The organism is Paenibacillus sp. J5 (assembly GCF_054955055.1).
This window is the reverse complement of the sequence record NZ_JBUEDD010000008.1, coordinates 1-115,343: the sequence shown is the minus strand read 5'-3', so window position 1 is coordinate 115,343 and position 115,343 is coordinate 1. Positions and strand designations below refer to the sequence as shown.

The following is a 115,343-nucleotide window of genomic DNA, read 5'->3' as shown; positions in this document are numbered from 1 at the left end:
CAAGCAATCTGCGGGTCAGTGTCTGACTTTTGTGTTGGTTGTCGCGGCAGGGGCCTTCTTCTACACAGGCTTGGTCACGCTAAGCGATAATCTGGGCGCTTATTCGAAGGCTTACTATGAGAAGCATAATCTAAGCGATCTAAATGTCTATTACAGCCGGATTACTGCGGAGGAGCTAGCGATTCTAAGGGAAGTGGACGGCATTCATACACTGGAAGGGCGCTACACCTTTGATGCCAAGCATTATGCTGCAGATAATAAGTCTACATTAAAGATTCACTCCATCCCGGTACCCAATGAAATCAATACATCGGCTGTCCTTGAGGGGCGTCTCCCTTCGGGCAAGAACGAGATTTTCCTGGATGCTCGCTATGCACAGGCGCATCACTATACGGTTGGCGATGAGGTCAGCCTGCACACGCAAGCGGGAGAAATGAAGTTCATCCTTAGCGGCGTTGGTGAGAATGTGGAGCATGCCAAAAAGAATGCTACCCAGGATCATCTTGCCTATGGCATCGGATATGTGAGCGAAGCAGCGATCCCGGAGGTTGCCGGCAGCTTGTATTATAATGAGGTGATGATTGATGCTCGCGACTCTGCTGAGCTTCACCAATTAGGGCAAGCGATTGAGGCCAAGTCCCAGTCCCTTGCGTATATCGGTCAAGTCAGCAAGGAACGCACCTTCAGCTATTCCCAGCTACAGGCCACATTGTACAATAACCGCTTGATGAGTACCGTCGTCCCGTTGGTGCTCTTCATGATCGAGGCGATGATATTATTTCTGGCGATGTCGAGGATTATCGATTCCGAGCGAAGCCAGGTGGGCATCATGAAGGCATTGGGGGTTCGAAACGGCAGCATCATGCTTCATTATATGGGCTACCCTGTACTGGTCGGGATCATCGGCTCCATAGTAGGCTTTGCCGTTGCGGCTTGGGTATTCGTTCCCATCATCGAGACGTCCAACGCACGATCCTACTCGCTGCCGGGCATTCAATTTCCGCTCTCTATGTATACGCTCCTTCCTCCACTCCTGATCTCCAGCGCATTTGGCATGCTGGCCAGTTACCTGAGCGGCAGAGCGATCCTGAAGGAACGTGCGGCCCAGGCGATGCGCCCCAAGCCTCCCAGAAGGATGAGACAGATTCTTCTGGAGAAAATTCCGGGTCTATGGAGCCGCCTCCCGTACAGCAGCAAGCTGATAGGGAGAAATATATTTCTGAACAAGCAACGGGCGCTGGCTAGCGCGGCAGGCATCGTCGTGAGCACCGTGCTGTTGATTACGGCTCTTGGCACGCAGACGGCATTGCAGAGAGTAGCGAGCCAGATTGAAGAGGTATACAGCTATGATCTGAGAGTCGATTACACAGCGGGGGCGGTCTTGGATACGGCGACACTGCCAGAGGGGATTGCCCGTCACTACGATCTGTCCACCATGCCGGTTGAACTTCGAAGTGGCCAGCAGACGGAGCAGGCGGAGCTGGTCGTCACGAGTAAAGAGAACGACTTGATCCACTTTTATGATGAACATGACAACCGGATTACGCTGGAGGATCATGGTGTACTCGTACCCAAATCCTATGCCGACCAATATAAGATCTCCGCAGGGGATCAGATTCGAATTGCCTTTGCAGCCCCGGAGCTGAATAATCAAGTTGTAGATATGAAGGTGATAAGCATTACGACACAATATTCGAATCCATCGTTTTACATTACGCCCGACTATCTGGAGAGCTTCGGACTGACGTACCGTCCTGCCTCGATCGTGGTTGAAGCGGATAGCGTGAGCGAGCTGGCCAGTATTCGCAGCTTCTTCGAGCAAGAGGCTCAGGTTGAGGATATGACAGACAAGACGAATCTGAGGCAAACCGCCCAGTATATTATGAAGCAAAATAACTTTGTATTTATTATGTTTATCATCTGTGCGGTTATTCTCTCCTTCGGTGCCATCTATACGATCTCCTCCATCAATATCTATGAGAGGAATCGAGAGCTGGCCACCCTCAAGGTGCTAGGCTATCAGAAAAATCAAATCAACCGTCTCATTTTTGTGGAAAATAGTGTTCTGACCGTATTCTCCATCATCATTGCCTGGCCGATTAGCCACTATATGTATAAGAAGGTCGTTCAAGCGCTGTCCAGCACCCATCAGCAAATCCCGGATCAATTGAATGTGTCCACGGTCCTGTTCGCGGTTGTACTGGCTCTCTCGCTGACACTGCTGTCTAACCTGCTACTGAGAAGGAAAGTCACCCGGATTCATATGATTGAAGCGCTCAAAGGCGTAGAGTAAAGCGGCAGCGGTGCCGGATACGGAAATGAATAAGCGCAAGACTCATGGGGTACCCTTTGTGTGAGCATGGAAAACATGTATACAATGAGGGGATTGATATCGTATGCGCACTTGGATCGTTGTCTTCGCCGTAATGCTGCTCGTTGCTACGGGCTGCGCCAGCAAATCGCCTATGAATGAACAGGCATCTCCCAGATCATCCAATGCCGGGACTTCCGCGCACAAGCACGATGAAAGGACAACCTCGACGTTAACCCAAGCCTCTTCCATCTCGACATCGACAGGAAGCAAGTCCTCCATGAAGGCGAAGCAGCTCCCAGGCGACCTGCTCAACCCATCGGAGCTGCTTGGCGGCCAGGGGACGTTGTTCAACAATCCAGGCACAGGCCCGAACGAGGGAACGAGCACCGGCACAGGTGCTGGTACGAATACGGGGACGGGGGCTAATACAGGGATTAGCGATGGCACGGGAACTGCCGGTAGGGGAACTGCTGATACAGGAACCGGCGCGGGCGCTGGTAATCAGAACGCGGCGGATGCCTCCTCCTTCGCGGAGCAGGTGCTCCAACTGGTGAACAAGGAGCGCCAGGCTGCGGGCTTGCAGCCGCTTGGGATGAACGGCGATCTCTCCAAGGTGGCGATGATCAAGGCACAGGATATGGCCAACAACAACTATTTTGACCACCAGTCTCCCACCTATGGCTCGCCGTTCGATCTGATGAAGGCCAATGGCATCTCCTACAGCTATGCTGGAGAAAATATCGCACAGGGGCAGGCCAGCCCTGATGAGGTGATGCGCCAATGGATGAACAGCCCGGGGCATCGGGCGAATATATTGCATACCAGCTTCACGCAGATTGGCATCGCTTATTATAACAGCCGTTGGGTTCAGGAATTTACCGGCTGATCGGGCGTGAGCCAAAACAGCCTCAGCCTGCATGATCACACTCTTGTCCAGAGTGAGGTCATGCAGGCTGTTGTGCTGTCTAAGCGACTTCAGTTGCTTACGGCAGAGGGAAGAAGTCACTTTTGAATAAAACAGGTCACTTGCGATAGAGAGAAGCGGCTGCACCCGCAGGTATAATGATTGCATTAGACAGATCGACGATAGGGAGGACAACAGGCATGGGTATTCCTTTTGCGAAGAAACAGCCTAGAGAACCATCGCTAGCCGCACCGAATCAGGGCCGATTCCGACTGCTGCTGCAAAACATTGTACGATACCGGGTGCTGCTGTTCATGCTGCTGCCGACAGCTATTATCTTCTTCATCAACTGCTATATCCCGATGTTCGGCGTATTCATCGCCTTCAAGAACGTCAACTATATCGACGGCATAATGGGCAGCCCGTGGGCGGGACTCGACAACTTCCGCTTCCTGTTCGCTACCTCAGATGCCTGGCGCGTGACGGTGAATACGGTAGGATACAATGTCGTATTTCTTATTACTGGCTTGGTTCTGTCTGTAGGGATCGCGATTGCCGTGAATGAAATTCGCGTCAAGCTGGCCTCCAAGTTTTATCAGACCGTGATGATTATGCCGAATTTTCTGTCCATGGTCGTCGTCAGCTATATTGTCTACGCCTTCCTTCATCCCGAATATGGCTTTCTGGTGAAGCATGTGCTGCCACTGTTCGGATATGAAGGGGTCAACGCATACATGCATGCCGAGGCATGGCCTTATATTTTGTGGCTGACGAAGATGTGGCACTCGGTCGGTATCGGCAGTGTCATCTATCTGGCGGCGATTACCGGCATTAGCGAGGAGCTGTACGAGGCTGCAGTGATGGATGGCGCCTCCAAGTGGCGGCTTATTACCTCGATTACGATCCCGCTGCTGACGCCGATTATGGTTATCTTGACCATCTTGAATCTGGGCGGCATCTTCCGCTCTGACTTCGGCCTGTTCTACCATGTGACACTGGACTCCGGGGCGCTGCGCTCCACGACAGATGTCATCGACACCTACGTCTATCGGGGCCTGATTCAGTTGAACGATCTGGGTATGTCCTCTGCGGCGAACTTTTACCAGTCGATTGTTGGATTCTTCCTGGTCATCGGCGCCAATATGCTGGCTCGCAAAATCAATCGTGATACAGCGCTCTTCTAGAGGCTGGAATGGAGAATGCTCATGAAACAAGCGGAAGTAATTAAACCTTATCAACGCGTTCCTAAGCTGGCTTCATTGCTGCTGCATCTGTTTTTTATTTTGTTAAGTCTGGCCTGCATCATGCCGATCGTGCTTATCGTGGCCATCTCGCTCTCTAATGAGCAAGCATTAACCTTGAGCGGGTACAAGTTCTGGCCGGATCAGATCGATCTGTCCGCCTACAAGTTCATGTTCACGGACTCGACGACGCTGCTCAAGGCCTACGGGGTGACATTGACTGTGACGATCGTCGGCAGCGTGCTGGCTGTGCTGCTCATTGCGCTGTACGCTTACCCGATCTACCGCAAGGATTTCCCGTTCAAGAAGTTCTTCAGCTTCTACCTGCTCATTACGATGCTATTCTCGGGAGGGCTGGTACCGTTCTATCTGCTGTATATCAACTATCTGGGACTGAGGGATTCACTGCTTGCGCTTATACTGCCGGGGCTGTCCAGCGCGTTCTACATCTTCATCACGCGCACCTTCTTCCAGCAGACGATCCCGGAGGAGATGATTGAATCAGGCAAATTGGACGGGGCATCGGAATGGCGAATCTTCTTCCAGCTCGTGCTGCCGATCTCACTGCCCGTGCTGGCGACGGTAGGGCTGTTCACTACCTTGATGTATTGGAATGATTGGTTCAATTCGATGTTGTTCATTAATGATGTGGATAAATATTCCTTGCAATATGTGATGATACAGATGATTCGCCAGGCGGAGTTCTTCAAGAACCAACTGGCGGGAACTGGAGTGGGCCTGCTGGTGCAGGAGGCTGTACCAACTGAGAGTCTGCGGATGGCGATGGTCGTCGTCTCGATCGGCCCGATCCTGTTCGTCTATCCGTTCTTCCAGAAATACTTCACGAAGGGCTTGACTGTCGGCGCAATTAAGGGCTGATAGATGCTGCCAGGACTTATCGGTCCAAGGGCGATATGATACACTAATTGGGGAGGCATACACAATGAACGTAATTAAAGGATGGCGCATGGGAATTACCATGATGCTGGCGCTTACACTGGTAATCTCCGGCTGCAGCAGCGGCTCGGGCTCGTCAGGCGGGGAATCCAAGGGCAAGGGGAGCAGCACCGAAGCCGGAGCTTCCGGCAATTCCGATACGTCCGAGTACCGCAAGCTCAAGGTATACACAGTGGGAAGTTTCCCGCAGAAGGATTCGAAGGCCGTTGTCGACGAAATCAACAAGTATCTGAAAGAGAAAATCAATGCCGAGATTGATTTCCAGGGACTGCCATGGTCGTCGTGGGCGGAGAAGATGACGCTTGCGTATCAGTCCGGGGAGCAGGTGGACTTGACCTTCGCGCCGAACTGGGCTGACTTCGCCAACAACGTAGCCAAGGGAGCCTTCCTGCCGCTCGACGAGCTGCTTGACAAATACGGTCAAGGAATCAAGGAAACACTGGACCCGCGCTTCCTCGAAGGCGGCACGGTCAATGGCAAAATCTATGCAATTCCGACGAACAAGGAAATTGGCGAAAGCCACACCATCATGTTCAAGAAGGAATTGATCGACAAATACGGCTTTGACGTCAATACGATCAACACGCTGGAGGATCTGGAGCCTTGGCTGGAGACCATCAAGAAGAACGAGCCGGGCATTGCGCCGATCTGGCTGGCAGGCAGCGGTTCGGATACGCTGGGCTACTTCGACAAGACAAGAATCAGCATTCAGGATGATTTCCGCTATGAGCTGGTGGCGGGCGCGCCTGCTGTCATCCTGCTGGATACGAAGACAGACAAGATGATCGTCAGCACGATGGATTCCGAAGCGGCGATCTACCGGATCAAGCTCTATCATGACTGGTACAAGAAAGGCTACATCAACCAGGATTCGGCCACGACCAAGACGAGCACAGAGGATGCGCTCAAGGCCGGGAAGACCTGGATGAAATTCGGCTCCGACAAGCCGGATTCGGATAAAGAGGATTCGCTCGCAACGGGCATTGAGCTGGTCAAGCTGGCAGGCAAGGACCCTGAGATCAGCACCGCCAGCGTCAGCAACTCCATGATGGCGATCGGGCGCACATCCGTCGACCCGGAACGGACGATGATGCTGCTGAACCTGCTTCATACCGACAAGCATCTGATCAATCTGATTGATTTTGGCGTCGAGGGCAGACAATATGTAAAGGTAGAAGGCCAAGAGAACTTCATCAAGCTGCCAGATGGCGTAAAAAGCCGTGTCGATACAGGCTGGGCGCCGGGCATCGAGTGGATGTTCGGCAATCAGACGTTGACCTATCTATGGGAAGGCGAGAGCGCGGACAAGTGGGAGAAGTTCAAGGAATACAATAACAAGGCGCATAAAATGAAATCCTTCGGCTTCAACTTCAATACAGGGGCGGTCAAGACGGAAGTATCAATCATCAGCAATATTGTGAAGGAGTACCGTCCGATTCTGGAGACTGGCACATTGGATGCCGACAAGGTATTGAAGGAATACAATGAGAAGCTCAAAGCGAACGGGATTGAGAAAATTCGCGATGAGGCGCAAAAGCAATATGATGAATGGAAGGCCAAGCAGTCCTGATCCGTTTCTCTCTAGCCGCACAGATCGCAGCGGCAGACGAAGCGTGAGCGGGTATATTGGAGGGAGACCTTGAGGGTCTTCCTCCTTTCGTCGCTTGCAGATGCTAGATAAGGGGAAAAGCAGCATGACTAGACTATCCTTGAGGTTCAAAGTGAGCGTACTCGTTCTTCTCCTGGTGGTGCCGATTTTCTTCTTCCTGTATTACACGAATATCTATTCCCGAAACATCGTGCGGGAGAAGGTATCCAGCTATGCCTCAGATACGCTGGCGCTGCACCTGAGCACATTGGACGAGCTGCTGGAGCAGACCAGCGCCTACCTCATCCGCACCGCCAATGAGAATCTGCTGCTGGAGCTGTATTCGGTCAGCGACCCGAATAGCGTCAGCTATTATGTGGCACTGCGTAAATTGATGGATCAATGGTATAACGATGTCAGCTATTACTCCATTATCCGCACGGTATTCGTCTATCATCAGCAGCGAGATGAGCTATATCTGAGCAGTAACCACGAGTATTACCAGGAGCGGGACGCTATCCGTGCCGACCTGTCCTCGCAGCTCGAAACCTTCAAGCTCCCGACCTCGATGAAGTGGGAGATCGTAACCGTCGGCGGCGAGCCCGCCTTGTACAAGGCGGTGCCAGATCGCAGCGGCCGGCTGCTCGCCGGCATCCTCGTCAGCATCGATGCGCTGGCACAGCCATTAACCCAGCTAGAGTCCACCCGAAGCGGCGAGAGGATCGGCATCGTCTCCGATTCCAGCGAGCTGCTGTGGGGGGAATTCGACAGCGCCGATCTGACAGGGATTCTCGGTCTGCTCAATGACCAGACCCATTCACGCGGCAGCATCCTCCGTCTGGGCGCTGGCGAGAACTATCTCGTGCTGGGGCGGCAGTCGCTCTTCTCGCCGCTGCAGGTGTTTATCCTGCTGGACGAGAAGTCGCTGCTGGATGAGCTGCTGCTGTTCGAGCGCGTCATTCAGTTTATTCCGTTAGCAGTGATCGTGCTGCTGGCCGTGCTGCTCGCGCTGCTCAGCCGACTCGTCTTCCGTCCGATTCATTCGCTGATGAGCGGGATGCGTCTGCTGGGCAAGGGGCAACTGGATTATCGGCTGAAGGAGGAGAAATCGAGCGAGTTTCAGATGATTACGCAGCAATTCAACTGGATGGCGGAGCAGATCGGAGATCTGAAGATTGGGGTCTATGAGGAGCAGATGAAGGTGCAGCAGGCCGAGCTGAAGCATCTGCAGGCTCAGATTAACCCTCATTTCTTCATGAACTCCTTGAACATCGTATATCAATTGGTCGAGCTGAAGCAGCTCGGGCTCAGCCAGAAGATGGTCAGTCATCTGGTGTCTTATTTCCGATTTATTATGAATACGAATGATGCCTGGATCCCACTCCTAAGCGAGGTCAACCATATTCGCAACTATATCGAGATTCAGATGGTGATGTATCCGGGCAAGCTGACCTTCCGCGAGCAACTGCCGCAGGAGCTGGAGGGCATGCTCATACCGCCGCTGCTGGTGCAGCCGTTTGTGGAGAATGCGATGAAGCATGGATTTGTCAGCAATGCGAAGCCATTCGAGCTGGGCTTGTCGGCCGAGAGAGTCCTCGTAGAGGACGGAACCGAGCAGGTAGCGATTCGCGTTCGCGACTCGGGACCGGGGTTTACGCTGGAGCAGCTTGCTATGCTGAACCGCGGGGTTTATGAGCGCGAGCCGACAGATCGGCAGTTGGGCATCTGGAATGTGCGCAGACGGCTTGCGATGGCTTATGAAGGGAAGGCGCAGCTCACATTTGACAATCATCCGCAGGGCGGCGCCAGGGTGGAATTGATTCTGCCCGTGCATAGAGGAGGAGGCTAGCGATGTATCGCGTACTGATTGTGGATGACCAATATTTTGCCTTGCTCGGCTTGCAGCAGGGGGTGAATTGGAGCGAGCTGGACGTCAGTGATGTTCAGTTGGCGGATAACGTGGAGCAGGCGATAGCCTGTTTCCAGACGCAGGCGATCGATCTGCTCATCTGCGATATTGAGATGCCGGGTCAGGACGGGCTGGAGCTGCTGGCTTGGGTGGAGGAGCATTCCCCCGGTACACGTACCGTGATGCTCACCTGCCATGCCGATTTTGAGTATGCCCAGCGAGCCATTTCACACGGAGCCTTTCATTACCTGCTCAAGCCGGTCGATTATGCACAGTTGAAGAAGGTTGCGGGACATGCCTTCGATGAGGTGCGCGAGCAGAAGGAGCAGGAGACGTATAAGGGATTGCTGGAGGACTATCAGCGAAAATGGAAGCTGCAGCTTCCTGTGCTGATCGAGCGCTTCTGGCAGGATGTCCTCAGCCGGCGAGAGTCGCTGCATCCGCACTCGCTGGAGCGCTCCCTGGCGGCCTGCGGCCTGAGCTTTACTCCAGAGGATCGATATGTCGTCGTCCTGTTCGGGCTGGAGCAGTGGGAGCTGAATCTGAGCGCACGCGACGAGGCGATCATGGAGTACGCACTCCGTAATATTGCCGGAGAGGTGGTGCTTCGCGGTCTGGAGGGCGTGGTGCTGCAGGATCATGCGGGCTTGAACGTCGCCATCGTGTATGAGCGGAGCGACAGCAGGCCGATTACGAGCATCCTGGAGCATAATAGCCGCAGCTTCCTTAGTGAATGCGAGCGGCTGCTCCGCTGCTCCTTATCGGTCTATATCAGCCCTCCGGTGCCGCTAACCGGCATAGTCGGCGCCTATGTCCATGTCACCGAGCAGGAGCAGAGCAATATTAGCCGCTCCCGCCAGGTGTTCTCCTCCTCCTGTCCGCCGGATAAGCTCAGAGAGCTGCTGCCGGCTGCGGCTCCGCTCACCTTGTTCCCGGAGTGGGCGACCCTGCTGGAGCTTGGCGAGCTGGAGGAGCTGAGCCGCCGGGTGCGGCAATGGTTCGCCAGCCAGGCGGGCGGATGGACGAAGGAATCGCTGGATCAGTTCATCCATGGAACCTTGTTCATTATCTATACGTTGCTGGCGAAGAAGGGGCTGAGTCTGCACGAGTCCTCCGCTCTGAAGATGCTGACCGAGCGCGAGAGCTATCCCAAGCATCTGACGGCGTTGCAGAGCTGGACGATGGAATGCTGCGAAGCAGCAGGCCAGTTGCTAAGAGCAAGCAACAATGTCTCCTCCACCGTAGTCGCCAAAATCCGCCATTATATCCGCGCTCATCTCAATGAGGAGATCACCCGAGAGGAGCTGGCTGCCCATGTGTACCTGAACCCGGCCTATCTGTCGCGGATGTATAAGAAGGAGACGGGCCTGTCCTTATGGGACGCCATTATTCAGGAGCGCATCCAGGAGGCCAAGCGGCTGCTGGAGGAGACCGAATACAAGATTACCGAGATTGCAGAGCGTGTCGGGTATACGAGTCTGGGCAGCTTCTCCAATCTGTTCAAGCGTGTAGTCGGCGTTACACCGCAGCAATATCGGGCGAAACGCAGGGGGGAGGGCTAGGTGTGTCTGTACAGGGAGGCTGATCCCGGATGGATCGACATCAGGTCGGGGAGCTGGCTTCGTTGATGTGTGCGCAGGGCTAGACGCTGGGGCTCGCATTTGGTAATATATTATCAAACCAAGTTCTATAATATTAAACCATGAAAGGCTTGTTCGATTCATGCCCATCATTCAGTCAGTTGATCGTGCGCTTACGATCCTGGACCTGTTCGACGAGTCCACCCGCGAATTGAAGATTACCGACATCAGCGCTCGCGTCGGGCTGCACAAGAGCACGGTGCATTCCTTGCTCAAGACGCTGCAGAAGCATCGTTATATTGAGCAAGATGAGAAGGGCCTGTATCGTCTTGGCATGCACGTGCTGGAGAAAGGGCAGCAGATGCTCCAGAGCTTCGACATTCGGGAGATTGCGGGCAGCCATCTCCATGCCTTGTCCGGCGAGACGGGTCAATCCGTACATCTCGTCATTCGGGACGGAGCGGAGGGTGTCTATATCGACAAGGTCGAAGGAAGCAAGGCGGCGATTCGCTATTCCCGCATCGGCCGCCGTGTGTCGCTGCACAGCAGCGCGGTTGGCAAGGTGCTGGCTGCCTTCATGCCGGAGGCAGAGCTTCGCAGCGTGCTCGCAGGCTACGAATATACGATTCTTACACAGCATACAATTGCCGGAGAAGCTGCATTTCTGGAGGAGCTGCGGATCGTGCGTGATGAAGGCGTCGCATACGACCGTGAGGAGAATGAGCCTGGCGTGCGCTGCGCCGCTGCTCCTGTCTATGACCATGCGGGTCATGTCATCGCGGCAATCAGCATCTCTACCATGGCCTCGGCGGTAGGCGATGAGGAATTGGCTGTGCTGGTTGCGAAGCTGCGAGGCACGGCTGAGCAGGTGTCGGCTGGGCTCGGGTATCGCGCGCGGTAGGGAAGCTTTCGGGAGCTTGCTGGATAACGTGCAGTTGGAATAGAGTCGTTGTCTGGCAAGCCGCGTGCATTTCACCAATAGCTGGTTGAAGGTCGAAAGGGTTGCTCTTGGCAGTCGTTTACGCTTGACCGAAGGTCTGCTTATTTTTCAAAACTTGGTTTTATATTATAAAACAAATTAGGAGGACTTATGCGCATATTTCGATATAAGGAACAATCGCACATTCATCTTGGAGTATGGACGGATGAGGGCAAGGCCTATCGGCTGGACGCGCCAGATTTCATGACACTGGTTCAGGAGGCGAGAGCGGCAGGGCTGCAACCGGCGGCACATGTGTCGAAGCTGATCGAAGGAGGCTCGCCCATCGAACGCCCCGTAGAGGAGCTGGAGCTGTTGACGCCGATTGTTGCACCAGAGGTATGGGCTGCTGGCGTAACGTATATGCGTAGCCGCGAGGCGCGCAACTATGAAGCGACCGGAGGCAAGCCAGCTCCCGAGACGTTCTACGACAAGGTATATGATGCGGAGCGACCGGAGCTGTTCCTCAAGTCGACGGCAGCTCGTACTGTTGGACCGGGAGAGCGTGTCGGCCTGCGTGGGGATTCAACCTGGCAAGTACCGGAAGCGGAGCTGGGGCTGGTGCTGGATAGCGACGGGACGATCGTCGGCTATACGATCGGCAATGATATGAGCTGCCGGGACATCGAAGGGGATAATCCGCTCTACCTGCCACAGGCGAAGGTTTGGAAGCGCTCTTGCGCGATCGGGCCATTCATCCGTCTGGCCGAGACTGTAACCGATCCGTATGCGCTTCAGATAAGCTGCCGCATCTATCGTGATGGCGAGAAGCTGGTTGACGAGTCGGCGAACACCGCTCAATTGAAGCGGCGTTACGAGGAACTGGTGGGCTTCCTGGCACGGGATAATGAGCTGTTCGCTGGTACCGTGCTGCTGACGGGCACAGGCTTGGTGCCGCCGAATCAGTTCACACTGACCCCTGGCGACCGAATTGAAATTGAGATTGACAGCCTAGGCGTCTTGGTGAACGAAGCCGTTGGCGCGCATGAACTGGCGGCTATGAGTGTAACGGGATTGAACTGATATAAGAATCGGAGGGAATAACAAATGAGTATCTATGAACAAGTGCAAGCTGGAGATCACGTAATTATTGATAATTACATTGGCGGACAATGGAAGGCTCCACAGTCTGGAGAACGGATGGCGAGCCTGAACCCGGCGCGCCGCGGCGACACGGTCGGCATGGCGCCAGCTTCGGATGCGAAGGATCTGGAGGAGGCGGTAGCGGCAGCGGAGGCGGCTCGGCGTAACTGGGGCAGACTGACTGGCGCGCAGCGCGGAGCGATTCTATACAAGGCTGCGGATCTATTGGAGAGCCGCATGGAAATCGTTGGACGGACGATGACCCGCGAGATGGGGAAGACGCTGGGCGAGGCCAAGGGCGAGACGGCACGCGGAGCGGCGATCCTCCGCTATTATGCGGGTGAAGGCATGCGGCCGATCGGCGATGTCATTCCGTCGACAGATGCGGACGCGGTGATGTTTACGACGCGCGTGCCGCTCGGAGTTGTCGGCGTCATCTCGCCATGGAACTTCCCGGTCGCGATCCCGATATGGAAGATGGCGCCAGCGCTGATCTATGGCAATGCGGTCGTCTGGAAGCCGGCAGCCGAGACATCCGTTACGGCGGCGCTCGTTATGGAATGCCTGCATGATGCTGGCTTGCCGGCAGGGGTAGCCAATATGGTCATTGGCGACGGTGCTGTGATCGGTCAAGCGATCTCTGCTCACCCGGGCATTCATGGCATCACCTTCACAGGCTCCAACGCGGTCGGCAAGCAGGTCGGCCAGGCTGCGCTGGCTCGCGGAGCCAAGTATCAACTGGAGATGGGCGGGAAGAATCCGGTTATCATAGCAGCAGATGCCGATCTCGACCTGGCTGTCGACGGCACGATCAGCGGTGGGCTGCGCTCGACCGGTCAGAAGTGTACGGCGACGAGCCGGGTCATCGTCGTAGCCGAGGTGTACGAGGCGTTCAAGGAGAAGCTGCTGGCTAAGGTGAATGAGCTTAAGCTGGGAGACGGCCTGGATGCAACCACCTGGCTCGGCCCTTGTGCCAGCGAGAAGCAATATAACACGGTCAAGCGCTATATTCATGCAGGCGTCGAGGAGGGCGCCGAACTGATCGCAGGTGGCCTTGAGCTAGAGGATGCCGCGCTCGCGGACGGCTACTATGTCGCTCCAACTGTATTCGAGGGTGTAACGACGGCGATGAAGATCGGGCGCGAGGAAATCTTCGGTCCGGTGCTGGCGCTCATGGAAGCTGCCGATCTGGAGGAGGCATTCCGCCTGGCAAACGACACGGAGTTCGGCCTAAGTGCGTCGCTTTATACGCGTGATCTCAGCAGTGCGTTCGCCTTCATCCGGGAATCTGAGGCGGGGCTTGTTCGCATCAATGCGGAAACGGCTGGAGTCGAGCTGCAGGCGCCATTTGGCGGTATGAAGCAATCCAGCTCTCATTCGCGCGAGCAGGGACAGGCAGCTATTGAGTTCTACACATCGATCAAGACCGTGTTCGTGAAGCCTTAACCGGAGGAGGAGCATACGATGCTCGAACGTTTGCAAGCTGTAATGGGGCAAGATGGCGAGGAGCCGTACTTTCAGATCGCGACCCATGCCCCCGGCCCTTCCGGCAAGCTGCCGTTGACGCCGGAGATGCTGCTCCATTCGCCGAGCGGCAATCTGTTCGGCTGGAGCCAGAATGTGGGCATGGGGTGGACACCAGATCGGCTGCGCGGCAGGGAGGTGCTCATTATGGGCACGATGGGCGGTATCCGCAACGAGGACGGCACGCCTGCTGCGCTTGGTTACCATACTGGACATTGGGAGATCGGCCTGCTCATGAAGGAGGCGGCGGCGGAGATTACCGCTGCGGGGAATATTCCCTTTGCTGGCTATGTCAGCGATCCGTGCGATGGACGCTCGCAAGGGACATCCGGCATGTATGATTCGCTGCCGTATCGCAATGATGCAGCGATCGTCGTTCGGCGGCTGATTCGTTCCTTGCCGACGCGCGCGGCTGTGATGGGGGTGGCGACCTGTGACAAGGGGCTGCCAGCCATGATGGTCGCGCTGGCCGGCATGAAGCAGATTCCGGGAGTCATCGTGCCAGGGGGTGTCACACTGCCGCCGACGCGCGGCGAGGATGCGGGCAAGATACAGACCATCGGAGCGCGCTATGCTGCCGGGGAGCTGTCGCTGGAGGAAGCGGCCGATCTCGGCTGCCGCGCCTGCGCGACACCGGGCGGGGGCTGCCAGTTTCTCGGGACGGCGGGCACCGCGCAGGTGGTCGCCGAAGCGCTCGGCATGACGGTGCCGCATGCGGCGCTCGCCCCGTCCGGTCAGCCGGTATGGGCCGAGATGGCGCGCCAATCTGCCCGTGCCGCGATGGGGCTTGCTGCCAGTGGTCTGACGATGGGCGACCTGCTAACCGATGCATCGATCCGCAATGCGATGGTGGTGCATGCAGCATTCGGCGGCTCCACCAATCTACTGCTGCACATCCCTGCCATTGCACATGCGGCCTCCCTTCGAGTGCCGGACGCTGGCGATTGGGCGGAGGTCAATCGCAGTGTTCCGCGGCTGGTCAGTGTGCTGCCGAACGGTCCTGTGCCGCATCCGACCGTTCGCGTCTTTCTTGCTGGCGGCGTGCCGGAGGTAATGCTGCATCTGCGGAAGCTGGGCGTGCTGGATGAGAGCGTGCTGACGGTGTCCGGTACGACACTGGGGCAGACACTGGACTGGTGGGAGTCATCGGAGCGTCGTGCGCGGATGCGCGCTTATCTCTCCGACACAGAGGGCATCGATCCAGACACGGTCATTTATAGCCCGACTGAGGCTCGTGCGGCAGGACTCTCCTCTACGGTCACCTTTCCGAAGGGGAATATCGCCCCGGAGGGAGCTGTCATCAAGTCGACGGCGATCGATCCATCCATGCTGGACGCGGAAGGGGTATTCCGCCATGTCGGCAGGGCGAAGGTGTTCACGACCGAGCGCGATGCGATCCGAGCGATCAAGACGGGCGGCATCGCACCGGGCGACATCATTGCGCTGATCGGTCGCGGTCCTTCCGGCACAGGGATGGAGGAGACCTACCAGCTAACCTCGGCGCTCAAGCATCTGTCCTATGGCAAGCAAGTATCGCTGCTGACCGATGCCCGATTCTCCGGTGTATCCACTGGCGCCTGTATCGGACATATCGGCCCGGAGGCGCTCGCTGGCGGTCCGGTCGGCAAGCTAAGGGACGGTGACTGGATCGATATACGGATCGATACGCGCAAGCTAGAGGGCTCGCTCCATATGGTCGGCAGAGGCGATGAGCCGTTATCGCCAGAGGAGGGCGCCGCGCTGCTGGCGTCCAGATCGCCTCATCCGGGGCTGCAAGAGGATGCCGAGCTGCCGGATGATACCCGTCTGTGGGCCGCCCTGCAAGCGGCCAGCGGGGGGACATGGCAAGGCTGTGTCTATGATGCGGATCGGATTATACAGACGCTGCAAGCGGGTATGCGCGCGTTGGCGGCCGAAGAACACGGGACACACGATAGAAGGAGCGAGACATGAAGCCGATAACCAACCCGATTTTGAAGGGCTTTAACCCCGATCCCTCGATCATACGTGTCGGGGACGACTACTATATTGCAACTTCAACCTTCGAATGGTATCCAGGCGTACAGATTCATCATTCGCGAGATTTGAAGAATTGGCGGCTGCTGACCCATCCGCTTACACGTCCAGATCAACTGGAGATGCGGGGCAACCCGGATTCCGGAGGCATCTGGGCACCGTGCCTAAGCTATGACAAGGGAACATATTATCTCGTCTATACGGATGTAAAGAGTCATATCGGCCCGTTCAAGGACACGCATAATTATGTGGTGACCGCCACGAATATTATGGGCCCCTGGTCTGAGCCGGTCTATCTGAACAGCAGCGGCTTCGATCCATCGCTCTATCATGATGAGGACGGAAGCAAGTGGCTGCTCAACATGACCTGGGATCACCGCAAGGGGAGGAATCGGTTCAGCGGCATCGTAATGCAGCAGTATGATGAGCAGGAGCGCCGTCTGATCGGCCCGGTTCATCCTCTGTTCAGCGGTACGGAGCTGGGCTTGACAGAAGGGCCTCATCTGTACAAACGCGGTGATTATTATTATCTGATCACAGCCGAGGGGGGAACTCGCTGGAATCATGCGGTTACCGTTGCACGCTCCACATCGCTGCTTGGGCCATACGAGGTCGACCCGAGCAATCCGATGCTGACGTCCCGTCATAACCCGGCATTGCCGCTGCAGCGGGCGGGGCACGCTGACCTTGTTGAGACCCAGCACGGCGAATGGTACATGGTGCATCTATGCGGCAGACCGCTAGCGGCCTCGCGTACCTGCAACCTCGGGCGCGAGACAGCGATCCAGAAGGTGCAGTGGACAGCAGATGGCTGGCTGCGGCTGGAGTCTGGCGGCAACGAGCCGATGCTGGAGGTGCCGGCCCCGGCGGGTCTGGCGGAGCATAGCTTCCCGGAGTCCTTCCATGGCACCGGCAAGGACGACTTCTCTGATCCAATCTTGAATATCCATCTGAACACCTTGCGTGAACCAGCCGATGAGCGATGGCTGTCGCTCAAGGAACGGCCTGGGTATCTGCGCTTGCGCGGCCGGGAATCGTTCTCGTCATCCCATAGCCAGAGTTTGGTGGCGCGCCGGCAGCAATCCTTTGTGGCGGAAGCGGAGACTGTGGTCGAGTTCGAGCCGGATACACATCGGCAGATGGCGGGGCTTGTCTACTATTATAATGCCCGCAACTGGTATTATGTGCGGATCAGCCGTGATGAGCAATGGGGCAAAAGTCTGGCGCTCCTGACCAGCGACCAAGGCCAGTATGACGAGCCGCTCGAGCAGGAGATCAGCGTGGAAGGCTGGAGACAGGTCTATCTGAAGCTGAAGCTGAATGATGAGCGCGCCCAGTTTTACTACTCTGCAGACGGGAAGGACTGGCAGCCTATCGGCCCTGTCCTCGATGCGGGGAAGATGTCTGATGAGCATGTAGAGGAAAAAAGAGACGGAATATTGCTCGATCAGGGCTTTACCGGCGCGTTCATCGGCCTGTGTGTTCAGGACCTGAGCGGGATGCGCAAGCATGCAGATTTTGATTATTTCTCTTATATAGAAGAAACGGATATATAAAGTGCTTCAGGCCTTCAATCCACCCTGTTGTGGAATTGAAGGCTTTTTTTATTTTTGGCAAAGGCGTTTACGTTTAGATTTGGGGTTGCTCAGTATTTGTTAAGAGGTGAATGATACGCTAAACAAAAACGTATTTATCGAGCGACAGCGGCAGCGGGAGGTGCTTTTCAAGGGCATGAAATAGGGGAAGTCCACAAGATTGGCCTGATTTCAAATCTCACAACTAAAGGACGGTAAGTCAATGGGAGAAAAATCGATAAGGTCTGGATATTCCAGAGGAACAAGGAATCGCGATTTTTACTATTCAACAAGAGGCATTGCACACCGAGGCTTGATTGCGATTCTGATCGCTTCTCTTATCATGTCATGGTTTCATGTACCTGCTGTCCAGGCAGGAGCGGGTATCCGCTCTGCCCTGCTCTATGGCTCAACTGAGCATGAACAGAACATTAATGCAGGAATTGCTCGACTTACCAATAATGGACATGCTGTGCTGGTGCAGCATCAGGTGGGCGGCGATTACGCCGCAGAGTTCTATGCCGTCATGGAAGGCAAGGTGCTGGTATATGATTCGAGCAATCAGCTTATTAATACGCTGACCTTGTATGAGGCAGATGCGGATAATAATGTCATATCAGCCTCGATCTCGCCATTGAAAAATGGCGGCTTCGTCGTTGCCTGGATTAATGCCAATAACAATTGGGACAGTAGTCAGGTTCGTGCGTATTATCAGATCTATGATAATACCGGCCAGCCTGTTGGGCCGACGGTAAAGGTCAGCGAGCAGGAAGGCAAGATGGATTCCAAAGCGATAGAAGTATTGGGGCAGAAGAATGGCGGCTTTGCGATTGCCTTCGCCCTCAATAATAACGCAGATATGCTTGTGACCTATGCGTATGCCGGAGGCGCCTATATCAGGCAGAACGAAACGGTTATCGGTGACGTCAATCAACCCGTTGCTCTCCCTACTTATCCGTGGAATGCTCCAGTGTATCCTGCTGTAGCTCGCCTTCAGCTTGCGGAGCTTGCCGATGGCTCACTTATTCTGGAGGAGTGGACGTATGTTTACGATGGGTCTTCAAGCAGCCCGATGGGTGATTTTATTTACAAGTTCAATGCAGACGGCACGCCCGCGAACTTCGCCAGCGGCTACCCGATGCTGCGGGTCAACTGGATGCTGGGCGGCGACATCGCAAAGGGATATAGACTGATCGCCTTGAGCGATGGCGGCTTTGCGACCATAAACAGCGTAGAGTACGATCCCCGCCATGCAGATCCCAAATGGGCCGTGGCGATCTATAATAGCGATGGCACATCACGGATCACGAATGAGCTCACACAGCAAGTTATGGTAAACGGTGTCTATGGGCCGAGAACGTTCTATGGCAAGGAAATTACGGATAATGTGATGAATTACAACAAGCTCGATCCTCTATACCATGCAACCATGCTAGTGAATGTGGCGGAGATCAATGGGGCGTTGTCAGTCCTGCTGCCCAACAGCAGCGGCACATTAACAAGGTGGATGCTCTCCACAACGGACGGAACGGTACTGTCCTCGGCTGACCTTGGCCTGTCGCTGCAGGACAGCAACGCGGTCATGGTGAATCCACAACAAGTCCAACTGGCTAATGGAGAATGGGCCATCACGTATGAGGAGCATTGGTATGATGCTGATGGGGATAAGTACATTACCTCCAGCGTCCGATCTGCCAACATCGATTATAAGGACTCCATAACGTTCAATTATGAATCGGGAGTCAGCGGGTACGGCACGAAGACTGTCAAGGAAACGATCCTCGGCGAAACGCTGGTCGCGGTGTCGGATAAATATCCGCTAGGCAGCAGTGTACCGCTCTCTACAGAAGCGCTGACCGATAGTGATTCCTTGTCGGTTGACTGGGGTTCGAATCTGGATGAGTCGTCCGTTACCTTCTCGCTGGAGGGAAATAAGCGCTTTGACCTGACCTCGATTCAACTGGGCAGCTACAATAATGATACCGACTATATTTTGTCTACCAGCAAGGGCAGCATTGCCACCCCGGCCAGTGGATGGAGTGCTCTTCCATCCGGCAATGGCGGCAGCCAGTTAACGATCGATGTAGCGGCTCATGCGGATGCTGCCTATTTCCAAGGGATTACAAGCTTTACGATCACGGCGCCGAGCGGAGAGCTCAAAGCACTGGTGCTGGACGAAATTACGCTCGATAATATCGAGCAGGTGAGCGGCGGCAATGTGTTCACTGTTACCCATACCCATGATGACAATACTCCCGGCTCCTTACGCTGGGCGATTCAGCAGGCGGGCAATGTAGCTGACGGTCAGGTCGTGTTCGATCCTTCCTTGGCAGGGGAGACGATTACGTTGCAATCCGATTTGACCGAGTGGGATAGCTTAGGGCATAAAAGTGTGACCATCGGCAGCAACTCGACCAATTTTACACTCACTGGACTTACCGATGCGAGTGGACAGCCAGCGATTACAATCGATGGCAACGGGCATAGAGGAATCTGGGCTACCGGATCGGGCACGTTCAGCCTCTCGGATGTGAAGCTGACGGGCTTTGGGCTGAATGATCCGACAGGAGCGTTCCAATCCTTCGGCTCGACGCTTGGCACAGGCGGAAGCTACAGCAAGGTTTCGATTCATAATGTCATTTTCGAGGGCAACTCCAACTCGACGACCTCCAGTGCAGCGATTGCTGGGCTGGGTGCTCCGGTAGCTCCCTATGAGATTAATTTGAACCGGGTTGTATTTGCGAGCAATCACTTAACGTCCACAAGTACGAGCGACGCCGCTCTGCAGGGAGTTATTCTGTTTAACAGTTATGCAGTCAGCACGATTTCCAATTCACTCTTCTATGGCAATACGGCCCAGAGCGACACCGCTCTGGGCTCATACGGGAGTGTGCTTGCGAATACTGTTGATGTGAAGCTGAATTTTGTGAATAACACGGTCTATAACAATAGCATATCCAACACAAGCGGGGGGGCTTTTGGCCCGGGAGCATTCATAATACAAACGTCAGATGTCGCCATGAACGCCTATAACAACCTGTTCATCGGCAATACCGCCAATGGTACATTGACGAACAGCCTGAGTACGGCAATTTATAATTACGGTGATGCAGCGACTATAGTTGCTGCTAACAACCTTTATGATGGCAATCCATTCGTTAATGCTCTAGCTGGCGATTTCCGGCTTGCGGCGTCGGCTGTCCAGGCCATCGATCAGGGAGATGACAGCAAGGCAGTCGGTACCATTGACCTCACAGGGGGCACTCGCATACGAGATAGCCATATTGATCTTGGGGCATATGAGTATATTGCTTCCCCGACAGTCACTGCCGCACAGACACCATCCGATCAGTCGACTGGAGTGGATGTGAGCACCAATCTGACGATGAAGTTTAGCGAGAGTGTGACGGCCTCAATAGGCAAAAATATCATGATCAAGCAGGCATGGGACGATGAGGTAGCGGAGACGATCCCGGCAACGGCTAGCAACGTCCAGATCAGCGGAGACACGGTCACGATTAACCCGAACGAGACACTGCTGTATGGCAGCGACTATTATGTGGAAGTGGATGCCGGCGCATTCCAGGGTACGGTCAGCGGCTATGACTATGCAGGTATTGCGGGCAAAACAACCTGGCGCTTCCAGACCCAGATTCAATCGACGGTAACCGCCGCGAATGCTGCGGCGCTCCAAGCGTATCTGTCGAATGCTCATGTGTCAGTGATTAATCTGGTTGGAGGCACGAGCTATACGGTGAATGGAGTGAACATTGACCGTGAGCTGACGGTGGATGGCAAGGGAGCGGAAGTCAACATTGCCCAGGGTATACCGGTTACCGTCATCTCCCGCGATGCAACAGTCGGTTCTCCGACCAGCTATACAGGTAACGGTGCGATCAATATCGCTCCGACTGGCGATCTGAAGTTGACGCAGGTGGCTCTTATCAATGGCAACAGCAAGATGATGGTTGCGATCAATGTTCAAGATGGGGGTAAGCTGGAATTTGATCAATCCAAGCTGCAGAACTTTTTTGGCGAGAATACCGATATCCCTGGAACTAGGGGCAACACCTTCGGCATTCACTCCGACCCCGGCAACGGAAGTGTGGTTGTGATCACGGACAGTGAAATCGACGAATCGAATGCCTTCCGCAACGTCATCGATATTCGCGGCGGACAAGCGACGATCACAGGCAATACACTCAAGGGAACCCAGTACCCGGAACGGCTGAAGGTGTCGGATCGTTATGAATACGGCATTTTCCTATATGGTGGAACGACGCTTATTGAAAATAATACGATTGACGGTTTCGACTCTTATCTAAATAACAACTATTCCAGCTCTGCAATTGGCGTGGTGGGCTACTATGATACAACCGTCACGATTAGAAATAATACGTTGACCAACAACTTTGTTGGTGTTGACGTGACTAATCATTATCCGGGCATCAATGATCAGGCGGTTGTCACGGTCAATACGCATGCGATGAATGCGCCGGATACGGCAGGCCAGGCAGGGTATAGTGTGCAGACAGCCAATACATTTGCCGGTAACACCAAGAACATCTATACCGAGATGGCATTTGCCGCCAAACCATATACGTATATGGAGCCGCAGATGTCCTCTGCAAGCCATACAAACACAACGGCTACCTTGGCATTCCCTGCTCCAGGAAATGGAGCAACCGCTGTGAAGCTGCAGCAGTCGACAGACGGGGGCAGCAACTGGCAGGATGCATCTACTGCTGCATTGGATCTAAATTCGACTTCGGCTGTAGCAACGGGCCTTGCGGCAGATACGGACTATATGTTCCGTCTCGTGGTCGAAGGCGGTTATTACTGGGGCTACTCGAACTTTGTACCGGTAACTACAAGCAACGCACAGGTCGAAGCGCCGACTGCGAATGTAGCGAGCGGCACAACGGTATCGAAGGACAGCAACGTGACGCTGAGCAGTGCGACAAGCGGAGCGACGATCTACTACACAGTAGATGGCACCACGCCAACGGTTGCGAGCGCAAGCGGTACGAGCGTAACGCTCACCGGAGCACCAGGAGCGACGGTAACGGTGAAGGCCATCGCAGTGAAGAGCGGTATGGTGACGAGCGAGGTGACGACGTACACATATACGCTGGAGTCACAGGTCGAAGCGCCGACCGCAAGCGTAGCGAGCGGGACGACGGTATCGAAGGATAGCAGCGTGACGCTGAGCAGCGCCACCAGCGGGGCGACAATCTACTACACAGTAGATGGAACAACCCCAACGGTTGCGAGCGCAAGCGGTACGAGCGTGACGCTCACCGGAGCGCCAGGAGCCACTGTAACGGTGAAAGCCATCGCAGTGAAGAGCGGTATGGTGACGAGCGAGGTGACGACGTACACGTATACGCTGGAGTCGCAGGTAGAAGCGCCGACCGCAAGCGTAGCGAGCGGGACGACGGTAGCGAAGGACAGCAGCGTAACGCTGAGCAGCGCCACCAGCGGAGCGACGATCTACTATACAGTAGATGGAACGACGCCAACAGTTGCGAGCGCAAGCGGCACGAGCGTGACGCTCACCGGAGCGCCAGGAGCGACGGTAACGGTGAAGGCCATCGCAGTGAAGAGCGGTATGGTGACGAGCGAAGTGTCGACATACACATATACGCTGGAATCGCAGGTGGAAGCACCGACCGCAAGCGTAGCAAGCGGGACGACGGTATCGAAGGACAGTAGCGTAACGCTGAGCAGCGCGACAAGCGGAGCGACAATCTACTACACAGTAGATGGAACAACCCCAACGGTTGCGAGCGCAAGCGGTACGAGCGTAACGCTCACTGGAGCGCCGGGAGTGACCGTGACAGTGAAAGCTATCGCAGTGAAGAGCGGCATGGTGACGAGCGAAGTGTCGACATACACGTATACGCTGGAGTCGCAGGTAGAAGCGCCGACTGCGAATGTAGCGAGCGGCACAACGGTAGCGAAGGACAGCAGTGTAACGCTGAGCAGCGCCACCAGCGGAGCGACGATCTACTACACGGTAGATGGAACGACGCCAACGAGTGCAAGTTCCAGCGGCACAAGTGTAACGATCACGGGAGCACCAGGAGCCACTGTAACGGTGAAAGCCATCGCGGTGAAGAACGGTATGGTGACGAGCGAGGTGACGACGTACACGTATACGCTGGAGTTGCAGGTCGAAGCGCCGACTGCGAATGTAGCGAGCGGGACGACGGTATCGAAGGACAGCAGCGTGACGCTGAGCAGCGCCACCAGCGGAGCGACAATCTACTATACAGTAGATGGAACGACGCCAACGGTTGCGAGCGCAAGCGGTACGAGCGTAACGCTCACCGGAGCACCAGGAGCGACGGTAACGGTGAAGGCTATCGCAGTGAAGAGCGGTATGGTGACGAGCGAGGTGACGACGTACACGTATACGCTGGAGTCGCAGGTCGAAGCGCCGACCGCAAGCGTAGCAAGCGGGACGACGGTATCGAAGGACAGTAGCGTAACGCTGAGCAGCGCGACAAGCGGAGCGACAATCTACTACACAGTAGATGGAACAACCCCAACCGTTGCGAGCGCAAGCGGTACGAGCGTAACGCTCACTGGAGCGCCGGGAGTGACCGTGACAGTGAAAGCAATCGCGGTGAAGAGCGGTATGGTGACGAGCGAAGTGTCGACATACACATATACGCTGGAATCGCAGGTGGAAGCACCGACCGCAAGCGTAGCAAGCGGGACGACGGTAGCGAAGGACAGCAGCGTAACGTTGAGCAGCGCGACAAGCGGAGCGACGATCTACTATACAGTAGATGGAACAACCCCAACGGTTGCGAGCGCAAGCGGTACGAGCGTAACGCTCACCGGAGCGCCAGGAGCGACGGTAACGGTGAAGGCCATCGCAATGAAGAGCGGTATGGTGACGAGCGAGGTCTCGACGTACACGTATACGCTGGAATCGCAGGTAGAAGCGCCAACTGCGAATGTAGCGAGCGGCACAACGATAGCAAAGGATAGCAGCGTAACGCTGAGCAGCGCCACCAGCGGAGCGACGATCTATTACACAGTAGATGGCACCACGCCAACGGTTGCGAGCGCAAGCGGTTCGAGCGTAACGCTCACCGGAGCACCAGGAGCGACCGTGACAGTGAAAGCCATCGCAGTGAAGAGCGGTATGGTGACGAGCGAAGTGACGACGTACACGTACACGCTGGAATCGCAGGTGGAAGCGCCGACCGCAAGCGTAGCGAGCGGCACAACGGTATCGAAGGATAGCAGCGTGACGCTGAGCAGCGCCACCAGCGGGGCGACAATCTACTACACAGTAGATGGAACAACCCCAACGATTGCGAGCGCAAGTGGTACGAGCGTGACGCTCACCGGAGCGCCAGGAGCCAATGTAACGGTGAAAGCCATCGCAGTGAAGAGCGGTATGGTGACGAGCGAGGTCTCGACGTACACGTATACGCTGGAGTCTCAGGTCGAAGCGCCAACTGCGAATGTAGCGAGCGGGACGACGGTATCGAAGGATAGCAGCGTGACGCTGAGCAGCGCCACAAGCGGAGCGACAATCTACTACACAGTAGATGGAACAATGCCGACGGTTGCGAGCGCAAGCGGCACGAGCGTGACGCTCACCGGAACGCCAGGAGCGACTGTAACGGTGAAAGCAATCGCAATGAAGAGCGGTATGGTGACGAGCGAGGTGACGACGTACACGTACACGCTGGAATCGCAGGTCGAAGCGCCGACCGCAAGCGTAGCGAGCGGGACGACGGTAGCGAAGGACAGCAACGTGACGCTGAGCAGTGCGACAAGCGGAGCGACGATCTACTACACAGTAGATGGAACAACCCCAACGGTTGCGAGCGCAAGCGGTACGAGCGTGACGCTCACCGGAGCGCCAGGAGTGACCGTGACAGTGAAGGCCATCGCAGTGAAGAGCGGTATGGTGACGAGCGAGGTGACGACGTACACGTACACGCTTGAGCATATCTATGCGATAGGAGCACTGGAGAACCAGACTTTCAATGTGCTTACACAAGGCTATGCATCAACAAGCAAAGAAACGAAGACGATGACGTTGAAGAACACAGGTACAGGAACATTGACTAGTCTGACGGTTCGATTAGACGGCGAGCAAGCAGAGCGCTTTGTAGTGACACAGCCACAGGCAGCTTCACTTATTGCCGGGGCGACAACAAGCTTTACGATTACAGCGAAGGATGGATTGAGTGCCGGCACGTATACGGCTGTAGTGACGGTCTCTGCTGGACAGTTGGCGGACATGAAGTTTAACGTTACACAGCGCATCGCTGCTGCTCCAGTCTATCCAAGTACGCCATCAACATCTTCGACGCCAACAACCCCTGACACCACACCAGGTCAAGGCGGCGAAGGCACGACGACAGGCGTTGAAGTGCTCGTTAACGGAAAGGTTGAAAATGCTGGTACAGCGACTACAGGAACGCGCGGCGACCAGTCTGTCATCAAGATCTCTATCGATCAGCAAAAGCTTGACAGCAAGCTGGCCGTTGAGGGGAATGGTGCGATCGTAACGATTCCGGTACGCTTGCATTCTGATGTTGTCGTAGGTGAACTGAATGGTCAAATGATTAAAAATATGGAGAACAAGCAAGCAGTGCTGGAGCTGCGGACAGACACCGCTTCCTACAAGCTGCCTGCGCTGCAGATGAACATTGATGATATTAGCAGCAAGCTGGGGCAGCCAGCAAAGCTGGAGGACATCAAAATTCAGGTCGAGATAGCGGCCTCGCAGGAGACGACCCGCCAGACGGCTGCAAGAGCGGCTGAGCAAGGAAGCTTCACCCTGATGGCGCTGCCGATGGATTTCACAGTTACTGCGGAATACGGTGGCAACAAGGTAGAGGTGTCCAAGTTCAATGTCTATGTGGAGAGAAGCATTGCCCTTCCTGAAGGGATCGATCCACACAAGATTACGACGGGCGTCGTCATCGAGCCGGATGGTACAGTACGACATGTGCCTACCCAAGTACAGCGAAGAGATAGCATCTACTACGCCGTCATTAACAGCTTGACCAACAGCACCTACTCGGTCGTATGGCATCCGCTGGAATTTGCAGATGCAGAGCAGCACTGGGCAGGCAAAGCGATCAATGACATGGGCTCACGCATGGTGATCGAAGGAACTGGGGGCGGCATGTTCAGCCCGGATCGCAATATTACGCGCGCTGAGTTTGCAGCTATTATCGTTCGCGGGTTGGGACTCAAGCTGGAGAAAGGCAACACCCCTTTCTCAGATGTGAAGTCTTCGGCATGGTACGCGAGCGCTGTAGCTACAGCCTCCGCATATGGTCTGGTGAACGGGTTCCAGGATGGCACCTTCCGTCCCAATGAGAACATTACCCGTGAACAGGCGATGGTCATCATGGCCAAAGCGATGGCACTGACAGGGCTGAAGGCTCAACTGAAGGAGCAATCAGCAGAGGCAGTTCTTCGGCAGTACACAGACCAGGGCGCACTCGCAAGCTGGGCGAGTGACAGCGCGGCAGATTGCTTGCAGTCTGGCATCCTGACAGGACGCAGCGCAGAGCTGCTGGCACCGAAGGCGAACATTACACGCGCCGAGGTGGCTACGCTGATTCAGCGGTTGCTGCAACAATCTGAATTGATCTAAATGTAAACGGACGCCCTGTACTGGACGCTCCACTCTGAAGCCTCTACTTCCGGGTATAACCTTGGAAGTAGAGGTTCTTTTATTGGGTAATCGGAAAATAGTATTCCATAGCCATCGTCTCAAACAATGTAGCCCCGCATTCCTTACATTTGTACCGTTGTCTTTTAACGAAGATCCCCACTCGTTTTGTGTGCATCGGCAAATCAAAGAAGAATCATTCGGTAGTTAAAAAGGCTATTAGGAAAACAGTTCACAATTGTTTAGTATTTCCTCTGTACTAAGTAAGGTAGCTTCTCCGATCCCCACATTATTGGCTTTCATGAAGGACTGTACTGCCTGGTACCCTACTGCATATCCCGCAAACGGTGATAACCCGACAGGTTGATACCCCTGTTCTTTTGCAACGGTGTCACCAAACATATAACTGCTAACCTCTGCAAATCCTTTCACATGTAAAGCATCCTTTATTATTTCAATTGAGTATTCTAAGTCCTCTTTATCAAAAGAAGTAACCCAAGGACCTAAAAGGTCTCCTCCATAGAGCTCTTTTGCAAATGACTCTGCTAAACCTTCTATAATTAGGTAATCTCCAACTGTAACGTTACCATGATCCCAATCAAAATAAGAAAAACGGATATTATGATGAAACTCATGTGCAATGACAGCAGGGATTTTAGGAACATTATAGGAGTTAGGGAAAATTGACACTTGAATAAATCCTGGAACTCCCCCGAAGCCAGAATAACCTTTTTGTAATTCGAGCTTCTTTGGATCAGCGATGTACATTCCAAATTTCAATTCATCAGTATTCATCTTTAAGTTATTCTCCTGTATAAAATCAGCACAGTGATTCAAGGTATCATATGCCGTTTGAAGAGCTTGAATCTCCTTTAAATTCTCTAATGCTATCGTTCCAATTTCGGTTTCCGTTATATCAAGATACCCAAGCATTTGTGTAGCCATTAATACATCATATCCATTAGGTTGATTGGCTTTTAAAGGAACACTAATGGTATTCCACATCTTTTCAAAAGGCTTCATCATGGAATACCGAAAGTAGTTTTCTTTTTCTTCCTCCATAGAAAACAACTTCTCATACTGCTCGATTGTATTTTCGATTACTATTTTCATAGCTAACACCTTTGTTATTTTTGATGATCTGAATAGACGTTCATCGCTTCGCTAATAAAATTAGCTCATCCATGACCACCTCCTTCAACTACTACGATAAATGATTACGCAACGTAAGAGTCAATAGTTGGAGGATATTATTTTGCATGCGACAGTTCTTCCAGTGTATGTCGATCATCTGAGGAGAGGTAGCATGCTATTCCTGATCTATTTGTCGCACAGGTGGGGCTGTGATAGAATCGAGTCATACGATGAAACTTCCGAGGTGATGATATGACAACTCCTGCTGATGAGCAATATACGGAAGCCTCCTTCTGGGAGAAGCTGAAGAAATTCGGCAAGAAGGCGGGCGTTAAGGTGGTGTACACTGCGCTGCTGTTATTCTATTGTCTGCGAGATGGAAATGTACCTCCGTGGGCGAAGACGGTTATTGTCGGTGCATTAGCGTATTTCATCAACCCGGTCGATGCAATTCCAGATGTGGTGCCGGTCGTCGGCTTCACCGATGATCTGGGGGCTCTTGTGGCTGCCTTGGGCACAGTGGCTGTATATATCAATGATGACATTCGTCACAAGGCGAGAACTAGACTTGCAGAATGGTTTGGCGCGGACGCTCTGGAGGAGCTCGCAGAACTGGATCAGAAGCTGGTCAAATAGAAGAACAGAAGGTGGAGCCTAGCCCGCCTTCTGTTTTTTTGCCTTATTCACTGCTGTGCATCGTAATAGATACGGAAGAGCAGATCCTGATCATAATTACCGAAGCCCCTCCCGAACAAGGTCAGCCCGCCGCGGTGATGCGGCGTATCCTCGGCCGAGATGCGAAACGTCCATGAGCCAGTCCCCCATTCCAGATCCTGAATCCGCAGCTCGGAGATGCGCTGCCCGTCGATGAAGGTTCCCCCAGAATGGATGCGCAGCACCTTGAGCAGTCCATATTGATTCACATCCGGCGGCCACCAGGCAGGTGTAAATCTGCCGGGACGGTCGCCGAAGTCTCCCGGACTTGTCCACTTGCCCAGACAGGTGCCATTCATATAGAAGCGAATATCTGAAGGCCATCGTTCCTTGGTGCGCGGCGCTTCCGAGCTGATCTCCATCGCAATCTCGACCTCACTGAGCTGTTGATTCTGGAACAGATAATTGGGAATCTTGTATTCCACATAGCCCTGCGAGAACCATAGGATGCCAGCTAGGACACGCTGGGGGTCGAGAAAGTATCTCGCATCGTCGTATTGTCCAATGAGCTGTTCTCTCGTAGCCAGCCCGCAGGTCGGTACAGCCTGTACATCTGTGTAATGCCCTACCGGCACGGCGATTTCAATCAGCTTGCGCGAGGCACCGCCGGTAGAGGAGAGATTAATCTGCAGATGGTGAGCGGATAACGAGCAGAATTTGTAGGTGGCCTGGCCGATCCGTCTGCTCCGGCAGCTAATCAGCCCCGCCTTTTGCAGCTTGTTCACATGGATGCTCGTAATGGCATTGCTTAGTCCAAGCTCCTCCGCAAGCTGCTTCACATGTTTTTCCTCTTGCTGCAGCAAGTCAATAATTTTCAGTCGCACGGCGCTGGCTAGCGCTTCATATACGATCAGTGATTGTTCCCCTGTAGTTAGTTGCATAGAAGCCTCCGCACTTGAGCTGGGATCACAGTAGATCTCAGTATGAATTTATATATTGATTACTTCAATAGGATATGATAAATATATACTGCATAAAAGTTGATCATGAATTAATTATAACATTAAATCAAGTTGGGAGCGTGAATTATTATGCTGAAGGCATTTATGGCGATTGACAAGGATTTTGAACTGGCGGAGGTAGACCCGCGAATATATGGCTCCTTCATCGAGCATCTGGGGCGGGCAGTATACGGAGGCATCTATGAGCCAGGGCATCCGACGGCAGACGAGCAAGGCTTCAGGGGGGATGCGCTGGAGGCCATTCGGCGGCTGCGGGTTCCGATCATCCGTTACCCCGGCGGCAACTTCGTATCCGGGTACAATTGGGAGGATGGTGTGGGGCCGCAATCGGAGCGCAAGCGTAAGCTGGAGCTGGCCTGGTGGACGACGGAGACGAATCAGGTAGGACTGAATGAGTTCGCAGATTGGGCCAAAAAAGCCGGAACCGACGTCATGATGGCGGTTAACCTGGGCACGCGCGGCGCAGATGATGCACGGAATCTGGTTGAATACTGCAACCATCCCTCCGGTTCCTATTATAGCGATATGCGGATTGCACATGGGTATAAGGAGCCGCATCGCTTCAAAACATGGTGTCTGGGCAATGAGATGGACGGGCCATGGCAGATCGGAGCGAAGACTGCTGTCGAGTACGGCAGACTGGCCAATGAGACGGCCAAGGTGATGAAGTGGGTGGATCCGAATCTGGAGCTGGTCGCTTGCGGCAGCTCGAACAGCGGTATGCCGACCTTCGCCGAGTGGGAGGCCACGGTGCTCGATCTGTGCTATGATCAGGTTGACTATTTGTCCCTGCATACGTACTACAATAATAACAAGAACGAGACGACCAACTTCCTGGCGAAGTCACTCGATATGGATCAATTTATCAGCAGTGTTGCCTCGATCTGTGACTACATCCAGGCAAAAAAACGGAGTAAGAAGAAGCTCTACCTGTCCATGGACGAGTGGAATGTATGGCACACGATCGGTACGAGCCGTGCGGATCAGCGCTGGCAGATTGCACCGCCTGAATTCGAGGATGTCTATACGATGGAGGATGCACTGGCCGTGGGCTGCTTCCTCATTACCATCCTCAAGCATGCCGACCGTGTGAAGCTTGGCTGTCTGGCACAGCTCATTAATACGATCGCTCCGATTATGACGGAGACCGGCGGCGGACTGTGGCTGCAGACGACCTATTACCCGTTCCTGCACGCTTCGCTCTACGGAAGAGGAACCGTGCTGCACCCGGTCATCCGCTCGCCGAAGTATGACTCCAAGGACTTCACGGATGTTCCGTATCTGGAGGCCGTGAGCGTCTATAATGAGGAGCTTGGCGAGGTGACCATCTTCGCGGTTAACCGTCATCTGGAGGAGGGGCTGGAGCTGGAGATGAATCTGCGCAGCTTCGGCAAGGCTGCTGTGATCGAGCATCTCGTTATGGAGCATGACGATCTGAAGGCTGCCAATACGGTGCAGACGCCCAACCGTGTGCTGCCACATGGCGCTGGCAACGCGCAAGCGGAGGATGGCCGAGTGACCGCACAATTGTCCAAGGCGTCCTGGAATGTCATTCGGCTGCAGGTCAGCCCGGAATAACACCAACTGAAGAAGCTCTCTGTTCGTGAATAACGGCTTTGCTTCCGCTGTAAGTGGCGGACGAATCTGGTGTGAAGCGGGCAGAGAGTTTTTTTGTATTTGACTAAATATAATAAATTACCTATAATTTTAATAGTAAGCAATATTTTTATAGCTTCTGGCTGACTCAAGCATCCTGTAATTATACGACCCTAGAACCGGTTGGCTAATCGAATCAGGAGGAGATGAGACGAATGAGCACACGTCGTGTGATCAAGAATGGCTACATATTGACACTGGACCATTCTATCGGGAATCTGGAGAGGGCAGACATTCTAATTGAGGGCTCGACAATTGTAACGATTCAGGCAGGGCTTGATGTGTCCGATTGTGAAGTAATTGACGCTACGGATATGATTGTGATGCCTGGGTTTGTGGATACGCATCGACATGTATGGGAATCTCTGCTGCGGACGATCGGGACAGACTGGTCGCTCCCGAACTATCTTCAGAGCCTCTATTACGGTGGAATTGGCAGCAGATTGCGTCCGGTAGATTGTCATGCTGCCAATCTGCTGGGGGCATTGGAAGCGCTTAATGCAGGGGTTACCACTGTGCTGGACTGGACGATGATCTATTCCCCTGAGCATGCGGACGCGCTGATTAGCGGCTTGCAGGCTTCGGGAATTCGGGGGGTGTTCGCCTATGGGGTTTCGGGAGAGACCGAGTATTGGGACCGGGAGAGCCAGAAGCGGGTCCCACAGGATGTACATCGAATCAAGCGGGACTATTTCTCCTCGGAGGATCAGCTCCTGACACTCGGTCTAGCGATTAGAGGGCCGGAGTTCAGCAGTTGGGAGGCGACAGTTGAGGACATTCGGCTCGCGCGCGAGCTGGATGCTGTCTGTTCAATGCATGTCGGCTTTGGCAATTGGGGGCCGCATGATCGTTCGATCGAGAAACTCCATCACGCTGGACTGCTCGGCCCGGATCTGAATATGGTGCATGCGAACACCATGAGCAGCGATGAGTACCGAATGTTGGCTGAGGCGGGCGCTTCCTTATCTGTCACCCCGGAGATTGAGATGATGATGGGACACGGCTACCCTGCAACAGGACGCTTCCTGGAGCATGGCGGTATCCCGGCGCTAGGTGTAGACGTTGTAACGTCTACTGCCGGAGACATGTTTGCTCAGATGAAATTTGCACTGCAGGCTGAGCGTGCGCGAGTGAACCAGCAGGTGCTCGATGCAGGCGATATGCCGGACACCTTGCACATTAAGGCAGAGCAAGCGCTGCAATTTGCGACTACAGCAGGAGCTCGGGCATTGCAGCTTGAACATAAGATCGGCTCCTTATCGCCAGGTAAGGAAGCGGATCTGATTATGATACGGATGACCGATTTGAACCTGTTTCCGGTGATGGATCCGATCGGTGCCGTGGTACAGTTTGCTCATCCGGGCAATGTAGATTCTGTCTTCGTGGCCGGGCGTCCAGTCAAGCGGCACGGGAAGCTGCTGCATGTGGACCTGGATCACGTGAGAGCACTCGCAAGCGAGAGTGTATCCTATCTTAGGAGCGTTCCTGCTGGTACAACACAGTAAGCGAGTATCGTGCGAAACGAAGCTTTGCCTGCTTAGGACGGTGACGGCCGTTTACGCTTATTTTCGTAGGAGAGCAGGGGAAATACTGATGATCTGCCAGGTGCAGCCGATGTGGTTGTTGCACCTGGCTTTTATTTTGGGGGAATCGATCTATCTTTCCGCTTATCTGTTTCACGTAGGTATCATGACTTGTCAGTAAGTTATGGTGAATAGTCTCGGTCATATTCTGCTCGCCTTCCTTACTGAATGGTATGTATACTTACAATACGAAGATATTAGTCCTATATATTCAATTATTTATCCATATATTTTATTATTAGGATATTTTTGTTTTGACATCACTTCACTCTATTTATAAGATAACGTTTGTCGAGAAAATATAGTAAAGGTGGTAGTAGAAAGTGAAAATAGCAACAAAAGTTATTATAAGTTTCAGCATGGCTATAATTATGTTCTTATCTGTTTCGATTGTACCTGCTTCCGCAGCGGAGGATACATGGATGGCGAAAGCTCCCATGCTAGAAGCAAAGGTATATATGTCTACCGCCGAAATGGACGGGAAGATATATATATTCGGCGGTCGAAATGCTAGTAGTACTACAATAGCTAAGGTGGAAGAGTATAATACTGTAACAGATACTTGGACCAGTAAAGCAGATATGCCCACAGCCCGAGAATTTGCAGGTGCTGTAGCAATCGCTGGAAAGATCTATGTATTCGGAGGGGCCGTCAATGGAGGTTCTTACTTAAGCAAAGTTGAAGCTTACGATCCTGCAACTAATACATGGTCAACCAAAACACCAATGCCTTATCCACAAGCAATGTTTGGGGTATCGGAAATAAATGGAAAGGCTTATATTTTGGGAGGGGCAAAATCACCCAAGCAAGTACTCGTATATGACCCGGTTACGGATTCATGGTCGACTAAATCGGATATCCCTACATACATAAAAAGTTACAAATCAGTAGCTGTAAACGGGAAAATTTATACGTTTGGTACAGATACTGTAATGTATGATCCCGTGACAGACTCTTGGACTCCTAAGGCAAGTCCACCCGTTTATGTTGACGGGCGAGGTTTAGCTTCAGCAAATGAAAAGATTTATATTATTGGTGGTTATGTTAGCTCAAGCAATAGTTATACTAATGAAGTATATGAATATGATCCAAGTGCGGATACATGGACTGCAAGAGCAAGCATGTCAACAAAACGTAATAGTGTAGAAGCTATTACTGTTAATGGATTTATTTATGTAATGGGAGGGTACAATTCATTTTTTTTAAGTAATGTTGAAATGTATGCTCCTCCAGCTCCAGTGCTGCCAATTGCTCCTATTAATTTGACAGCAACAGGAGGCAATACAAAAGTTGATCTCGCATGGTCTGCCGTAACCAATGTGGCTGGCTATAACATTAAGCGCTCCACAACTAAGAATGGGCCGTATACCACAATTGCAACAGGTGTAACCGATGTGACATACACCGATACGGATGTGACGAACGGTATGACCTACTACTACACAGTAACAGCTGTTAATGCAGGAGGAGAGAGTGCACACTCCAATGAAGCATCTGCAACTCCTCAGGCACCAGCTTCAACGGGTAGAGCAATCCTAACCATTACTCTAGTGCATGGTATCGAGAAAGAATATGATCTATCGATGAGCGAGGTAGACGCATTTATCTCTTGGTACGATGCGAAAGCTGACGGAACTGGCTCAGCACGTTACACAATGGATGATCCACATGCAAAGGGGCCATTCCAATCGCGTAAGGATCACATAATCTTCGACAAAATCATTACCTTTGATGTAGACGAGTATATTCAAGAAAATTAGTATTCATAGCCCCGCCTCTGCGTCGTATAGCCCAATGCTATAATTGATGTCGAGGTTCTTTTCTTTAATTCTGTTCACTTGCCTAAGGGAGGGGAATAGAAGATGCAGGATGAAGATCGCTATGGTGTATACGGCTATCGGTTTGCCGAGGGGGCAGGGCGGCTCTGCTCGCTCTATGCTGTCGGGTATGATATGGCGACCGCCGGCTATCTATGGGATGGACTGGAACGCACGGATGGCCCGCTCTATCTGTTCCAGTACACGTTAACTGGCGAAGGAGTGTTCGAGCAGGATGGAGAGGTGTATCGTATTGCTCCCGGGCAAGCATTCATGGCGGAGATTCCTGGTCAGCATCGCTATTATCATCCGGGTGGTGAGGAGCCATGGCGCTTCCTGTTTATTCTGCTGCGCCAGGAGCCGCTGCAGTCGCAGTGGAGCGAGCTCGTCTCCAAGCTGGGGAGATTGCCGCAGTTACCTGTGGACAGCGCTCCGATACAGACGCTGCGCGGCCTGGTACGAGAAGCGTCCGCGGGCCGGATTGCCGATGCGTATCGCGCCTCCTCCCAAGTGTACCATCTCATGATGGAGCTGCTCCGGTTTGCCTCGGGCAGAGCGGAGCGGGCGGAATGGCCGGTCAAGATTCACAGGGCGGCTGCACTGATCGAGGAGAGGTACAGCAATCTTCCGGGGCTGGAGGAGCTGGCTGATATCGTCGGCCTATCCAAATACCATCTCATCCGCTCCTTCGCCAAAGTAACGGGGCTGACCCCCAGCGAATACGCCGAACGTATACGGATGAGACATGCGGCTGAGCTGCTTGTTCATACCGACTGGAGCATGGAGCGAATCGCGAGCGAGCTGGGGTATGGCAGCGGCAGCTATCTGATTCGGGTGTTTCGCAAGCATACAGGCATTCCGCCTGGCGCCTTCCGCAGCAATTACGAATATCGCAGCTTCACTCGCCTTCATTGGGATTGAAACAGCAATATTGTACATGATGGAGCAAATAATTATGGTATTCATCTTCTGAATGAAGCTTTATTATAGATTCTATACAGCAATATTGTCTTGTATGGAAGAATCTATATCGCTTGAAGGAGAGAGAAGCAATGCCGCATAATGAATGGTGCAACACGCCGCCGCTTGGGTGGAATTCATGGGACTGCTATGGCGCGGCCGTGACAGAGGATGAAGTAAGAGGAAATGCCGACTACATGGCGCAGCATCTCAAGGCTTATGGCTGGGAATATGTCGTCGTGGATATTCAATGGTATGAACCGGATGCCGTCTCCTCCAGCTATCGCCCGTTCGTGCCGCTTGTGATGGATGAATACAGCAGATTACAGCCTGCTCCGAATCGCTTTCCCTCTGCAGCGAATGGTCAGGGCTTCAAGCCGCTGGCGGATTATGTGCATGGATTAGGGTTGAAGTTCGGCATTCATATTATGAGGGGCATTCCCCGGCAAGCCGTGCATGCTAACACAGCTCTGCTAGGGACGGAGCAGCGGGCAAGGGAGATTGCCCATACGAATTCCATCTGTCCGTGGAATACGGATATGTATGGCGTTGATGCCAATCAGCCTGGCGCACAGGCGTATTATGATTCCTTATTCGCGCTGTATGCGGAGTGGGGCGTGGATTATGTGAAGGTGGATGACATCGCCGCTTCGAGATTATACGGTATTCATACGGATGAGATTCGGATGATTCGCGAGGCGATTGACAAGTGCGGGCGCAAGATGGTGCTGAGTCTGTCACCAGGCCCGGCGCCGCGGGATGAGACTGAACTGCTGGCCGCTAATGCGAATATGTGGCGGATGACCGATGATTATTGGGACCGCTGGGAGCTGCTCCTTGATATGTTCGATCGTTGCAAGACTTGGGAGGGCGTACCGGGGCCGGGCTGCTGGCCGGATTGCGATATGCTGCCGCTTGGTCATATCGGCATTCGCTCCGTAGATGGCGGCGTCTCCAGCAAGACGCATGATCGCTGGACGCGCTTCACTCGAGATGAGCAATTGACGATGATGACACTATGGACGATCTTCCGTTCTCCTCTGATGTTCGGCGGAGAACTGCGGGATAACGATGAATGGACGCTGTCGCTGCTGACCAACCGGCACGTATTGGAGATGCATCGCCACAGCTTCGGCGCCCGGCAGTTGTACCGCGATGGCGAGGCGATCGTGTGGACAGCGGAGGGACCGGAGGGTGTCCGTTATGTAGCTTGCTTCAATGTCGGCGAGACACCCATGGCTGTGTCGGTACCGCTGGAGCAGTTGGCGCTGGGCTATGGCGTGCTCGCCCTGGCACTATGGGAGGTAGACGGTGCGGAGCAGGCGATCAGCGAGCTGGCTCCTGTCGTTGCTCCACATGGCGCAGCGCTATACCGTCTGCGGGGGTTATAGTCCCCGGTTAGTTAACACAACGAGTACAATGAGAAGGTAGCCTCGTCCGAAGATTCGGACGGGGTTTTTTCATATATAGAACAATTGTCAAAAGATGCAATAAAGGATTGCGGTTTGTCGAATAAAGTGAGAGAATTTTACTATACCGGGTATATAAAAGTAGGACTTTATTTCTAGGCTGAAGGTACATATAGAATGAATTTGGCTCCATCCGACATTTAATCAAGGGAAAGGCGGCAGCAGCATGAAATCTATCGAAGACTTCGCCAAGCGATATGGGCCTTTGATTCTGCTGCTCGTTATTGTAGTTGTGGCTCTTAGCACGGTGTTATATCCTGCCGTAACGCGCATGATGTACCAGCCAGACCCTATAATTAAGCAGGGCGTGCTGGATCTGACACAATGGGATGCGCAGCAGGACGGCCGAGTGAAGCTCGTTGGTTATTGGGCCTTCTATTGGAAGCAATTGCTTGAATCTTCGGGCACAAGTGGCCTAGAGGAAGCAAGCATCGCTCCTGACGGATACTTTAAAGTGCCGGATGTCTGGAACAATTATCGCATTGATGGCGAACGATTGCCCGGTCAAGGATTTGCGACCTATCGGCTTACGGTGAAGCTGGGTGAGGCCTCCAGGAATCGAGAGCTTGCGCTCTCGATTCCATCTATTTCTACAGCCTACAGGGTGATTATCGATGGCAAGGAACGAGCAGCGGGAGGACAAGTAGCACGCACGAGCGATGAGGCCAAGGCTGCCTATGTGCCACAGTATATTTCCTTTCGACCAACAGCTTCGCAATTCGACATTTATGTGCAAGTATCCAATCATGTGTATGCCCGCGGCGGTATTTGGTATGATCTGGAGCTTGGCTCTACTGAGGATATCGCTCAGGCAAGCGGTATCAAGTTTGCGCTGGATATGATTATTATGGGTGCGGCCTTTATGATCGGGATGCATCATCTTGTTATCTTTCTGTTCCGTCCCGCGAATCGGTCAGCCTTATATTTCAGCCTGTGCTGTTTAATTGCAACGTTGCGTATTCTGGTGGTGGATCAGAATTATATCTCCTTGCTATTCAGTGATATTCCATTTCGTGTGCTCATTATGCTGGAGTATTTCACATTTTATGCTGGAGTTATGCTCATTGCGTTGTTTATCCGAGAGCTGTACCCGACCCATTTTGCTTGGCGTCATATCCGCATTATTGTTGTTGTATGTCTGCTGGCATTGCTCACGGTTATCGCAACACCGTTGGAGGAGTACACCGGGTATATCCGTCTGTTCAACTACTTTTCCCTGCTCTGCTGTCTGTATTACACGTCAGGTATCTTTAGGGCGGCCATTCGCAGGCGGCAGGGAGCTACACTGCAGGTGTTCGGCATGTGTCTGTTCATGGTGGCGATGGTTCATGACATTTTCTATAATGCAAGCATTATTCATCTGATTAATTCCCAGTTGGTGCCCTTTGGGATGTTCATCTTCATATTCATCGAGGCAGCGAATATGGCGAGGCGCTTCTCCAGCGCATACCGCACAATCGAGGACATGTCGGCTCAATTGATCGCTAAGGATCGGATAAAGGATGAATTTCTGGCCAATACGTCACATGAGCTGAAGACCCCGATTCACGGCGTACTCAATTTGTCTCAGGCCGTGCTCGACGGGGCAGGAGGGCGGCTGACTGCAGGCGAGCAGGATAACCTGCAAGCGGTTGTATCCGTATCCCGCAGGCTCTCCCATCTGATCAATGATATTTTGGATTGGTCGATGCTGAAGAATGGAGAGATTACCTTGCGCCGCAAGCCGGTAGAGCTGAGGCCGCTGCTTGCCGTAACGATGGAGATGTTCCGGTATCTGCATATGGGCAAGCCAGTCGAATTAATCGACGCGCTGCCAGAGCATCTGCCTGCGGTGGATGCCGACGAGGATCGGTTGATGCAGGTGATGTACAATTTGATTGGCAATGCGATTAAGTTTACGGACAAGGGAGAGGTCAGAATTACAGCTACCGAGCGCCACGGCTTCATTGAGATTAGTGTGAGCGATACGGGCATCGGCATCCCGGCAACCCAACTAGGCAGCATCTTTGATTCATTCGAGCAGACAGATCGGAAGATCGCGGCCGAATACGGGGGCGTAGGGCTGGGGCTCAGTATAACGAAGCGGCTTGTGGAGCTGCATGGCGGGCGTATTGCGGTTCAGTCCTCCGAAGGAGCAGGCTCGGTCTTCACCTTCTCGCTGCCTGCCGTGCGATCCATGAGGCTGCCTGCGCAGCAAGAGTCGGATGAAGGCGCTCTCGAGCCGCGTCGCTTGCTGAGCTGGTCGAGGCGTGTTCAACTGGCCAAGGAAGGGGAGCCGGACACCGCAGACTTGGATGACATACGGTATCCTGACCAGGCATCGGAGCAGGGCAGCGATGAGTATACGATTCTTGTCGCCGATGACGATGGGGTGAATCGTCAGGTGCTGTCCAGTCTGCTGGCGCTTGACAACTGCAAGGTTGTAGCAGTATCCGATGGCAATGAAGCGCTGGCCGCGCTGCACAGCGAGCGCTTCGATCTGGCTATCGTCGATCTCATGATGCCGGGCAAGTCAGGGTATGAAGTGACAGAGGCGATCAGGGAACGCTACTCGCTGGCGGAGCTGCCTGTACTGCTGTTGACGGTGCGCAACCAGCCGCAGGATATCGTGGCGGCCTTCAAGGCTGGCGTTAACGACTTTCTGAACAAGCCCGTCGAGCCCGGAGAGCTGCGGGCGCGTATCCGCACCTTGCTTGATCTGAAGTCGTCCGTGAGCGATAAGGTGAACATCGAGATGGCGTTCTTGCAGGCACAGATCAAGCCGCATTATCTATTCAATGTGCTGACGACGATCTTATCCATCAGCTATACCGATCTGGCCAAGGCGCAGGAGCTTCTGGGAAGCTTCAGCCGATATTTACGGGGCAGCTTCGACTTTCAGAACAAGGATAAGCTTGTGCCGCTTGACAAGGAGCTCCAGCTTGTGGAAGCCTATCTTGAGATTGAGCAGGCGCGCTTCGGCAGCCGCCTTAAGACAGAAGTTGATGTTACCGCCAGCACGAGCTGGCTCATCCCGCCGCTAGTCATTCAGCCGCTGGTGGAGAATGCGGTGCGCCATGGAGCCATGGGGCGAATGCTCGGCGGCATCGTGAAGCTCACGGTGCGCTCGGAGCAATCGGACATCGTGGTGACGATTGCCGATGACGGAAGGGGCATGCCGCAGGAGCGGCTCGATGCGATTCGGGAACGGAGGAGCCTGAAAGGGGGAGTCGGCTTGATGAATATTGATAGCCGGCTGCGTCATATCTATGGCACGGGCTTGCAGATCGCAAGCTGTGAGGAGGAAGGAACTACGATTACCTTCCGTATTCCCTATCGCAGCGCTTAGCCACGAGGCAGCTTAGAGGGCGGCTGACCTGACGTCTCCCGGACGCCCGATTCACCCTCGCAGAGGTGGATCGGGTGGAACGAGCCGCTTGGATGCAGCGGCGAAGCGGGTTGTCTGCCCGCAAGCCATCAGCAAGCCTCCTACAAGAAAACGATTGACATTGAGAATTGTTATCACTAAACTGTTAATAGTATCAGGATCAGATGACTTGATGCATTAATGGACATTGTACGAAGGGGTTGCAGGCATGGATTTGGAAACCCGAATCAGACTGTGGAACCATTCTCATATTCATATTATTGATATTCGCCGATCCAGGATGAGAGCTCAAGAGACGTTGAGGAGCTACAGGCTGCCATCCAGCGCCTACATCTATGTATTATTTGGTCAAGCGCTTATTCAACTGGATGAGGAACGAACGGCAGCTTCCACCCATATGCTGCTGCACGGGGGCAAGGGAACAGTGCTCTCCATTGTGCCGGAGGATGACTTCCATTATTATATGATTCTATACAAGGCAACGCCGTCGCTGCCGAAATCACGCGAGCTCCTGACCTTGCTGGATACGTCCAGCCCATTCCAGGAGCGCTTCTGCATGACCGTCCGCTCGCCTGTGCTGCTGGAACAGAAGCTGCTGGAGATGGATGCGGCCTGGCATCGTCCCGACTCCTCTGGCAAGCTGCTCGTGCGCGCGAGCTTCTATCAGTTCGTTAATGAGCTATTGGAGCAATTCGAGGAGTGGGGAGCATTAGAAGCTGAGGCAGAGACGAATGTGGCGTTGCAGGCAGTACGTTATATCGAGGAGCATTACCACGAGCCGATTACACTGGAGCTGCTGGAGGAGCTGCTTGGCTGCAATTCCCGCATGCTGCTGCGCAAGTTCAGGGCGGAGTGGAACACCACGCCCATCGACTATCTGATTCAGATTCGACTAGGCAAGGCGAAGGAGCTGCTAGCGGGCACATGGTCGACCGTCAAGGACATTGCGGAGCAGGTCGGCTACACCGACCATTATTATTTCAGCCGATTGTTCAAGAAGCATACTGGCATGTCCCCGCTGCAATATCGGGCTTCTGCGGACTCCGGGATGGCGTCGGAATATGATCCATCCCTCATGTCGAGATTGTCCATTGCGGGAAGCAGGCTGCAACGCTATATTGGTAATGGAATTAATAATCATTATCAGTATAGAAAAAGGGGAGAGTACACCATGTATAGCAAGTCCAGAATGTCGGTAGCGGTCCTGCTGCTATGCTTTGCCATCGTGCTTGGCGCATGTGGAGGAGGAAATGCAGGTACCAATACCAATCCAGCGAACGGAGGGACTGCCAACCAGAGCAGCACCCAGGCAGCTACTCAGACGCCTAAGACAGATGCCAGCGGCAGCGAGAGCCGGGTTGTCAAGCATGCGATGGGCGAGGAGACGATTGTCGGCACACCGGAGCGGGTCGTCGTGCTGACCAATGAGGGAACCGAGGCGCTGTTGTCTGTCGGTGTGAAGCCGATCGGCGCGGTGCAGTCCTGGGTTGGCGATCCGTGGTATGACCATATCGCAGACAAGATGGAGAACGTGGAGATTCTGGGCGACGAATTGCAGCCGAATCTGGAGATGATCGCAAGTCTGAAGCCGGATTTGATCATTGGCAACAAGGTTCGTCAGGAGAAGATATACGAGCAACTGAAGCAGATTGCACCGACGGTATTTTCGGAGGATCTGGCTGGAGACTGGAAAATCAACTTTGAATTATATATGCAGGCCTTGAATAAGGAAGCGGAAGGCCAACGGCTGATGGACGAGTTTGACAAGCGTGTCGCGGAAGCCAAGGTCAAGCTGGCAGACAAGCTGGCTACGAAGGTGTCCATCGTGCGCTTCTCTGCCTCCCAGGTACGAATCTACCAGAAGCAATCGTTCTCCGGGGTGCTGCTGCAGCAGCTTGGCTTTGCCAGACCGGAATCACAGGATAAGGATTCCTTCATCGAAGTGATGTCCAAGGAGACGATCCCAAGCATGGACGGTGATGTGCTCTTCTACTTTGTCACAGAGCAGCCGGGACAGAATGAGGCCGCCAAGGTGGTGGAGGAGTGGATGAATGATCCCCTGTTCCAGAACCTGAATGTGGCCAAGAACAATAAGCTCGTTCAGGTCGATGAAGCAATCTGGAACACTGCGGGCGGGTATCAGGCAGCCAATCTGCTGCTGGATGAGATTGTCGCTTACTTTACTGCTGAGAAATAATATGCTGCGCGCGGCAGCAGGCCGGCATCGTCCCCAGACGAGCGCCGGCTTGTTTGCTTCCGTGCGTCAACTGCAAGGAGAATATATCATGACGAACCGTTCGACAACATCTAACCGATTGCTTGGTGGCCTCCTCGCGATCTTGCTTCTGCTGCTGACCGCTATGGTGGCCAGCGTACTGTATGGTCTGCAAAGCTTCGGCCTACGCGAGCTGTGGCTGGCCTACAGCAGCTTTGACGGCTCGAACGAGCACCTGATTTTGACCCGCACGCGGGTGCCGCGCACGCTGATTGCGGCTTCAGTCGGGGCGACGCTCGCTGTAGCGGGTGCTGTGATGCAGGTACTCACACGCAACGGATTAGCTTCACCATCCATATTTGGCATCAACTCGGGCGCTTCGTTGTTTGTCGTTGCTGCGCTAGCGCTGTGGGGCTCCTCTCTGACGCTCTCGGATATGGTCTGGTTCGCATTAGCGGGAGCAGCGGCTGCAGCCTGCCTCGTCTATGCGCTGGGCAGCAGTGGCAGCAGGATGGAGCCATCCCGGCTTGCTCTTGCCGGAGCCTCGATCGCAGCCTTCTCGGCCTCGATGACATCCGGCCTGATCCTGCTTAACAAGCAGTCCCTAGAGGATGCCTTGTTCTGGATGATCGGCTCTGTGTCCGGCAGAAGCATGGAGCATCTGCTGATGGTGCTGCCTTATATGGCTGTGGGGCTGCTGATCTGTGTACTTCTGTCCCGAGCGCTCAATGTGCTGGCGCTCGGAGAGGAGAATGCGCAGGGCCTCGGTCTGCGTCTGAAGCATGTGCAATGGCTCGCCGCTGCTGCTGTCATCCTGCTGGCGGGCAGCGCGGTCGCCGCCGCCGGGCCGATCGCCTTCGTCGGCCTGATCGTGCCGCATCTGTGCCGGGCGCTGGTTGGCACAGATCATCGCTGGCTGCTGCCTTATTGCGCGCTGGCCGGGGCGCTGCTGCTCGTCTGCGCGGACACCCTGTCCCGACTCATCCTCCCAGGCAAAGAAGTGCCCGTCGGCATAGCTATGGCAGTCATTGGCGTGCCCTTCCTGATTCGGGTCGCCAGAGGGAGGAGGGAGACGTAATGACGAAGCCAACCCGTACTATAACGCTGCTCTCGCTGCTGTCTGCCAGCCTGCTCCTGTCGCTTGTGTCCTTATCGCTTGGCTCCATCCGCGTCCCGCTGCCTGAAGTCATTCAGTCGCTGTTTGGCGGCGGCGAGCAGCAATTCGCCATGATCATCATGCAATTCCGGTTGCCACGGGTGCTGGCAGCGCTGTTGGTCGGCGCTGCGCTGGCTGTTGCCGGAGCGCTGCTGCAGGGCATCATTCGCAACCCGCTCGCCTCGCCCGATGTGCTGGGTGTAACCGGCGGTGCCTCGGTCAGTGTAGTCGCCTTTATGACCTTGGCAGCGGGGATGAGCATCCATCTGATTCCGTTCGTGGCGATTGCCGGGGCGGGCATCACGGCAACCTTGAATTATGTGCTCGCCTGGCGACGGGGTGTCTCTCCATATCGGCTCGTCATGATCGGCATCGGCATCTCGACCGCTACCGCAGCGCTGACCACATTCCTGCTCATTAGCGGCCCGGCCTATCTTGCCCCACAGGTGCTCAACTGGACGACCGGCAGCTTGTATGGAACCAATTGGACGTACATTGGCATGCTCTGGCCGTGGATCGCGCTGTTTCTTCCGCTAGCGCTTCTGTTCGCCAGGGAGCTGGATGTGCAAGCGCTCGGAGAAGAGACTGCGCTCGGACTCGGGAGCAGACTGCAGCGCAGCCGTCTGCTTATGCTGGCGATCAGTGTATCGCTGGCAGGTGCGGCCGTAGGAGTGGCGGGCTCGCTCTCCTTCATCGGCCTGATTGCTCCGCATATGGCCCGGCGGCTCGTCGGTCATTCCTACCGGGCGGTTCTCCCGGCTGCCGCTCTATGCGGCGCCATCCTGCTGGTTGCAGCAGATTTGGCGGGGAGGCTGCTGTTCCAGCCGCTGGATATTCCAGCCGGGGTGTTCACCGCCGGCATCGGTGCGCCGTTCTTCATGTATCTGCTGATGCGAAGACGGAGGAGTGGATGAGGATGGAGGGTAACGGCAGGAAAGGCGGGACAGATAGACAACACGGGCAAGCCGCTCTCCAGGCAGGCATTGCTCGCTAGCTTCTTAGCGATATGTGCAGATTGAAGGTGAATCATGAAGAGAACAGCAGCAAAGCAGCGATTAGGAAGCGGAATAGCGCGAATCCACCGCGGCAGCGCTGCTGTTTTTTTGGTAGAATAGAAGCCATATATGCTCTCATGATAGGTTTAGTCGGCCTGCCCCTTGCATGCCGCGGCTTGGGCTGTAGTCCTGCCGCAGCAAGCGTGGGCAGGCCTGCTGGCTTGAGGGCGAACATCGACGCTACAGAGCTCCCCCCAACCAAGGGCAGGGGATGTTGGCGCTTGAAAGAAGTGATCATGCACGATGCGAAGAAGAGGCTCCTTTGTCCGTCCTTACTGTACTCGACTGCTGGAGCGGTATTTCTCGGGCAATACAATGGATTACAAACAGATTTTTGCAATTATTCTGCCGATTTTCGTAGATTCGACCTTTATTGTACTCATGGCGCTGATGAATACCGCAATGGTCAGCTCATCGGGGGTGGCGGCGGTCAGTGCGGTGAGCATGGTCGATTCCATCAACATTTTCATTGTCAGCTTGTTCATGGCGGTGGCGACCGGCGGTACGGTTATTGTTGCCCAATATAAGGGCAGCGGGAATGTGCAGATGCTCCCCAAGGTAGCGTCACAATCAATCTCGGCGATTGCCTTGCTATCGGTTGTTCTAAGCGCGGTACTGATTATGCTGCATCAGCCGATATTGAACGGATTATTCGGCAAGGCCGATGCCGATGTGCTGCATAATGCCCGAATCTTTCTCATCGGCAGTTGTCTCTCTTATCCGTTCTTTGGCATCTATCAGGCGATTGCCGGGGCGCTGCGCGGTGTGGCACAGACGAAGGCCTGCCTGGTGCTGTCGCTGATTCTCAATCTGACCTATTTGCTGTTGAATGTGATATTGATCAAGGGATTTGATATGGGCGTCATAGGCCTCTCCATCTCGCTGATCATCGCCCGCGTGCTCGGGATGGTGGTCGCGTTCGTCTATCTGCTCAAGTATAACCAGACACTGCGTGTCCGTCTCAAGGATATGCTGCAATTGCAATGGGGCATTCTCAAAAAAATTATGTTCATCGGCCTTCCGTTTGCAGCGGAGCAGATGTTCTTCAACGGCGGCAAGCTGCTGACGCAAACCTTCATCGTCCAGCTTGGCACCCTCGCAATTACAGTGAATGCAATCAGTGGCTCGTTGTCCATGCTCTTTCAGATCGGAGGCTCGGCGCTAAGCGCCTCGATTGTAACGGTGGTCGGACAATGCATCGGGCGAGGAGACATTCAGGATGCGCGCAAATTCATCCGATCCTTTATGTGGTTATCCTCGATATTTTTCGTCGTGATCGGTGCGGTATTGCTCGCCATCTTCCCGCTGCTGGTTGGGATGTACGCCCCGCCCGCAGAGATCGTGCCTGATATTTTCGAGCTGCTCCTGCTCATAGCCATCGTGCAGCCGATCATGTGGTCGCTCAGCTTCATCATGCCTGCGGCGCTGCGTGCAGCCGGCGATTCCCGCTTCACCTCCGTCGCCTCATTGCTGACGATGTGGCTATTCCGCATTATTCTCGGGTATATTCTAGGCATTACGCTGGGAATGGGCATCATGGGCGTCTGGATCGCGATGGTCGCCGAATGGGGAGTGCGCAGCATCATATTTGGCTGGCGGTTCCGAGGGAACAAGTGGTACAGGCATAAGCTGATCTAAGGCGTGTTAAGGCGTGTCCTCCTGCAGTCTTGCGATCTGTGGCGGCATATCATTGCCGTGATGAAAGCCCGTCTTATGGCGGGCTTTCTCTCTAATATTTGACAAAAATAACAACATTATATATAATGGTCAGAAATAAAGAAAGCGCTTTCTTAAATGAAAGCAGAGACAAGCAGGTATAAGCGATGTTCAATGCACTGTGGCGACATGCCAGTCAAGTACAGCGGAAGGGAGGGAGCAGAAGACATTACCTGCTTAGCTGAAGTACCCATCACAACATACAAGAGGAGAGTGTGAATTATGAAAAAGAAAGTTGCAGTACTGGTTGTCGCGTGTTCCCTGGCGCTGGCGGCTCCCGTTGCTATCCTGCCGTCCACACCCATAGCCTATGCCGCCGACGCGAGTGGAACGACAGCGAGCATCTCGGAAATCTTGAAGCAGCAGCGTCCAGATGGCGGCTGGCGCAAGGACTACAGCAAGACGAGCGGCGAGTGGGGGAAATCAACGATCGACAACAAGGCGACCTACACGGAAATTCGAAGGCTGGCGGCGGAATATAAGAAGACGAATAACAGCAAGTATTCTGCGGCAGCAATCAAGGGCATCAATTTCCTGCTCAACATGCAGTATGGCAATGGCGGGTGGCCGCAGATTTATCAGAGCTCGGGCTACCACAGGCATATCACATATAATGACAATGCGATGATCAACGTCATGAAGCTGCTCGATGACGTGGCCAAGCGTAAGGGAGATTTCTCCTTCATCGACTCCAATCTGGCGAACAAAAGCAAGCAGGCGGTAGAAAAAGGGGTGCAATGTATCCTGAATACGCAGGTTGTGGTGAACGGCAAGCGGACCGTATGGGGGCAGCAGCATGACGCCAGCTCGCTTCGGCCAGCAGGTGGCCGCTCCTATGAGCTGCCATCTCTGAGTGCCTCGGAGAGTGTGCCGATCGTGAAATTTCTCAAGACGAGATCACAGACTACGGCGATCAAGAACGCTATCAAGGGAGCGGAGGACTGGTTCAAGGCGGTCAAGCTTACGGGAATTCGTGTCGTGAAGCAGAATGGCGATGTTGTCGTCGTGAATGATTCCTCGGCCTCCCCGATCTGGGCACGCTTCTATGAGATCGGTACGAATAGGCCGATCTTTGCAGGGCGTGACGGTGTGGTCAAGTATAGGCTGAGCGACATTGAGAAGGAGCGGAGAACTGGCTATGCCTGGTACGGCACCTGGCCGAACTCTTTATAGTCTCCTGAAGCAGGTTACGCTGCGGGGATAGGAAGGTCTGACGATAGGATAAGCAAGCTCAAGGGGGCGCCCATCTTGGAGATGGGCGTCTTTTGTATGCCTAAGTATGAGAGATATTCGCTTGAACGAGCCTTCGATGACGCATGTCAGAGGATATACGGAGCGGGGCAAAAATAGCGTTGTATGCAACATCATCACCCTATTATTCTACTTTATTCGTCACTTAAAACTAAATATTGACAAAATATTTGCAGGTATCTTATAATGAACAAGCAATAGAAAGCGCTTACTTAAATGCATGCTGTTGCCAGGCTGACGTTGGATAGGGCTCATGTGGCCGCATGCTGTAAATGAAGGGCGCTGCTGTTCAACATGCTGGACACCGTCTTCATCCGATAGACCTGCACATGTGCCGGCGCCTGCGGCTGGCGTTGTGGAAGCGGTGGAGGCAGTGCGAGTGGCGAGAGGGGAGTGATCAAGCGGTTTGTATCTTCGCAGGACGTCATGAAGTGTTGTACCCTATACCCCCAACAGAGGAGAGATATGTAATGAAATCAAAGGTTGCGGCACTTGTTGTCGCTTGTTCCATGGTTCTTGCCGCCCCGGTCGCCATCCTGCCATCCGCCCCTGTGGCGTATGCCGCCGATGCGAGCGGGACGACAGCCAGTATATCGGAGATTCTCAAGCAGCAGCGGGCTGATGGCGGCTGGCGCAAGGACTATAGTCAGACAAGCGGCGAGTGGGCCAAGTCTACGATTGATAATAAAGCAACCTATACAGAGATTCGGAGACTGGCAGCAGAGTATAAGAAGACGAATAACAGCACCTATTCGGCGGCAGCAATCAAGGGCATCAACTTCCTGCTGAACATGCAGTACAGCAACGGCGGTTGGCCGCAAGTGTATCAGGCCTCCGGGTATCACAAACACATCACATATAATGACAATGCGATGATCAATGTCATGATACTGCTCGATGAGGTCGCTAACCGCAAGGGGGATTTCTCTTTCATTGACTCGACGCTTGCGAACAAGAGCAAGCAAGCCGTTGACAAAGGAGTGCAGTGCATCCTGAACACGCAGGTTGTGGTGAGCGGCAAGCTGACCGCATGGGGGCAGCAGCATGATTCCAGCACGCTCAAGCCTGCGGGTGCGCGAGTCTACGAGGTGCCCTCTCTGACCGCACAGGAGAGTGTGCCGATTGTCAAATTCCTGAAGACGAGAACTCAGACCACGGCGATCAAGAATGCGATCAAGGGAGCGGAGGACTGGTTCAAGGCGGTCAAGCTGACGGGTATTCGGGTCGTGAAGCAGAATGGCGATGTTGTCGTCGTGAATGATTCCTCGGCCTCCCCGATCTGGGCGCGCTTCTATGAGATTGGCACGAACAAGCCGATCTTCGTGGGCCGTGATGGCGTAGTGAAGTACAAGCTGAGCGACATCGAGCAGGAGCGGAGAACCGGCTATGCCTGGTACGGTACCTGGCCGAATTCGCTGTAAGTCAAGCATGTTAGCCTGACCGAAGCTGGCGACTATAACATGGGGGTCGTCCGATAGGATGGCCCATCAACCTAAAAAAGCAAACACCAGTAACGCTGCTTGCACGGCATTCTCGGTGTTTGCTTTTTATTAGAAGAGGACTCCAAAAGAGTACGTCAAGGGAAGATGACACAGCATAGCATAGGCAGGGCAATCGCGAATAATCCCTTGAGTGTAGTGGAGGACGTTAGCCGTGTCCAACAGATTCACCCTTCACCAGCGATACATAGATACGCTCCTCCTCGACTGCTTCCCCAGCTATCATCTTGAGCAATTGCTCGGAGGCGAGCGCTCCCCATTTGCGCATGGAATAGTCGATGGTCGCCAGTCGTGGCTGAATATAGCCCGATAGCTCGATGTTGTCGAACCCGATCAGATGGAGGTGCTGGCCAATAATAAGCGACGTCTGCTCGCGAATATAGCGGAACAGGCCAATGGCCATCTCGTCATTGAGACAGAACACCGCTGCTGGAAGGTCATATTCCTCCACGATGCGCTGTGCTGCCGCTTCGCCAGCCAGCTTGGTGAAGTCGCCGGCAAGCTCGCGCAGCTCGGCACCCTCTACCCGGTTCGCGGCCTGGCGGGCCGCCCGCAGCCGTTGGTCAGCGTCATAGGAGCCGTCCGGGCCTGTAACGATATAGATGCGCCGATGCCCCTGCTCCAGCAAATATTCCATCGCGAGCTGCGCTCCAGCCTTATTATCCACGAGCACCGAATGAATATGTTCATGATGCGCCTCGCGATCCAGCACCACCGCCTTGTGGCCTTGCTCGGCGTAGCGCAGCAGCTCGTCGGTGGGAAAGGTCTGATCCAGAATAATCGCGCCGTCAATCATCCGCTCTGGAATCAATCTGCGCGCGTTCGCGCCGCTGCACACAATAAGGTCGTAGCCCCGTGCCCCGAGGTAGCGCTTCACGCCTTGCAGCAGATCCCCGTAGAACGCTCCATCAAAATCCGTCAGAAACAACCCGATCATATTCGACTTTTTAGTTTTCAACAGGCGGGCGGCTGCATGAGGGACGTAGTTCAGCTCCTTGGCGATCGCTCGTATCCTCTCCGCAGTCTCAACAGTAACCTTGTCGCTGCCATTGAGCGCGTAGGATACGGTCGAGATCGATACCCCCGCTTGCCTGGCAATATCCTTAATGCTAACCAATGTGCTCGCTCCTCGTTCATGTCATTGAAACGTTTAGATTCTAACTATACCTTAAGTCAGGAACGGTTTCAAGCTGAAAAAATACAGGATTTTACCCTATCCATTCCCGTTGACAAGCATCAATTCCGTGCAGTATAATCCGATTGACATCATAATCGAAACGTTTCGAATACTATTGGAGAGGTTGAAAATTCGATGACAAATATGGACAGAACGGCACCCGGCCAAGGAGCCGGCACACGCAGCCTGCCTGAGCTGATTGCCAGCATGACGCTGGAAGAGAAGGTCGCCCAGCTCATTCAGCTAGCGGTTCCCTTCTATGAAGGCGCAGCGGAGGCGGGACAGATTACCGGCCCGATGGAATCGCTGGGCATCTCTCAGGAGACCGTGCACCATTCCGGCTCGGTGCTGGGCATGGCGGGCGCGCAGGAGGTCATTAATGTACAGACGGCGCACTTGCAGGCGAACCGTCACGGCATTCCGCTGTTGATGATGGCTGATATTGTACATGGCTTCAAGACGATCTTTCCTGTGCCGCTCGCTATCGGCTGCTCCTGGGATATGGAGCTGGCAGAGCGGAGCGCGCAGATCGCTGCCAAGGAAGCGGCGGTGTCGGGCGTGCATGTCACTTACGCCCCGATGGTAGATCTGGTGCGCGACCCCAGATGGGGACGGGTCGTGGAGTCGACTGGCGAGGACCCGTATCTGAACGCGCTGTACGCCAGAGCGTTCGTGCGCGGGTTCCAGGGCGACGACCTGGCGAGCGACATGGACAGAGTAGCGGCCTGTGTGAAGCATTTTGCTGCTTACGGGGCGGCGGAGGCGGGACGCGACTACAACACAGTCGATCTGTCCGAGCGGCAACTGCGGGAGTTTTACCTGCCCGCTTACAAGGCGGCGCTGGATGAAGGCTGCGAGATGGTCATGACCGCGTTCAATACGGTGGACGGCATCCCGGCTACAGGCAACGCGGCCTTGATGCGCAAGCTGCTGCGGGAGGAATGGGGCTTTGACGGCATCCTCATCTCCGACTGGGGCGCGGTCAAGGAGCTGATCAATCACGGCATCGCTGAAGACGAGTCTGAGGCTGCACTCAAGGCGCTCAAGGCCGGGGTCGACATTGAGATGATGACGGCTTGCTACGTGAAGCATCTGGCCGAGCTGGTAGAGCAGGGCGAGGTGGAGGAGGCGCTGATCGACGAGGCGGTGCTGCGTATCTTAACGCTCAAGCAGAAGCTGGGCTTGTTCGAGAATCCGTTCCGCGCCGCCGATCCGATCAAGGAACGGGAGGTCGTCTTCTGCGAGGAGCATCGCGCGGCGAGCCGCGAGCTGGCTATGCGCTCCTGCGTGCTGCTCAAGAACGAGGGCATCCTCCCGCTGCCGCGTGAGAGCAAGACGGCGCTGATCGGCCCGTTCGCGCAGAGCGGTGATGTGCTCGGTCCCTGGTCATGGACCGGCTCCCGTGACGATGCCGTGACGCTCGCTGAGGGCATGCAGCGTCTGGCGGGCGATCCGGCGCTGCTGCTCGTTGCCGAAGGCTGCGGCATCGAGAGCGGCACCGCCGAGCAATTGCAGGCAGCCTATGAGGCGGCTCAGGCTGCCGATGTCATCGTGCTGGCGCTGGGCGAGCACTCGGACATGAACGGCGAGGCGGCCAGCCGTGCAGACATTCGGCTGCCGCAGGTGCAACTGGAGCTGGTGCGCAAGCTGAAGGAGCTGAACAAGCCGATCGTTGCGGTGCTGTTCAATGGGCGACCGCTGGATCTGCACGGGCTGTTCGATGAGGCGGACGCGATTCTGGAAGCATGGTATCCGGGATCGGAGGCCGGTCATGCGGTCGCTTCGCTGCTCTATGGCGAGGCGAATCCGAGCGGCCGCTTGACGATGTCGTTCCCATACCATGTTGGGCAGGTGCCTGTCTATTACAATGCCTTCAACACGGGACGCCCGCAAGGCGCCCCGGATGCGCAGGTGCGATATGTATCGCAATATCTGGACATCCCCAATGAGCCGCTGCTCCCGTTCGGATACGGGCTAAGCTACACGACCTTCGCTTACGGCGAGCCTGTGCTGTCTGCCGAGGTGCTAACAGTGGAGAAGCCGATTCTATTGAAGGTCGCGATTACGAACAGCGGTGCCTATGCTGGCGAGGAGACGGTGCAGCTATATGTGCGCGATCATGCTGGCGAGGTTGTTCGTCCGGTGAAGGAGCTGAAGGATTTCCGCAAGGTGTGGCTGGCACCGGGCGAGAGCGCTGAACTGGAGTTCACGATCAGCGAGGAGCAGCTTCGCTACTACCACTCCGATCTGTCCTATAGCAGTGATGCCGGGGCATTTACAGTATTCGTCGGATGCAACAGCCGCGATCATGCAGCATTGTCCTTCCGACTGGTCAAATAAGGAGAGAAGCACCTGTGCACCGCACGCCATGATCGGCGCGCGGTGCTTCCTTGCACTTAGGGGAGGGTGGCTGCAGCGTGCGGATATGGTGCAGCAAAAAAAGGACTGCCCGGAATAGGGAATGACCCGGACAGTCCGCATGCTGATATGAAGTTCATAGTTGGCTGTCCTGTCCTGCTCTCCGCTATTCCTTGACAGCGCCGATGACGATGCCCTTGACGAAGAAGCGCTGCAGGAAGGGATAGACGAGCAGGATCGGCAGGGCGCTGATGAAGATTTGCGATGCGCGAAGCGTCCGCTGCGACATCGTAGCGATAACGGCCGGGTCGAAGCCCGTCGTGCTGCCCTGGACAATCAGCGTCTGCATGAAGCTGGCGAGCGGCAGATTCTCTGCGCCCTTCATATAGATCAGTCCGTCAAAATAAGCATTCCAATGACCGACCATAGTGAACAGGGCGATGGTGGCGAGCGATGGCAGCGACACGGGCAGATAGATGGATACGAAGGTGCGGAAATGCCCGGCGCCATCGATGAAAGCGGCCTCCTCCAGCTCCTTGGGCACGTTGCGGAAGAAGTTCAACATCAGAATAATGTTGTACACCGCCACCAGTCCGGGCAGGATGAGCGCAAGCAGGCTGTTCAGCAGCCCAAGCTTGAGAATCAACACATAAGCGGGCACCAGCCCGGCGCTGAATAGCATCGTAATGACGAAGTACCACAGGTAGACATTCCGGCCCCGGAAGACGCGGTTGTCCTTGGACAGGGCGTAGGCGGCAATCGAGTTAACCGCCAGCGCGAGCACGGTGCCGATGACCGTCCGCTGTACAGACACCCAGAGCGAAGCGAGGAAATTCGTATTGCCGAAAGTCTGCGCATACGCCTCGAACGTGAAGCCGATTGGCCAGAGCGTGACCAGCCCGGCATTGGCCGACGAGGTGTCGCTGACCGATACCATCAGCAGATGGTAGAGCGGCAGCAGGCACAGGATAGAGATGACAGCAAGCAGAATCGAATTGAACACGCTGAATACACGGTAAGGCAGCGTTTTATGGTACACGGGAGATCATCCTTTCCGGGAAAGCTAGAAGATACGGTAGCCTGCGAATTTGTAGGCAAGCCGGTATGAGATCATAATCAGTACGAGGCTGATCATCGATTTGAACAGACTGACAGCGGTGGCGAAGCTGAATTGACCGCTCAGCAGTCCCTCGCGATAGACGAACGTATCGATAATATCGCCTTGCTGATAGATCATCGGGCTGTACAGATTGAACACCTGATCGAAGTTGGCGTTAAGCACATTGCCGAGCGCAAGTGTAGCGACGACGATCAGGATCGGTATGAGCGACGGAATCGTGATGTACAGGGTCTGCTTGAAGCGCCCGGCTCCGTCGACCTCCGCCGCTTCGTAGAGCGCCGGGTTGATGCTGGACAGCGCCGCGAGGAAGATGATCGTATTGAAGCCGAATTCCTTCCATACATCGCTGAAGATGATCGTCATGCGGAACCAGAAGCCATCGCCGAGGAAGAAGATCGGCTTAATGCCCAGCAGCGATGTAAGCAACTGGTTGACAATCCCGGTCTGCGCCAGCAGATCGATCAGGATGCCGCCGAGCGTCACCCAGGACAGAAAATGCGGCAGATAGACGAGCGTCTGGATCGATCGCTTGAAGCCCATATGGCGCACTTCGTTAAGCAGCAGGGCGAAGGTGAACGGGATGATCAGATTAAGCACAATTTTGGAGCAGGCGAACAGCAGCGTGTTCCATGTGATTTTTAGAAAGTAGTCATTTTCGAACATGTATCGGAAATGCTTGAGCCCAACGAACGGGGAGCCAGTAAAGCCGAGTCCGGCCTTGTAATCCTGGAACGCCATAATAATGCCGCCCATCGGCAAGTAGGAAAAGATAAAAACGGACAGTACAGCCGGCAGCACCATCAGATGCAGCGTCCAGGGGATGCGGTATCCCGGCTTCCTTGCTGCTCTGCGGCCTGCCTTGAGCTTGAGAGCTGGATTCATATGCGGGTCCATCAGTCTCTCCCTTTCTATAATTTTCATTTGTAACCGGGCCGTAGCCTTGCTATATATAATAACAACGCGCAAGACCCGCGAACTATAGGACAATATTAGGATTGATAGGGTTTTGTTATGGAAATGGGCGGAGGGGATCGGATGAAGAAAAGTCACGGACTAGCTGTCCTAAGACAAAAGCTGGGCTCGCGCATGAGTCTGTTTGCCAAAATCAATCTGCTGATCATATTGCTGTTTGTTCCGGTCATTCTGTTGTTCTCCTATGCCAATGGCGTATCATCAGGCGTCATCGACAAGGAGCTGAAGGCGTCCAATATCAAGCAGTTGTCCTTCCTGTCCAGCCAGATTGATTCACGGGTCAATCAGACGATGGATTTTGTGGTGACGTTCTCTAAAGACCCGAATGTGCGCAAATTCAACGGGCTGAATATGTGGGATGATCCGTATGACCGAATGCAGACACGCTATATTATTCAAGAGAAAATGATGCTGCAGTCGGGTGTCATGAGCATCTGGCCGGTCGAGTTCACCGTCTACTCACAGCAGAATAGGGATGCCATCACCAACGGCAAGCGAACAGCCGTCTATGATGAGGCGTATCTCAAGCGCAATGTGACGGGAAAATGGCACTATGGCGACGGCGAGCCGGTGCCGTCAGGAGCGTCCCCGGCCTTTCATTGGCTCTACACCGATTCCTATGGGGAGCAGGATGCGCTCAAGGGGAGCAATCTGGTTGTGCAGGCGAGCTTCCACCATGAGAATATTCAAAATATGCTCGACTCCTACAAGGAGGGCGGACAGGGTGATCCCTTCTTCTACCGTTCAGGCGAAGCGCCGATACTGAACCGTACCGCGAGTGCGGAGATGACAGCTCGGCTGGTCGAGCTGCTCGGCAACCGGGAGCTGGGGGATACGCTGCAGCAGACGGTGACACTTGGCGGCAATAGTTACCTCGTGAGCGCCGTGAAGTCGGTTACACTCGGCTGGTATCTGGTGGATGTTGTGCCCCTTGATCAGATTCTCGGCCCGATCTTCTCCAGCCGTAATCTGTTCTACGCGGCTGTCGCCTGCCTGATCACGGTCGGTATCGTCGCCTCGGTACTGCTCTACCGCAATGTGCAGCGGCCGATTCGCAGGCTGGTGAAGGGGCTGCAGACGGTGCAGCGGGGCGATTTCTCGGTGCGGATGGCGGCCGATGTCAATAACGAGTTCGCCTTCCTGTTCTATCGCTTCAACGATATGTCGCGGCAGATTCAAGAGCTCATCGACAATGTGCTGAATGAGAAGCTGCGTGCGAGGGAGGCGACGCTCAAGCAACTGCAGGCGCAGATTAATCCGCATTTTCTGTACAATTGCATCGGTTACATGATTAACATGGCACAGCTCAAGGATGAAGAGGCGGTGGTGTCGATGGGTCATAATCTGAGCGCGTATTACCGCTATATGACCCGGCTGGAGCGCCCGACGGCCTCCCTCCAGGAGGAGACAGGCTTGATCGTCAACTACCTGGATATTCAGAAGCTGCGCAATGGTAGAATCCATTACCGGATTGAGGTGCCGGAGGCGATGCTGAAGCAGCAGGTGCCGCGCCTGCTGCTCCAGCCGATCGTAGAGAATGCTGTCATTCACGGTGTCGGGCAATCCTACGCCTCCGGCGAGATTCGGATTACGGGGGTCAGGGAGGGCTCGCTGTATGTGCTGGCAGTCGATGATGATGGGCCGGGGCTGTCCCCGGAGCGGCTTGCGGAGCTGAATGCCCAGATGAAGCAGCCGCTAGGCGAGCATATGGGCTACGGGTTCTGGAATACGAATCAGCGGCTTGTCCATATGTTTGGCGGCCGTTCGGGGCTGGTATTCCAGCATTCCGAATTAGGCGGGTTGCGAGCCGAGCTGCGCTGGGAGCTGTCTGGAGATACGGCAGACCGCAGCATTGGAACGGACAAGATCATAGAGGGGAACCACCATACCCATGCAAAAGGAGAGAACAGCGATGCAGATGATTATCGTTGATGACGAGGCTCATTGGGTGGATAACCTGTCATCCACCAAGCCATGGCATACACTAGGCATCGAGCAGGTGCACAAAGCCTATTCGGCGCAGGAGGCGCTGCGCATTATGGAGACCCATCCGATCGATATTATCATCTCCGACGTGTTGATGCCGGAGATGACGGGCATTGAACTGATCGAGCGGGTGAGGGCGCTTGGCGGCAAGACCAAGTGCATTATATTATCGGGGCATTCCGATTTTGACTATGCGCAGGAGGCGCTGCGCCATCAGGCGGTCGATTATGTGCTGAAGCCGCCCACTGACCAAGAGCTGCTGGGCGCTGTGAGCAAGGCGATCACCCAACTGGAGGAGGAATGGGGCAACATCAGCTCCCTGGAGCGGGTGGAGCATATCTTGCGCGAGAATCTGCCGCTCTTGCGCAGCCAGCTCCTGCTCAGTGCGCTGCGGGGCGAGCGTATGTCCCAGGAGGAGTGGGAGCGCAAGCTGAGCAGCTACAGCCTTCCCTTTCGCCTGGATAGCGGCGCTCTGCTCATGGTGCGCATGGAGGAGGAGTTCGGCCAATATCGCAACAATGGTCAGCATCTGATGGAATATGCCATCATGAATATAGCAGAGGAGATCATTGGTGAATTCGCATACGTGTGGGCTGCCAAGGAGGAGCATGGCTATCTGGTTTTCATGCTGCAGCCGAAGGATGCCGTTTCACATGGCTTGCGGGCGGAGCGTCACGCATGGACAGGGGCGCTGGAGCAAGCGTCAATGCAACTGCAGGCGAAGGTGAAGCAGTTCTTGAAGGGCTCGCTATCGATCGTCATCACAGAGCCATTTGCCTTTCCCGGCGAGCTTGCCGCTTTGTATCGCCAAGCACTGGCCTGCTTTCGCCAGATCGTCGGCGAGGAGCGGGAATTCGTCATGCGGGCGCCAGAGCTGGGCAGCCATGCGCCGCAGGGGACACAGGGGGCGCTTGATGTGATGCATGCTCCGCCGAGCTTGCTCGGGCTGCTGGAAGCTGGGCGTTGGGAAGCGGCGGAGCACAAGCTGGAGGAGGTGTTCGCTGAGCTGGAGGGGCGCTGGTCAGACTCATGGGAGCATTGCCTAGAGGCAGGGTATATGATCGCGGCCTCATTCACCCATTATTGCCACCGCAATGGTCATACATTGCAGAGCTTGCTTGGTGAGGAGATCGAACGGCTGCATTCCGGGGAAGCCTTCAGCTCCATAGCGAGACTGCGCCACTGGTCGCAGGTGGCAATCAGCAGCTTGCGAGGGCAGGCCTCCAGCGAGGTTAAGGATATCCGGTCCGTGTATGTCCGCAAGATTCAGAGCTTTGTGGAGATGAATCTGCATCAGGATGTCTCCTTGCGGGCATTGGCTGATCATGTGAACCTCCATCCGACACATCTGTCCAAGCTATACAAGATTGAGACAGGCGAGGGCATCAGTGATTTTGTGGCGCGGCTGCGGATGGAGACGGCATGTCACAAGCTGAAGGTGACGGACAAGAAGATCTACGAGATCAGCGCGGAGATCGGCTATCTCGATCCTGCCTACTTCATCAAGGTGTTCAAGCGTCAGTTCGGCATGACGCCTCAGGAGTACCGTGAGCGGCATTAGGGGCAATGACCGACGATGACTAGGGCTCGGAGCCGCCCTGATCATCAGAAATGCAACAGACTAACAAAGTCCTATCGAAACTGAAATTGTCCTATAGAGACCTGCGCCGCAGCTTGGTAAAGTAGCTGATATACAAGTTCAACTCAGGTGTGACGGCTTTGCCCAATCGTTGAATGCGGCAGTTCACGCCGACCGAAGTTGAGCTTCTGTAGACTACGCAACAACATCTTGTAAGCAGGGGGATAATAAGATGACCACATGGAAGAAAATACTGCTGCCGCTAATGGCTTTGATGCTGGTTGTAACAGCGTGCAGCCAGGCAGACAACGGGGGAAGCGCTGCTGGCAACACAGGTTCGACGGAGGCAGGCGCATCTACAGCGGATAAGGTTTTCGAGCAGGGCAAATATGATCCGCCGATCGACATCAGCACCGTCATTATGCCGCGCGAATATACGAAGGGCGAGACGAAGGACAACAACGTGCATGATCGCTGGATGCTGGAGACGCTCGGCATGAAGCATAAGGATACCTGGTATCCGGCAGGGGCGGATCAGTACAAGCAGCAGTTGCAGCTTGCGCTAACCTCTGGCGAGAAGCTGCCGGATTTTGTGATGGTGCCGACAGACCCTGTGCTGACGAACCAACTGATCGAGTCCGGTCAGTTCATAGCGATCGACGAGTTATTCGAGAAGTACGCCAGCCCGCTCTGGAAGGAGCATACCAACGCTAACCCGGATGTCTGGTACCCGTTCACGAAGGACGGCAAGAAGTGGAATCTGCCCATTATGGAGTACACAGATAACGATGATACCCTTCTGTGGCTGCGCGAGGATTGGATGAAGAAGCTCAATCTGCAGGAGCCGAAGACGATCGCTGACCTGGAAGTCATCATGGACAAATTCAAGAATGAGAACCCGGATGGCCTGGCTGCCAAGGATGTATACCCGCTGGCGATTACGCTCAAGAACAATACGAACACCTGGATGGGCGGCCTTGATTGGCTGTTCGGCGCCTATGGCTCCGTACAGGAGCAATGGAATATGGACGCGAGTGGCAATCTGGAGTACGGCTCCGTCAATCCGGGTGCGAAGCAGGCGCTGGCGAAGCTCCGGGAATGGATGGAGAAGGGCTATATCCATCCAGACTCTGCACTGTGGGATGAGGGCAAAGCGGCAGAGCTCTGGACCAAGGGCAACGCCGGCATCCTGCCAGGCGCGAACTGGATACCGGACTGGCCGGCACCGGATCTGCTGAATAATGTCGCTGGCTCCGAATACAAGGCTTACCCGATTCCGGCAGGGCCTGAAGGCAAGATCGGGACGAAGTGGCAAAAATCCGGCGTCAATAGCAGCTTTATGATCAACAAGGATGCCAAGCACCCTGAGGCGATCATTCTGTATTACAATTATCTGCTGGAGAATCTGGCCAATCCCGAAGCGGGCAGCCCCTATGAATACGGCTTCGCACAGGGCTATGATTGGGATATTGTAGACGGACAGCCGACGCAGGACAAAGAGAAAATCAATGGCTTCTTCGACAAATTCCCGTTCATCACCGGCCCGGCGCGCATCCCTGGACTGTACATGGAGACCCTCGTCAAGCTGGCGAATGGCGAAGAAGCGAAGACACCTTATGAGAAGCAACTGGCAACCTTCCGTAAGCCGGAGAACTGGTATGCGGCCAAGGTCGTCATGTCACAGATCGATATTCGTAAGCAAAATTACTTCACAGGAGCCGCGACGCCGACGATGATCGAGAAATGGAACCTGCTCCGCCAGTCCGAGCTGGAGACATTTAACAAGATTATTTATGGCAAGCTGCCGGTAGACGCCTTCGATGAATTCGTCGCGAACTGGAAAGTCAATGGCGGCGAGCAAGTAACGAAGGAAGTCAACGAATGGTTCCAGTCTGTAACCAAATAAAGTGAAGCGCCGCCGCGTCTCCTACTGGGGATGTGGCGGCTTTTTGCTGAGTGGGATTGTCCAGTGGAGAAGGACTTTTGGGAGGGGATTGTCTTTTAAATAGTGGACAGTTCGTTGGGAAGGATGGTGTGAAGGCTAGGCGAGAAGGTCATCTATATCTAGGTGGGTTAGGTAGGTTGGCGTATAGATGTGGTTATTTTGGGTTTGGAGGAGAGGGCATAGGGTTTGTCCACCATTTGAAAGACACTGTGTCTCGTGGAGGTGGACAGTATCGGAGAGGCCGGTGAGTGAGACTCTAGGCAAGTGATATATGAGCAAAAAGGTGGGTCTAGTTCTATTAGTGGTAGGCACCATATGAGGGATGGAATTTGCTTGAGGGGCTTGGGGAGGTTTATTGGGTCGGGATGGTCTAGGCTGGTGCGAATGTGAGGCGAACATGATTTTTCCGGTAGATTCGCACCTCATATTTTGTCGAATAAAGTCTATTATGATTGTTTTCTTGAAAAGTCAAGTAGAGAAATCATGTTTCCATTGCCAAATCTGGTTGTGAAAGTGTATGATTATTACAAAACAAGCAATTATCCGCTAAAAATCGCTGTCGCACCTCGTGTAGGTGCGTGGATTGAAACTATAATACGGACGGCCATTTCAATGGCTTCTATTTCGTCGCACCTCGTGTAGGTGCGTGGATTGAAACGCAATATAGTCCTCATGATTCGGGTAGTACCGCTTCGTCGCACCTCGTGCAGGTGCGTGGATTGAAACTTATCTCTGATCTCAAGCTCTTCTATTATTCCCGTCGCACCTCGTGCAGGTGCGTGGATTAAAATCACCGCGGCGTAGACCTCGTTAGGTCACCGTCGTCTCACCTTACATAAGTGCGCGGTTTCGATTGGGTACCTGTAGTCTTGGGGCATTCTGTTGTACAGCCGTACCTTACACAGCCCTATGGATTGTAATAATGGGCGACAAAGCATAATAAGAAGCGTGTTTGTTGTCACACCCCATACAGTTCAGTATGAACGATCATGCGCAAGCTCTGTCTATTACTGGACAGGGCTTTTTGAATAGTAAGAACCGTTGCACAGCTTCACAAATCCTTGTTTTTGATGAGATTTTTACTGTGATTCGTATGGTGCAGGCTACAGCCAGCAGCGGGCGCTAACGAGTATGCAACCCGTATTTGACCCTTTATAAGTAAAAGTAATAGCTTCTTCAAAATTATTTATAGATAATAATGAAGGAAAGCATTGAACACGGCTGAAAGCTGCGGTAGTATTATAAAAGATTAAAACATAGCAATATGATCGGATTTTACAGAGGGATACGAGGTGGATGTTGTTGCAACTTCAAGTGACGAATAGTCCGTTTACAGCGGAACAGGCTGCACTGCTCAATGAGCTGCTGCCAACCTTGACGGAGTCTCAGCTTAATTGGCTGGGCGGTTATCTGGCATTTTATCGAGCCGGCGGTGCAGTGGGCGCTCCGGTTGCCGAAGCAGGCTCTCTGCTGCAGGCGTCAATCTCCGGTCTGGCGGTTGAGTCTGCGGCGGCTCCCGTTGCCGCTCCTGCTGTGCCACAAGGCCCGCGCGAGGCAACGATCTTGTTCGGCTCGCAGACCGGCAATGCGCAACGACTGGCAGGAAGGCTGGCGGACAAGCTGAAGGGCGAAGGCTTCGAGGTGACGCTGTCGGCCATGAACAAGTACAAGACGAATAATCTCAAGAAGGTCGCCAATTTGTTCGTACTCGTCAGCACGCATGGCGAGGGCGATCCGCCGGATAATGCTCTGGCGTTCCACGAATTTGTGTATAGTAAGCGTGCGCCGAAGCTGGAGGAGACGAAGTTCTCTGTGCTGGCTCTTGGCGATACCTCCTATGAGTTTTTCTGCAAGACGGGACAGGATTTTGACAAGCGTCTGGAGGAGCTTGGCGCACAACGGCTCGTCGATCGTGTCGATTGCGATGTTGATTTCGAGGAGGCAGCCTCCGGTTGGATCGCTGCGGTCACCAGCGCGTTGACTAGCGCGCCTCCTGTCGCGGGGCAAGGGGCAGTTGCGGCTGTAGCTGCGCCATCCAACGCGGGTGCTACGGCTGAGTCCGATTATTCGCGCAACAACCCGTTTTTGGCTGAAGTGCTGGAGAATCTGAATCTGAACGGACGTGGCTCGGATCGCGAGACGCGCCATCTGGAGCTGTCGCTGGAGGGCTCGGGCTTGCACTATGTGCCAGGTGATGCGGTCGGCATCTATCCGCAGAATGACCCGGAGCTTGTCGATCGCATCGTGTCGCTGCTCCAGTGGGACCCGCAGGAGCCGGTTGTTATCGGCAAGTCGGGCGAGACGGCTACGGTTCGTTCAGCGCTGCTAAGCCACTTTGAGATTACAGTGCTGACGAAGCCGCTGCTGGAGAAGGCGACGGCATTTACAAGCAATGAGAAGCTCGCTGAGCTGCTGAAGCCAGACAACAAGGATGCGTTCAAGGCGTATGTGGGCGGTCGCGACCTCCTCGACCTGCTGACCGACTTCGGCCCGTGGACGCTGACAGCATCGGATCTGCCGAACGTGCTGCGCAAGCTGCCGCCGCGCCTGTATTCGATCGCGAGCAGCCTGGAATCCCACCCAGAGGAAGTGCATCTGACCATCCGCAAGGTGGAGTACGATGCACATGGACGCGAGCGCAAGGGTGTATGCTCCGTGTACGCTTCCGAGCGGCTGGAGCCGGGTGATAAGGTGCCGATCTTCATTCAGCACAATCCGAACTTCAAGCTGCCGGCTAACCCGGAGACGCCGGTCATTATGGTTGGGCCGGGCACAGGCGTTGCACCATTCCGTTCATTTATGGAGGAGCGCGAGGAAGCTGGCGCTAGCGGCAAGAGCTGGCTGTTCTATGGCGACCGTCATTTTGTGACTGACTTCCTGTACCAGACCGACTGGCAGCGTATGCTGGCGGATGGCGTGCTGACGAAGCTTGATGTGGCATTCTCCCGCGATACAGAGGAAAAGGTGTATGTGCAGCACCGGATGCTGGAGCAGGGTGAGGAGCTGTACAAGTGGCTGGAGGAAGGCGCACATGTGTATGTCTGTGGCGATGAGAAGCAGATGGCGCATGATGTGCAGGCGGCATTGCTAGAGATTATCGGGCGCTATGGCGGCAAATCGCCTGAGGGAGCGGCGGCTTATCTGGCTGAATTACAGGAGCAGGGCCGATACCAGCGCGACGTATATTAATGAACTGAGACATTGTAATGGATATAGATGCAATAAGCATGGGTTGAAATTCATGCGATGAAGGAGTTAAATGCTAATGGCCAATAACCATAAGGTAGAGCCGATCGGCGGACCGCCGAGCGACGTAGAGCATCTGAAGAAGGAAAGCAACTATTTGCGGGGCTCGCTGGTAGAATCGCTGTCGAATCGGGTTACAGGCGGCTTGCCGGAGCTGGATAACCGGCTGCTCAAGTTTCACGGCAGCTACATGCAGGATGATCGGGATTACCGCAACGAGCGGGAAAAGCAGAAGCTGGAGCCATACTATCAATTTATGCTCCGTATTGTTACGCCGGGCGGCGTCGCCACACCGGATCAATGGCTGGTCATGGATGAGCTGGCTGACAAATACGGTAGCGGCAGCCTGCGTGTCACAACAAGACAGGCCTTCCAATTGCACGGCGTGTTGAAATGGAATCTGAAAAAGACGATCCAGGAAATCAACACGGCGCTGCTGACGACATTGGCTGCGTGCGGCGATGTCAGCCGTAATGTGATGTGCAACCCGAACCCGTATCAGTCGGACATCCATAGCGAGGTGTTCCACTGGTCGCAGCAGCTTACAACACATCTGGCTCCCAAGACGCCGGCTTATCATGAGATCTGGCTCGATGGGGAGAAGGTGGTTGACAGTCTGGAGGAGACGGGTGAAGCTGGCAAGGACCCGGTAGAGCCGATCTATGGCCCTGTCTATCTGCCACGCAAGTTCAAGATTGGCATTGCAGTACCGCCATCCAATGACGTGGATGTGTACTCTCAGGATTTGGGTCTCATCGCAATTATCGAGGACGGCAAGCTGGCGGGCTTCAACGTCAGTGTCGGCGGCGGCATGGGGATGACACATGGCGACACCGCGACCTATCCGCAGTTGGGGCGCATCATCGGGTTTGTTACACCTGACCGCATCCTGGATGTGGCGGAGAAGACGGTTACGATCCAGCGCGATTACGGCAACCGCTCCGTGCGCAAAAACGCGCGCTTCAAATATACGATCGACCGTCACGGGCTGGAATGGTTCGTCACTGAGCTGCAAGAGCGTCTTGGCTGGCAGCTCGAGCCTGCACGCGCATTTCATTTCGACCATACGGGAGACCGCTATGGCTGGATCAAGGGCAAGAACGGCCGCTGGAATCTGACACTGTATGTGCAGAGCGGGCGAATCGTGGACACGGGCGAGCATAAGCTGAAATCAGCGCTGCGCGAGATTGCCAAGCTTCAGACAGGTGATTTCCGTCTGACCGCGAACCAGAATTTGGTCATTGCCAACATTACCACGCAGAAGAAGAGCAAGGTTTCGGCAATTCTGAAGGCGCATAATGTCAATGAGGCAGGGGATTACTCTGCTCTGCGCCGCAGCGCGCTCTCCTGTGTGGCGCTGCCGACCTGTGGTTTGGCGATGGCAGAGGCCGAGCGCTATCTGCCGACGCTGCTGGATAAGCTGGAGCCGATCGTTGCTGCAGCAGGTCTGCAGGATGAGGAGATCAATATTCGGATGACGGGCTGTCCGAATGGCTGTGCACGTCCGGCGCTCGGCGAGATTGCCTTCATCGGCAAATCTCCTGGCAAGTACAATCTGTACATGGGTGCAGGCTTCTCCGGCGACCGTCTGAGCAAGCTGTACCGGGAGAATATCGGCGAGGACGAGATCATCGATACCCTGCAGCCGATCATCGAGCGCTACGCGGCTGAGCGTCAGGAGGGCGAGCATTTTGGCGACTTCGTCGTCCGTGCCGATTATGTGAAGGCTGTAACGAACGGGATGAATTTCCACGATTAGTTGATGAAGAACAGTTGGATGAAGGACAGTACGGCGACACACGCTGTGCTGTCTTTTTTAATATATTTGAACATCTAAATGCTGTTCGCCTTGTGTGCTTCTATATCTATGCGATCGAGGACTAGCCCAATCAAGAAGGGACGGCAGGCGTATACGCTGGCGAAGATGAAGGGCGATGGCTGAAGCCGGCGACGGATCGTATTGTGGTTGTGGTAAAATGGAGAGAGAAATCATCGTCATCTATATCGGCCGCTGGCGACCTGAAGGGCGCTATAGCGCGGCTGCAGTCCGAGGAGGAACGTCGAAACATGATCGAAGAATGGTCGGAGGCCCGATTCCCGCTATATACGCTTCATCGTATTCAGGTGTTGTATAGCACTTCGAGCAGACCGCAGCATCAGCTTCATAGCGGAGTGCATGCATTGCTGCTTGCAGTCGCAGGGGGAAGCGGGCTGCTGCAATGGGGAGCCGAATGCTGTGAACTGGCTGCTGGCGATGTACTGTTGCTGCCCGCTCATGCGGAGGCACTGTTGACAGCCGACCTGGAGCAGCCGCTGCATCTGTTCCAGCTATGGCTCGGAGCATATAACCCAGAGCAGAAGCAGTCACCGCAGTTGCACCAGCCAGAGCAGCCAGAGCAGCCAGAGCAGCCGCATCAGCTACAGCCGAGCTATGTCCGGCAGCACAGCGTGCTGCTCGGCGGTGAGCGGATGCTGCATCTGCCGCATGCGGCCGAGCTCGTAGCGCTGGCAGAGGAGCTGTATACGCACCGCCTGCCTGTGCATGAGCTGCGCCATATGCAGAACCAGTTGCTGCTGCATCAGTTGTTGCTGCGACTGCTGGAGCAGCTTGAGAGCAAGTATTCTCAGCGGGAGGCTGAGGAGCAGCCATCCATGGAGCGCAGTATTGTATACATGGAGCGCCATTACAGCGCCAAGCTGAGCCGGAGCGAGCTGGCAGCGCTCGCGGGCGTCAGCCCGGCTCATTACTCGATTCGGTTCAAGCAATGTACAGGCCTTAGTCCGATGGATTACTTGTCGAGACTGCGGGTACATCGTGCCAAGGAGCTGTTAACCAGCGGCAATGGCACACTGCGAGATATTGCCTTGCAGGTCGGCTATAAGGATGAGTTTTATCTAAGCCGACGCTTTAAGCAGCAGACGGGAGTCTCGCCTACGGACTACCTTCGGGGGAGTGCGCAGCGCGTAGCTGTGCTGCTGGCGCCGTATGCGAGCCATTTGCTGCTATTAGATGTGAAGCCGGCGGTTACGATCTCGGACAGCAACGAATATGTGACCATTGACGGTCTGTCGCATCTGCAAGAGATGCGGTTCATTGATGTGCGCGGCACAGTGGAGCAACTGCGGCGTCAGCTTCTGGAGAGTGAAGCAGGGCTGCTGATCGCTGCGCCCGAGCATCTGCACGAATATGGGCTGCAGCCAGAGCAGCTTAGGGTAGCGGCTCCCGTCATCGAGATTCCGTGGATGGCGCTTGGCTGGAAGGAGCATCTGCGCATGATTGCCCGCGCCGTGCAGCGCAGCCCTCAGGCTGAGCAATGGCTGGCGTCGTTTGCAGCGGAGGAGCAGGCAGCCAGAGAACGGCTGCATCAGCACACGGTGCAGCGGGAGACGATAGCGATCCTCGTCGTGAAGCCTGGCCGACTGCTGCTCTATGGCGCGCGTAATGCGGGATATGTGATGTATCGTTCGCTCGGCCTTCGTCCTCCGGTCAGCGTTGGTCGCGAGCTGGAGCGGTATGGCGATCAATTTCATTCTATTGCGGTGGAGCCGGAGCAGCTTATGGCGCCGGAGCATGCAGCCGATCGGTTGCTCATTATCGTCATTCCTGACAGCAAGGGCAGCACCGCCCATGCGGAAGCGTTGTTCGACACCTTGTCCTGGCAGGAGCACCCTGCGGTGAGAAGTGATGCCATCCACTGGCTGGCGCCGGACGACTGGATTCCGTATAATCCGGTATCGATCAGGCTGCAATTGCAGCGTGCCGAGGCGCTGTTCACTACGGTGCAGCCCTGAACGAGCTCTAACGAGCCCTAACCAGTCCTAGAAGCCCTAATCAATCACTCGTAATCTAACCAGGTCGCTGTCAGGAGCTGCTAGGATGGGCTAGGCTGCTGCCATACCGCCTCCATACCGCTGCCATGCCGCAGCTCTGCAAAGCTGTTGTTGCCCAAGCCTACAAAAGTACAAGCCATTATTCCAACAAAAAGCTATGGTCGCTCCCTCAGGCAATTCTTATAATAGAGTTTGCCAAATGCGAATGATTTTCATCATCAAAAAGCTGTTGATGAAGCTGCCTGTTGTGCCATAGGGTGGAAGGGTGCTCTGGAGGGAACAGGCGCACTGTAGGTTTGATGCCATCAACATGAACTGCAACACATGCTATGTGCATTTAATAAGGGGAGAACGAGAGATGACTAGCAAGAGATCATGGATATTACCGTTGCTGCTCGCGATGGGGCTGCTGCTTGGCGCTTGCGGCCAAGGTGCGCAGCAGAACCCATCCTCAGCCGGGGGCAGCGGCCTGCCTGCAGCAGCGGGCGGTGCAGCGGAGAAGACAGGGACGGCAGCCGAACAGACGGAAGCTGCACAGCCGGACGAGGGAGAGCAGACGCGCATCTACGAATCGGAGAACGGACCGATCAAGGTTCCGGCTCATCCACAGCGGGTGATCGTACTGACACGTTTCCTGACCGGGCATGTGATGGCGCTTGGGGTGCCGCTCGTCGGTGTCGATGAGATGTCCAAGACGAACCCGCGATTTGCCGACCAGTTGAAGGACGTCGAGACGGTATCGGACGCGAGTTTGGAAAAGATACTGGAGCTGCAGCCGGACCTCATTATTAGTCTGGATGGCATTTCGAATGTGGACAAGCTGGAGCAGATTGCACCATTAGTTACGTATACGTATGGCAAGGTGGACTACTTGACCCAACAGATTGAAGTGGGCAAGCTGCTCGGCAAGGAGGAAGAGGCAAGAGCCTGGGTGGACGATTTCCGTGCGCGTGCGACGCAAGCTGGAGAGGAGATTCGGGCCAAGATCGGGAATGACGCGACCGTATCCGTCATCGAGACGTTTAATAAGCAGCTATACGTGTATGGCTACAATTACTCCCGTGGCACCGAAATTCTGTATGGAGAAATGAAGCTGAAAATGCCGAAGACGGTTGAGGAGGCGACGAAGGCGGATGGCTACCTGGCATTGTCGGCCGAGGTGCTGCCAGACTACTTTGGCGATTATGTCATCTTCAGCAAAAATATGGACGAGGACAGCTCGTTCCAGGAGACATCGATCTACAAGGGCATTGCTGCTGTACAGAAGAACCATGTTTATGAGGTGGATGCGAAGCAATTTTACTTCAATGATCCGCTCACATTAGAATTCCAGTTGGAATTCATCAAGAACAGCCTGCTCGGGGAGTAGGTGGGGAGAGAACCATTCGGAACATAGGCCGGATGGTTCTTTTTTATGCTGCGCCAGCTTGCAATGATGTCGATAGAGAAGAGAATAGAGAGAAATAGGACGGAATTTGGCATAAAATCCATTTTCATTTATAAGCCGCCAGTATACAATAGAGGAAAATGATGTATGCCATGGATTCTGGAAGCACCGGAATTGGAGCTGCAAGCTCGGCTGCCGCTCGGTTGTTTTACGATTTCCAAGGCTCAAGTGGAGAGATGAACATGGCTTATATGATCCCTGAGACATTGCCTAAGACATGCACCGCGGGCGAGCGGCTGTTATTCCATACCTTGAAGGAAAGCCTGCCCGATGATTATATTGTTTACTACGAGCCGGAGATTGGCGGGCGCAAGCCTGATTATGTCGTAATCGGGCCTGACCTGGGGCTGCTGGTACTGGAAGTGAAGGACTATACGGAGGGCACGCTGTACGAGCTGTACACAAATGAATGGCGCATCTACAATACGCAAGGCGAGATCAGCACGGTACGCAATGCGCTTCATCAGGCGCGAGACAATGCTTTTCGTATTGCAAACAAGCTCAAGAAAGACAAAAATCTAGTCCAAACGGGAAGCTATGCCAATCAATTGAAGTTTCGCTATGCCTTTGGCACGGTATTTACGAGGCTAAGGGAGACTCATATTGTAAAATTACAGCTTCACCGGGTCATCGAGCCACAGTTCATGCTGACACGCGATGATTTGGACATGGATGGCGAGCAGTTCAGTGCAGATTCGCTCATGGAGCGTCTGCTCGGCATGTTCACCGTTCCGTTTCGCACATCGCAGTTACTGTCCGATGACGATATCAAAGCCATTCGCTACCACTTGTTCCCGGAAGTACGGATTAGCGCTGAATTCAAGGAGCCGATCTATTACAATGACCAATTGCTGCTCTCCTTGCATAATTTGCAGGCGATGGATCTGCATCAGGAATCGCTCGCACGGCAACTTGGCGATAAAAATCGGCTGATTCGCGGCGTAGCAGGCAGTGGCAAAACGTTGATCTTATCGGCGCGTGCCCGTCTGCTTGCCAAGGAGCACCCGGACTGGAATATTCTTGTGCTATGCTACGCCATTCCGTTGTCGCGGGTGCTGCGCAGCCTGATTGACAAGATGATGGAGGAGCCGGAGGACCTGCTGGAGCTGATCGCGCGTGCCGGTTCAGACCAGATGGAGGGTTCGCGCAGCTATAATATTCAGACAGCTACCTTCCACGAATGGCTGTGGAATACACTGCGAATCAAGGATGACGGGATCGGGCAGCTATTGGAAAAGCTGGAGCGCAAGGAGGCGATCGTGCCTAAGTATGACGCGATACTGATCGACGAAGGTCAAGACTTTGAACCGTCTTGGCTGGAGCTGCTGAGCAGGGTGCTGAACCCCGATACGCAGTCGCTGTTGCTCGTTGAGGATAAGGCTCAAAACATATTTCGCCGCAAAACAAGTCTTTCCGCCAGTACTGGGCTTGACTTTCGCGGGCGCTCGAAAATATTGAGCATCAACTACCGTAATACTGCCCAGATTGTTGATTTTGCTTGGGAATTTTATCGTCAGCACTCGGCGCTGCGCGATCGTGTCAAGGAAGGAAGCTCTGTAGAGGGAATGGAGATTATTCCGCCTCAGAGCACGAAGCGCAAAGGCCCAGAGCCGATCATACGACGCTTGACCGGCTTCGATGAAGAGGCAGCGTGGGTGGCCGACTGTATCCGCACGCTGCATGAGGAGCGTCATGTCTCCTACACCGACATCGCCATTTTGTACCGGGTGAAAAACCGTTATTCCTATTCCTATGTAGACAAGCTGCAGGCTGAGCTGGACAAGCGTGGGATTCCGCATAATTGGTTCGCAGCCAGCAGTGCCGCCAAGCGTGCTTATGATCGAAGTCAGCAAGCGGTCAAGCTGTCCACAATCGACAGCTCCAAGGGTCTGGATTTTCGTGCGGTCTTCCTCGTTAATCTGGATAGTATGCCGTTCCACCTGGAGGATAATGTGGAGCGCGAGGTGTCCTTGCTCTATATCGGCATGACGCGGGCAATGGAATGGCTGTTCCTAAGTTACTGCAAGCCTGACGGCTTCGCTAGTTGGCTGGAGGAAAGACGGGTATCTCGGGAGGCCGCCCCTGCTCCTGGGCCTGCATATGCAGGTAGTTAGTTCTCTTTCGACTTTATAGCCTTCCCGGTTTTTGCTATAACGCTGCTCCCCTTAATTCCAAGGGGGCGGCGTTTTTTTGCGATATTTTTTACGCGAAACGAAGGCTGGCCTATTCCGCACTTCGGCAGCCGTTGTGGGATGAAATGAGGCGAATTGGGAATGACTAACAAGAACACAACATGGGCGGGGGCTGGAGTGATGTCGAATGAGCAGCGGCGGCTATCGGAGAAGCTGCATGACAATATATTAGCATTTCAAAGCATCATGGGCCAAAGTCCTGATGTGATCCTCCGCAAGTTCCGCATTCCGGGTCTTAACAAGGATGCGGCGCTCATCTATATCGATGGCCTGGTTGATAAGCAGACGGCAAATGAACTGGTGCTGCGTCCGCTCATGATGCTTGAGCCGGCCAAGGCCAGGGCATTGGGGACGGCCGGGCATTCGGGAGAGGACAGCAAGCCCCCGCGTGCGGCACGATCAAGAGCGAAGGCTGCAGCAGAGGGTGCAGAATCTGCATTAGTTGGGACTGACGAGAACAATATGACGGTCTCGACAGGCAATAGTCAGGAAGGGGCAGAAGGCAGCGGCACAGGCGCGGAGAGTGCTGGAAGCGGCCATCATATGGTGACGTCTGCCCTGTTGAATGTAGCAGAGCTGAAGGAATCGCCGCTGCTGGATGATTGCATTCAGGAGGTGCTGGGAGGCAATACGGTGCTTCTGCTGGAGGACGCAGATACGGCGCTCATTGTCGGTAGCTGCGGCTGGCCCAGCCGCTCGATTGAGGAACCGGTATCCGAGACGGTGGTGCGGGGGCCGCGTGAAGGCTTCACGGAGGCGTTTCGCACCAATACGGCGCTGCTGCGCCGGCGGATTAAGGACCCGAATCTGGTGCTAGAACCGTATAAGCTCGGACGCCGCTCCAAGACGGATGTGGCCTTGGTCTATATCCGGGGCTTAACCGATATGGCGTTGGTGGAGGAGATGAGAACACGGCTGGCTCGCATCGACATCGATGATGTGATGGAATCTGGCTATATCGAGCAACTGGTGGAGGATAATGTGATGTCGCCCTTCCCGCAGCTTCAGACGACAGAGCGGCCGGATCGGGTAGCAGCAGCGCTGCTGGAAGGCAGAATTGCGGTGTTGACGGATGGGACGCCGTTTGTGCTGATAGCGCCCGTCACCTTTACGATGATGCTGAGCTCGTCGGAGGATTATTATGAGCGCTGGATGCCCTCATCGCTTATACGGCTGCTTCGCTATGCAGCGGCGTTCTTTGCACTGTTCCTCCCCTCGCTATATATCGCGCTCATCTCATATAATCATGGGCTTATCCCGACCAAGCTGGCGATCTCGATAGCTGCCGGGAGGGAAGGCGTACCGTTTCCGTCTATTGTCGAGGCGCTTATTATGGAGGTGACCTTGGAAATATTGCGCGAGGCGGGCTTGCGTCTTCCCAAGCCGATCGGCCAGGCAGTCGGGATTGTCGGTGGTCTGGTCATCGGGCAGGCAGCGGTGCAGGCGGCGATTGTCAGTCCGATTATGGTCATCGTGGTGGCTTTGACGGCTATATCGTCCTTTGCTTTTCCACAGTACGAGGCCGGGATTGCGATTCGAATGCTGCGGTTTGGCATGATGCTGGCGGCAGCGGTGCTGGGACTTTTCGGCGTCATTTTGTTCTTTATACTCATCATGGCGCATCTGGCTCGGCTTCAGAGCTTCGGGGTCAGCTATCTATCCCCTGTCGTTCCAGCTCGTCCGTCGCAATGGAAGGATCTGTTCCTGCGCTTTCCGCTCCGCATGATGAAGCAACGGCCGTTAATGAATCGTCCGCAAGACACCAGGAGACAGAAATAGCGAGGGGGCTGGAAGAATGGGGCAACGCAAGCCAAGTGCAGAGACCATAACCGCCAACCAGGCGGCGATGATGGTATCCAAAGCCATGATCGGCACCGGCATTCTGATTTTGCCGCAGAGTGTATCGCTGGCGGTGAACACACCGGATGGCTGGTTATCTGTCCTGCTTAGCGGCTTCGTGGCGCTGCTGGCTGGCTGGATTGTCGGCCTGCTGTGCCGGCGCTTTCCGGGGCGGGGCTTCTATGCGTATGTCGGTGATATTATCGGCCGACCGCTTGGAGCCTGTGTGGTGGTGCTGGTGTCTGTCTATTATTTGTCCTCGGCGGGGTATCTGCTGCGGGTGATGGGTGAGGTCATTCGCATGTATCTGCTCGACAAGACGCCGATCATGGTGACGATGGTGTTGTTTATGCTGGTGGCCAATTATTTAACGGTAGGCGGCATCAATCCGATCGCCCGTCTGATCGAGCTGTTCATGCCGATTATTGTATGTATTCTGATGGTGCTGATCGTGTTTAGCTTCCGTGATTTTGAGCTGGATAATGTGCGTCCGGTATTGGGGCAAGGACTGCTTCCGGTGCTCCAGGGCATGCCTTCCTCCATTCTATCGTACAGCGGGTTTGAGGTGCTGCTCTTCCTGGGGGGCTTCATGAAGATGAGCCGCAAGGCTGTGCCCGCCGTGCTTGCCGGAATCGGCTTGACTACGGTGCTGTATACCTTGATTGTGCTGGTGACGATCGGCTCGTTGACAGTGGAGGAGGTAAAGACAGTCACCTGGCCTACCATGTCGGTAGCGATGAACATTGAGCTCCCGGATGGGTTCTTCGAGCGGTTCGAATCCTTATTTACCGTGTTATGGGTACTGTCGATGTATACCGCTTATGTGCTGTACCAGTATGGAGCATGCCTGGGTGCTGCGCAGTTGTACGGGAAGGACTTCCGCGTCTGGTCTTATATTGTGATGCCGATCATTTTTGCCATCGCCGTCTTGCCGGATAATCTGAATGCTGTGTTTGCGCTGGGTGAATATAACAGTTACGCTTCGCTGTTGATGTTCGGACTGTTGCCGGTCATTCTGTTGGCGGTGGCTGCTGTCAGGAGGATTGGAAATGAGCAAGCCTCTTAAATACGGCACAGTCTGGCTGCTGCTTGCCGTCTGGCTGACTATGAACGCTGTGCTGCTGTCTGGCTGTTGGGATCGCAATGAAATTGAAGAAACCGGCATCGTGCTGGGCATCGGGCTCGATATGCCCTCCGATGGAGGCGATGACGAACAACGACGGCCGGAAATTTCCATGACGCATCAGATTGCACTGCCCACTGGATTCTCGGAGCAGGGTGGCGGCAAGACGCAGAAAAAATATATGAATATTACAAGCGAGGGCCCGATCATCTTCGATAACATCCGCCAGCTTGCAACCCGCATTGATCGTCCTCCCAGCTATGAGCATGTGCGCGTTATCGTGATTGGCGAACAAGTCGCCCGCCAGATGGATCTGAGAAATGTCATCAATTTTTTTATGCGCAATACGGAGACGAGGCGTTCGATTCGGGTCGTCGTTGCCAAGGGGAGGTCTGAACCGATATTCTCGCAGCATAAGAGCGGACAGACCCCGGCGATCGAGCTGCGGGAGATGACGGAAAATTACCATAAGACACTGCGCACACCTGTTCAGATGACACTCGGCAATCTGTCTGAGCATCTGACAGGCCAACACAGCTTTGTACTGCAACGAGTGATGGCGCTTCAGGGAGAATCGCAGTTGTCGGGGGCGGCAGTGGTGAAGGGAGCCACGGCCAAGATGGTCGGCTGGCTGGGCGAACTGGAGACGGCAGGGCTGAATTGCCTGCTCGGCATTCGCCGATTTAACGGGGTCATTGAAGGTGTAGAGCTGGAGAGCGGAGCCATGCTCGGTTATGAGGTGCGCCGCATGAAGCGGCATATAGTACCCATTATTGAGGGGGATCGCATTTCCTTTGAGGTGAGGATCAAGAGCGAGGGAAAGCTGCGCGAGGACTGGGCGAATCCAGGAGATGCATTTGACCAGACGTTCGTAGAACGAGCCGAGCAGGCGACGGCAGCGCGGATCAGACAGCTCGCGGAGCGGGCGCTGGAGAAGACGCAGAAGCAATATAAGGTGGATGTCGTCGGCTTCGGCAAGCGGCTCTCGATCGATCATCCGGCAGTATGGCGGCGGGTCAAGGATGACTGGGAGGATCGCTTTAGCCGTATGGCGGTTAAGGTAAAGGTGGAGGTACGCATCCAGGAGTTCGGCACGCGCGGCTCCAAGCGTCGATAGGAGCCGCGCGCTGTCCCTTTGCTTCACGTTTTAGCGATCACCCAATCGATGTATCATTTTTCCCAATCCTTATTCCATATCAACGCGCTGTTTTACTGATAAGATAGGAACTGTCATCGATGAAAGCGCAATCTTAGGGCAATAGGGAGAGATACGATGAGAGAGAAAGGGTTGAGAAGATTTACTGGAGGGCTGCTCTTCATGGGCCCGGCCTTGGCGGTGTTCCTTGGTGTTATTATTATTCCGATTGTGATGAGCGTCTACTACAGCTTGTTTCAATGGGACGGCATCTCGCCCAAGGTATTTGGCGGACTTGACAACTACATTCGGCTGGCGCAGGACCCGGTTGTATGGACAGCGCTGCGTAATTCGCTGTACTTGACGCTGGGCGCACTGCTCGTGCAGCTTCCGGTCGGCCTGCTGCTGGCTGTGCTGCTTAGTATTGGCCTTAGAGGATCGAATCTTTTGAAAACGGTTTACTTCACACCTGTCATGCTGTCGACTGCGGTGCTGGGCATTCTCTGGGGGCAAATCTATGATCCGAACTTCGGCTTGCTGAACAATCTGCTCATTCAGCTCGGTCTGAAGAGCTGGACACATGCCTGGCTAGGCGATGAAAAGACAGCGCTGTTATCGGTAATCGCCGTAGTGGCGTGGCAGTTTATCGGCTTTTACATTGTGGTCTACTTTGCGGCCTTGCAGAACATTTCGGACGAAGTGCTCGAATCAGCCCGGGTCGAAGGAGCAGGGGAATGGAGAATCTTCTTCAAGATTCAAATTCCGCTCATCTGGCCGGCTATCACGTTCACGGTGCTGAATTGTGTGATTAACTCGCTGAAGTATTTTGATCTGATCTACATTATGACAAGCGGAGGCCCGAATCATTCGAGCGAGGTGCTTGCCAGCTATATGATGAGCAATGCCTTCAAGTTAATGGACTACGGCTATGGCAGCACCATCTCCACCTTCCTGCTGCTGTTTGGCCTGGTGTTGGCGCTTGTCATTACGAAGGTGCTGGGCAAGGGAAGCGCCAAATTCCAATAAGAAAGGAGAATCGCTGTGAGCAGTTCTCAAGCGCAGCTCCAACCTGGAGCGGCAGAAAGTGTGTGGGCGCGGTTCAGCCTGCTGCGAGGCAAGCTGGTCAGCCGCATCGTCATCTACTTGATTTTGTTGGTTCATCTTGTGCTGACCGGTTATCCGTTCGTATGGATGCTGATCTCGTCGTTCAAGAGTAATAAGGAATATTTCGCAGATCCATGGGGACTGCCGACGCAATGGCGGTTCGAGAACTTCGTCAACGCCTGGAATGAGGGGATTAGCAGCTACCTGTTCAACAGCTTGTACATTACCTTCTTCTCGGTTGTCGGCTTGCTGGCGGTATCAACGCTAATCGGCTTCTATCTGGCAACGCGCTCGTTCAAGGGCTCCAAGCTGCTGCTAGGCATGTTTTTGCTCGGGATGATGATCCCGGTGCACAGCACGCTGATCCCGCTGTTCACCCTTGCCAATCAGTTGGGCATCTACGATACCTTCTGGGCACTGTTCTTCCCGTACATCGGCTTCAATCTGCCGATAGCCGTCTTTCTTGCCTATGGGTTCTTCAGTGAAGTGCCCAAAGAGCTGGAGGAAGCAGCGCTGGTGGACGGCTGCAACATTTACAAGACGTTCTTCTATATTTATTTTCCGCTGGCGAAGCCGGTGCTGGCGACGGTAACGATTCTATCCTTCTTCAACATCATGAACGACTTTATATTCCCGCTGATTATGGTGTCGCAGGATGCGCTCAAAACCTTGCCGCTCGGTCTGATGATGTTCAAGGGCAACTTCAGCGCGGACTACTCGCTGATCAGCGCAGCGCTGGTCATCACGACCACACCGATCATCATCATGTATTCGTTCTTGCAAAAATATGTGCATAAGGGTGTTGTGGCAGGGTCGGTCAAAGGATAAGCTGTCGAGGAAGCGGCTATGGTTATAAGACATGAGGGTCGTTGTACAACGTGAGAAATGGTGATACAGCAGCGCGCTTTTTGGGGAAGAATTGCGGCGCAGCCCTGCGGGAAGCGGCTGCTAGTCTGGCGCGCAGCTTATTCATAAATAGAGCATAGAACTCAACTAAAGGGGAGATTACATCATGAAGAAGATGGCAATCGCACTACTGGCATTCGCAATGGTAGCTGTGGCAGGCTGTGGCAGCCCAAGCAGCAGCTCAAATGGCAACACAGGCGCTAATACAGGCGCAGGTAAAGAAAATACGGCAGGCGGGGATGGAAATGTCACCCAACTGACCATGTGGAGCATGGAGACGCGCAACCGTTCCATTATCGAGAAATCACTGGCGGAATTCAACCGTGACAACAAGGACGTTCAGGTGAAGGCCGAGTTTTTCGAGGATGAGGCGCTGAAGACCAAGATGAAGGTGGCGATCGCAGGCAATCAGTTGCCGGACATTGTAACCTATTGGAGCGGCGAAACGTTTGACACGCTGGTTGCCAACGGACTGCTAGGCGATCTCACCTCCTATCTGGACAAGGATGCGGAGTTCAAGGATAATGTACTATCGGGGGGACTAGAGACCTTCACCTATGATGGCAAGACGTATGGCGTGCCGGTACTGTTCAGCGGCGTATCCCTGTGGTATAATAAAGAAATTTTTCAGCAGAATAACCTGACGCCTCCGACAACCTACAATGAGCTGCTGCAGGTCGTGGACAAGCTGAATGCCAACAATGTGACGCCGATTACCGTAGCTGGCAAGGAGCGTTGGCCGCTTCTGCACTGGTTCTCGTACTTTGCAGAGCGCGTAGGCGGCACGGAGCCGTTCGAGAAGGCGAAGGCAGGCGAAAGCGATTTCGCAGCGGATTCCTTCGTTAAGGCGGGTCAGATGTTCAAGGAAATGGCTGTCGACCACAAGGGCTTTGTGAATGGATTCCTGGGTCTTGATTATGCAGCCGCAGAAGCGTTATTCACGAATGAACGCGCGGCCATGTATCTGCAGGGCGAATGGGCGATGGAATCGTTCCTGGGCGACGACTTCGCGGAGAAGGTCGATTTCGTGCCATTCCCGGTTGTTGAAGGCGGAGCAGGCAGCGTCAACGTATACCATGGCGGCTTCGGCGCGGGGATGGCCATCTCGTCCAAAACGAACCAGGATGCCGCCTACAAGGTCGTGCGCTTCCTGACCAGCCCCGAGCAGCGCAAGGAGATCAATGAAGGCGCCAACATCAGCCCGATGAAAAATCCAGGGCTGGACGAAGCCAACATGCATCCACTGGCGTTCCGTTATGACGACTACATTAGCAAAAATCTGGAGGGCTTCTTCGGCTACTACGATCAGGCGCTGGATGCCAAGCGGGCCGAGCAGTTCCTGAATGCTGTAGGCGCCATCGTCGGCAAGAAGGATGCCGATATTCCGTCGATTCTCGCTGCAATTAAATAACAACATGTCTGTGTAAGGAGGATGCACCTTGTCTATCATTACAAATCCCATCCTGCGCGGCTTCAACCCCGACCCCTCCATTGTGAGGGTCGGGGAGGATTTTTATATCGCCACATCGACCTTTGAGTGGTTTCCAGGCGTGCAGATTCATCATTCTCGTGACTTGAAGAACTGGCAGTTGATCGGCCATCCGCTGCAGCGGAGCAGCCAACTGAATATGCTGGGCAATCCAGACTCCGGAGGCATCTGGGCGCCGTGCCTCAGCTATGCTGACGGTGTATTTTACTTGATCTACACCGATGTGAAGAGTCATCTGGGGCCGTTCAAGGATACGCCGAATTACATGGTGACGGCGACCGACATTCATGGGCCATGGTCGGAGCCGATCTATCTGAACAGCAGTGGCTTTGATCCGTCCCTGTTCCATGCATCGGATGGCAAGAAGTGGCTGCTGAATCTGATGTGGGATCACCGCAAGGGCAAAAATCCGTTCGGCGGGATTATTATGCAGGAATACTCGGTGGAGGAGCAGCGGCTCGTTGGGCCGATCCATAACCTGTTCCGCGGCACGGAGCTTGGCCTGACGGAAGGGCCGCATCTCTATGAGCATGGCGGCTACTATTACCTGATTACAGCGGAGGGCGGCACCCGCTTTGGTCATGCGGCGACTGTGGCGCGCTCTGCTTCACTGCTGGGGCCATATGAGGCTGATCCGCAAGGGCCGCTCGTCACCTCTGCCGGTAAGCTGGAGCTCGCCCTTCAGCGTGCGGGTCATGCAAGTCTGGTTGAGACGCAGAACGGCGAGTGGTATATTGCTCATCTGTGTGGACGTCCGCTGCGTCCGTCTATGCAGTGCAATCTGGGTAGAGAGACAGCGCTGCAACGGGTAGCGTGGACAGAGGATGGCTGGCTTCGGCTGGCGGACGGCGGCAACAGCCCGTATGTCACCGTGCAGGCGCCTGATCTGCCGGAGCATCCCTTCGAGGAGCCTGCAGCGGAGCTGTTCGGCCCTGATGGGCTGAGCTTGCATCTGGCCTCGCTGCGCCAGCCGGTGAGCGAGGAGTGGGCGTCGCTCACCGCTCGTCCGGGCTATCTGCGCTTGCTGGGCGGGCAGTCGCTATACTCGGCCTTCCATCAGAGTCTGTTGGCTCGTCGCCAACAATCGTTCACGGTGGAGGCGCAGACAGCAGTGGAATTCGAGCCGCTGCACTATCAGCAGATGGCGGGTCTTATCTATTACTATAACAACAAGAATTATTATTATCTGCACATTACGCGCGATGAGGAGCAGGGTCGTTATCTGACGATAATGACGAGCGACCGCGGCATCTATGACGAACCGCTGGAGCAAGGCGTATCGGTTGAAGGCTGGGAGCAGGTGTATCTCAAGCTCCAGGCGGATCATGAGAGGCTGTCCTTTTATTATTCCAGGGATGGCGTGGACTGGACAGCGATCGGGCCGGTGCTGGACGCGGGGAAAATCTCTGATGAGAATGCCGAGACCGTCATCGATGGTTATCTGATCGATCAAGGGTTTACAGGAGCCTTCATCGGCATCTGCGCCCAGGATTTGAGCGGTACGCGCAAGCCGGCTGATTTTGCCTACTTCACCTACCGCGAGCTGGAGCAATCCGCACAATAATAGTAAGCAAAAGGGAGAGAATAACATGAGCGAAAAAACAATGCAAGCAGCGGTGCTGAACCGCCCCTTGGACATCGAAGTGAAGCAGGTGCCGATCCCGGTGCCCAAGGCGGACGAGGTGCTGCTGAAGGTTCATTGCATCGGTATCTGCGGGTCCGACGTGCATTATTACGAGCATGGCCGCATCGGTCGTTATGTTGTAGAGGCGCCGATCATCCTAGGTCATGAGCTGTCCGGTGTTATCGTTGAGGTCGGCTCCGATGTCAGCCATGTTGCTGTCGGAGATCGAGTGGCAGTCGAGCCGGGCGTCACCTGCGGACGCTGTGATTACTGCAAGTCCGGTCGGTACAATCTGTGCCCGGATGTGGTGTTCATGGCGACGCCTCCAGTAGACGGGGCATGGGCGGAATATGTCACGATCCGCAGTGACTTTGTATTCAAGCTGCCGGAAGCGATGAGCTTTGAGGAGGGCGCACTGATTGAGCCGTTCTCCGTGGGCATTCATGCGATGAACCGCGGCCGGGTAACGCCTGCAGACCGCGTGCTGGTAACCGGGCTGGGGCCGATCGGCCTGCTGGCGGTACAGGCTGCGAAAATGTACGGCGTAAGCGAAATTTATGCGACAGATGTGGTGCCGTTCCGGCGTGAGCTGGCGCTCAAAATGGGTGTAACCGCTGTGTTTGATCCGAGCAGCGAGGATGTGAAGCAGAAGCTGACTGAGGCGACAGCAGGCCATGGCGCAGATGTGCTGGTCGAGACCTCAGGCAATGGGCGGGCAATCAGCGACGCTATTACAACGGTGCGCCGCGGGGGACGTGTGGTGCTGGTCGGCATGCCGGCCAAGGATGATCTCCCGGTCAATATTAATCACCTGATTGATTCGGAGCTGGATGTGTTCGGCTTGTTCCGTTATGCCAATACGTATCCGGCTGCCGTACAGGCGCTCGCTGGCGGCAAGCTGGATGTCGAGCAGGTCATCACGCATCGCTTTGCGCTGGAGGACATCAAGGAAGCGGTTGAGATGGCCCGCACGCAGAAGGATACGAGCATTAAAATTATGATTTACCCAGACAAACAAGATGTAGCTAAGGGATGATGTCGGGATGCGCCTGCTCAAGCGATTGGGACTGGATCAGACGAGAGGGCAAATATTTGTCGGCTTCACTCTGGCGATGGTGGTCGTGCTGCTCGTGACCATAGGCAGCCTGTATGTGCTGCTGGCGGGCGTGCAGAAGAAGAATGTGGCCGAATTTGCCGATGAGATTGCGGTTCAGATGGGCGGGCGCCTCGAATCGCTATTAAGCGAGATTAATGTCCTGAGCCTGCAACTGGCGATGGATGATCGTATCCAGGAGCGGCTGCTGCAGGACCTGTCCGGCGGTGAAGCCTCCTATGAGGAGCGGATGAAGATTCGCCGGATTATGGTTGATAAGACCGTCTATTCCGAGACGATCCAGGATATGGAGCTGTTCTCGCTGCGCTCCAGCATCTATCCGATTGTGGATCGGGCGATTGGCGAGCGGGTTGACCCGGAGATGGTCGCCAAAGCGGACGAGAGCTTGCGGGCGGGCGCACTGGTCTGGATGGCGCGTGATCCGCAGCACCCGGAATTTTTGCTGGCGCTGCGCCAGATCAAGCTGGAGAAGCAGGAGTATGCCAAGGGGGGCTACTTGCTGATTCGGGTAAAGCCGTCGTTGGTGGATTTTATTGGCGGCGAGCGGGATGTGGAACGGCTGAAGGGCAGCATCATGTACCTGTTTGACGAGCAGAACCAGTTGATCTCGGCAGAGGGAGACGGTGTGCAGGGACTGCTCGATGAGCGGGAGAAGACGCGTGATTATATGGCAGTGAGTCATACGATCCAGGAGACGAAGTGGCGACTGGAGATCTGGCTCCCCAAAAAGAACGTCACCGAAGATTTTCGACTTATTCAGACCGTCATGTTATGGGCAACTCTCGGGTGCGTACTACTGTTCGCCGTGCTCTCCTATTCGTTATCGCTGTTCATTACCCATCCGCTCAAGAAGCTGACGCGCGTCATGCAGCAGGGCAAGGAAGGGACGCTGAAGGAAAATCCGGAGGGGTATTTCAATCGCGAAGCGAATCAATTGAATACGAAATACAACCAGATGGTGAGGCAGATGAATCACCTAATTCGTTCTGTCTATGAAATCGAGCTGCTGAAGAGCAAGAGCGAGATTACAGCGCTCCATTCTCAGCTTAATCCGCATTTTCTGTTCAACACGCTCGATTCTATCTACTGGGCCCATATCCGCAAGGGTGAGAAGGAGCTGTCGCATTCCATCATCCGCTTGGCGGATCTGTTCCGGTACACCATTCATTCTCATGGAGGCGGGGACGGATTCGTGACATTGGCGGAGGAGATCGGACAAGTTCGACGGTATGTCGATCTGATGAAGCTGCGTTGGCATGACCGGCTGCAGGTGGAGATTGAGGTTATGCCAGAGGCGGCTGCATGCCGCATCCCTAAGCTGACGATTCAGCCGCTGGTTGAAAATGCGATCGTGCATGGCATCGAGCCGCTGGATCAGGGAGGGATGGTGACGGTTCGCGCCGACGTTCATCAGGGGATGCTGACAGTCAGCATAACGGATAACGGTGTGGGCATGAGTGAGGAGCATCTGCAGATGATCAACAAGCGATTGCGTCAGGAGACGCGGGAGGAGCTGGCAGTAAGCAGCGGAGGCATCGGCTTATATAATGTGCACAAGCTGGTACAACTGCAATATGGCGAGCGATATGGGCTGGAGCTGGAGAGCACTCCGGGCAAGGGAACGATAGTGAAGCTCGTGATTGCGGCAGAGGAGGGATGGACTAATGAAGCACCCGGCCATTCTGGTGGTAGATGACGAGCCCAATGCACGCTTTGGCGTAAGCTACACGCTGCAGGAGTGGGGAGGCGACGGGGCGGTGATCGATAGTGCCGAGAATGGGGCACAGGCGCTGGAGCGATTGCGCTCGCAGCCGTATGATCTTCTGCTCACTGACATTCGGATGCCGGTCATGGATGGCATTCAACTCCTTGAGGCTGTCCGAGCGGATCATAATCCGATCCGGTGCATTATGCTGACGGGCTTCGCCGAATTCGAATATGCCCAGAGCGCGCTGCGCCTGGGTGTCGTTGACTACCTGCTCAAGCCTGTGCAGCAGGATCAACTGGTGGAGGCGGTGGAGAAGGCGCTGTCTATGCTGCATAATGAGCAGACAGCGGCCAACAGTCGGGCGAAGCAGGATAGCAGCTCCGAGGAACCATTGCAGCTTCAGCCTCACCCAGATGAGCCGGACAACCCGTCAGTCGCCAAGGCGATCCGCTACATTCACGAGCATATTCATGAAGCCCTCCCGATCAAGGAGGTAGCGGCTCATGTCCATTTGAATTCGAGTTATTTCAGTGTGCTCTTCAAGGAAGAGCTGGGTATTAACTTTATTGATTATGTGACGGAATTTCGGATGAAGAAAGCCAAGGAGCTGCTGGTTCATTCTACGCTGAGCCTGGATGATATATCCGAGCAGATCGGCTACCAGACGACGAGCTATTTCATCAAAATCTTCAAGAAGCATGAGCAGATGACCCCCAAGACGTACCGCGATTGCAGTAAGCAACGTAATCGTCTGCTCCAGAGATAGAGCATCCCGCTAGAATGTCCACATGCCAATAGCCTTAGCTATGTAACAGGAGCTAGGGCTATTTGGTGTATTTACAGTCCGCGTAGTACCTGGCTGGAAGCATGACGGAGCCTTGATAGAGCAGGCACGTATGGAGCCTTCTGCCAAGGTCGCCAAAGCCATTTACATGGGGTAAAATTTTTTGATGTCAATTATATTGACATAGGATCGAAACGGGTTTATTATTAATACCATCACTGGAGAAACTAATTGAATTATAGAAGGGTAAACGGATATTTATCACAATTTTTATTGATTTTCGTGATATTTATGCTTTAATTATTCCAATGAAGAAAATAATAGGAGAAGTGCCTGTGAAAAAACATGATCAGGACTTTATGAAGAGGCAAAACAAGCGAACGGTATTTGAGATCATCAAACGGCAGCATCCGATCTCACGTACAGCGATTGCCCAGCAGACAGGCATGAGTCCGACAACGGTCAGTCGGATCGTTGGCGAATTGACAGAGCAGGGCTACCTGCAAGCCTCTGACCAAGTGTCAGCCGGGCTGGGCAGGAAGTCCACGTTGCTCGGCATTGTGGACAGCTCGGTGCTATCTGTAGGGATCGAGCTGGATCGGACGGTCGTAAGTATCGGTATTGTCGATCTACAGGGCAAGCTAGTATGCAGCCGCAAATATCCACGTATCCCCGATGAGGCAGCAGAGACGACGATGCAGTTCATTCAGGGCGCATTGAGCGAGCTGATCGGGCAAGAGAACATCGACCGGGAACGCATTACCGGGATGGGGGTCGGACTGCCTGGCATCGTCGATAATGAGCAGGGGATCGTCATCTTCTCGGTGCAGCTGGCATGGAAGCAGGTGCGGCTGGCAGAGCGATTGCGCGAGCTGACGGGTCTTGAGGTGGCGGTGGACAATGAGCTGAAGGTCAGGGCGCTTGCCGAGCATCGCCATGGCGCTGCGGTCGGTGCCACCCGCACGGCGCTGCTGGGCTTCGGGCATGGTGTCGGCTCGGCCGTCATCCTGGGCGGGGAAATCTACCGCGGAGCAGGCAACAGTGCAGGCGAGATCGGCCACACAACGGTAGATCCCAGCGGCATGATGTGCGAATGCGGCAAGGCGGGCTGTCTGCAAACCTACATTAGTATCAACTCGCTGTTGCTGGAGGCTAGCCGAATTCGTCCAAGCTCTTCCATCGAGGAGCTGTTCGCAGCACGCGATGCAGGGGAGAACTGGGCGGTTCATCTTATTAATCGAGCACTGATGTATATGGCGATTACCGTTAACAATGTCGTCTGCATGTACAACCCGGACAGTGTCATTCTGAGCGGTGAGCTGGTGGAGAAATTTCCATTCATCTATGACGAGATCGAGCAGCATTATTTATCTCGTTATGTATGGGAGCCACTGGGCGGCTCCTTCACCTTCCACCGTTCCTTGCTGAACGAGGGCGGCGTGATGATCGGGTCAGGACTACTGGCGCAGGATCGATATTTTACGTTGGAATAGGAGGCGTTCGAGATGAATTTTGTACCATTGGTGGAAGAATATCGGGGCGGTGTTTTGGAGAATGTACACTATGGCGCCGTAACGGTCGTCGATGAGCGGGGGAACGTTCTTCACAAGGCTGGCAATCCGCAGCACATGACCTATCTGCGCTCGGCGGCGAAGCCGTTCCAGGCTCTGCCGGCTATGAAGCGGCGGATTGATGAGCGGTATGGACTGAGCGGGGAGGAGACGGCGCTTCTGGCAGCCTCCCACCGCGGCGAGGCGTATCATATCGAGGCGCTGGAATCGATGTATCGCAAGATGGGACTGGATGAAGAGCAGTTGCGCTGTTGTTCCACCTATCCGCTGAATGAGGAGGCGAAGGCGCAGCGCCATCGCGATCATGAGGCGAAGCGGCGCATCTTCCACAATTGCTCGGGCAAACATGCGGGTCTGCTCGGCCTCTGCAAGCATCTGGGCTGGGACGAGAGCACATACTATGAGCTGGCGCATCCGGTTCAGCAGGAGATTGCGGCGGCGGTCGCGTTAATCGCCGAGGTGCCGCAGGCTTCGATTCCATACGGAACAGATGGCTGCGGCTTGCCGGTCTTCGCACTTCCATTGCACAAGATCGCCTATGCTTACATGAAGCTGGCCTGCCCGGACAAGATTGCAGATGCCGAGCTTGGCGGCGCGGCTGAGCATATCGGCAGGCTCATGAATGAACACCCGGATATGATTGCTGACCGCCAGTTTGTCTGCTCTGCACTGCTGAAGGACAGCAATCTGGTCGCCAAGGGCGGAGCCAAGGGCGTCTATGGCATCGGGCTGCGCAAGGAGCGGCTGGGCATCTCGCTCAAGGTATCTGACGGGGCCGAGCATGTATGGCCGTGCGTGATCGCATCGATATTGGAGCGGATCGGCTACAGCAATACGGAGACGATTAAGCGGCTGTATACGCTTGCGCCTAACGGTATTGTCAATGATGGCGGCGAGCTGGTCGGCGAGCGGCGGGCGGTATTTGCCTGGGAAGTGTAAGCTCTGGCGACAATTCTTGCGACAATCGGAATGCTCTTTCGTTTGCTCCACTCGGGTAGGCGAAAGTTATTCATACATCCAATTTCAGGCATAGAGGAGTGGAGAGAATGGAAGCGAAAGGTAAATGGTGGTCTTTGCTTGCGCTGGTGCTCATCATCTCGCTAGTGGCAGGTTGCTCTGGCGGCAATACGGGCGGAGGCAGCAGTACAGGAACAGGGGACAAGGCTGACGGGGACAAGAAGCCTGCGCAGACCGTATCCAAAAATAACAAGGATATTGTTGTTGCAGTCAATGCGAACTTCATCACGCTGGACCCGCATAATGCGAGCGACACCAACTCGATTAGCGGTGCCAGAACAATGTATGAGGGCTTGATGGGCTTTGATGAAAATATGAATGTGATCCCGGTGCTGGCTACAGACTACAGCATCAGCGAGGATGGTCTGGTATACACCTTCACCTTGCGCAAGGACGTGAAGTTCCATGATGGCACCGATTTTAATTCCGAGGCTGTAGCGGCTAATATCGCCCGTATTCAGGACGAGGCGAACAATCTGCGCCTGCGCAAAAGCTTCCTGAAGGTCGCCAAGGTGGAGACGCCTGATCCGTCGACCGTTGTCTTCACGCTCACCGAGCCGTATAACGCCTTCTTGAATAAGGTGGCTATGGCTGGCATGATCAGTCCGAAGGCGCTTGCGGAGAAGGGCCAGGATATTGTGAAGAGCCCGGTAGGTACCGGACCGTACCAGTTCAAGGAATGGGTGCAAGGCGACCGTCTGGTCGTGGCGAAGAACCCGAATTACTGGGAAGCTGGCTTGCCTAAGGTGGACAGTGTAACCTTCCGTCCGGTGCCGGAGAACGGCTCGCGGATCGCGATGCTCAAAACAGGCGAGGCGGACTTCATCTACCCGATGCCGACCGAGCAGGTTGCTGATGTAGAAGGTCAAGAAGGAATCGCAATCAATAAGGTGGATTCCACGATTGTACGCTATGTCACACTGAACACGATGAAGAAGCCGTTTGATGATGTGCGTGTCCGTCAAGCGATCAACTATGCGATTAATAAGGAAGCCTATATTAAGGTTGTCAAATCCGGTCTGGGCGTGAAGCTGGATTCGACGATGTCGCCTAAGACGCAATATTATGCTCAGCAGACAGGCTATGATTTTGATCTGGAGAAAGCCAAGTCGCTGCTCGCTGAAGCGGGATACCCGGATGGCTTCGAGACCGAGGTATGGGGCGAGAACGATTCGGAGACGATCAAGGGCATGCAGTTCCTGCAGCAGCAGCTTGCACAGGTTGGCATCAAGGTCGATGTGAAATCGTTGGAGGGCGGCACGCTGTCCGAGCAGATCAACTCGGCCAAGACGCCTGAGGAAGCGAAAATTCAAATGTGGTATGTAAGCTGGTCGCCATCCTCCGGCGATGCGGATGGCGCAACAAGAGGCTTGTTCAGCAGCGAGATGTGGCCGCCTGCAGGCTCCAATACCGCTTACTACAAAAATGATAATGTAGACGGCTGGATTGCGGCTGCTAACAAATCGACCGACCCGGCTGAAGCGAAGGCGATCTATGCCGATATTCAACAGACGATCTGGAAGGAAGCGCCATGGGCATTCATGGGCGTCGATCAGATTGTCTATGGCAACAGAAGCTATCTGGATGGCGCCAAGGTGTTCCCGGACGGCTCGCTCAATGTTCGCTATGCTGAGGTGAAATAAGAGAGCTTTAAAGCTCAGACAGGTATCGAATTTGATGGGGAAGGCCGCTTCGCTGCAAGGGAGCGGCCTTTCTTATACTTGCTATAGTGGAAGGAGGCAGATGAAGTTGGGCAGATATGCTTTGCAACGGTTGCTTGGCGTCATCCCGCTATTATTGGTTGTATCGGTGCTGGTTTTTTTGTTCATTCATCTTATACCAGGAGACCCGGCGCGTCTGCTTGCCGGTAAGGATGCCACGCTGGAGGAGATTGAAGGCATCCGAGAGCAGCTCGGGCTGAATCTCCCGATCTGGCAGCAGTATTTCAACTATATGGGGGACTTGCTCCGCGGCGATATGGGACAGTCGATCCGTTCCGGCTTGCCGGTGACAGAGATGCTCTCCAGTCGGCTTATGCCAACGATCTGGCTGACATTGCTCAGTATGGTCTGGGCAACGGTGCTCGGGTTGACCATTGGCGTCATCTCCGCTGTATACCGCAATCGATGGCCGGATTATGCCGGAACGCTGACAGCGATCTCCGGTATGTCGATCCCTGGATTTTGGCTCGGGCTGGTGCTGATTCAGATTTTCTCAGTCGAGCTGGGCTGGTTTCCGACAGGGGGCGTGGATTCATGGAAGTCGTATATTCTCCCATCCATTACATTGGGTGCGGGCATCATGTCGATGCTGGCCCGTTATTCCCGGTCTTCCATGCTGGAGACGCTGCGTGAAGACTATATCCGTACCGGACGAGCCAAGGGGCTGCGTGAATTTGTTGTCGTCGGCAGTCATGCGCTGCGCAATTCACTGATTCAGGTCGTGACGGTAGCGGGGCTGCAGTTCGGATTTTTGCTGGGAGGCTCTGTCATGGTCGAGACCGTATTCAGCATCCCGGGCATTGGCAGGCTGCTGGTGGATTCGATTCTGTTCCGCGACTATACGGTCATTCAGGCGCTGCTGCTGCTGTTCGCCACCCAGTTCATCCTGATCAATCTGATCGTCGATCTGCTGTACGGTGTCATTAATCCGAAGATTCGATATTCCTAACATTTGTGCAGGAGGCAATTAGAAGGCTATAGGAGGTAATACCATGAGCAATCATTCCACAGCAGAAGGAGCTCCCCCCTCGGTAGCGGCATCCCGTGGGGGAAGCAGCGGCAATAGCCGGGTGAGAGCCTTCTTCCATACATTCAGCCGGCAGTGGCTGGCGATGGCGGCCGCCTGCTTTATTTTACTGCTGTTCATCATCGCGATCTTCGGTCCGATGATGATGCCATATGATCCGCAAGCGCCGGACTACGATGCCCTGATGGAGGGGCCATCCCGCGCCCACTGGGCGGGTACAGATGAATACGGACGCGATATTTTGAGTCGTCTGATCGAAGGCACGCGCCTGACGCTTGCTGTCAGCCTGAGTGCGGTGCTGATCGCGGCTGTGCTGGGTACGGTACTGGGCTTGCTGAGCGGTTATTATGGCGGCTGGCTGGATCGTCTCATTATGAGAGGCAGCGACGTGCTGTTCTCCTTCCCGGATCTGCTGCTGGCGATCGGGATTGTGGCGATTCTGGGCCCGGGACTGATCAATGTCGTCATCGCGGTGGCGGTATTCGGCACCCCTTCCTTCGCGCGGATCATTCGCAGTGTGACGCTCTCCGCGAAGGAGACGCTATTCGTTGAGGCAGCTCGCTCGATGGGCGCGGGGAACGGCCGCATCATCTGGCGGCATATCTTCCCTGAGACCGTATCCAGCATCATCGTCAACATCTCGATGCGTATCGGCGGCGCCATTCTGGCGGCTGCCTCACTGAGCTTTCTCGGCATGGGCGCCAAGACGTCCGAGCCGGACTGGGGCGCGATGCTGAGCATGGGACGCGATTATTTGAGCATTGCTCCACATATTGTGTATTTTCCGGGCTTGACGATTTTCCTGGCGGTGCTGGCGTTCAATCTGGTTGGGGACGGCCTGCGGGATGCGCTCGATCCGAAGATCAAACCATAAGGAGGGAAGCGGCATGGCTCAACATTTGCTGGAGGTGCAGGGACTCAAGACGGAATTCAAGCGCGGAGGCGGCCGGATTATGGCGGTTTCCGGGGTGGATTTTCATATCAAAAAAGGCGAGGTGCTCGGGCTGGTCGGCGAATCAGGCTGCGGCAAGAGTGTAACCTCTCTGTCGATCATGCGGCTGCTCAAGGATACGCCAGGGCGGATTGCCGGCGGCTCGGTTCGCTTCGAGGGTACAGACCTGACCACGCTTGGCGATACGGAGATGCGCCGAATTCGAGGCAATGATATGGCGATGATCTTCCAGGAGCCGATGACCTCGCTCAACCCGGTGCTGCGAATCGGCAAGCAACTGGAGGAGCCGATCCGTATTCACCTGGGGTACGGGCGCAAGCAAGCGCGCGAGCATGCGATTCATATGCTGCGCCTGGTCGGTATTCCGCGTGCAGAGGAGGTTATTCACGATTACCCGCATCAGTTATCCGGCGGTATGAGGCAGCGGGTCATGATCGCGATGGCGATGTCATGCAGCCCGAAGCTGCTCATTGCCGATGAGCCGACGACAGCGCTCGATGTGACGATTCAGGCGCAGATTCTGGATCTGATGAAGCGGCTGAAGGAGGAGCAGGACATGGGGATGCTGCTCATCACGCATGATCTGGGTGTTGTAGCCGAGCTGTGCGATCGCGTCGTGGTTATGTATGCCGGGCGTGTCGTGGAGGAGGCGCCGGTGCGGGAGCTGTTTGCCGATCCGCAGCATCCGTATACGAAGGGGCTGATTCAATCCGTGCCCAAGCTGCGCCATAAGGTGCGCCGTCTGGATTCGATCAAGGGCAATGTGCCGGACTTGTCGCAGATGCCTGCGGGCTGCAAGTTTGCGCCCCGCTGCCAATTTGCGATGGAGCAGTGTCATGTGCAGGAGCCGGAGCTGGTGGCTGTGAATGGGCGGAGCGACCGCAGCAGCCGTTGCTTTCTGACGCAGGAGCCCCAGGTGGAAGGAGGAGGGGAAGGATGAACGGACAGCCTTTAATTGAAGTGAAGAATCTGAAGAAATCCTTTGAGATCAAGAAGGGCTTTCTTGGACAAAAGAAATATCTGCGTGCCGTGGACGGGATCAGCTTTGCTATTCGCAAGGGCGAGACGTTCAGTCTGGTTGGAGAGAGCGGCTGCGGCAAGTCGACGACCGGGAGACTGGTGACCAGGCTGCTCCAGCCGACGGAAGGCGAGGTATGGTTCGAGGGCAGTAGGATCAGTGATCTGCCCGAATCGAGAATGCGTCCGCTGCGCAAGCATATGCAGATGGTATTTCAGGACCCGTATGCCTCCTTGAATCCACGCATGAAGGTGAAGGACCTGGTGGCGGAGCCGCTCTTGATCCATACGAAGCTGACGCCGGGCGAGCGCGACAAGCTGGCACATGAGCTGCTGGAAACAGTGGGCCTGAGCAGCATGCACGCTGAGCGGTTCCCGCATGAATTCAGCGGAGGTCAGCGCCAGCGGATCGGTATTGCCCGTGCGCTGTCGGTTCGCCCAAGCTTGATCGTCGCTGATGAGCCCGTCTCGGCATTGGATGTATCGATTCAATCCCAGGTGCTGAATCTGCTGCAGGATCTGCAGGAGGAGTACGGGCTGACCTACCTGTTCATCTCCCATGACTTGAGTGTCGTGGAGCATATTAGTGACCGGATCGGCGTGATGTATCTGGGCTCGCTCGTGGAGACCGCGGACAAGGATACCTTGTATGACCGCCCCCTTCACCCGTATACGCAGGCGCTGCTTTCCTCAGTGCCCATTCCAGACCCTTCGCTAAAGCGGGAGCGGATCATCTTGACAGGCGACTTGCCAAGTCCGGTTAATCCGCCTACAGGCTGCCGCTTCCATACGCGTTGCCCTTCCTGTATGGAGGTCTGCAAGACAGCGACTCCGGTGTTCCGCGAGGTGGAGCCGGGTCATGAGGTTGCTTGCCATCTGTATGATGAAGCCGTAATGGGCGGCAAATAATAGCAAAGAAGGGATAACGAATGGACATTCGGATCGATAGTGGCGAAGAGGCCGCTGTGCAGTTGTATGTAGCGTATGCGGAGGAAGCCTTCCCTTACAGGCAGGATACGGTGCGCAGCAAGGCAGGACAAGCTACCTGGCTGTATGGGCGGACGGAGCATGAGGCCGATCTGCTCGTCATCGGCCTGGGGCTGCGCAGCGAGCTGACACTGGAGACGGTGCGGCGAGCGGCCGGCACAGCGGCACGCGCAGTGCAGCGTGAGGGCTGCGCTTCCGTGCGGCTGGCCTGGCTGCCACAGTCGGATCAAGCCTTGCGCCCAGAGGAGTCTGTAAGTCAGGAAGCATGGCTGCAGGCCTGGGCGGAGGGATGGCTGCTCGGCCTATATCGGTTTCAGCATCATCGCGGCTTGACAGCACATGCGGCTCGGCCTGTCTTGCAGTTGGAGGCTTCCCTATGGCCGCTTCTGTCAACCGAGCAGGTTGAGGCAGCTCTCCATGCAGCACGCATTCGTGCGGAAGGGACGAGCCTGGCGCGCGACTTGGTGAATGAGTCGCCGCATACGCTCCATCCTCAGAGCTTTGCCACCAGGGTGGCTGAGCATTTCATGCGTTACGCCTCAGAGTCGCCAGTGCAGGTTCGCGTCTATCGGGGCGAGGAGCTGGTGGAGCGGCAGATGAATGGCCTCCTGACGGTCGGCGCAGGAAGCATGCACGGGCCTGCAATGGTAGAGCTTCGATATGAGGGCAATCCCTCCTTGCCCCTGCTGGCGCTTGTCGGCAAGGGAGTTACCTTTGATATGGGCGGCATGAATGTGAAGACGGGACGGGATATTAGCGATGCCCGCATGGATATGGGGGGCGCGGCGGCGGTCGTAGGCGCGCTCGACATCCTCGTCCGCGAACGGGCGCAGGCTAATGTGGTTGCCCTGCTGCCGATCGTTGACAATGTGCCGGATGCCAAGGCCGTGCTGCCGTCGAGTGTCGTCACATATCCGAACGGGATGACAGTGCAGATCGCCAATACGGATGGCGAGGGCCGGCTTATTATTGCTGACGCGCTGCTGCATGCTGCCCAACTGGGAGCTGCGGAGGCGATCGATATCGCAACCTTGACTGGCAATGTCGGCGCAGCTCTGGGACTGGGCATCGCGGGCATCTGGGGTGATCTTCCCGTGACCGAGCAATTGATTGCAGTGGGAGAGCGCAACGGAGAGCGGCTATGGCAGATGCCGCTGATGGAAGAATACGAATCGGAGCTGGCCAGCTCGTATGCAGATATGCGAAATGTAGGCAGCTCCCCTTATGCCGGGGCGATTATTGCAGCCTTGTTCATTCGCCGTTTTGTCGCTCCTGGGATGAGCTGGGCGCATATTGATATGGCAGGCACAGTGCAATACAAGCAGGATACCGGGTATGCGGAAGCGGGAGCCACCGGGTACGGGGCTCGTCTGCTGGCAGACTACGCTGCGCGTCGGCTTGGTGACAACGAATAAGAAAGGCGGTGCGACGATGAAGCTGGAAATCATTGCAACGTGCATCGAGGATGCACTCGCAGCGGAGGAGGGCGGCGCTGATCGTCTGGAATTGATTACGGCGATTACCGAGGGAGGACTGACACCAGGCATCGGACTTGTCCGCCAAGTAGTGAGAGCAGTGAGCATACCTGTCAATGTGATGGTACGGCCTCATAGCCGTTCGTTTATTTACTCGGCACATGACCTGGATACGATGGCCTATGAGCTGGATGCGCTCGCTGACAGCGGCGCTGCCGGTGCTGTGCTAGGGGCAATTACGGCGGACGGTCGCGTGGATGAGCGGGCATTGGAGCGGCTGCTGCCGCATGTCGGCGCTCTGGAGGTGACGTTCCACCGGGCGTTCGATGAATTGGAGGATCAGGCGGCGGCATTGGCGATCCTGAACCGTTATCCTCAGATCAAGCGTGTGCTGACCTCAGCGGGGCCGCGTCCGGCTCTGGAATCTGCCCGGGCCATGCGGGCACTGGTGGATGCATCGGGCAAGGGGCATGTACTCATCCTGGCGGGCAGCGGGCTGCGCCTGGAGGGTATTGAGGATTTTGTACGTCAGACGAAGGTGCCGGAGGTGCACTTCGGCTCTGCTGTCCGTTACGGCGGGCAGGCGCTCTCGCCGGTAGATCCGGCTGCGGTACGAGCGCTGGCCAAGGTGCTGCAAGAGGAAGAGAAAGGTGAGAAATGATGGATGAACGTTATGTCGTCGGAATTGACCTGGGCGGAACAAAGATAGCAGCAGCCCTGTTCAACGCAGCCGGCTCGCTGTTGCAGCGTGAGCAGGTCGAAACAGCGGGCTGCCGCAATGCCCGCGAGCTGGCGGACTGCATGTGCGGACTTGTGCGCAAGGTCTCGGGCGGCAAGACGCTGCACGGGGTCGGGCTGGCCTCTCCAGGCGCGGTGGACACTCGTGCAGGCATCGTGCGCAACGGCACCAACCTGCCGGAGTGGAACGATGTGCCGATCAAGCAATGGATGGAGGACAAGCTGGCTGTAGAGGTCAAGGTGGTCAATGACGCCAATGCGGCTGCCTGGGGCGAGTATGTGCGTGGCGCAGGCGGTCATGAGGGCAGCATGGTCTATGTCACCTTCAGCACGGGGATTGGAGCTGGGATCGTCATGGATGGGGAGCTGCTGCTCGGGGCGCATTCCTTCGCGGGCGAGCTGGGTCATCTGATTGTAGATCCAAGCGGCCCGGTATGTAGCTGCGGCCGCCATGGCTGCTGGGAAGTATTCGCCTCCGGGACAGCAATTCGCGAAGCGGCGCTTCGCAGGATCGGGGAAGAGGACTCGCTGATCACCCAGCTAGCTGCTGTTGGTGGAGAGGCGGTATCGTCGCGGCACGTGTTTGAAGCGGCGGCTGCAGGCGATGCCATGGCACAGGAGGTTATTGACGAGGCGATTCGCTATATGGCGATTGGGCTGGCCAATATCGTCCACACCTTCAATCCAGATCGGATCGTCATTGGCGGTGGGGTGAGCCGCGCGGGCGAGCTGCTGTTTCCGGCATTGCGCGCCCAGACAGATAAGCTGGTAATGGAGCCGTATCGTGGGACATTTCAGATCATTCCTGCGGCGCTGAAGGATGATGTCGGATTGATTGGTGCGGCGGCTTTGTTTGGTCAGTAGCTCTGCGATATAGATTGTCCTTCTAATTGTCCTGCTAACAGGGTATAATTATAGTCGATTATGTCGAGGAAAGTGGGAGTAGTATGGGACGCAAATGGAACAATATTAAAGAGAAAAAAGCTTCCAAGGATGCCAACACGAGCCGAATCTATGCGAAGTTCGGTGTTGAAATCTATGTCGCAGCCAAAAAGGGCGAGCCGGACCCGGAGTCGAATCGTGCGCTGAAGGTCGTCTTGGAGCGGGCCAAAACCTATAATGTGCCCAAAGCAATCATTGACCGTGCGCTGGACAAGGCCAAGGGCAGCTCGGAGGAAAACTATGTCGAGCTTCGGTATGAGGGCTTTGGCCCGAACGGCTCGATGGTGATCGTTGACACGTTGACCAATAATGTGAACCGTACTGCGCCTGCGGTGCGTGCGGCCTTCAACAAGCATGGCGGCAGTATGGGGGTGAGCGGCTCGGTCTCGTATATGTTTGACTCGTCGGCCATCGTCGGCATCTCGGGCAAGTCCCTGGATGAGGTGATGGAGCTGATGCTGGAGGCTGATGTGGACGTGCGCGACATCGTGGAAGAAGAGGACAGCGTGATTGTCTATGCTGAGCCCGATCAGTTTCACTCCGTGCAGGAAGTATTGCGTCAAGCAGGAGTAGACGAGTTCACTGTAGCCGAGCTTGCGATGCTGCCGCAGAACTATGTGACGCTGGAGGGTGACGCGGCGAAGCAGTTCGACAAGCTGATCGATGCTCTGGAAGACCTGGAGGATGTGCAGCAGGTATTCCATAATGTCGACGATGATGAGGACGAGTAGAAGGGTGTGGAGTGTCCGTGTAGCCGCTCAGGCTGCGCGGCCAACCGGCTCTCCTCCTGTATCTCCATAGCAGCTTGCTTCTGGCAGGAGGGTTTCGGGGCTCATAGTAGTCCTGCGCTATTCAGGTAGCGTAGGACTGCTTTTTTTTTTGACGATGAGAGCCGTTTGCACCTATGGTCATGTTAATAGTCGTTTCCAATGTACCGCAGCTAGAATAAGTTGATAGCATGACAAATTGTGATGAAGCTGAAGGGGGGCCTGAATGATGTCTCAACCGAATATTCCTAATATTACGCCTGTGATTACGTTGACAAGAGAAGATGCCATCAATCTGATCCTGTCTTCGATCGCATTAGAAGAAATGGGAATTAGCCATATACTGAACGCTGAAGGTGAGCAGCTTCAATATGCGGTCGGAACCCTTCCGGGTCGAACGGGGCCACCTGCGACGATAAGTGAGCTGTTAGCTATCAACCAGAGCGTGCGGTCTACGCTTGAGAGTACGACGCGAAGCAATCTAATCCTGCAGTCCAAGCTGGATAGCGCGCTTGGAGCCTCGATTCTGAGCAGCGCGACCGGAGTGACCGGGGCAACTGGAGTGACCGGAGCAACTGGAGCGACTGGAGCGACCGGAGTGACCGGGGCGACTGGAGCGACTGGAGCGACTGGAGTGACCGGAGCGACTGGAGTGACCGGGGCGACTGGGGCGACTGGGTCGACTGGAGTGACCGGAGCGACTGGAGTGACCGGAGCGACTGGAGCGACCGGAGCGACTGGAGCGGCCGGAGTGACCGGGTCGACTGGAGCGGCCGGGTCGACTGGAGCGGCCGGGTCGACTGGAGCGACTGGGTCGACTGGAGCGGCCGGAGTGACCGGGGCAACTGGGGCGGCCGGAGTGACTGGAGTGACCGGGCCAACTGGCAGCATCGGCACAATCGAGATTGTGCCCATAGCCAATCGGTATTTCTATTATCCGCAGACTGATCTGGATTTGTCTCAGTCTGTCTCCATACCAGCAGGGGCTTTCGTGGACGACGCCGGGAATACAATTAATGAATTTGTCGGGTTGGGCCCGACTAGCTATCAAAATCTATTTATCAATGGGATTGTTCAGCCTGGCCAATCCTATGCGGCAACTCCTGGCCTGCTCGTTATTCCTGCACAAGAGGGGATCTTGTTTGCCAGAACGCCCATTATTCTGGAAACGGTGCGGTTTACGGTGCAAGTATCCTAATGATAAAAATAGTCGAAGCGACGCCTCTCTTTGCCTTCACGGGATTCAAATCTACTGCGTATACTAGTTTTAGATAGGGAGGTGAGAGATAATGCCAATTGTAACGCCTTATCAAAACAGCTTGCGATTTGCATCCACCATTGGTGCGGGAACAGGAACGGGAGATGCGTTTGCAGTCGCTGCGACAGCATTTACAAGCGACAGTGGTGCAGCGGCAACAGCATTCCCAGGTACGTTCAACTATTACAACCTGTATGTTAACGGCATGTTGCAGACTGCAGACACATCCACAATCTCAACGACGGCTATTACGATCCCTGATGGTGATGCGCTTAATGATGGCACACCCATTGTTGTCCAATTTGTTGTATCGTAATTATAACGGCATCCTTGCAATTCAGAAGAAGGGGCTGTCCGAAAGCCATTAAATGAAAAAGTTGGGCGGAAAACGCAATGTTTACCGTCCAACTTTTTTGCTTCTATTGAAAATACAGCGACGGTTTTAATCTATCGCCATCCAATCGTATGAGTCCGTATCATTTATGATTGAAGTAAATCGGCTACGTTAAACGTGGCAACCCCGTCTTGAGTAAGAAGATCAATTGTGGTTAAACCGTCGAATAAAGCGGCCAGAGCATCTGTTTCACCCTTGCTCGTTAAATCGGCAACGTATCCCTCTGGCACAGGTATTCCTTTCTCCATGTGCATTACAATACGCTTCAAGATTTCGTCCGTTGTCATTTCGCGGGGTGCTTGGCGTGCGGGCGTGGGAATGATATTCCCCTCTTTATCATAAGAAATGGTTGTGCCGTCGCTAGATGTCACGGTCACATTTCTTCCGCCTTCAAGCCTATATTTGGAGGACGGGCTTGCTGCCGCACTGGCAAAATTTGCGGCCAACCCGCCACTGCCAACTAAAGCAATACTTGCTATTAAGGACAACATAACCATAGTTTTTTTGTCTTTTTTACACTCATGAGATTTCCGAGTCTCCTTTTCATATCTTTTTTAGATGGACACAGGCTGCTGACGCCTACATGGTTCCTTCGCTTAACGCCATATTCTAGCATGGATAATAGGATTTCACCGTAAAATCTCCGGTCATCTATATCCATTTCCTGTACTACTTTCTCATCGCAAGACAGTTCGCAGTAGATATTTGTTTGTTTGCTAAGTGAGTAGACAAATGGATTAAACCAGTGGATGGAATGAGCCAGAAAGACGATGAACTTCACAACTAAATCACGACGCTTTAGGTGAATCAGTTCATGAGAAAGGATCATCGCTATTTCTTTTTGTCCCAAAGGTGTATCTGGCATCACAATTACCGGATGGAGAAAACCAATAACCATAGGTGTCATGGCATTTGGGCTTTTGAATACTTTTACTGAGTTGATACTTATATTGGCAACTTGGCTCTCATCTAGGATGAAGCGTTTAAATGCCAAATATTTTTTGGCATTTACCCCAAGGACAACAACAACACCTGCAGCCCAGGTTCCTAGAAGAATGATGACCCAGTCGTGGATGTTCCAGAGCGTCAGCAAGGAATCAACCCATCTTTGTATAAATGACAAGCTGACTGCTGTCGTATGCTCAACCATAGGTACATATGGTACTTGATTGACCATGAATTCGGAATGAATCCATGCACTGTTGTTAGATAAAGCTGAACGAACAAGGGAAATGATTCTGACCATCATGTCGGTTCCGCCAAGCAGGAAGAATACAGGGATTAAAGTCGAATAGTAGTGCCACGTTTGAGAAAATAATTTTTGTGTAATGGGGCGTATACTAATTTGAACGATCCAAATTATGGACCCAACGAACGAAGCAATGAAAAGAGACAGTAACAGCTCTATCATTCTTCACCCTTGTTCTGCTTGAACCATTCTCTCAATTCTGCGATGTCGTTCTCACCCAATTCATTATCATCGACTAGGGCGGTTATAAAATTCTTCACCTTCCCATTGTACAATCGATTCAGGAAGGAGTGGGTTTCAATCTTACGGAATTGCTCCAATGTAATCGTGCTGTAGTAATAATTCACTTTCCCATCCAAAACTTTAGTCAGATAGCCCTTGTCAATCAGTCGCTTCAAAAGAGTGGAGACGGTTGACGTTTTCCAATCCTTCTCTTCAAAAATCTCAAGTATCCTAGAAACGGTAATCGGTATACCTTCCTGCCAAATCACCTCCATAACTTCCATTTCTGTCTCAGACAATCTTCCAAAACTTTTCATTGGTGCGCACCTCTCATCTTCACTGCGACGACTTGTCGTATTTAAAATATACGACAAGTCGTCGCAGATGTCAATGTTTTATATGATAATTTTATAGGCTCAACCTAATAATCAGTGCTTGACAGAAAACAGAGCTTAGCGGAGGGGCGGAGGGATTCTGGAGAAACGTCAGTGTTCGCCTTTAAAGACCGATTTCCACCATAGTCCAAGTCAAGCACTGATTTCTGGTTTGTGCCATTTTATAAACGTTGTTTTTCCAATGATGCAATGGAGGGAATGACGGTATCCTTCTTTCTTTATGATGGGGCGTCGACTGCCAGACTTGGTGAGTGAAAGGCTATGGTATTGAGATATAGCTATAAGCTATAACCAGTTATAGATATTCGGATTTACTCTATACCCGACCAAATATGTTATCTTTCTATCATACTAATCTTGCAGAGGGGTTTTGAACATGAAGAGCAGCAATCTAGGCTATCCCCGCATCGGACGGGACAGAGAATGGAAGAAGGCGCTGGAAGCATTCTGGGCAGGCAAGCTGGACGAGGCAGCGTTCCATCATGAGCTGAAGGGGATTCGCCTGGGCAATCTGAAGGCTCAGCAGGAACGCGGCATTGAGATTATTCCTGTAGGCGACTTCAGCTACTATGATCAGATCTTGGATCTGACGGCTATGTTCGGACTGGTGCCTGCGCGTTTTGGCTATAAGGGCGGGCCTGTAAGCCTGGAGACTTATTATGCGATCGCTCGCGGTAACAAGGATGCGGCGGCAAGCTCGATGACCAAATGGTTCAATACGAACTATCATTATATTGTACCTGAGCTGGAGAGCTCGCTGCAGCCGCAGTTGACCGGGAACCGTCTGGTGGAAGCCTACCGCGAGGCGAAGAAGGAGTTGGGCATTGAGGGTCGTCCGGTGCTGGTTGGACTGTACACTTATGTGAAGCTGTCCAGAGGTTATGCTGCGAACGAGCTGGAAGGCTGGATTAATAAGCTGCTGCCGCTTTACGCGCAGGTTCTGAGCGAGCTGCAGGCGGAGGGCGTGCAGTCGGTACAGATCGATGAGCCGATCCTGTCCACGACATTGTCAGCCGAGGAGCTAGGCCATGTGGAACGCATCTACGCAGAGCTGGCGAAGGCTGTGCCGAATGTGAAGCTGTTCCTGCAAACCTACTTCGAATCGGTGGATCATTATGAAGCCGTGGTAGCACTGCCTGTAGCTGGCATCGGCCTGGACTTCGTCCATGACGGCGGCCGTAATCTGGCAGCGATCGAGCAATTCGGCTTCCCGCAAGACAAGCTGCTGGGCGCAGGCATCATCGACGGCAGAGGCATCTGGAAAGCCGATCTGCAAGCGAAGCTGGAGCTGCTGGAGCGTCTGGCTGGTCATGTCGCCAAGGATCGCATCCTCGTGCAGCCGTCCTCCAGTCTGCTGCATGTTCCGGTAAGCACAGCAAGCGAGCAGAAGCTGGAGCCTGTACTGTGCGAGGCGCTGGCATTCGCAGACGAGAAGCTGGTGGAGCTGGTGCTGCTCGCCAAGGGCGGCAACGAAGGCGCTGCGGCTATCGCAGCCGAGCTGGAGGCCGCTGCAAGCAGCCGCAGCCAACTGGCGCAATCCGCATCCCGCGACCGCAAGCAGGTGCATGAGCGCATTGCTCAGCTTCAAGCGCAGCCATCCGCGCGCAAGGGCAATGTCGAGCAGCGCAAGCAAGCACAGCAGGCAAGATGGCAGCTTCCGTTGCTGCCGACAACGACGATCGGCAGCTTCCCGCAGACGCCTGAGGTTCGCCGTGCCCGTCTCAAGTGGCGCAAGGGCGAATGGACTCAGGAGCAGTACGAGGCGTTCATTAACGAAGAGATTAAAGGCTGGATCGAGCAGCAGGAGCAGCTCGGAATTGATGTATTCGTGCATGGTGAATTCGAGCGCACAGATATGGTGGAATTTTTCGGCGAGAAGCTTGCCGGATTCGCGTTCACATCCTATGGCTGGGTACAGTCCTACGGCTCGCGTTGCGTGAAGCCGCCGATTATCTATGGCGATGTGGCCTTTACCGCACCGATGACAGTGACCGAGACCGTCTATGCTCAATCCCTGACACAGAAGCCAGTGAAGGGGATGCTTACAGGGCCGATCACCATTCTGAACTGGTCGTTTGTCCGTGATGACAAGTCGCGTGAGGAAGTGGCGTATCAGATCGCCCTGGCACTGAGAGAGGAAGTTGAAGCGCTCGAGGCTGCTGGCATCGGCATGATTCAGGTTGATGAGCCTGCGCTGCGCGAAGGCTTGCCGCTCAAGCGAGAGCAATGGGCTGCTTACCTGCACTGGGCTGTGCTTGCCTTCCGTCTGTCTACCTCGACCGTAGCAGATGAGACGCAAATTCACACCCATATGTGCTACAGCGAATTTAATGATATTATCGAATCGATCAGTGCGCTGGATGCCGATGTCATCTCCATCGAGACCTCTCGCAGCCATGGCGAGCTGATCAAGAGCTTTGAGGATTATACGTATGACAAAGGCATTGGCCTGGGCGTGTACGACATTCACAGCCCGCGTCTGCCGAGCGTTGAGGAGATCGGGACGATGATTGACCGCGCGCTGCGTGTGCTTGATCCAGCTCAATTCTGGATTAATCCGGACTGCGGCCTGAAGACCCGCAAGAGCGAGGAGACTGTAGCGGCGCTGCGCAATATGGTGGCGGCGACAGAAAAGGCGCGCGAGAAGTACGCTGTCGCGCAAGCTTAATGGGCATGCTGCTAGAGGCAGCATGGATTTCAGATCCAGAGGCTAGAGGAGGCTCTCAGATGCGGCAACAGTACGCCGCAGGAGCTGCAGCGGGGTCGCTTGCAGCCGCATAGCGCAATGAATATCGACAAGAAGGCAGGGAGCCGCCAGGCTCCCTGCCTTCTTGTCGATATGGAGCAATCGCAGCGCGATATCTCGTGAGCTTCATGCATAGACCTATGCTTCATATACCAGACAACCAAGGGAAATTTATCCACAGAGTCTTGTCGCTTATTGTCGCTCTGTTATCTACTCTATAAAAATAATGATTGACACAACAAGACGCCATTCGTTACTATGGATAACGTAATTACGATAATGATAATCAATATCATTAACGGAATTATAGATCATGATTTTTCCGTAGGAGGGAAAGTGGTGTCAGCTAAGTTAAAGGCTCACGGGAGCCGATGGTTGTCCGTTATTCTTAGTGGGGCGTTATTGTGTGGTTCACTGTCAGCAGGCTGGGGGAATGCTGCCGCAGCGGGTGTGATGGGTGAGGAGGTCGCAGTAACGTTAGGAAATACAGAGCTTGAGCTAGATGCGGCCAGCGAAATTGCAGCAGAGCTGCCCGCAGGAATGGAGCCATCGCTGCGGTATAAGCTGGAGAACGATGAATCTTCCAATGAAGGCGGATTGAAGGCAGAAGTGGCTCCCGCGACCGACCCGGATGAGCAGGTGAATCTGATTGTGGAGCTGGCTGGCGAGCCATTGCTCAGTCGATTCTCGCCACTGGCGATTCAGATGCAGGCACAGGCGGTGCAGAACAGACAAGCCGTGCTGGAGAATGAGCATACAGCGGCCAAGCAGCGCCTGTCTGGACTGCTTGGCGGCAGTCAGGGGTCTACGGGTCTGATGAGTCGGTCAGCGGCTCAAGGGCCGGAGGTGGTCTACGAGTATTTCACGGTACTCAATGGACTGTCTATCGTGACAGAATATAAGCATCTGGAACAGATCGCTGCACTGGAGGGTGTCAAGCAGGTGTGGGTAGCCAGCCAGTACGAGCCTATTCGGCCGGCAGACAGTGCAAGCCCGATGCTGGCGAGCAGCAGCGATATGCTGGGCGCCTCGCAGGCGTATGAGCTTGGACTGACAGGCAGAGGAGCGACGGTAGCGATCATTGATACCGGCCTGGACTGGAAGCATGAGGCGTTCGCCTCCAACATGCCGCCGCAAGCGACATTGAAGCATAATCGCAGCAAGGTCGCCGCCATTTTAACTGCGAATGAGATGTCTGCGGGCAATGTGCAGTTGGACGCTGTATACATAAATGACAAAGTGCCATTCGCTTATGATTATGCCGATAAGGATACCAATGTCATACCGTCCAGATCGAATCATGACAATGTACATGGTACTCACGTAGCCGGTATCGTCGCAGGCAATGGCGGCGAGATCAAGGGAATTGCACCGGATGCGCAGTTGCTCATCATGAAGGTGTTCAACGATGTCAACAGCTTTACGAATGACGCGAGCATACTGGCTGCGCTGGATGATTCGGTCAAGCTGGGCGCCGATGTCATTAACATGAGTCTTGGCGCGAATGCGGGCTTCACCGAGGCGGGGGAGAGCAGCAAGCAAACCATGTACGAGCGGATCGGCGACGCAGGCATTCAACTGATCGTGTCCGCCGGCAACAATTACAGCTCGGCGTATGGGAACCAGAGCGGACGACATCTGCCGTATGCCGCTGAGCCGGACAATGCGATCATCGCATCGCCATCGACCTATCCGGCTGCACTGTCCGTCGCGAGTATGAAGAGCAGCGAGCTGACGAAGATGCCTTACCTGCAGGCCAATGAGCGGGATATTATGTTCGAGGATTTCTCCGGGCCTTCCGATCCCAAGCTACAGGCACTGGAGGGGACCTATGAGTATGTCTATGCAGGCTTTGGGAGCGAGGAGGAGCTGCAGGAGGCTGGTGATCTTAAAGGCAAGATCGCCCTTATCTCCAGGGCTGGAGACATCTCCTTCGCAGACAAGGTGATGAACGCTTACGCTGCAGGAGCGGTTGCGGCGGTCATCTTCAACAACGAAGCGAAGAGTGTCGTGATGGATATTAGCTATTACTACATTCCCGCAGTGCTGATCTCGGAGGAGAATGGGAACTATCTTCGTCAGTTGGACACGAAGCAGATGACGGTAGGCGAGGAGCTGACCGCGAATATGGCGAACCCGGAGGCCGGGCGGATGTCGGACTTCTCCTCCTGGGGGCCGGCGCCTGATCTCAAGCTGAAGCCGGAGATTACAGCGCCTGGCGATCCGGTCTATTCCTCCGTTCTGGATAACGGATATGAGAATCTGAGCGGAACCTCGATGGCGGCACCCAATGCTGCAGGAGCAGCCGCGCTGATCAAGCAATATGTTCAGAATAAGACGGGCGCGGCTTCTTCTGCCGAAATCAGCGGCCTGGTTCAATCACTTATGATGAGCACAGCAGTGCCTGTTCAGGATGAGGAAGGGCAGTATTATTCACCGCGCAAGCAGGGAGCAGGGATGGTGAGCATTCGCCAGGCGATGCAGGCTGAGGCTTACTTGAGCGTAGAGGGTAGCAGCCGACCTAAGGCCGAGCTAGGCTACAATACGGATGGGCGATTCTCGTTTACCTTTACTATTCACAGTCTGTCCGATCAGACCAAGAGCTACACGCTGAAGACGGCGGCACTATCTGAGAAGTTCATAGACAATAACGGCAAGCCGCTGTTTGCGCAGCAGTCCCAGGATTACACTGGCCACGGTGTGGATGTACAGTACGCTGGAGCTGATAACGGTACCATAACTGTCGAGCCGCATGGGCAAGCGACGGTGTCGGTAACCATCACACTCTCAGATGAGCTGAAGCAGCAATTGAATAGCACGGCAGTGAACGGGACGTTTATAGATGGCTTCGTGCTGTTGACAGAGGAGCAGCATCAGCTATCCTTGCCGTTCCTGGGCTTCTATGGCGATTGGGCACAGCCTGCGCTGTTCGACGGCACACAGTATGGTGAGGAAGGCTTCTCGATCAAGGGAAGCTACCCCTATAACAAGCACGCGGAAGCGCCCTATTTGCTCGGCCAGAACCATATTGCCTTGGAATTGGGTGGAGAGGGTGTAATCGAGCCTGAGAAATTTGCCATCTCACCTAAGGGCTTGAGCAAGGTCGCCAGAGCTATCGGCACCTCGACCGGGCTGCTGCGCAATGCGGAGCAATTGACCTATGCGGTGAAGGATCATGAAGGGCATATCGTCAAGGAAATGAAATACAGCTATATTCCCAAATCCTATTATTCTTACGGATCGATAACCTACGCGGAAGCCTTCATGCCCTCTCAGCCATTCTTCGACGGGCTGGATCAGAATAAACAGGAGGTTCCTGAAGGACGGTATACCTATGAGGTTAGCGGGACGGCCTCAGGGATAGGCGGTAGCATGAGCGATACGTGGTCGTTTGATTTTACCTATGACAAGACCCCTCCAAGTCTAAGTGACTATCGCGTCTATGAGGAGAATCAACGAACCTATCTGGAGCTGACAGTACAAGACAATCACTATGTGAGCGGCTTGCAGGTGGCTACCAGTGGCGGCGGCGCAGTAAGCGATCTGGTGGCTGTGAAGTCGCCCGACAGTGTGGCAGCGGACGGTTCTACCTTGGTGACTGTCCACGTGGACATCACCGAAGGACTGAAGAAGCTGGAAGAGCACAATATGCCGACAGATAAGGTATATGTCGATCTGTTTGACTATGCCATGAACTATAGCAGAGGTGAGGTGACGCTGCGTCAGATTGAAGCTGAGCAGGTCACACTGGATCAGACTGAGCTTGCTCTGACGGTGGGGACTACCCGTGATTTGAAGGCTGTGGTCACTCCAGATAATGCCACGAATCCTGTGCTCGTATGGAGCAGCTCCAATCCGGCTATTGCGGAAGTGGATGATCATGGAGCCGTGAGTGGAGTAGCAGAAGGGGAAGCAATGATTACCGTCGCCACGTCCAATGGCAAAAAGGCGACAAGCACGATTACCGTTAACCCGATTGGTGACCTGGGCATCGTGCTGGAGCGTGAAGAGCTCGAAATGAAGACTGGAGAATCCCATCAACTGAAGGCTACGCTCAATGAAGCCATCGTCTCAGGGTCGGTTGGATGGAGGAGCTCCAATGAGAAAGTGGCTGCTGTTGATCAGAACGGCGGCGTAACGGCTATCGCGGAAGGCACAGCCGAGATTACGGCCACGATCTCTGGCAAATCAGCGACGATCCGCATTACAGTCGTTTACCCGGTAGACCCGGATTTCGTGGTCGAGAATGGCGTGTTGGTGGAATATAATGGCATGGGCGGACATTTGACAATTCCGGAGAATGTGCGAGAGATTGCCGGCCAGGTATTCCAATACCGTAATGACATCTATTCTCTCAAGTTCGGCCCGAATCTGCGTAAGATCGGCGCAGAGGCGTTTGCTTATAATACAGAGCTGAGTAGTATAGAGTTCTCTAACGGACTGGAAACGATTGGAGAGAATGCGTTCTACGAAGCATCGAAGCTGACTGAGCTGCTGCTGCCGGACTCCGTTACGGAGATTGGAGCCAACGCCTTCGCCAAGGCGATGACATTGCAGAAGGTTCATCTGCCATCAGGACTTGTACGTATTGAGGACGGCGTGTTCCAGGAGAATCGTGCACTGACCACGATCAATATTCCCGCCTCATTAACTGAGATTGGTAACAGAGCATTCTATATTACACCAGCACTGACCTCGATCGAGCTGCCTGACGCACTGCAGAAGATTGAAGCGGGAGCCTTCGCCTCTTCGGGTCTGTCCTCTGTTATCATTCCGAGGAATGTGAGGGAGATTGGCGAGCGGGCCTTTATGGGAAGCCCTGTACAACGTCTGGAGCTGGGGGCGGGAGTCACGACCATCGGTCTGGGCGCGTTCATCCAGACGAAGCTGGAGAGCATCATCATCCCGGATACGGTCAAGACGATTGAGAGCCAGGCCTTTGCCGAGATTGACTCCCTGACGAGCGTGAAGCTGGGAGCAGGCGTAACAGAGCTTGGCGATCAGGCATTCCATCATTCTACACAATCGCTGCTTCGGAGCATCGAGGTGGACCCGGCCAACCCGGCCTACAGTAGTGTGGACGGTGTCCTGTTCAATCATGACAAGACGACATTGCTGCGCTACCCTTCGGGTCATCCCCGCGAGAGCTATACGATTCCGTCCGGGGTGACACTCGTGTATGATCATGCATTCCAGGTGGCAGCCAATCTGATCGAGATCCAATTCCCGGATACGCTCACTGCGATTGGCAGTCATGCATTCAGCACCGTCACTAGCTTGCGCTCCTTATCGGTGCCTGCGAGCGTGAAGAAGATTGGACGCTCTGCATTTGTTCAAGCGGTACGACTGGAGACGCTGGATCTGGGCGAGGGCGTTCAGGAGGTAGGGGATTACGCCTTTGCGTACAATGAGAACCTGAAGAGTATTCGCCTTGGCAATGTTCGGAGGCTTGGAGCGTATGCCTTCCAATATAATAGCAGCTTGGTAGAGTTCACGTTCCCCGACAGTGTCGAATCAGTGGGACAGTCCGTGCTGGGCAACAATCAGCGGCTGTCTGTTGTCCACATCGGCTCCGGTCTGACGGAAATGGACGGTAGCCCGTTTGCCAGCTCGCAGTTTATAAAGGAAATTCATGTATCGCCGGCTAACCCGGCCTATGTCAGTGAGAACGGGGTGCTGTTCAATAAGGCGAAGACCGACCTGATCCAGTACCCGGTGGCGAAGCCGGATACAGCCTATACAATTCCGGCTACGGTAGAGCATGTCAGCGATTATGCGTTCCAGAGTGCGAAATTTCTGGAGAAGGTCGTATTTCAGGAGGGATTGAAATCCATCGGGTTGTCCGCATTCAATAATGTGAATCGCCTGTCAGTCATCGAGCTGCCAGACAGTCTGGAGAAGATCGGCATGTTCGCGCTATCGGGAACAGCCGTGGAGGAGCTCCGACTCGGCAACCATGTGAAGGAAATCAGTACATGGGCATTCGCCTTCTCGGAGCACCTGAAGTCTGCGACCATTCAGGGGGATAATGCCACACTTGGCAGCTTTGCCTTCACAGGTGCGACTCAACTGAAATCCGTTATAATCGGCCAAGGCATCCGCGAGATTGACTTCGCCGCGTTCGAACCCGGCACGATCATTCAGGGATGGGATAAGTCCGCTGCACAGGAATATGCGGCAGGCAATGGTCTTACATTTGAGATGTATCCAGCGTACACAGTCAAGCTGGAAGCTGCGGCTGGCTCTGTCGTTAGAGCTTCAGCGCAAGGCGGAGCAGGAGAGAAGCTCTACCGGTTCAGAGTCGGCAAGACCGGCGCTGACCAGACGGTAGTCAAGCAGGCCTACTCCTCGCGCAACGAATATCAATGGGGCGGGCTGGAGGCAGGAAGCTATACACTCTATGTCGATGCGAAGGATGAAAATGGAGTCATCCTCACAGCAGCAACGACGGTTACAGTCGGAGGCTCCTCCAGCAGCGGCTATGTGTCAGCAGACAGCAGCACTCCTGCTGTGCGCATCACAGACAACACAGGCAAGGAGCTGCAGACGATCCGAAATGTAGAGGTTAAGGCGGATCGTGTGGAGCTGGCGTTGACAGCCGATATGCTGGACACGTTGTTCCATAAGGCAGCAACCGATAGCACGGGCATCCAGAGAGTCGGGATAACCATTCCGCAGATCGGTAAGGAGCGCACGTATATGCTGAATATTCCTAGCAGCTATGTAGCCGCCGGGAATGGCAAGAAGCGACTTGGTCTGACGACAGCGCTTGGAACCGTGGAGATCAGCGACCAGTTGCTAACTGCGGAGCAGATCGGTCAGACGAAGAATCTGACATTGAGGATGAGCGCCGCTGACACGTCGAAGCTGGACGCACGTCTGCAAGCGCAGATCGGGAAGCATCCCGTCATTGAGCTAAGCATTCTTGCGGATGGCAGACCTGTGTCATGGAATAACGACGCAGCGCCGGCATCTATAGCGATTCCTTATACCCCATCGGCTGCGGAGCAAGCCAAGCCGGAGCAGCTCGGCATTGTGCATATTGATGATCAAGGTCAAGCCATACTGCTGTCCTCAGCATCGTATGATCAGACGGCAGGAGCCATCCGGTTCACTACCCCGCATTTCAGTACATTCGCTGTGGTGTTCATAGACAAGCCATTCGGCGATATGAACAGCTATGCGTGGGCTGACAGCCAGGTTGCGGCTCTGGTGGCCAAAGGCATCATCAAGGGCACGGCGGAGAATACCTTCAGCCCTGGAGCCAATGTCACACGCGCGGACTTTGTAACAATGCTGGTGCGGACGTTGGGGCTTCGTGCTGAAGCAAGCGGCCAGTTCGAGGACGTGGCAGAGGGCAGCTACTATGCTGAAGCTGTGGCGGTCGCCAGAGAGCTCGGTATTGCGCAAGGCGCGGGCAACCGGTTCTATCCGACGAATAGTATCACCAGACAGGATATGATGGTGCTGACAGAACGTGCGCTCCGCAAGGTAGGCAAGCTGCAGTCCACCGTCCAGACGCAGGAGCTGGAGGGCTTCACGGATCGCAGCCAGATTGCTGGTTACGCTGAGGAGAGCATCGCGGCACTGGTAGAGAAAGGTCTGATTCAGGGTGCGAACAACCGCATTCGCCCTGAGGCGATGACGACACGCGCGGAAGCGGCCGTGTTCCTATACCGAGTTTATTCTATGAAATAATAGGTGACCTCACCTACACCTGGGGCTGTCCCGAAAGTCATAAATGACCTAGGGACGCCCCTTCCTCATATCGTCAAACCAAAAGAAACCGTTACTTGGTAAAATGGAGGTACTACCCAACCAGCTACCAAAGGAGACGGTTTCTTTGTTCAACTCAGGAGCGATGAGGGATACGCCCTGTCGGTTCCGCCATCTCACCCGCATACTAGGCTCGTCTGTGCTGCACTTGCCAACTGCCGCAGGAATCGCTATAACTAGTAATAATGATCACTATATGTTTGTTCGAGCGATAACAAGCTTAATGAATAGCAAGGATGGGATACAATGACATTGCAGCAGTTGAAATATGTGCTGGAGGTAGCCAACCGGGGCTCGATGAATGAAGCGGCCAAGCGGCTGTTCATCTCCCAACCCAGCTTGTCCAATGCGATCAAGGAGCTGGAGAAGGAGATCAAGATCACGATCTTCGAGCGGACGAATAAAGGCATCTCGCTATCGAAGGAAGGGGCGGAGTTTCTCGGCTATGCCCGCCAGGTTATCGAGCAGGCGGAGCTGCTGGAGGGGAGATATCTGAATGCCAAGCCTTCGCCGCAGCATTTCTCAGTATCTACCCAGCACTACGCCTTTGCCGTTAATGCGTTCGTTAAGCTGGTGCAAGAGCACGGCCAGGATGAGTATGAGCTGGCGCTGCGCGAGACGAAGACACATGAGATTATTCAGGATGTGAAGAGCCAGCGCAGCGAGATCGGCATCCTGTATGTGAATGAATTCAATGCCAAGGTTATCAATCGGCTGCTGAAGGATGCGAATCTCAAGTTTACCAGTCTGTTCACCGCCAGGCCCCACATCTTTATCAGCACCACCAACCCGTTGGCGAAGCAGTCGATCGTCACTGTGGATGAGCTGAAGGATTACCCGTATTTGTATTTCGAGCAAGGTGAATATAATTCTTTTCATTTCTCGGAGGAAATTCTGAGCACCCTTTCTCACCCCAAGAGCATCTGCGTCAATGATCGGGCAACACTGTTCAATCTGCTGATCGGACTGAACGGCTACACCATCTCCACGGGTGTGCTCAGCAAGGATCTGAACGGCAATGACATCATCCCGGTGCCGCTCGATTGTGATGAGACGATTAATGTGGGCTGGATATGCCATCAGAACGCTGCCCTGTCGAAGCTGGCCGCCGAATATATCGACGCGCTCTATGAATCGATTAGTGCTACAGGCTACTGACACGGCTTCATCTGAACAATGCAGGGCAAGCGGGGAGCTGCCAACGCGCGCCTCCTAGCCCCTGTCTGTGCGTCTTCGCCAAGACTCTGCATAGACAGCACTGCGGAAATGCAGGATCGGGTCATCCGTCAGTTCGATGCCCTGAGAGACCATAGCCGGGTCCATAAATAGGTCATGTGGCTCATCTACCGAACGTAGAATGGACAGTTGCCCCGCCTCGATCCGCCTGCGGCTGTCAGGCCAACGGGTCGTCGGGTCGTCCAACGGGTCGCCTTCCTCGCCCAGCACGATATGGAGGCGAAAGCTCACTTCCTCGCGGGCAAGCCGCTGCGCCATTTCATCAGCCATGTACTGCTGCGGCAATTCAGTGAAGCCGGACAACGGCACAGTGTGAACACCCGCATCAGGCTGCCATTCAAACTTCACGGGCTGCAAGTGATCATCCTGATCGCGTAATAAAAACGTGTGAATCCCGTAATAGCGGCAGGTGGCATAGCTTAGCGGAGGCAGTAGATGGCCAGCAGCGAGCAGACTGTTCTTGCCTTCGGCAAAGTGCTCGGCCATATCCTTGATCATATCAGCGATGGTCAGCTCTCCTGACTTTGCGCGTCGATAATCCCCGATCAGATCCATGAAGGATGCAGGGGTACGCGCAAAGAATACAGGCAGGGTAACGCCAACGAAATTCGACACCATGCCGTCAGGCTGCTTGAATTGCACCGCCATTCCTTTGACTAGCGACATGACATCTGACTGAGCTGGATCAGGCGAGCTTTGGGAGAAACGGACGATCGCGGCGCTATCCACTGCTTGAAGATGCGGTGCGGTTGTCCAGGGCGCCGCTTGACCATTAGAGCGGAATACGGCCTCATAGCATTCTCCTCTAGCATGAGCGCGCCGATAACCAGGCAACACACGGAAAGAAGCCTCAATGTCATTTGTTGCTTGAATGGGGCATTGACCATGTAGCGAATCCAACGGGTGCATGTAATTCAACCTCCTTTGTCAACTGTGTCTTTAATTTCCCCTATCTGACAGAGCTTATTACGGGTTCTCCAATTATTTCCGAGGAAATATGGAAATGAATAGCGAATTCAGCATCTCTATCCATGATTCTATAGTAAAGTGTGATCAGGATTTTCATTGAAATCTATCATGCAAAAATGTAATATAATAGTTATGGGTCTTTAGTCCTTGCCCAATCGGGACTTTAGGAGTTGTATGCGCGTTGCACACAACTGTTTGCAAGATATGCCAATTGCCCTGTGTTCGCGGCTGATGCTTAAAACCGGGCTTCGCCGCAGATGTCTGTGACGCTGAGGCGAGACAATAACCGAAATATCGTGAAGGTTGCAGTAGAGGCATCAGCCTTGCACGGCTAATTCCGACTACACACAAAGGCACGGTGATAAGTAGATGATTAAAGCGTTAATAGTAGACGATGAGCAGCATGCTTTAACTCTACTGGAGCTGTTTTTGATGCAACTCGGGGGATTCGAGATCGTCGGCAAATGCAGTAATGGATTTGAAGCGCTGGCACAGATGGAAGGCGGGATGCCGGATGTATTGTTTCTCGACATTGATATGCCGGAGATGAGCGGGATGAAGCTGGCCGAGAAGGTGCGGGAGATGGATACGGAGGTGCTGATCGTGTTCCTGACAGCCCACGAGCAGTATGCGCTAACGGCATTTGAGTATTCTGCCGCAGATTACCTGCTCAAGCCGGTGGAGCTGTCACGGCTGGAGAAGACGGCGGTCAAGCTCCGCAAGGAGCTGCAGAGGCAGATGGTTAAGGCGAAGACGCAGCTCACGTCGCTCGCTGCTGCTTCTGACGAGAAGGATGCTGTATTGGAGGTATCGCTATTAGGTACCTTGATGATGGGTGTGGGGGAGCAGCGTGTCAAGTGGCGAACCGCTAAGGAGCGGGAACTGCTTGCTTATCTGGCCTTGCACGGCGGGCGTCCAGTAGCTCGGGATCTGATTATTGAAGATTTGTGGCCCGAAGAGAACTACAGCAAAGCCAAAATATATTTACATACTTGCGTCAGCTTGCTGCGCAAGCATATGAAGCAGCTTGGATTTGTTGATGTGCTGCATTATGAAAACGAGAAATATTATTTGGACACTGTGCGCATCGCAATTGATGTTCATCAATTCAAGCAAGGAATCGAGCAGATCAAGCTGCGCCGGACGGATGCATCGGCAGTTGAGATTGAACAGGTTCTCCGTCTGTACAATGGATATTTGCTACAGGGACAAGACTATGTTTGGGTCAAGCAGGAGGCTGAGATTCTCGACAACGCGGCCTACAAGCTGCGCATGCGGCTGGCGAATCTCTATGAGGAACAGTTGGAGCATCAGCTATTGCTGGACACCGTAGATCATCTGCTGCAGTTGCATTCTCCTTATGATGAGGAGGTCTATCGCATGATGATGCGTACTTATCACAAGCTTGGCAACAACGACCAAGTCAGGCGGGCCTATGAGCAGTTGGTGTTCCGGTTAGAGGAGCTGTCTGTCAAGCCCTCTGAGATCACCAGGCAGCTATATAACAGCATTCTCGTCCCAAGTGAGCAAGATTCTACATAGGCATAAATAATGTAAATCGTTAAGCCCTTGTCGTGGTATACTGAGGACAAGGACTGACTAGTCACCTGTTCCAAAGTGGCAGGTGCCTGCAGCCCCACAAACAGACGAGGTGAGAAGATGGATCTTTCGACAAGTCGTATATTTGTCAATCTGCCGGTGAAAGATTTGCAGCGAAGCGTGGCGTTTTTTACAGAGCTTGGTTTTTCGTTTAATCCTCAGTTTACTGATGAGAACGCTACTTGTATGATCGTCAATGATTCCATCTATGTCATGCTGCTGGTGGAGGATTATTTCCGTTCGTTTACGAAGAAGGAATTGCCCGATGCGTCCACCCCTGGAGTAATCATTGCCTTGTCGCTGGACAACAGGGAGAAGGTTGATCAGTTGGTGGCCAAGGCGCTGGAGATCGGCGCGGGTCATTATTCCGATGTGACCGATCATGGCTTTATGTACACTTGGGGATTTCATGATCTGGACGGACATATCTGGGAGCTGTTCTACATGGACCCTGCCGCCGTGCAGCAGGATCAGGCATAGGCATGCAGGGGATTGGGTTATGGGCTACACAGGGTAGCTAAGGGCACTCTGCATTGAAGATAGAGTGAAGATAGAGAAGATTGACGGTTTATAGGAGCGTTGCCCACAGGGTGACGCTCCTTATTATGTACGCCCAGCATGGGCGTCATCTCTACGGTGAAAGTCCGGAATGGGGGCTGGCAAGCGCCTACCATTAGCCAAGAGCAAGGGTGTCCGTCGTGAGGTGGAATCTGAAGGAAGCT

General features: G+C 54.4%; 73 protein-coding genes (1 of these 73 running past the window's edge). 63 read left to right on the top strand and 10 right to left on the bottom strand.

Going from position 1 to position 115,343, the window contains the following annotated elements; translation table 11 throughout:
* The 13 genes from ACY1JZ_RS15885 to ACY1JZ_RS15825 all read left to right on the top strand — a co-directional run.
* A protein-coding gene (locus ACY1JZ_RS15885) for an ABC transporter permease (protein WP_462630058.1) crosses the window boundary here: on the top strand, positions 1-2,293 show its 3' portion. Its footprint begins 32 nt before the window's first position; 2,293 of the gene's 2,325 nt are visible here — the last part of the coding sequence; its start codon lies beyond the left edge, outside the window; its stop codon occupies positions 2,291-2,293.
* A 103-nt stretch (positions 2,294-2,396) separates the two neighbouring features.
* Positions 2,397-3,200, top strand: coding sequence for a CAP domain-containing protein (locus ACY1JZ_RS15880; RefSeq protein ID WP_462630057.1), 804 nt, complete (start codon positions 2,397-2,399; stop codon positions 3,198-3,200).
* Between the two features lie 218 nt (positions 3,201-3,418).
* Positions 3,419-4,402, top strand: a complete 984-nt coding sequence (locus tag ACY1JZ_RS15875) for an ABC transporter permease (protein WP_462630056.1) — start codon at positions 3,419-3,421, stop codon at positions 4,400-4,402.
* A 21-nt stretch (positions 4,403-4,423) separates the two neighbouring features.
* A complete protein-coding gene (locus tag ACY1JZ_RS15870) occupies positions 4,424-5,338 on the top strand; it encodes a carbohydrate ABC transporter permease (RefSeq protein WP_462630055.1) in 915 nt (304 codons plus the stop codon).
* 64 nt (positions 5,339-5,402) lie between these two features.
* The gene (locus tag ACY1JZ_RS15865; RefSeq protein ID WP_462630054.1) at positions 5,403-6,986 is read left to right on the top strand and encodes an ABC transporter substrate-binding protein; all 1,584 of its coding nucleotides are present in this window, start codon (positions 5,403-5,405) and stop codon (positions 6,984-6,986) included.
* Between the two features lie 124 nt (positions 6,987-7,110).
* Positions 7,111-8,853 carry a sensor histidine kinase gene (locus tag ACY1JZ_RS15860; RefSeq protein ID WP_462630053.1) on the top strand — a complete coding sequence of 581 codons (1,743 nt, stop codon included), beginning with the start codon at positions 7,111-7,113 and terminating at the stop codon, positions 8,851-8,853.
* A gap of 2 nt (positions 8,854-8,855) precedes the next feature.
* On the top strand, positions 8,856-10,475 hold the full coding sequence (locus tag ACY1JZ_RS15855) for a response regulator (protein ID WP_462630052.1): 1,620 nt from the start codon (positions 8,856-8,858) through the stop codon (positions 10,473-10,475).
* Between the two features lie 160 nt (positions 10,476-10,635).
* Complete coding sequence (locus ACY1JZ_RS15850) at positions 10,636-11,394, top strand: IclR family transcriptional regulator (protein ID WP_462630051.1); 759 nt, start codon at positions 10,636-10,638, stop codon at positions 11,392-11,394.
* 189 nt (positions 11,395-11,583) lie between these two features.
* Positions 11,584-12,495: a fumarylacetoacetate hydrolase family protein gene (locus ACY1JZ_RS15845; RefSeq protein ID WP_462630050.1), complete on the top strand. Its 912-nt coding sequence runs from the start codon at positions 11,584-11,586 to the stop codon at positions 12,493-12,495.
* A gap of 24 nt (positions 12,496-12,519) precedes the next feature.
* Positions 12,520-14,001, top strand: coding sequence for an alpha-ketoglutaric semialdehyde dehydrogenase GucD (gene gucD, locus ACY1JZ_RS15840; protein ID WP_462630049.1), 1,482 nt, complete (start codon positions 12,520-12,522; stop codon positions 13,999-14,001).
* 18 nt (positions 14,002-14,019) lie between these two features.
* A complete protein-coding gene (locus ACY1JZ_RS15835) occupies positions 14,020-16,032 on the top strand; it encodes a YjhG/YagF family D-xylonate dehydratase (protein WP_462630048.1) in 2,013 nt (670 codons plus the stop codon).
* A complete protein-coding gene (locus ACY1JZ_RS15830) occupies positions 16,029-17,651 on the top strand; it encodes a glycoside hydrolase family 43 protein (RefSeq protein WP_462630047.1) in 1,623 nt (540 codons plus the stop codon). The genes ACY1JZ_RS15835 and ACY1JZ_RS15830 overlap by 4 nt, the downstream gene beginning before the upstream one ends.
* Positions 17,652-17,892: 241 nt before the next feature.
* Positions 17,893-27,312 (top strand): chitobiase/beta-hexosaminidase C-terminal domain-containing protein, encoded by a 9,420-nt coding sequence (locus ACY1JZ_RS15825; protein ID WP_462630046.1) that lies wholly within the window; start codon positions 17,893-17,895, stop codon positions 27,310-27,312.
* A 79-nt stretch (positions 27,313-27,391) separates the two neighbouring features.
* Here the strand turns inward: ACY1JZ_RS15825 and ACY1JZ_RS15820 are convergent, their stop codons facing one another.
* Together ACY1JZ_RS15820 and ACY1JZ_RS15815 are read right to left on the bottom strand one after the other, a co-directional pair.
* Complete coding sequence (locus tag ACY1JZ_RS15820) at positions 27,392-27,514, bottom strand: transposase family protein (RefSeq protein WP_462630045.1); 123 nt, start codon at positions 27,512-27,514, stop codon at positions 27,392-27,394.
* A gap of 35 nt (positions 27,515-27,549) precedes the next feature.
* Positions 27,550-28,443: a DUF2268 domain-containing putative Zn-dependent protease gene (locus tag ACY1JZ_RS15815; protein WP_462630044.1), complete on the bottom strand. Its 894-nt coding sequence runs from the start codon at positions 28,441-28,443 to the stop codon at positions 27,550-27,552.
* Positions 28,444-28,716: 273 nt separating this feature from the next.
* Between ACY1JZ_RS15815 and ACY1JZ_RS15810 the strand changes: the two genes are divergently transcribed.
* Positions 28,717-29,100: a YkvA family protein gene (locus ACY1JZ_RS15810; RefSeq protein ID WP_270169931.1), complete on the top strand. Its 384-nt coding sequence runs from the start codon at positions 28,717-28,719 to the stop codon at positions 29,098-29,100.
* Positions 29,101-29,147: 47 nt separating this feature from the next.
* Here ACY1JZ_RS15810 and ACY1JZ_RS15805 read toward each other — a convergent pair whose 3' ends face one another.
* A complete protein-coding gene (locus tag ACY1JZ_RS15805; protein ID WP_270169933.1) occupies positions 29,148-30,059 on the bottom strand; it encodes an ArsR/SmtB family transcription factor in 912 nt (303 codons plus the stop codon).
* 150 nt (positions 30,060-30,209) lie between these two features.
* On the opposite strand from ACY1JZ_RS15805, the gene arfA reads away from it, so the two are divergent.
* The 12 genes from arfA (at position 30,210) to pelA (ACY1JZ_RS15745) (ending at position 49,806) form a co-directional block, all read left to right on the top strand.
* Positions 30,210-31,718: an arabinosylfuranosidase ArfA gene (gene arfA, locus ACY1JZ_RS15800; protein WP_270169935.1), complete on the top strand. Its 1,509-nt coding sequence runs from the start codon at positions 30,210-30,212 to the stop codon at positions 31,716-31,718.
* Between the two features lie 233 nt (positions 31,719-31,951).
* Positions 31,952-33,301 (top strand): amidohydrolase family protein, encoded by a 1,350-nt coding sequence (locus tag ACY1JZ_RS15795; RefSeq protein WP_462630043.1) that lies wholly within the window; start codon positions 31,952-31,954, stop codon positions 33,299-33,301.
* Positions 33,302-33,702: 401 nt separating this feature from the next.
* Positions 33,703-35,139, top strand: a complete 1,437-nt coding sequence (locus tag ACY1JZ_RS15790) for a Kelch repeat-containing protein (protein ID WP_462630042.1) — start codon at positions 33,703-33,705, stop codon at positions 35,137-35,139.
* 102 nt (positions 35,140-35,241) lie between these two features.
* A complete protein-coding gene (locus tag ACY1JZ_RS15785; RefSeq protein WP_270169941.1) occupies positions 35,242-36,117 on the top strand; it encodes a helix-turn-helix domain-containing protein in 876 nt (291 codons plus the stop codon).
* 131 nt (positions 36,118-36,248) lie between these two features.
* The gene (locus ACY1JZ_RS15780; protein ID WP_462630041.1) at positions 36,249-37,547 is read left to right on the top strand and encodes a glycoside hydrolase family 27 protein; all 1,299 of its coding nucleotides are present in this window, start codon (positions 36,249-36,251) and stop codon (positions 37,545-37,547) included.
* 244 nt (positions 37,548-37,791) lie between these two features.
* Entirely contained in the window at positions 37,792-40,953 is a 3,162-nt protein-coding gene (locus ACY1JZ_RS15775) for a hybrid sensor histidine kinase/response regulator (RefSeq protein WP_462630039.1), read from the top strand.
* Positions 40,954-41,200: 247 nt separating this feature from the next.
* Entirely contained in the window at positions 41,201-43,189 is a 1,989-nt protein-coding gene (locus tag ACY1JZ_RS15770) for an ABC transporter substrate-binding protein (protein WP_462630037.1), read from the top strand.
* An 88-nt stretch (positions 43,190-43,277) separates the two neighbouring features.
* A complete protein-coding gene (locus tag ACY1JZ_RS15765; protein WP_462630036.1) occupies positions 43,278-44,285 on the top strand; it encodes a FecCD family ABC transporter permease in 1,008 nt (335 codons plus the stop codon).
* On the top strand, positions 44,285-45,277 hold the full coding sequence (locus tag ACY1JZ_RS15760) for a FecCD family ABC transporter permease (RefSeq protein ID WP_462630034.1): 993 nt from the start codon (positions 44,285-44,287) through the stop codon (positions 45,275-45,277). Before ACY1JZ_RS15765 ends, ACY1JZ_RS15760 begins: the two co-directional genes overlap by 1 nt.
* 384 nt (positions 45,278-45,661) lie before the next feature.
* Positions 45,662-47,056 carry an MATE family efflux transporter gene (locus ACY1JZ_RS15755; protein WP_462630033.1) on the top strand — a complete coding sequence of 465 codons (1,395 nt, stop codon included), beginning with the start codon at positions 45,662-45,664 and terminating at the stop codon, positions 47,054-47,056.
* A gap of 300 nt (positions 47,057-47,356) precedes the next feature.
* A complete protein-coding gene (pelA, locus tag ACY1JZ_RS15750; protein ID WP_462630031.1) occupies positions 47,357-48,307 on the top strand; it encodes a pectate lyase in 951 nt (316 codons plus the stop codon).
* A gap of 548 nt (positions 48,308-48,855) precedes the next feature.
* Positions 48,856-49,806 carry a pectate lyase gene (gene pelA, locus ACY1JZ_RS15745; RefSeq protein WP_462630030.1) on the top strand — a complete coding sequence of 317 codons (951 nt, stop codon included), beginning with the start codon at positions 48,856-48,858 and terminating at the stop codon, positions 49,804-49,806.
* Positions 49,807-50,032: 226 nt separating this feature from the next.
* Here pelA (ACY1JZ_RS15745) and ACY1JZ_RS15740 read toward each other — a convergent pair whose 3' ends face one another.
* A complete protein-coding gene (locus ACY1JZ_RS15740; RefSeq protein ID WP_462630029.1) occupies positions 50,033-51,001 on the bottom strand; it encodes a LacI family DNA-binding transcriptional regulator in 969 nt (322 codons plus the stop codon).
* A 204-nt stretch (positions 51,002-51,205) separates the two neighbouring features.
* Between ACY1JZ_RS15740 and bglX the strand changes: the two genes are divergently transcribed.
* Positions 51,206-53,401: a beta-glucosidase BglX gene (gene bglX / locus ACY1JZ_RS15735; RefSeq protein ID WP_462630208.1), complete on the top strand. Its 2,196-nt coding sequence runs from the start codon at positions 51,206-51,208 to the stop codon at positions 53,399-53,401.
* Between the two features lie 184 nt (positions 53,402-53,585).
* Here the strand turns inward: bglX and ACY1JZ_RS15730 are convergent, their stop codons facing one another.
* Both ACY1JZ_RS15730 and ACY1JZ_RS15725 read right to left on the bottom strand, forming a co-directional pair.
* Complete coding sequence (locus ACY1JZ_RS15730; RefSeq protein WP_462630028.1) at positions 53,586-54,458, bottom strand: carbohydrate ABC transporter permease; 873 nt, start codon at positions 54,456-54,458, stop codon at positions 53,586-53,588.
* 24 nt (positions 54,459-54,482) lie between these two features.
* Positions 54,483-55,340 carry an ABC transporter permease gene (locus tag ACY1JZ_RS15725; protein WP_270172417.1) on the bottom strand — a complete coding sequence of 286 codons (858 nt, stop codon included), beginning with the start codon at positions 55,338-55,340 and terminating at the stop codon, positions 54,483-54,485.
* A 234-nt stretch (positions 55,341-55,574) separates the two neighbouring features.
* On the opposite strand from ACY1JZ_RS15725, the gene ACY1JZ_RS15720 reads away from it, so the two are divergent.
* From ACY1JZ_RS15720 to ACY1JZ_RS15570, 31 genes are all read left to right on the top strand, one after another.
* On the top strand, positions 55,575-57,443 hold the full coding sequence (locus tag ACY1JZ_RS15720; protein ID WP_462630027.1) for a sensor histidine kinase: 1,869 nt from the start codon (positions 55,575-55,577) through the stop codon (positions 57,441-57,443).
* Positions 57,424-59,058 (top strand): response regulator, encoded by a 1,635-nt coding sequence (locus ACY1JZ_RS15715; protein WP_462630026.1) that lies wholly within the window; start codon positions 57,424-57,426, stop codon positions 59,056-59,058. Before ACY1JZ_RS15720 ends, ACY1JZ_RS15715 begins: the two co-directional genes overlap by 20 nt.
* A gap of 250 nt (positions 59,059-59,308) precedes the next feature.
* The gene (locus ACY1JZ_RS15710) at positions 59,309-60,982 is read left to right on the top strand and encodes a type 2 periplasmic-binding domain-containing protein (RefSeq protein WP_462630025.1); all 1,674 of its coding nucleotides are present in this window, start codon (positions 59,309-59,311) and stop codon (positions 60,980-60,982) included.
* 1,341 nt (positions 60,983-62,323) lie between these two features.
* Positions 62,324-64,210, top strand: a complete 1,887-nt coding sequence (locus ACY1JZ_RS15705) for an assimilatory sulfite reductase (NADPH) flavoprotein subunit (RefSeq protein WP_462630207.1) — start codon at positions 62,324-62,326, stop codon at positions 64,208-64,210.
* Positions 64,211-64,286: 76 nt separating this feature from the next.
* Positions 64,287-66,026 (top strand): assimilatory sulfite reductase (NADPH) hemoprotein subunit, encoded by a 1,740-nt coding sequence (gene cysI, locus ACY1JZ_RS15700; RefSeq protein ID WP_462630024.1) that lies wholly within the window; start codon positions 64,287-64,289, stop codon positions 66,024-66,026.
* A gap of 308 nt (positions 66,027-66,334) precedes the next feature.
* On the top strand, positions 66,335-68,059 hold the full coding sequence (locus ACY1JZ_RS15695) for a helix-turn-helix domain-containing protein (protein WP_462630023.1): 1,725 nt from the start codon (positions 66,335-66,337) through the stop codon (positions 68,057-68,059).
* 397 nt (positions 68,060-68,456) lie between these two features.
* Entirely contained in the window at positions 68,457-69,467 is a 1,011-nt protein-coding gene (locus ACY1JZ_RS15690) for an iron-hydroxamate ABC transporter substrate-binding protein (protein ID WP_270169971.1), read from the top strand.
* A gap of 260 nt (positions 69,468-69,727) precedes the next feature.
* Entirely contained in the window at positions 69,728-71,659 is a 1,932-nt protein-coding gene (locus tag ACY1JZ_RS15685) for a 3'-5' exonuclease (RefSeq protein WP_462630021.1), read from the top strand.
* A 159-nt stretch (positions 71,660-71,818) separates the two neighbouring features.
* Positions 71,819-73,516, top strand: a complete 1,698-nt coding sequence (locus ACY1JZ_RS15680; RefSeq protein WP_462630020.1) for a spore germination protein — start codon at positions 71,819-71,821, stop codon at positions 73,514-73,516.
* A gap of 16 nt (positions 73,517-73,532) precedes the next feature.
* Positions 73,533-74,642: a GerAB/ArcD/ProY family transporter gene (locus ACY1JZ_RS15675; RefSeq protein WP_462630019.1), complete on the top strand. Its 1,110-nt coding sequence runs from the start codon at positions 73,533-73,535 to the stop codon at positions 74,640-74,642.
* Positions 74,626-75,816 carry a Ger(x)C family spore germination protein gene (locus ACY1JZ_RS15670; RefSeq protein ID WP_462630018.1) on the top strand — a complete coding sequence of 397 codons (1,191 nt, stop codon included), beginning with the start codon at positions 74,626-74,628 and terminating at the stop codon, positions 75,814-75,816. The genes ACY1JZ_RS15675 and ACY1JZ_RS15670 overlap by 17 nt, the downstream gene beginning before the upstream one ends.
* A 156-nt stretch (positions 75,817-75,972) precedes the next feature.
* Positions 75,973-76,860 carry a carbohydrate ABC transporter permease gene (locus tag ACY1JZ_RS15665; RefSeq protein WP_462630017.1) on the top strand — a complete coding sequence of 296 codons (888 nt, stop codon included), beginning with the start codon at positions 75,973-75,975 and terminating at the stop codon, positions 76,858-76,860.
* Positions 76,861-76,875: 15 nt separating this feature from the next.
* A complete protein-coding gene (locus ACY1JZ_RS15660) occupies positions 76,876-77,766 on the top strand; it encodes a carbohydrate ABC transporter permease (protein WP_462630016.1) in 891 nt (296 codons plus the stop codon).
* Positions 77,767-77,950: 184 nt separating this feature from the next.
* Positions 77,951-79,255: an ABC transporter substrate-binding protein gene (locus ACY1JZ_RS15655; RefSeq protein ID WP_462630015.1), complete on the top strand. Its 1,305-nt coding sequence runs from the start codon at positions 77,951-77,953 to the stop codon at positions 79,253-79,255.
* A gap of 28 nt (positions 79,256-79,283) precedes the next feature.
* Positions 79,284-80,897: a glycoside hydrolase family 43 protein gene (locus ACY1JZ_RS15650; protein ID WP_462630014.1), complete on the top strand. Its 1,614-nt coding sequence runs from the start codon at positions 79,284-79,286 to the stop codon at positions 80,895-80,897.
* A gap of 25 nt (positions 80,898-80,922) precedes the next feature.
* On the top strand, positions 80,923-81,993 hold the full coding sequence (locus ACY1JZ_RS15645; protein WP_462630012.1) for an NAD(P)-dependent alcohol dehydrogenase: 1,071 nt from the start codon (positions 80,923-80,925) through the stop codon (positions 81,991-81,993).
* Between the two features lie 7 nt (positions 81,994-82,000).
* A complete protein-coding gene (locus tag ACY1JZ_RS15640; protein WP_462630011.1) occupies positions 82,001-83,767 on the top strand; it encodes a sensor histidine kinase in 1,767 nt (588 codons plus the stop codon).
* Entirely contained in the window at positions 83,736-84,545 is an 810-nt protein-coding gene (locus tag ACY1JZ_RS15635) for a response regulator transcription factor (RefSeq protein WP_462630010.1), read from the top strand. Before ACY1JZ_RS15640 ends, ACY1JZ_RS15635 begins: the two co-directional genes overlap by 32 nt.
* A 353-nt stretch (positions 84,546-84,898) precedes the next feature.
* The gene (locus ACY1JZ_RS15630; protein ID WP_270169990.1) at positions 84,899-86,056 is read left to right on the top strand and encodes an ROK family transcriptional regulator; all 1,158 of its coding nucleotides are present in this window, start codon (positions 84,899-84,901) and stop codon (positions 86,054-86,056) included.
* A 12-nt stretch (positions 86,057-86,068) separates the two neighbouring features.
* Entirely contained in the window at positions 86,069-87,073 is a 1,005-nt protein-coding gene (locus tag ACY1JZ_RS15625) for an asparaginase (protein ID WP_462630009.1), read from the top strand.
* A 107-nt stretch (positions 87,074-87,180) separates the two neighbouring features.
* Entirely contained in the window at positions 87,181-88,794 is a 1,614-nt protein-coding gene (locus ACY1JZ_RS15620; protein ID WP_270169994.1) for a glutathione ABC transporter substrate-binding protein, read from the top strand.
* A gap of 106 nt (positions 88,795-88,900) precedes the next feature.
* On the top strand, positions 88,901-89,821 hold the full coding sequence (locus ACY1JZ_RS15615; protein ID WP_270169996.1) for an ABC transporter permease subunit: 921 nt from the start codon (positions 88,901-88,903) through the stop codon (positions 89,819-89,821).
* 43 nt (positions 89,822-89,864) lie between these two features.
* Complete coding sequence (locus ACY1JZ_RS15610) at positions 89,865-90,773, top strand: ABC transporter permease (protein ID WP_462630008.1); 909 nt, start codon at positions 89,865-89,867, stop codon at positions 90,771-90,773.
* Positions 90,774-90,786: 13 nt separating this feature from the next.
* Positions 90,787-91,791: an ABC transporter ATP-binding protein gene (locus tag ACY1JZ_RS15605; RefSeq protein WP_462630007.1), complete on the top strand. Its 1,005-nt coding sequence runs from the start codon at positions 90,787-90,789 to the stop codon at positions 91,789-91,791.
* Positions 91,788-92,777, top strand: a complete 990-nt coding sequence (locus ACY1JZ_RS15600) for an ABC transporter ATP-binding protein (protein WP_270170001.1) — start codon at positions 91,788-91,790, stop codon at positions 92,775-92,777. The genes ACY1JZ_RS15605 and ACY1JZ_RS15600 overlap by 4 nt, the downstream gene beginning before the upstream one ends.
* 20 nt (positions 92,778-92,797) lie before the next feature.
* Complete coding sequence (locus ACY1JZ_RS15595) at positions 92,798-94,270, top strand: leucyl aminopeptidase family protein (RefSeq protein ID WP_462630006.1); 1,473 nt, start codon at positions 92,798-92,800, stop codon at positions 94,268-94,270.
* Between the two features lie 16 nt (positions 94,271-94,286).
* Positions 94,287-94,991: a copper homeostasis protein CutC gene (locus ACY1JZ_RS15590; RefSeq protein ID WP_462630005.1), complete on the top strand. Its 705-nt coding sequence runs from the start codon at positions 94,287-94,289 to the stop codon at positions 94,989-94,991.
* Complete coding sequence (locus ACY1JZ_RS15585) at positions 94,988-95,932, top strand: ROK family protein (RefSeq protein WP_270170006.1); 945 nt, start codon at positions 94,988-94,990, stop codon at positions 95,930-95,932. Before ACY1JZ_RS15590 ends, ACY1JZ_RS15585 begins: the two co-directional genes overlap by 4 nt.
* Positions 95,933-96,015: 83 nt before the next feature.
* Positions 96,016-96,741 (top strand): YebC/PmpR family DNA-binding transcriptional regulator, encoded by a 726-nt coding sequence (locus tag ACY1JZ_RS15580; RefSeq protein WP_462630003.1) that lies wholly within the window; start codon positions 96,016-96,018, stop codon positions 96,739-96,741.
* Positions 96,742-97,003: 262 nt separating this feature from the next.
* Positions 97,004-97,975 (top strand): alpha-helical endospore appendage domain-containing protein, encoded by a 972-nt coding sequence (locus tag ACY1JZ_RS15575; protein WP_500862387.1) that lies wholly within the window; start codon positions 97,004-97,006, stop codon positions 97,973-97,975.
* 91 nt (positions 97,976-98,066) lie between these two features.
* On the top strand, positions 98,067-98,351 hold the full coding sequence (locus ACY1JZ_RS15570) for a DUF4183 domain-containing protein (RefSeq protein ID WP_462630002.1): 285 nt from the start codon (positions 98,067-98,069) through the stop codon (positions 98,349-98,351).
* Between the two features lie 164 nt (positions 98,352-98,515).
* Here ACY1JZ_RS15570 and ACY1JZ_RS15565 read toward each other — a convergent pair whose 3' ends face one another.
* Genes ACY1JZ_RS15565 through ACY1JZ_RS15555 form a run of 3 tightly spaced genes read right to left on the bottom strand, consistent with a single transcriptional unit; the run spans position 98,516 to position 100,217 of the window.
* Positions 98,516-98,926: a hypothetical protein gene (locus tag ACY1JZ_RS15565; RefSeq protein WP_462630001.1), complete on the bottom strand. Its 411-nt coding sequence runs from the start codon at positions 98,924-98,926 to the stop codon at positions 98,516-98,518.
* Complete coding sequence (locus ACY1JZ_RS15560) at positions 98,908-99,840, bottom strand: M56 family metallopeptidase (protein WP_462629999.1); 933 nt, start codon at positions 99,838-99,840, stop codon at positions 98,908-98,910. Before ACY1JZ_RS15560 ends, ACY1JZ_RS15565 begins: the two co-directional genes overlap by 19 nt.
* Positions 99,837-100,217: a BlaI/MecI/CopY family transcriptional regulator gene (locus ACY1JZ_RS15555; protein ID WP_462629998.1), complete on the bottom strand. Its 381-nt coding sequence runs from the start codon at positions 100,215-100,217 to the stop codon at positions 99,837-99,839. Before ACY1JZ_RS15555 ends, ACY1JZ_RS15560 begins: the two co-directional genes overlap by 4 nt.
* Positions 100,218-100,671: 454 nt before the next feature.
* On the opposite strand from ACY1JZ_RS15555, the gene metE reads away from it, so the two are divergent.
* The 3 genes from metE (at position 100,672) to ACY1JZ_RS15540 (ending at position 111,975) form a co-directional block, all read left to right on the top strand.
* Positions 100,672-102,963: a 5-methyltetrahydropteroyltriglutamate--homocysteine S-methyltransferase gene (gene metE / locus ACY1JZ_RS15550; protein ID WP_462629997.1), complete on the top strand. Its 2,292-nt coding sequence runs from the start codon at positions 100,672-100,674 to the stop codon at positions 102,961-102,963.
* A 417-nt stretch (positions 102,964-103,380) separates the two neighbouring features.
* Positions 103,381-110,739: a leucine-rich repeat protein gene (locus ACY1JZ_RS15545; RefSeq protein WP_462629996.1), complete on the top strand. Its 7,359-nt coding sequence runs from the start codon at positions 103,381-103,383 to the stop codon at positions 110,737-110,739.
* 324 nt (positions 110,740-111,063) lie between these two features.
* Positions 111,064-111,975 (top strand): LysR family transcriptional regulator, encoded by a 912-nt coding sequence (locus ACY1JZ_RS15540; protein WP_462629995.1) that lies wholly within the window; start codon positions 111,064-111,066, stop codon positions 111,973-111,975.
* Positions 111,976-112,029: 54 nt separating this feature from the next.
* On the opposite strand, the gene ACY1JZ_RS15535 is transcribed toward ACY1JZ_RS15540, so the two are convergent.
* On the bottom strand, positions 112,030-112,962 hold the full coding sequence (locus tag ACY1JZ_RS15535) for a catalase (protein ID WP_462629994.1): 933 nt from the start codon (positions 112,960-112,962) through the stop codon (positions 112,030-112,032).
* A 429-nt stretch (positions 112,963-113,391) separates the two neighbouring features.
* Between ACY1JZ_RS15535 and ACY1JZ_RS15530 the strand changes: the two genes are divergently transcribed.
* Both ACY1JZ_RS15530 and ACY1JZ_RS15525 read left to right on the top strand, forming a co-directional pair.
* On the top strand, positions 113,392-114,564 hold the full coding sequence (locus tag ACY1JZ_RS15530; protein ID WP_462629993.1) for a response regulator: 1,173 nt from the start codon (positions 113,392-113,394) through the stop codon (positions 114,562-114,564).
* A gap of 117 nt (positions 114,565-114,681) precedes the next feature.
* On the top strand, positions 114,682-115,101 hold the full coding sequence (locus ACY1JZ_RS15525) for a VOC family protein (protein WP_462629992.1): 420 nt from the start codon (positions 114,682-114,684) through the stop codon (positions 115,099-115,101).
* The last annotated feature ends 242 nt before the right edge of the window (positions 115,102-115,343 follow it).

Coding starts and splice junctions, on each gene's coding strand:
- ACY1JZ_RS15880 (WP_462630057.1), top strand. CDS start 2,397: ATGCGCACTTGGATCGTTGTCTTCGCCGTAATGCTGCTCGTTGCTACG.
- ACY1JZ_RS15875 (WP_462630056.1), top strand. CDS start 3,419: ATGGGTATTCCTTTTGCGAAGAAACAGCCTAGAGAACCATCGCTAGCC.
- ACY1JZ_RS15870 (WP_462630055.1), top strand. CDS start 4,424: ATGAAACAAGCGGAAGTAATTAAACCTTATCAACGCGTTCCTAAGCTG.
- ACY1JZ_RS15865 (WP_462630054.1), top strand. CDS start 5,403: ATGAACGTAATTAAAGGATGGCGCATGGGAATTACCATGATGCTGGCG.
- ACY1JZ_RS15860 (WP_462630053.1), top strand. CDS start 7,111: ATGACTAGACTATCCTTGAGGTTCAAAGTGAGCGTACTCGTTCTTCTC.
- ACY1JZ_RS15855 (WP_462630052.1), top strand. CDS start 8,856: ATGTATCGCGTACTGATTGTGGATGACCAATATTTTGCCTTGCTCGGC.
- ACY1JZ_RS15850 (WP_462630051.1), top strand. CDS start 10,636: ATGCCCATCATTCAGTCAGTTGATCGTGCGCTTACGATCCTGGACCTG.
- ACY1JZ_RS15845 (WP_462630050.1), top strand. CDS start 11,584: ATGCGCATATTTCGATATAAGGAACAATCGCACATTCATCTTGGAGTA.
- gucD (WP_462630049.1), top strand. CDS start 12,520: ATGAGTATCTATGAACAAGTGCAAGCTGGAGATCACGTAATTATTGAT.
- ACY1JZ_RS15835 (WP_462630048.1), top strand. CDS start 14,020: ATGCTCGAACGTTTGCAAGCTGTAATGGGGCAAGATGGCGAGGAGCCG.
- ACY1JZ_RS15830 (WP_462630047.1), top strand. CDS start 16,029: ATGAAGCCGATAACCAACCCGATTTTGAAGGGCTTTAACCCCGATCCC.
- ACY1JZ_RS15825 (WP_462630046.1), top strand. CDS start 17,893: ATGGGAGAAAAATCGATAAGGTCTGGATATTCCAGAGGAACAAGGAAT.
- ACY1JZ_RS15815 (WP_462630044.1), bottom strand. CDS start 28,443: ATGAAAATAGTAATCGAAAATACAATCGAGCAGTATGAGAAGTTGTTT.
- ACY1JZ_RS15810 (WP_270169931.1), top strand. CDS start 28,717: ATGACAACTCCTGCTGATGAGCAATATACGGAAGCCTCCTTCTGGGAG.
- ACY1JZ_RS15805 (WP_270169933.1), bottom strand. CDS start 30,059: ATGCAACTAACTACAGGGGAACAATCACTGATCGTATATGAAGCGCTA.
- arfA (WP_270169935.1), top strand. CDS start 30,210: ATGCTGAAGGCATTTATGGCGATTGACAAGGATTTTGAACTGGCGGAG.
- ACY1JZ_RS15795 (WP_462630043.1), top strand. CDS start 31,952: ATGAGCACACGTCGTGTGATCAAGAATGGCTACATATTGACACTGGAC.
- ACY1JZ_RS15785 (WP_270169941.1), top strand. CDS start 35,242: ATGCAGGATGAAGATCGCTATGGTGTATACGGCTATCGGTTTGCCGAG.
- ACY1JZ_RS15780 (WP_462630041.1), top strand. CDS start 36,249: ATGCCGCATAATGAATGGTGCAACACGCCGCCGCTTGGGTGGAATTCA.
- ACY1JZ_RS15775 (WP_462630039.1), top strand. CDS start 37,792: ATGAAATCTATCGAAGACTTCGCCAAGCGATATGGGCCTTTGATTCTG.
- ACY1JZ_RS15770 (WP_462630037.1), top strand. CDS start 41,201: ATGGATTTGGAAACCCGAATCAGACTGTGGAACCATTCTCATATTCAT.
- ACY1JZ_RS15765 (WP_462630036.1), top strand. CDS start 43,278: ATGACGAACCGTTCGACAACATCTAACCGATTGCTTGGTGGCCTCCTC.
- ACY1JZ_RS15760 (WP_462630034.1), top strand. CDS start 44,285: ATGACGAAGCCAACCCGTACTATAACGCTGCTCTCGCTGCTGTCTGCC.
- ACY1JZ_RS15755 (WP_462630033.1), top strand. CDS start 45,662: ATGCGAAGAAGAGGCTCCTTTGTCCGTCCTTACTGTACTCGACTGCTG.
- pelA (WP_462630031.1), top strand. CDS start 47,357: ATGAAAAAGAAAGTTGCAGTACTGGTTGTCGCGTGTTCCCTGGCGCTG.
- pelA (WP_462630030.1), top strand. CDS start 48,856: ATGAAATCAAAGGTTGCGGCACTTGTTGTCGCTTGTTCCATGGTTCTT.
- bglX (WP_462630208.1), top strand. CDS start 51,206: ATGGACAGAACGGCACCCGGCCAAGGAGCCGGCACACGCAGCCTGCCT.
- ACY1JZ_RS15725 (WP_270172417.1), bottom strand. CDS start 55,340: ATGGTGCTGCCGGCTGTACTGTCCGTTTTTATCTTTTCCTACTTGCCG.
- ACY1JZ_RS15720 (WP_462630027.1), top strand. CDS start 55,575: ATGAAGAAAAGTCACGGACTAGCTGTCCTAAGACAAAAGCTGGGCTCG.
- ACY1JZ_RS15715 (WP_462630026.1), top strand. CDS start 57,424: ATGCAGATGATTATCGTTGATGACGAGGCTCATTGGGTGGATAACCTG.
- ACY1JZ_RS15710 (WP_462630025.1), top strand. CDS start 59,309: ATGACCACATGGAAGAAAATACTGCTGCCGCTAATGGCTTTGATGCTG.
- cysI (WP_462630024.1), top strand. CDS start 64,287: ATGGCCAATAACCATAAGGTAGAGCCGATCGGCGGACCGCCGAGCGAC.
- ACY1JZ_RS15695 (WP_462630023.1), top strand. CDS start 66,335: ATGATCGAAGAATGGTCGGAGGCCCGATTCCCGCTATATACGCTTCAT.
- ACY1JZ_RS15690 (WP_270169971.1), top strand. CDS start 68,457: ATGACTAGCAAGAGATCATGGATATTACCGTTGCTGCTCGCGATGGGG.
- ACY1JZ_RS15685 (WP_462630021.1), top strand. CDS start 69,728: ATGGCTTATATGATCCCTGAGACATTGCCTAAGACATGCACCGCGGGC.
- ACY1JZ_RS15680 (WP_462630020.1), top strand. CDS start 71,819: ATGACTAACAAGAACACAACATGGGCGGGGGCTGGAGTGATGTCGAAT.
- ACY1JZ_RS15675 (WP_462630019.1), top strand. CDS start 73,533: ATGGGGCAACGCAAGCCAAGTGCAGAGACCATAACCGCCAACCAGGCG.
- ACY1JZ_RS15670 (WP_462630018.1), top strand. CDS start 74,626: ATGAGCAAGCCTCTTAAATACGGCACAGTCTGGCTGCTGCTTGCCGTC.
- ACY1JZ_RS15665 (WP_462630017.1), top strand. CDS start 75,973: ATGAGAGAGAAAGGGTTGAGAAGATTTACTGGAGGGCTGCTCTTCATG.
- ACY1JZ_RS15655 (WP_462630015.1), top strand. CDS start 77,951: ATGAAGAAGATGGCAATCGCACTACTGGCATTCGCAATGGTAGCTGTG.
- ACY1JZ_RS15645 (WP_462630012.1), top strand. CDS start 80,923: ATGAGCGAAAAAACAATGCAAGCAGCGGTGCTGAACCGCCCCTTGGAC.
- ACY1JZ_RS15640 (WP_462630011.1), top strand. CDS start 82,001: ATGCGCCTGCTCAAGCGATTGGGACTGGATCAGACGAGAGGGCAAATA.
- ACY1JZ_RS15635 (WP_462630010.1), top strand. CDS start 83,736: ATGAAGCACCCGGCCATTCTGGTGGTAGATGACGAGCCCAATGCACGC.
- ACY1JZ_RS15625 (WP_462630009.1), top strand. CDS start 86,069: ATGAATTTTGTACCATTGGTGGAAGAATATCGGGGCGGTGTTTTGGAG.
- ACY1JZ_RS15620 (WP_270169994.1), top strand. CDS start 87,181: ATGGAAGCGAAAGGTAAATGGTGGTCTTTGCTTGCGCTGGTGCTCATC.
- ACY1JZ_RS15610 (WP_462630008.1), top strand. CDS start 89,865: ATGAGCAATCATTCCACAGCAGAAGGAGCTCCCCCCTCGGTAGCGGCA.
- ACY1JZ_RS15605 (WP_462630007.1), top strand. CDS start 90,787: ATGGCTCAACATTTGCTGGAGGTGCAGGGACTCAAGACGGAATTCAAG.
- ACY1JZ_RS15600 (WP_270170001.1), top strand. CDS start 91,788: ATGAACGGACAGCCTTTAATTGAAGTGAAGAATCTGAAGAAATCCTTT.
- ACY1JZ_RS15595 (WP_462630006.1), top strand. CDS start 92,798: ATGGACATTCGGATCGATAGTGGCGAAGAGGCCGCTGTGCAGTTGTAT.
- ACY1JZ_RS15590 (WP_462630005.1), top strand. CDS start 94,287: ATGAAGCTGGAAATCATTGCAACGTGCATCGAGGATGCACTCGCAGCG.
- ACY1JZ_RS15585 (WP_270170006.1), top strand. CDS start 94,988: ATGATGGATGAACGTTATGTCGTCGGAATTGACCTGGGCGGAACAAAG.
- ACY1JZ_RS15580 (WP_462630003.1), top strand. CDS start 96,016: ATGGGACGCAAATGGAACAATATTAAAGAGAAAAAAGCTTCCAAGGAT.
- ACY1JZ_RS15575 (WP_500862387.1), top strand. CDS start 97,004: ATGATGTCTCAACCGAATATTCCTAATATTACGCCTGTGATTACGTTG.
- ACY1JZ_RS15570 (WP_462630002.1), top strand. CDS start 98,067: ATGCCAATTGTAACGCCTTATCAAAACAGCTTGCGATTTGCATCCACC.
- ACY1JZ_RS15565 (WP_462630001.1), bottom strand. CDS start 98,926: ATGGTTATGTTGTCCTTAATAGCAAGTATTGCTTTAGTTGGCAGTGGC.
- ACY1JZ_RS15560 (WP_462629999.1), bottom strand. CDS start 99,840: ATGATAGAGCTGTTACTGTCTCTTTTCATTGCTTCGTTCGTTGGGTCC.
- ACY1JZ_RS15555 (WP_462629998.1), bottom strand. CDS start 100,217: ATGAAAAGTTTTGGAAGATTGTCTGAGACAGAAATGGAAGTTATGGAG.
- metE (WP_462629997.1), top strand. CDS start 100,672: ATGAAGAGCAGCAATCTAGGCTATCCCCGCATCGGACGGGACAGAGAA.
- ACY1JZ_RS15540 (WP_462629995.1), top strand. CDS start 111,064: ATGACATTGCAGCAGTTGAAATATGTGCTGGAGGTAGCCAACCGGGGC.
- ACY1JZ_RS15535 (WP_462629994.1), bottom strand. CDS start 112,962: ATGCACCCGTTGGATTCGCTACATGGTCAATGCCCCATTCAAGCAACA.
- ACY1JZ_RS15530 (WP_462629993.1), top strand. CDS start 113,392: ATGATTAAAGCGTTAATAGTAGACGATGAGCAGCATGCTTTAACTCTA.
- ACY1JZ_RS15525 (WP_462629992.1), top strand. CDS start 114,682: ATGGATCTTTCGACAAGTCGTATATTTGTCAATCTGCCGGTGAAAGAT.